Consider the following 113,198-nt stretch of genomic DNA (forward strand, 5'->3'; position numbering starts at 1 on the left):
GAAGGCAGTGCTCTACCGCTGAGCTAATCGCCCGCCGAGAACGCGCAATTTTAGGGGGAGTCGCGGGGCGGGTCAATGCCTCGCACAGATCGGGGTGCGCAGCAACGGGGGCGCGGGTTGCTAGACTTGCCTCCCCCTCAAGTCAAAAGCGCAGCATCATGGAATTCCTCAGCGTTCATCTGGCCGGCATTTTCCGTGCCCTGCAGCAGTTCGAGCTGACACCGTGGAAGGTCGTCGGCCTGCTCGGTTCGGTGATGTTCACCAGCCGCTGGTTCGTGCAGCTGTACTACACGCGCAAGCTGAAGCGGGTGGTGATGCCGCTGGCGTTCTGGTGGTTGTCGGTGTGCGGCAGCGCCTTGCTGCTGGCGTATTTCGTGATCGGCAAGAACGACTCGGTGGGCATCATCTCGAACTTCTTTCCCGCGTTCGTCTCGGTCTACAACCTGGTGGTACACCTGCGCCACCGCAAGAACAGCCTCACCGGCGACGCCACCGTTTGACGGCATCCTTGTAGGGCGGACATCGTCCGCCGCCATCGCTCAAAAGCCGGCGGGCCGTGCCCGCCCTGCCACGTGGCGCGCGGCTATTCCGGTTCGTAGTCGAGATTGGAGGCGAGCCAGCGTTCCGCTTCGGCCAGCGTCCAGCCCTTGCGCTTGGCGTAGTCCTCGACCTGGTCCCTGCCGAGCCGGCCGACCACGAAGTACTGGCTGTCGGGGTGCGAGTAGTACCAGCCGGAGACGGCCGCGGCGGGGTACATCGAGAAGCCTTCGGTGAGTTCGATGCCGGCGTTGTTCGTGGCATCCAGCAGCTTGAACAGGGTTGCCTTCTCGGTGTGGTCGGGGCAGGCCGGGTAGCCCGGCGCAGGGCGGATGCCGCGGTACTTCTCGGCGATCAGCGCCTCGTTGTCGAGTGCCTCGTCGGGCACGAAGCACCAGAACTCCCGGCGCACGCGCTCGTGCATGTGTTCGGCGAACGCTTCGGCGAGGCGGTCGGCCAGCGCCTTGAGGATGATCGAGGAGTAGTCGTCGTAGTCGGCCAGGAAGCGGTTCAGATGCGCCTCGATGCCGAGGCCGGCGGTGACGGCGAAGCCACCGATCCAGTCGGGCTTGCCGTATTCCTTCGGCGCGATGAAGTCGGCGAGGCACAGGTCGGGCCGCTCGGGCGGCTTGTCGGCCTGCTGGCGCAGGCTGTGCAAGGTGGCGAGGCGCTCGCTGCGGCTTGCGTCTGCATACACCTCGACATCGTCCATCACGTTGGCCGCCGGCCACAGGCCGATCACGGCGCGGGCAGTCAGCCATTTCTCGGCGATGATCCGTTCCAGCATCGCCTGGGCGTCGCGGAACAGTTCGCTGGCCTGTGCTCCGACTACCTCGTCGGTGAGGATGGCCGGGTAGTGGCCGGCCAGTTCCCATGCCTGGAAGAACGGCGTCCAGTCGATGTAGCGGCGGATGGTGGCGAGGTCGTAGTCGTCGAACACGGTGATGCCGGGCTGCTTCGGCTGCGGCGGCTCGTACGCGGCCCAGTCGCAGCGGAAGCGCTGCGCGCGGGCCTTGTCCAGCGGCACCAGCTGCTTGCCGGGGCCGCGGTTGCGGTGGCGTTCGCGCACGTCGGCGTAATCGGCACGCACCTTGGCCAGGAAATTGTCGACCAGCTCCTTGCTGACCAGCGACTGCGCCACGCCGACCGCACGCGAGGCGTCCTTCACCCATACCGTACCGGCCTTGTAGTGCGGCTCGATCTTCAGCGCGGTGTGCGCGCGCGAGGTGGTAGCGCCGCCGATCAGCAGCGGGATGTGGAAATCCTGCCGCTGCATCTCGCGGGCGACCTGGCTCATCTCCTCCAGCGACGGCGTGATCAGGCCCGACAGGCCGATCATGTCGGCCCGCTCGGCGATCGCGGTCTCCAGGATCTTCTGCGCCGGCACCATCACGCCCAGGTCGATCACCTCGAAGTTGTTGCAGCGGAGCACCACGCCCACGATGTTCTTGCCGATGTCGTGCACGTCGCCCTTGACCGTGGCCATCACGATCTTGCCGTTGTTCTTGCCGGAGTCGCCAGTACGCGCCTTCTCCGCCTCGATGTAGGGGAGCAGGTAGGCCACCGCCTTCTTCATCACGCGGGCGGATTTCACCACCTGCGGCAGGAACATCTTGCCGGCGCCGAACAGGTCGCCGACCACGTTCATGCCGTCCATCAGCGGGCCTTCGATCACGTCGAGCGGGCGCGTGACCTGCTGGCGCGCCTCTTCGGTGTCCTCGACCACGTACTGGTCGATGCCGTGCACCAGCGCGTGGCTGAGCCGATCGCGCACGCCCTTCTCGCGCCAGACCAGGGTTTCGACCACGGCTTCGCCGCGCTTGCCCTTGTAGTTGTCGGCGATCTCCAGCAGGCGCTCGGTGGCGTCCTCGCGGCGGTTCAGCACCACGTCCTCGACGCGTTCGCGCAGCGGCGGGTCGATGTCGTCCATGATCGTCAGCGCGCCGGCGTTGACGATGCCCATGTCCATGCCGGCGCGGATCGCGTGGTACAGGAACACCGAATGGATCGCCTCGCGCACGATGTTGTTGCCGCGGAACGAGAACGACACGTTGGAGACGCCGCCGGAGATGTGGCAGTCGGGGAAGCGCTTCTTCAGCTCGCGCGTCGCCTCGATGAAATCCACCGCGTAGTTGTTGTGTTCCTCGATGCCGGTGGCGATGGCGAAGATGTTGGGGTCGAAGATGATGTCTTCGGGCGGGAAATCGAGTTTCGTCGTCAGCAGTTCGTGGGCGCGTGCGCAGATTTCCACCTTGCGCTGGCAGGTGTCGGCCTGGCCCTGCTCGTCGAACGCCATCACCACCGCGGCGGCGCCGTACTGGCGCACCTTGCGCGCCTGTTCGAGGAACGCCGCCTCGCCTTCCTTCATCGAGATCGAGTTGACGATGCCCTTGCCCTGCAGGCAGCGCAGGCCTGCCTCGATCACCGTCCACTTCGACGAGTCGATCATGAACGGCACGCGGGCGATGTCGGGTTCGGACGAGATCAGGTTGACGAAACGGGTCATCGCCGCCTCGGAGTCGATCAGGCCCTCGTCCATGTTGATGTCGATCACCTGCGCGCCGTTGGCGACCTGCTGGCGGGCGACCTCGACCGCCTCGTCGTAGCGGTCCTCCTTGATCAGCTTCTTGAACTGCGCCGAGCCGGTGACGTTGGTGCGCTCGCCGACGTTGATGAACAGCAGGTCGGAGGTGATGACCAGCGGTTCGAGGCCGGACAGGCGGGTATGGCGTGCCATGTTATGCGGCCTCCGCTTGAGCGGCCGAAGGCAGCGCACGCGGTGGGAGGCCGCGCACCGCCTCGGCGATCGCCCGGATGTGCGCCGGCGTGGTGCCGCAGCAGCCGCCGACCAGGTTCAGCAGGCCGTCGCGGGCGAAGCCGGCGATCACGCCGGCCATGTGCTCGGGCGTTTCGTCGTATTCGCCGAACGCGTTCGGCAGACCGGCGTTCGGGTGCGTGCTGACGTAGCCCTCGGCGAGGTCGGCCAGGGTCTGCACGTGCGGGCGCAGGTCCTCGGCGCCGAGCGCGCAGTTGAAGCCGACCGACAGCGGGCGGGCATGGCGCACCGAATAGTAGAACGCCTCGGCGGTCTGGCCGGAGAGGGTGCGGCCGGAGCGGTCGGTGATGGTGCCGGAGATCATCACCGGCACGCGTGTGCCGCGCTGGTGGAACAGCTCGCTCAGCGCGAACAGCGCGGCCTTCGCGTTCAGCGTGTCGAAGATCGTCTCGACCATGATCAGGTCGGCGCCGCCGTCGATCAGGCCGCTGGCGGATTCGGTGTAGTTCGCCGCCAGTTCCTCGAAGGTGACGTTGCGGAAGCCGGGGTCGTTGACGTCGGGCGACAGCGAGGCGGTGCGGCTGGTCGGGCCGAGCACGCCGATCACGAAGCGCGGTTGCCCCGGCGTCCTTGCCGTCATCGCATCGCAGGCGGCGCGGGCGAGTTTCGCGCCTTCGAGGTTCAGCTCGTGCGCCAGGTGCTGCAGCTGGTAGTCGGCCTGGCTGATCCGGGTGGAGTTGAAGGTATTGGTCTCGATCAGGTCGGCGCCGGCTTCCAGGTAGGCGTCGTGCACGCCGCGGATGATCTCCGGCTTGGTCAGGGTGAGCAGGTCGTTGTTGCCCTTGAGGTCGCAGCCGCCGGGATGCGCATGGGCATGGCCGTCGTGCGCATGCGCGTGACCGTCGTGGCCGTGCTGGAAACGCTCGCCGCGGAAGCCGTGCTCGTCCAGCTCGTGCGCCTGCAGCATGGTGCCCATGCCGCCGTCGAGAATCAGGATGCGTTGGCGCAACGCCTGCTCCAGCAGGGCGACGCGATCGGGATGAAGCCAGGGCAGGGTACTCATTGCAAATCCTTCCACGAAAACATGGCTTGCGGGCGACGGCCGGTTCAGGCCGGTTTGCGCGCCAGCAGGCTGATCACCTCGAAATACGGCGCCTTGCGCTCGCGGCTGAGCCGGTTGCAGCTCAACACGTCGAGGCCGGCGGCGCGGGCGTAGCCGTCGAGCTGCTCGCCGCTGAAACCGAGGTTGCGATGGTCGAACGGCTCGACCGCGGCGCGGTGGTCGTGCTGGCCCAGGGTCACGGCAAGCAGGCGGCCGCCGGGACGCAGCAGGCGCGCAGCCTCGGCCACGGCCCTTTCGGGATGCTCGGCATAGGTCAGCGCGTGCAGCATCAGCACCAGGTCGAAGCGCTGCTCGCCCAGTTCCAGTGCATGCATGTCGCCGCGGACCACGCGCACGTTGGCGAATGCCTTCAGCCGCTTCGCCGCGGCTTCGACCACGCGCTCGCTGGAATCCACGCAGACGATCGAATGCGCGTGCGGCGCCAGCAGTTCGGCGGTGATGCCGTCGCCGGAGGCGATGTCGAGCACGTCGCCGGTCTCCAGCAGCTGCAGCAGCGAGCGTGCCAGGGTTTCCCAGGTGCGGCCGGGCGAGTAATGGCGCTCCATGTCGCCGGCGACGGTGTCGGCCCAGCCTTCCTCGCGGGCGCGGTTCGCCAGCACGCCGGGCAGGCGCGCCGAGTCCTCGCGCAGCAGCGCGTCGTCGATGCTGGCACGCAGCGAGGCGAGCAGGTCGTGCTGGGCCGCGTCGCCTTCGTTGTTGGCGCGGTAATAGGCGGAGACGCCGGCGCGGCGGTCGCGCACCACGCCGGCTTCCTTCAGTTTGGCCAGGTGGGTGGACACGCGCGGCTGCGCCAGGTGCAGCACCGCGGCCAGTTCGGCCACGGTGAGTTCCTCGTGTTCGAGCAGGGCCAGCAGGCGCACGCGGGTGGGGTCGGCCAGCAGGCGCAGCACGCTGGAAGCGGTGGCCAGATCCATCGGTTATCCCTGTATCGCGATACAAAGATGTATAGGCTAGGCCGCGCTCTGCCATGCGTCAAGCGCGTGTCGGCGGGTCGGCAGGCCATTTCCCGCTAAAATCGCCGGCTCGATTGCCTTCAGGAGCCGCCCGTGGATTTCCGTTTTACCGAAGACCAGTTGTCGATCCAGTCGATCGCCCGCGATTTTGCGCAAAAGCGCATCGTGCCGGTGGCGGCCGAGCTGGACGCGAAGGGCGAGTTTCCGCTGGAGAACATCCGCGAGATGGGCCAGCTCGGCCTGATGGGCATCGAGGTGCCGGAAGCCTACGGCGGCGCGGGCATGGACCCGATCGCCTATGTGCTGGCGATGATCGAGATCGCCGCGGCCGACGCCGCCACCGCGACCGTGATGTCGGTGAACAATTCGCTGTTCTGCAACGGCATCCTCAAGCATGGCAACGAGGAGCAGAAGCAGAAGTTCGTGCGCGCGATCGCCACCGGCGAGGCGATCGGCGCCTACGCGCTGACCGAGCCGCAATCCGGTTCCGACGCCTCGGCGATGCACACCCGCGCCAGCAAGAACGAGAACGGCGACTGGGTGATCAACGGCAAGAAGAGCTGGATCACCTCCGGCCCGGTGGCGCGCTACATCGTGCTGTTCGCCATCAGCACCCCGGGCATCGGCGCCAAGGGCGTGTCGGCCTTCATCATCGACACCCGGCTGCCGGGCTTCCACGCCGGCAAGACCGAGCCGAAGCTCGGCATCCGCGCCTCGGCCACCTGCGAGATCGAGTTCACCGACTACGTCTGCCCGAAGGAAAACCTGCTCGGCGACGAGGGCAAGGGCTTCTCGATCGCGATGGGCGTGCTCGACGCCGGTCGCATCGGCATCGCCTCGCAGGCGGTGGGCATCGCCCGCGCCGCCTACGAGGCCACGCTGCAGTGGTCGCGCGACCGCAAGGCATTCGGCCAGCCGATCGGCACCTTCCAGATGACGCAGTCGAAGATCGCCGACATGAAGTGCAAGCTCGACGCGGCGACCCTGCTGACCCTGCGCGCGGCCTGGACCAAGGGCGAGGCCGAGAAGCACGGCGGCCGCTTCGGCACCGAGGCGGCGGTGGCCAAGCTCACCGCGTCCGAGGCGGCGATGTGGATCAGCCATCAGGCGGTGCAGATCCACGGCGGCATGGGCTATTCGAAGGAAATGCCGCTGGAACGCTACTTCCGCGACGCCAAGATCACCGAGATCTACGAGGGCACCAGCGAGATCCAGCGGATGGTGATCGCACGGGCGGAGACTGGCTTGCGCTGAAGGGCGAGGAGTGAGTGAAGAGGAGTGAGGAGTGAGAGAAAGGCCCGGCACTCCTGTGCCTCCCGCGTACCACTTGCTCCAAGCAAAAAGGCCCCGGTTCGAACCGGGGCCTTTTTGCTGGCTGCTTCAGATGAGTAAGGTGGTGGGGGAAGCGGGCTGTCTCTCACCTCACTCCTCACTCTTTTCACTCGTTTCTGCCCTCAATGCCCGCGGCGCGGATCCGAGTCGAACGTCTGCATGCCGTTGCCAGTCGCTGCAGCCGCTGCCGGCGTGTTGCCGTCCAGCTTGTCGCCCAGCAGGCGGCGGACCACGACGTAGAAAACCGGGATCAGCAGCACGCCGAGGAAGGTGGCGAACATCATGCCGCCGATCACGCCGGTGCCGATCGCGTGGCGCGCGTTGGCACCGGCGCCGGTGGAGATGAACAGCGGGAACACGCCACCGATGAACGCGATCGAGGTCATCAGGATCGGTCGCAGTCGCAGCCTGGCCGCGTCCACCACGGCTTCGCGCAAGGTGCGTCCCTGGCGTTGCTCGATCACCGCGAACTCCACGATCAGGATCGCGTTCTTCGCGGCCAGGCCCATCACCGTGATCATGCCGATCTTGAAATAGATGTCGTCGGGGAGGCCGCGCAGCAGGGTGAACACCACCGCGCCGAGGATGCCCAGCGGCACCACCAGCAGCACCGATACCGGGATCGACCAGCTCTCGTACAGCGCGGTCAGGCACAGGAACACGATCAGTACCGACAGCACCATCAGCAGGATGGCCGTGTTGCCGGAGAGGATTTCCTGGTACGACTGGCCGGTCCAGTCATAGCCGAAGCCGCGGGGCAGGTCATCGCTGACGATTTTCTGCATCACGTTCATCGCCTCGCCCGAGGCGTGGCCCGGTGCCGGCGAGCCCACGATCTCGACCGCCGAGTAGCCGTTGTAGCGGGTCAGCGACGGTGACGAGATCTGCCATTTCGCCTGCACCACGTTGGACAGCGGGATCATCTGCGAGGTGCCGTCGGTATTCGTCCGCGTGCTGGGCGTGAAGATGTGCTGCAGCGCGTCCGGACCCATCCGATAGGCCGAGTCGGCCTGCATGATCACACGCTTGACGCGGCCGCCGTAGGAGAAGTCGTTGACGTACACCGGTGCCAGCATGAGGCTGATCGCGTTGTAGATGTCGCCCACCGACAACCCCATCGACAGCGCCTGGGTGCGGTCGACGTCCAGGCGCAGTTGCGGCGCGTCTTCCAGCCCGTTCGGGCGCACGCCGACCAGCAGCGGATTCTGGTTGGCCGTACCGAGCAGGGTGTTGCGGGCGGCGGTGAGCGCGTCACGACCGGCGCCGCCACGGTCCTGCAGGTACATGTCGAAGCCGCCGAACTGGCCCAGGCCCTGCACCGTCGGCACGTTGACGATGAAAATCTGCGCATCGCGCACCGACTGCACAGCCCCGTTCGCGCGCTGGATGAATTCCGCGGCGGTGACGCCCGGGTCGATCGGCCGGGCCTTGCCCTCCTTGACCAGCTTGTCGTGTTGCTCCTGCGCCGCCTTCTGATCTGGCGCCCAGCCACGCTCGCCCCACGGCTTGAGCCGGATGAAGGCCATGCCCACGTTTTCGCCCTGACCGAGGAAGCTGAAGCCCGCGACCTGGACCACGCCATCGACGGCAGGATCCTGCTTCAACACGGTGAGCATCTGGCCCATGGCCGCGTTGGTACGCTGCAGGCTGGCGCCGGGCGGCAGCTGCACGATCGCCAGCGCGAAGCCCTGGTCCTCTTCAGGCAGGAAGCTGCCGGGCAGGCGGGTGTACAGGAAGCCGGTCAGCACGGTGATCAGCACGAACACCATCATCCAGCGCGGTGCGTGGCGCACGGCGCCGCCAATGTGGCCGGTGTAGGTATGGGTGATCTTCCCGAATCCTGTGTTGAACCAGCGGAACACGAAGTTTTTCTTCTCTTCGTGGACCGGCGTCAGGAAGCTGGCGCACAGCGCCGGCGTGAACGACAGCGCGAGGAAGGCGGAGAACGCCACCGACATCGCGATGGTCAGCGCGAACTGCTTGTAGATCACGCCGGCGGCGCCCGGCTGGAATGCCGAGGGCACGAACACCGCGATCAGCACCACGGTGATGCCGACCACGGCGCCGGTGATCTGACCCATTGCCTTCTTGGTGGCGTCCTTCGGCGACAGGCCTTCCTCGGTCATGATGCGTTCGACGTTCTCGATCACCACGATCGCGTCGTCGACCACGATGCCGATCGCCAGCACCATGCCGAACAGGGTCAGCTGGTTGATGGTGAAGCCGAGCAGCAGCATGCCGATGAAGGTGCCGAGCAGGGCTACCGGGATCACCAGGGTGGGAATGATGGTGGCGCGGATGTTCTGCAGGAAGATCAGCATCACCAGGAACACGAGGGCGATCGCCTCGATCGGCGTGTGCACCACCTCGTTGACCGACACCTTGACGAAGGTGGTGGAGTCGTACGGGGTGAACCAGCTCACGCCCTGCGGGAAGCTGCCGGCCAGTTCATCCATCTTGCCGTGCACCGCGGTGGCCACGTCCAGCGCGTTGGCGCCGGGCAGCAGCTGGATCGCGAACGCCGCTACCGGCACGCCGTCGTAGGTGGTGTTGAAGCCGTACACGCCGGCGCCGAAGCTGATCCGGGCCACGTCGCCGAGCTTGACCGTGGTGCCGTCGTTGTTGGCGCGCAGGATGATGTTCTCGAACTGCTCGGGTGTGGTGAAACGGCCCTCGGTGGCCACGGTGACGCTGATGCCCTGGCCGTTCGCCGCCGGATCGGAACCCAGCGAGCCGGCCGCGAACTGCACGTTCTGCGCGGTAACTGCGGCCAGCGCCTGGCTGGCCGACAGGCCGTAGCCCTGCAGCTTGTCCGGGTCCAGCCAGATGCGCATGGCGTACTCGCCGCCGAACTGCTGGGTGCTGCCGACGCCGGGCACGCGCGAGATCTGGTCGAGCACCTGCGACGCCACGATGTCGTTGAGGTGATTGCGGTCGATCGCGGGGTTGTCCGAGCGCAGCGCGACCACCTCGAGGAAGCCGGTGTTGGCCTTGGCCACCACCACGCCCTGCTTGGTCACCTCGGACGGCAGGCGCGGCGTGGCCAGCGAAACCTTGTTCTGCACCTGCACCTGGGCGATGTCCGGGTTGGTGCCGTTCTCGAACGTCAGCGTGATGCTGACGCGGCCGCTGGAACTGGACGAGGAGCTGAAGTACAGCAGATGGTCGATGCCGGTCAGCTGCTGCTCGATCACCTGGGTGACGTTTTTCTCGGTGGTGTCCGCGCTGGCACCCGGGTAGGTGGCATGGACCTCGACCGACGGCGGGGCGACCGAAGGGTAGGACTCCACGCCCAGGTTGAGGATGGACAGCACGCCGCCCAGCGCGATCAGGATGGCCACCACCCACGCGAAGATCGGGCGGTCGATGAAGAAGCTCGGCATGGTCGGACTCCGTTACTTGCCGCTCGGGGCGGCGCCCGGGGCGTTGGCGGCGGAGCTTGCCGCAGCAGGCTGCCACGGGGTGGGCTTGGCCGGCGCGCCATCCTTCACCTTCTGCAGCCCGGACACGATCACCCGGTCGCCGGCGCCGAGACCGTCGCTGACGACCCAGTTGCCGTCGCGCATGTCAGTGGTGGTGACGTTCTCGCGCTTGACGTTGCCGCCCTTGCCGATCGCCATCACGTAGGTGCCGCTGGTGTCACGCTGCACCGCCTGCTGTGGAATGACGAATACCTTGTGCTGCTGGCCGAGGTTGGCCTTCAGCGTCACGTACATGCCCGGCAGCAGACTGTGCTTCGGGTTGGGGATCTGTGCGCGCAGGTTCACCGCGCCAGTGGCCGGGTCGACCGTGGTGGAGGAGAAGTCGAGCGTGCCCGCTTCGCCGTAGGTGCTGCCGTCGGGCAGGGCGATCTGCACGCTGGTCTTGTCCGGTTCGGCCAGGGTGATGTTGCCGCTGTTCTGCGCGCGGCGCATCTGCTCCACGTCGGCCACGCTCATGGTGAAGTTCACGTAGAGCGGGTCGATCTGGTCGACCGTGGTGAGCAGGGTGGCTTCGCCGTTGCCGACCAGGGCGCCCTCGGTAACCTGCTGCTGGCCGGCGCGGCCGCTGATCGGCGAGGTCACGCTGGCGTAGCCGAGGCTGATGCGTGCGCTCTGCACGTTGGCACGCGCTGCCTGTACCGCGGCGGCCGCGGTGCGCTCGGCGGCCTGCGAGTTGTCCAGGTCGGACTTGGAGATGTAGCCCTTCGGCGCCAGGTCGCGGGCGCGCTGTGCGTTGATCCTGGCGTTGGTGTACGTGGCCTGGGCCTGCGCCAGCGAAGCCTCGGCCGCGCTCAGCGCCGCCTTCAGCGGGGCCGGGTCGATCTGGAACAGCAACTGCCCCTGCTTGACATCGGTGCCTTCGGTATAGACGCGCTTGAGCAGTACACCGGCGACGCGGGCGCGCACGTCGGCGCGGCGGTAGGACGACAGGCGGCCGACCAGGTCCTTGGTCAGCGGCGAGCTTTGCGGTTGCACCTGGATCACGCCGACTTCCGGCGGCGGCATCTGCGGTGGACCTTGCTCCTTGCCCTTGCCGCAGGCAGTCAGCGCCAGCAGGCCCAGGCACAACATGGGTGTGCTCAGTGACGAGAACTTCATGGGAGCTCCAGAAACGTGTTTGAACGGGGATTGGGGGTGCCGGGGTGCGCTGCGGCGTTACCGTGGACGCAATACTGCATAGCGTTCCGTGTGTCTTGTGTCATAGGTTGGGCAGACTGCGGGCGGTCGTGTTTCGAACCGCGCTGCCATTCCGCAAATTGCCATGCCATGCGGTCCGCACGGTCAGACTATACCGGCCAGTTTACATTTTATCGGTGCCATGAATCCAGTCATTGACAGGTGACACGATGATCTGAGCACGTCCGTTGCAGATCAGGGCCGCGGAGTGCGTGGGGCAGGTGGTGGAACGTTGCCAGCGTCCGCTGTTCCCCGTGACGCCCCCGTGTGTCGACAGGCGCTCGGCACCTTCGTGAAAGATCCATCGCGGCCTGCATCGACCATGCCCATGCCCATGGCCGATGCGGGCCGGCGCGGCTGGATTCACCTGGTCGCGCAGCGTATCCTTCAAAGGCTTTATTACCTGCCTTCCCCCATCGTCTCCACCCACCAGAAGATGCCATGAATGCAATCCCTGCAGCGAACGACCCTTCCCTTCCGTCAGTAGTGCTCGCAGAGCTGAAAAAGGGCGGTTTTTCGCCCGCGCGCCTGAGCGAGGCGCAGGTTTTCTGCGAGGCTTTCTTTGCACGTATCGGGGGCGGCGACGCGCATCTGCACACACCGGTGCAATGGGCGGCGCTGGTCGGCAGCCTGCTGGAATTCATGCAGCAGCGCCGGGGCGGTCATGCCAGCGTGCGCGTGCTCAGTCCGGAGGACGTGCATGCCGGCCGCAGCCTGTTGCAGATCGTCACCGACGACATGCCGTTCCTGGTCGACACGGTCAGCATGATCGTCGCGGTGAAGCTGCAGATCCACGCGGTGATCCACCCGGTGCTGAAGGCGACGCGCGACGCTTCCGGCCGGCTGCTGGGCCTCGGCGGCGAATCCGGTGCGGCCGAATCGGTCATGCATTTCGAGATCGACCGGGTCGCCGATGCCGCCGAGCAGGCGCAGCTGGCCATGCAGGTCGAGACCGCGCTGGACGACGTGCGCGCCGCGGTGGGCGACTGGGCAGAGATGCGCGACAAGGCGCTGGCGATCGCCAACGACCTGCCGCAGCGCAGGCTGCCGCTGGACGCCGCCTCGGTGCAGGAGGCCGGTGAGTTCATGCGCTGGGTCGCCGCCGACAACTTCACCTTCCTCGGCTATCGCGAGTACGAAGTCACCGACGCCGACGGCGACCGCGTGCTGCGCGCCATCGACGGGTCCGGCCTCGGCATCCTGCGCAACAACGAGCGCTCGATGGCGCCGCGCTCGCTGCGCACGCTGGCGGCCAGCGAGCTGCCGCAGTCCGGTTCGACCGACGCGATCATCCTGACCAAGACCAATGCGCGCTCGCACGTGCACCGTCCGGGCTACATGGATTACATCGGCGTGCTGCAGTTCGACGTCAACGGCCGCGCCAAGGCCGAACAGCGTTTCCTCGGCCTGTTCTCCTCCAACGCCTACATGTCGCGTCCGCAGGACGTGCCGCTGGTGCGGCACAAGGTGGAGGCGGTGCTGGCGCGTTCGGGCCTGAAGCGTGATTCGTATTCCGGCAAGTCATTGCGCCACGTGCTGGAGACCCTGCCGCGCCAGGAGCTGCTGCAGAGCACCGAGGACGAGCTGTTCACCACCGCGATGGGCATCCTCGAGCTGCGCCAGCGCGCGCATACGCAGCTGTTCATGCGCCGCGACCGCTACGGCCGTTTCTTCACCTGCATGGTGTTCGTGCCGCGCGATCGCTTCAATACCTCGGTGCGCGAGCGCATCGAGGCGATGCTGGGCGCTGCCCTGCACGCCGAGCAGATCGACTCGTCGGTGCAGATGGGCGAGGCCGCGCTGGCTCGGCTGCACATCGTGCTGCGGCCGAAGATCGGCGACCAGCCCAGCTACGACCTCGCCGAACTGGAGCAGGGCGTCGCCGGCATCGTGCGCAACTGGCACGACGAGGTGCGCGACGCGCTGGTGCGGCTGCGCGGCGAGCACGAAGGCGTGGTGCTGGCCAACCGCTACGCGCGTGCGCTGCCGGCCGGCTACGTCGAGGACGTGAGCCCGCAGGTCGCCGCCGAGGACGTGCACCAGCTGTCGCAGCTGGTCGGCGACAACGCGCTGCGGATGTCGTTCTACCACCCGCCGAAGGCGCCCGAGACGCTGCGTTTCAAGGTCTACCGCTCGGGCGGCGACATTGCGCTGTCCGAAGTGCTGCCGCAGCTGGAGAACCTGGGCCTGCGCGTGCTCACCGAGCATGTCTACGACGTCGCCGGCGAGGCGTCGCTGTCGATCCAGGATTTCGAGGTGCAGCCGGTCGGCAAGCTGACTTTCAGCGTGGAACAGGTCGGCGCGCTGTTCGAGGATGCGTTCGAGCAGATCTGGCGCGGCAATGCCGAGAACGACGGCTTCAACCGGCTGGTGCTGGGTGCGAAGCTGAGCTGGCGCCAGGTGGCGATGCTGCGCGGCTACTGCAAGTACCTGCTGCAGACCGGCGCCACCTTCTCGCAGTCGTACATGGAGGAAACCCTCAACCGTTACCCGGCGGTCGCCGGCCTGCTGGTGGAGCTGTTCCTGGCCAAGTTCGATCCGCGCCGCGAGGCGCTTTCCGCCGACGAGCTGAAGACTGCCGGTGCGACCCTGGCCGCCGAGATGCTGGCGCTGATCCCGGCCGGCGTGCAGGCTGCGCAGCCGGGTCTGATCGGCGACCTGGGCGCGTCGTTGTCGAAACCGCGCGAGCAACAGGTCCAGGTGGTCGAGCATGCGATCGGCATCCTGCTGGAAAACGTGGCCAGCCTCGACGAGGACCGCATCCTGCGCAGCTTCGTGAAGCTGATCCGCGCCACCCTGCGCACCAGTTTCTTCCAGCAATGGGACGGCGCGTACCGCGACTACATCAGCTACAAGCTCGATTCGCACAAGCTGCCCGACCTGCCCAAGCCGGTGCCGTACCGCGAGATCTGGGTGTGCGCACCGCGCGTCGAGGGCATCCATCTGCGCTTCGGCGCGGTGGCGCGCGGTGGCCTGCGCTGGTCCGACCGCCGCGAGGATTTCCGCACCGAGGTGCTGGGCCTGGTCAAGGCGCAGATGGTCAAGAACACGGTGATCGTACCGGTGGGTTCCAAGGGCGGCTTCTTCGTCAAGAAGGCGCCGGCGACCACCGGGCAACCAGGCGACCGCGACGCGCAACTGGCCGAGGGCATCGCCTGCTATCGGCTGTTCATCAACGGCCTGCTCGACATCACCGACAACCTGGTCGAGGGCAAGGTGGTGAATCCGCACGACGTGGTGCGCCACGACGCGGACGACCCGTACCTGGTGGTGGCCGCCGACAAGGGCACCGCCACGTTCTCCGACATCGCCAATGCGATCTCGATCGAGCACAACTACTGGCTCGGCGACGCCTTCGCCTCCGGTGGCTCGCACGGCTACGACCACAAGGGCATGGGCATCACCGCGCGCGGCGCGTGGGAATCGGTGAAGCGGCACTTCCGCGCGCTCGGCCGCGACAGCCAGAGCCAGGACTTCACCTGCGTCGGCATCGGCGACATGTCCGGCGACGTGTTCGGCAACGGCATGCTGCTGTCCGGGCACACCCGCTTGCTGGCAGCGTTCGACCATCGCCATGTATTCCTCGACCCGAACCCGGATGCGGCGCGCACGTTCGTCGAGCGCCAGCGCCTGTTCAAGCTGCCGCGCTCGAGCTGGGACGACTACGACAAGTCGCTGATCTCCGCCGGCGGCGGCGTGTACCCGCGCAGCGCCAAGTCGATCCCGGTCTCGCCGGAAGTGCGCGCGGTGCTGGGCCTGAAGCCCGACGTCGAGCAGATGGCGCCGACCGACCTGCTCAGCGCGATCCTGAAGGCGCCGGTGGACCTCTTGTGGAACGGCGGCATCGGCACCTATGTGAAGTCCTCCGCCGAAACGCACGCCGACGTCGGCGACCGCGCCAACAACGCGCTGCGCGTCAACGGCGCCGAGCTGCGCTGCAAGGTCGTGGGCGAGGGCGGCAACCTGGGCTTCACCCAGAAGGGCCGCATCGAGGCGGCGCACAAGGGCGTGCTGCTCAACACCGACTTCATCGACAATTCCGCCGGCGTGGACACCTCCGACCACGAGGTGAACATCAAGATCCTGCTGAACGACGCCGTGCAGCGCGGCGAGCTGAGCTTCGATGCACGCAACACGCAGCTCGCCGCGATGACCGACGAGGTGGCGCAGCTGGTGCTGTGGGACAACTACCGGCAGAACGAGGCGATCACCCTGATGGAGCACCAGTCGGTGCACCGCCTCGGCTCGATGGCCCACTTCATCCGCACGCTGGAGGCCGAAGGCACGCTCGACCGCCAGGTCGAGAACCTGCCCAGCGAGGCTGAGCTGGCCGAGCGCAAGAGCCGCGGGCTGGGCCTGACCCGGCCGGAACTGGCGGTGCTGCTGTCCTACGACAAGATCCGCCTGTTCCAGCAACTGCTGGACTCGGACGTGCCGGAGGATCCGTACCTGTCGAAGGAACTGGTGCGCTACTTCCCCGTGCCGCTGCACGAGAAGTACGCCGCGCACATGCAGCGGCATCGCCTGAAGCGCGAGATCATCGCCACCGCGGTGACCAACTCGACGATCAACCGCATGGGCGCCACCTTCATGATGCGCATGCAGGAAGATACCGGCCAGGGCCCGGCGGCGATCGCCAAGGCGTACACCGCGGCGCGCGAGATCCTCGAGGCGCGCGAGCTCTGGGCGCAGATCGAGGCGATGGACGCCAAGGTCGCCGAGGATACCCAGGTCGATGCGATCAAGCAGATCTGGTCGCTGCTGCGGCACATGACGCGCTGGCTGCTGAACCGTCCGGGCGGCTCGCTGGACATCGCGGCCAATGTCGCGCGCTACCAGTCCGGCGTGTCGGCGCTGCGCAAGGCCCTGCCGGGCGTGCTGACGCCCACCGGCCAGGGCGACTTCTCCAGCAGCCAGGAAAAATGGGAAGGCCTCGGCTTGCCCGCCGAGCTGGCGTTGCGGCTGGCCCGCATGCCGGAGCTGCGTGCCGCGCTGGACATGGTCGACGTGAGCCAGCAGAGCGGCCAGCCGATCGAGAAGGTCGCCGGCGTGTTCTACGAGCTGGGCGAGGCGCTGGACCTGGAGTGGCTGCGCGACCAGATCGAGGCGCTGCCGGTGGAAGGCCACTGGCACGCGCAGGCGCGCGGCTCGCTGCTGGACGAGCTCAACCACCAGCACCGGGCGCTGGCGCAGCAGGTGCTGAACCTCGCCGGCGACAACAAGGGCGTCTCGCCGGTGCAGGCCTGGCTGCAGCGCGACGATGCCACGCTGCAGTACACCCGCAGCATGCTGGCCGAGATCCTCACCCAGAACGCCGACTACCCGATCGCCTCGGTCGCGGTACGCCGGCTGGCGCAGCTGGCGCAGGTGCCGGTTTGATACAGCGGTTCTGAGGGTTCGGCGCGGCGCGAACCCCACCCCTTCCCTCCCCTGCGAGCAGGGGAGGGTATTCCGGCACGTCCGAGCTGTGCGGTGGCTTGCTTTCGCTCCTCCCCCTGCTCGCAGGGGGAGGCTGGCGACCGAAGGGAGTCCTTCAGGTGAGAGGGTGCTCTTGCAGTAGGGCCAACTCACCACTCTGTCGTACTCTTGGTGCTCTTTCCGCCACCTCGGGGTTTCCATGCGCTTTGCCTTCGTCGCCAGTGAGGTCAGCGTCGCCCAGCAGGCCTGGCGCAGGTTGGTGGAACGCTACGGCGACGTGCCGCCGGAGCAGGCCGAGCTGATCGTGGCGCTGGGCGGCGACGGCTTCATGCTGCGCACCCTGCACGCGTACCACGCGCTGGAATTGCCGGTGTACGGCATGAAGCTGGGTCGGGTCGGCTTCCTGATGAACAAGCACCGGCTCGACGGCCTGCCGGAGCGGATCGCGCGCGCGCATGCGGCGACGCTGTTCCCGCTGCAGATGGAAGTCACCGACGTGGCCGGCAACGAGCACAGCGCGCTGGCCTTCAACGAGGTCTCGCTGCTGCGCCAGAGCAACCAGGCCGCCCACCTGGAAGTGCAGCTGAACGACACGGTGAAGCTGCCGAACCTGGTCTGCGACGGCATCATGGTGGCCACGCCTGCCGGCTCCACCGCCTACAACCTGTCCGCGCATGGGCCGATCCTGCCGCTGGACGCGAACGTGCTGGCGCTCACCCCGATCAGCCCGTTCCGTCCGCGCCGCTGGCGCGGCGCGATCCTGCCGCATCGCACCGAGGTGATCCTGCGCGTGCTCGATCCGGGCAAGCGGCCGGTCAGCGCCACCGCCGATTTCCACGAGGTGCGCGACGTGCGCACGGTGGCGATCCGCCAGTCCGGCGGGCAGGGCGTGCGGCTGCTGTTCGACCCCGAACACAACCTGGAGCAGCGCATCCTCGACGAGCAGTTCGCGGCGGAATGAACGCGCAGAAGCGGGTGGAGGGGAGCGGAAGCGAGGGACGGCTTCTCTCATTACTCGCTCATCTCAACTCACTCCGCGCCCGATGCGGTAGATTCGCGGCATGAGCCAGCCAACCGCCCACGATCCTACATCCTCCACCGACAACCGCCTCGTGGTGGCGATTTCCTCGCGCGCGCTGTTCGACCTCGGCGACAGCCACGCACTGTTCGAGCGCGAAGGCCTCGACGCCTACCGCTCGTTCCAGATCGACCACGAGGACGAGATCCTCAAGCCCGGCGTGGCGTTCCCGCTGGTGCAGAAGCTGCTGGGGCTGAACAGGCTGGCCGGCGACGTGCCGCCGGTCGAGGTGATCCTGCTGTCGCGCAATTCCGGCGACACCGGGCTGCGCATCTTCAACGCGATCCAGCACTACGGCCTGGAGATCAGCCGCGCCGCGTTCACCAGCGGCGCACCCACCTCCGACTACATCGCGCCGTTCAGGGCCGACCTGTTCCTCTCCGCCAATGCCGAGGACGTCGGCCGCGCGCTGGCCGCCGGCGTGGCCGCGGCGACCATCCTGCCCAGCATCGCGCCACCGCGCGCCACCGAGCAGCTGCGCATTGCGTTCGACGGCGACGCGGTGATCTTCGGCGACGAGGGCGAGCGGGTGTCGCGCGAGGAAGGGCTGGCGGCGTTCCACCGCAGCGAGACCGAGCATGCCGCCGAACCGCTGTCGGTGGGTCCGTTCCGTGGTTTCCTCACTGCGCTGCATCGGCTGCAGACCGCGTTCCCGGCGGAGGACTCGCCGATCCGCACCGCCCTGGTCACCGCCCGTTCCGCCCCCGCGCACAAGCGCGTCATCCTCACCTTGCGCCGATGGGGCGTACGCATCGACGAGGCGCTGTTCCTCGGCGGCCGTGACAAGGGCCCGTTCCTCGATGCGTTCGGCGCGGACATCTTCTTCGATGATTCGCCGGCCAACGTGGAGTCCGCGCGCAAGCACGTGGCGACCGGGCACGTGCCGCACGGCGTGAGCAACCACTGACAGGTTCCGGGAACCGCCAGCGGGCGGCCGTGGCCGTCAGGGTACGGCGTGCCCCTTGCTGGCCGTCCAGATCGCGTACCAGTCCTCGGCGTCCAGTGGCACGTCGAGTGCGGCGACCGCCTCGCGCAGTCCGTCGATGCGGCCGCTGCCGGTGATCGGATGGGGCCGCGAGGGGTGGCGCAGGGTCCAGGCATAAGCCAGGGTGGCGAGGCTGATGCCGAGGCGCGCGGCGATGGCGTCCATTTCGGTGCGCAGGCGCACGGCCTGTTGGTCCCGGCTGGTGAACAGCCGCCCGCCGCCCAGCGGCGACCAGATCATCGGGCGCAGGCCCAGTTGCTGAGCCTGGTCGAGTGTGCCGTCGTCGAGCGCGTCCATCGTCAGGGGCGACAACTCGACCTGGTTGGTCACCAGCGGGTGATGGCGGTGGAGCAGGGCGAACTGGCTGGCGCTGTGATTGGACACTCCCCAATGCGCCACCTTGCCTTCGTGGGTCAGCGTGGCGAACGTGTCGGCGAGTGCCGCGGCGTCCATCAGGTAATCCGGCCGGTGGATCAGCACCAGGTCCAGTCGCTCGGTGTGCAGGTTGACCAGCGACCGCTCCACCTGCGCCCGCACATAGGCCGGCGAGGTGTCGTAGTGGTTGACCCGGTACGGCCGCTGCGCCGAGCGCAGGCGGATGCCGCATTTGGTCACCAGCTGCATGCGCCCGCGCAGCGCCGGTTCGATCTTCAGCGCCTCGCCGAACAACGCCTCGGCGCGGTAGTCGCCGTAGATGTCCGCATGGTCGAAGCTGGTGATGCCCAGTTCCAGTGCCTGCTCGATCCAGCGCACGCGCTGCTTGACGTCCAGCTTCCATTCGGCGATGCGCCACAGGCCCGCCACGACGGGCGAGAGCCGGACCGGCGGGGGCGAGGGACGATCGCTGGCAGCTTGTTGCGGCATGGGGGGATCAACCGATGGGTGCAGCAGTGTGCCAAGCGATTGCCGCGGCAACAAGCCGCGGGGCACCGGCGAATGGCCGTCCGGGGACGACTAGGACGACTAGACGATGCGTGCCCGTTTCCACCACCGCGTCACCTGTTCCTCGCGCACGAAGGTGAACAGGCCGGCGCCGAGGATGATCGCGATGCCGATCGCCATCGGCCAGTCCAGCGGGTCGTGGAACAGCACGTAGCCGAACAGCACGGCCCACAGCATCTGGCTGTACTGGGTCGGCGCGACGTGGTTGGCGGGCGCCTTCTGCGTGGCCAGCATCAGCAGCACCGAGCCGAGCGCGGCGAGCAGGCCGTAGCCGAGCAGGAGCAGCCACTGGGCGAAATCCGGCCAGCGGAAGTTGGCCAGCATCATCAGCCCGGCGACCAGCATCGAGCCGATCATGCCGGCGCCGTACAGGGTGACGCGCTTCTCGTGCGAGCCGGACAGGCGCAGCGCGATCATCGAGACGGCGCCGGAAAGCCCGCACACGGTTGCCGCCAGGTGGCCGATGCCGAGCGCGCGAAAACCGGGCCGCAGCACCACCAGCACCCCGACGAAGCCGGCCACCACCGCCGACCAGCGGCGCCAGCCGACGTGCTCCTTCAGCACCAGCACCGACAGGATGGTGACGAAAATCGGCAGCAGGAAGATCAGCACGAACGCCTCCGCCATCGGCAGCGCGGTGAAGGCGACCACCGCCGCGATGCTGCCGACCGCGCTGGCGACGGCACGCACCAGCCACAGGCCCTGGCGCTGTGCCAGCACCACGTCGCGCCAGCGGGCGTCGGCGCCCTTGATGAACGGCAGCGCGGTCAGGCCCAGCGCGGCACCGAAGAAAACCGCCTCGTATGCCGGCAGCGAGCCGCGCAGCGATTTCACGAACGCATCGCTGATGGCGAACGCGGCGAAGGCCATGAAGCCAAGCAGGACACCTTTGAACATGGGTTTCCGTGGAAAAACGTGAAGCCGGGGAAGGGAGTGGAAGATGGGGCCGGGCAAGGCGAGGCCCAACGCGGGCCGTACGCGTCCGTCGGGTACGCGGCGGCCTGTGCGGCAACATGGCACGCGCTACAATACCGGTTTTTAAGCGCCCGCTCCGGAGCTTCCATGGCTGTCAGTCTGAATCCGCTCGATCTGTACGACGTCCGCTCGCTGCTCACCGACGAGGAGCGCATGGTGCAGGACACCGTCGGACGCTTCGTCGACGAGCGTGTGCTGCCGATCATCGGCGACTGCTTCGACCAGGGCCGTTTCCCGAAGGAGCTGGTGCCCGAGATCGCCAGCCTCGGCCTGCTCGGCGCCACCATTCCCGAGAAGTATGGCTGCGCCGGCATGAACGGCGTGAGCTACGGCCTGATCTGCCAGGAGCTGGAGCGTGGCGATTCGGGCCTGCGCAGCTTCGCCTCGGTGCAGAGCTCGCTGTGCATGTACCCCATCTACGCCTACGGCAGTGAGGAGCAGAAGCTGCACTACCTGCCGAAGATGGCCGCAGGCGAGGTGATCGGCTGCTTTGGCCTGACCGAGCCGCACGGCGGCTCCGATCCGGCCAACATGAAGACGAACGCGAAGAAGGACGGCGGCGACTGGGTCATCAACGGCGCCAAGATGTGGATCACCAACGGCAACCTGGCGCACATCGCGATCGTGTGGGCGCAGACCGGGGACGGAATCCAGGGCTTCATCGTTCCCACCGACACCAGGGGCTTCACCGCGCAGGAAGTGCACAAGAAGATGAGCCTGCGCGCCTCGGTCACCAGCGCGCTGTTCTTCGACAACGTGCGCGTGCCGGACAGCGCGCGGCTGCCGAACGTGAAGGGCCTGAAGGGTCCGCTGGGCTGCCTGACCCAGGCCCGCTACGGCATTACCTGGGGCCCGATCGGCGCGGCGCAGGCGTGCCTCAAGGAAGTGCTCGACTACACCGCCGAACGCATCCTGTTCGGCCGCCCGCTGGCCTCGAACCAGGCGATCCAGCTGAAGCTCGCCGACATGGCCAGGCGCATCACCACCGCCCAGCTGCTGTCGCTGCAACTCGGCCGGCTGAAGGACGCCGGCAAGATGCAGCCGACCCAGGTCTCGCTGGCCAAGTGGAACAACTGCCGCATGGCGATCGACATTGCGCGCCAGTGCCGCGACATCCTCGGCGGCGCCGGCATCACCACCGAGCACGGCGCGATCCGCCATGCGCTGAACCTGGAATCCGTGATCACCTACGAGGGCACCGAGACCGTGCACGAGCTGGTGGTGGGCCGCGAGCTGACCGGCATCAACGCGTTCTGATGTTTCCCTTCTCCCTCTGGGAGAAGGTGGCGCGAAGCGACGGATGAGGGTTCGGGCGAAGCGTGATCGTTGATGTTCGCGCAAGCTCCGTACCCTTACCCCAGCCCCTCTCCCGATGGGAGAGGGGCTTTCAGGAGCCAATCCTTGCAGATCCACGACATCCGCATCGAAACCGACCGTTTGATCCTGCGCCCGCCACGGGTCGAGGATTTCGACGGTTTCGCGGAACTGCAGGGCAATGCGGATGCGGCCCGTTTCATCGGGGGGCAGGTGACGCGGCCGGAGGCGTGGCGGCGTTTCCTGTGGCAACCGGGCGCGTGGCTCGTGCAGGGCTTCGGCATGTTCGGCGTGATCGAGAAAGGCAGCGGCCTGTGGATGGGCCAGATCGGGCCGTGGAAGCCGGAAGGCTGGCCGGGCAACGAGATCGGTTACGCCTTCCATCCACGTGCCTGGGGCAAGGGCTATGCCATCGAAGCCGGCACCGCCGCGATCGACTGGGCCTTCGACAACCTCGGTTGGGACGACCTCATCCATTGCATCGATCCCGGCAATGTCGCCTCGCAGAACGTGGCGAAGCGCCTGGGCTCAACGATGAAAGGTCCGGGCAGGCTGCCAGCTCCGTTCCAGGACGTGGCGATCGATGTCTGGGGCCAGACCCGCGAGCAGTGGCGCCAGCGCCGCGCACGGTCATGAATGTGGCTGCTCGGGTCGATCCGGTGACGGCATGGCAGCAGGCACTCGCCGCGGCGATCCCGGACCTGCACCGTCATTGCCGTGATCCGTGGACGCTGATCGGCAGCGCCGCGGCGCGACTGGCCGGTGCCGAGGTGGCGGTGGCCGACCTCGACGTGCTGACCAGCGTCCGCGACGCGGACACTTTGATCGGGCACTGGCAGGCAAGACGCGATGAGACCTGGGTGTTGCCCTCCGCGGAGCGCTTTCGCTCGCGTTTCGCCCGTTTCCTTTTCCCCGGCCTGCCGGTGGAAGTGATGGGCGGCCTCGAACTGTGCGGCGAACGCGGCTGGAAGCCGGTGCGGATCGGCGAGGTCGTCACGGTGGACGTGGTCGGCCTCGCGGTGCCGATTCCCGCAGTGGTGGAACAGATCCGCGTGCTGGAAAGTTTCGGACGTCCCAAGGATCTGCAGCGCGTGGCGCTGCTGAAACAACTGAGTAGGGAAAGGCCATGATCACCATCTACGGCATGCGTGCCTCGGGCAATTGCTACAAGCTGCAGTTGCTGCTGGACCAGCTGGGCCGCGACTACCGCTGGGTCGACGTCGACAGCGCGCACGGCGAGACGCGCACGCCGGATTACCTGGCGAAGAACCCGAACGGCAAGGTGCCGCTGCTGGAGCTGGAGGATGGGCGCCGGCTGGCGGAGTCCGACGCGATCCTGTGCTACCTCGCCGAAGGCACCGCCTATTGGCCGAATGGAGCTGGGCCCGAGGATGCATGGCTGCGCGCGCAGACGCTGCAGTGGCTGTTCTTCGAGCAGTACAGCCACGAGCCGTGCATCGCGGTGGCGCGCTTCATCCGCGGCTGGCTGCCGCCCGACCACCCGCGCCAGGCCGAACTCCCCGCGCTGCTGCGGAAGGGCACGCAGGTGCTGGCGGTGATGGAACAGCATCTGGCCGGGCGCGACTGGTTCGTCGGCGAGCGCTACGGCCTCGCCGACATCGCGCTGTACGCGTACACCCATTGCGCCGGCGACGGCGGTTTCGACCTGTCCCCGTACCCGAACATCCGCGGCTGGCTTGCCCGTGTGCAGGCGCAGCCGGGCCATACTCCGCTGCAAAATTGACCCCCACTCCTTCCTGTCGATAACGCCATGTCCATTCCGTTCACCCTCAGCGCCCGCCACAAGGGCTTCAATCGTGCCGAGGTCGTCGACCAGAACTTCATCGAGTTCGTGCAGCTGTGGCGGGGCGACGTGCGCGCCGCGCCGCGCGACGACGCAGCCGTGCTGCCGGGCAGTGCGCTGGACGCGCGCGGTTTCCGCGAGTTGCTCGAATCGCAACTGATCTCGCGCCACCTCGACCTGATGGCGCGCGTGCTGCGCGTGCAGAACAAGGTGTTCTACACGATCGGCTCCAGCGGGCACGAAGGCAATGCGATGGTGGCGCGGCTGAGCCGGCATACCGATCCGGCGTTCCTGCATTACCGCTCCGGCGGCTTCATGGCCGAGCGTTTCCGCAAGATCCCCGGCATGGATCCGGTAATGGACTCGGCGCTCTCCTTCGCCGCCAGCAAGCAGGATCCGGCTTCCGGTGGCCGCCACAAGGTATGGGGCAGCAAGCCGCTGTGGGTCTTGCCGCAGACCTCGACGATCGCCTCGCACCTGCCCAAGGCGCTGGGCACCGCGGTGGCGATCGAACAGGCGCGGCGCATCGGCCACACGCTGCCGATCCCCGAGGACAGCATCGCGATCTGCTCGTTCGGCGACGCCTCCAGCAACCACGCCACCGCGCAGACCGCGTTCAACGCCGCGGCATGGACGGCCTACCAGAAGCTGCCGGCGCCGGTGCTGTTCGTGTGCGAGGACAACGGCATCGGCATCTCGGTGAAGACGCCCTCCGGCTGGGTCGCGAACAACTACCAGCACCGCGCCGACCTCGACTACTTCTTCGCCGACGGCCTCGACCTGGCCGAAGGCTACGCCCAGGTGCAGCGCGCGGTGGAGCATTGCCGCACGACGCGCCGGCCGACCTTCCTGCATCTGAGGACCACCCGCGTGATGGGCCACGCCGGCACCGATTTCGAGATCGAGTGGCGCAGCATCGAGGAGCTCTTCGCGGTCGAGTGCTCCGACCCGCTGCTGCGCTCGGCCGGCATCGCGCTGGAGTCGGGCCTGTACTCGAAGGATGCGCTGCTGGGCCTGTACGAGGCCACCCGCAAGCGCTGCTTCGCCGCCGCCGAAGAGGCGGATTCGCTGCCGCGGCTGACCTCGCTTGCCGAGGTCATGAAGCCGCTGGCGCCGTACACGCCGGCTGCGGTGAAGGCCGAGGCCGAGCGTGCCGACTACGCCGACAAACGCCTGGCGGTGTTCGGCGGCGAGGCGAAGCTGCCGGAGAAACTGCCGCCGCGGCACCTGGCGATCCAGATCGGCCAGGCCCTGCACGACCTGCTGGCGAAATATCCCGAGGCGCTGCTGTTCGGCGAGGACGTGGCGCAGAAGGGCGGCGTGTACACCGTCACCAAGGGTCTCAACAAGGCGTTCAAGGGCAGCCGCGTGTTCAACACGCTGCTGGACGAGACGATGATCCTGGGCCTGGCCCAGGGCTACGCGAACATGGGCATGTTGCCGATCCCGGAAATCCAGTACCTGGCGTATTTCCACAACGCCTGCGACCAGATCCGCGGCGAGGCGGCGTCGCTGCAGTTCTTCTCCAACGGGCAGTACCGCAACCCGCTGGTGATGCGGGTAGCGTCGCTGGGCTATCAGAAGGGCTTCGGCGGCCACTTCCACAACGACAACTCGATCACCGCGCTGCGCGACATTCCCGGCCTGGTGGTCGGCTGTCCCAGCCGCGGCGACGACGCAGCGATGATGCTGCGCACGCTGATGGCACTGGCGAAGGTGGACGGCCGCGTGTGCGCCTTCCTCGAGCCGATCGCGCTGTACATGACCAAGGACCTGTACGAAACGGGCGACGGCCAGTGGCAGTTCGACTATCCGGCGCCGGACCAGGCGATGACGCCGGGCGAGGGCCGCATCTACCACGAGGCAGCGAACGACCTGGTGGTGTTCACCTTCGGCAACGGCGTGCCGATGGCGCTGCGCGCCGCGCGCACGATCGAGCAGGAACTGAAGTGGAAGGTACGCGTAGTCGACCTGCGCTGGCTGGCGCCGCTCAACGACGCCTTCATCGTGGCGCAGGCATCGAGCGCCAAACGCATCCTGGTGCTGGACGAGGGTCGCAAGAGCGCCGGCGTGGGCGAAGGCGTGATCACCGCGATCGTCGAGGGCGGCCATGGCGCCACGCCGATCAGGCGCGTGGTCGGCGCCGACACCTTCACCCCGCTGGCCGGTGCGGCGCTGCTGGTGCTGCCGGGCGAAGCCGAGGTAGTGGCGGCGGCGCGGGAGCTGGCGCAACGCTGATCGCGGCCGTTTCAGCGCTCGCGTTTTTCCGCCACGTGGAGGTGCGGGCCGTCCGGCGGCAACTTGCTGCTGGCGTGCAGCGACACCCGGTTGCGGCCGCCGAGCTTGGCGTCGTACATGGCCTGGTCGGCGCGGTCGACCAGCGATTCCACGTCGTCGCCCTCGCGCCGCAGGGCGATGCCGATGCTGACGGTGAGCAGCAGTGGATCGTCGCCGACGGGTATCTCCAGGCTGTGCACGCGCCGGCACAGGCGGGTTGCCACGTGCAGGGCCTGCAGCGCCGGCGTGCTGTCGAGCAGGGCGACGAACTCCTCGCCGCCGTAGCGGCCGAGCATGTCGGCGGGTCGCAGTTCGGCGTTCAGCGCCTTGGCTACGGCAACCAGTGCGCGGTCGCCGGCGTTGTGGCCCTGGCGGTCGTTCAGCAGCTTGAAATGATCCAGGTCGAGGAACAGCAGCGCGATCGGCCGCGGCGGGCCGCCGGACAGCAGGGCTCTGGCTCGCTCGCTCCAGGCGCGGCGGTTGAGCACGTTGGTGAGCGCGTCGTGGTCGGCCAGCACGCGCACGATGTCACGGTCATGGCGCAACCGGAGCGCGCGGTCGGCCAGGCCGATCGACAGCACGACCGCCTCGAACGCGCCGCCAGCCAGGCTGGCATCGTTGAGCCAGTCCAGTTGCGGCAGCGCACCGCCGACCTGGGCGCTGGTCAGCGCGGTGAGCAGCAGCAGCGGCGTCCAGCCGGCGAGGAAAAACCACGCCTGGCGCGAGCCGCGCGCGGCGGCGACGCAGGCGGCCACCAGCAACAACACGGCGCCGATCATCAGTAGCGGGTTGAGCAGCGCCTGCGCCATATCCACCAGCAGCGGAAGCCGGCTGCAGCGCATCAGTACCAGCAAGGTCATGCTCACCGCCAGCGCCACGATCGGCACCCGCAGCAGCGGCGCATAACGTGGCAGCTCGCAGAAACGCATCATGAACAGCGAGGCGAACGCGACCGACAACGCCACCGCGGCCGAGCCGGCCAGCAGGATTGCGCCGGCCAGCCACTGCCACTCCATCGGGTGGAACAGGAAGCCGGTCTGGATGCCCTGGATCAACGCATAGCAAAGGACGTACCCGGCGTACCAGGCATAGGTGACGTCGCGCAGCATCAGCGCGAAACACACCGCCATCAGCACCATCGCCAGCATCACCGCGAAACAGGCGCTGGCGAACGCCAGCCATTGCGCATCCTGCCTCGCGTACTCGACGGGCGACTGCAACTGGAACCGCACCGGCGCACTCAGCAGCGACGATGGCTCGAACCTGAGCAGGATGGCTGCCGATGCAGCGGTGCCGGCCGGTACCTGCCAGGCCAGCCGGCCGTGGCCATGGACCGTCGCGCCGAAGTCGTCGAGCGCCAGCGTTCGCGGGGCGCCGTGTTCGTACACCGTGACCGCACCCAGCGTGGGCGGATAGATCGTCAGCACGCGCCCGGCGTCGTCCCATGGCGGTTGCGGCGCGAGCACCACCCAGCTGCCGCTGTCGCTGCCGGGAAAGCGTTGCAGCAGGGACGGATCGAAACTCTGCAGCAGGCCGGCGCGGTACTCGTCCAGCGCGACTTGCGGCGTGTCGCCGGGGCGTGCCTCGCGCCAGGCGCCGTTCATTGCGGTGGCGGCGTGGGCCGGCCCGCCCAACAACCACAGCAGACCGAGCACGAGACCGCACCACGACCGCCTGCAGTGGCCCGGTACCGGCGTTGCGCTGAGCCTCTCCATTTGCCCTTCTCCCCGATGCGATCCTTGTACATGGGTTCATGTGGATATTGCGTTTCACTTGGCCGACCAGACACGAACGCCCGCCCGAGGGCGTCACGCTGCCGCATCTTTCGCTTCCAGGTCAAGCACGGGCCGTGCCAGTGCATGGCCGGGCTGGCTTGCGGCGCCGGTCGGCCGGCCACGGTTCCAGCCGGCCCGGACGCATGGAGTCGCTTGTGGCGGGTTCAGGCGGGCCGGCGCGCGCCCAGCGTCACCAGCACTTCCTGCGCGTTGCGGATGCGCTCGCTGGCCCCGGGCAGGTCGAGGACCACCTTCAGCTTGTCCTGCCCCTCCAGCTTATATACGTGCGGCTGACGCTGGATCAGCTTGATGATGGTCATCGGATCGACCTCGGGCTTCTTGCGGAACACGATGCGGCCGCCGCTGGCGCCGAAGTCGAGCTTGCGGATGCCGAGCGGGGTGGCCATCAACTTCAGGCTGGCCACGGCAAAAAGCTGCCTGGTCGGGTCGGGCAACAGGCCGAAGCGGTCGATCATCTCCACCTGCAGGTCGCGCAGCTCGTCCTCGCTGCGCGCGCTGGCGATGCGCTTGTACAGGGTGAGCCGCGCATGCACGTCAGGCAGGTAGTCGTCCGGGATCAGCGCGGGCAGGTGCAGCGCCACCTCGGTTTCGTGTTCGGAGCTCAGGTCGAAATCCGGCATCTTGCCCGACTTCAGCGCGCGCACCGCGCGGTCCAGCAGTTCGGTATAGAGGCCGAAGCCGATCTCCTGGATCTGGCCGGACTGCTCGTCGCCGAGCAGCTCGCCGGCGCCGCGGATTTCCAGGTCGTGGGTAGCCAGGGTGAAGCCGGCGCCGAGTTCCTCCAGCGAGGCCAGCGCCTCCAGCCGCTTCTGCGCGTCGGCGGTGATCGACTTGCGATCGGGCACCACCAGGTAGGCATAGGCGCGGTGGTGCGAGCGGCCCACGCGGCCGCGCAACTGGTGCAGCTGGGCCAGGCCGAAGTGGTCGGCGCGGTCGATGATGATGGTGTTCGCGGTGGGAATGTCGATGCCGGTCTCGATGATGGTGGTGCACACCAGCACGTTGAAACGCTGCCGATGGAAATCCGCCATCACCTGTTCCAGCTCGCGTTCGGGCATCTGGCCGTGGGCGATGCGGATGCGCGCGTCCGGCACCAGCTCCTCCAGTTCGCGCACGGTGCGTTCGATGCTCTGCACCTCGTTGTGCAGGAAATACACCTGGCCGCCGCGTGACAGCTCGCGCTGCAGCGCCTCGCGGATCGTCGCCGGGTCCCACGCCGTGATGAAGGTGCGCACGGCCGAGCGGTGCGCCGGCGGCGTGGCGATCAGCGACAGGTCGCGCAGGCCGGCCATCGCCATGTTCAGCGTGCGCGGGATCGGCGTGGCGGTCATCGTCAGCAGGTCGACCTCGGCGCGCAGCTTCTTCAGCTGCTCCTTCTGGCGCACGCCGAAGCGCTGCTCCTCGTCGACGATGACCAGGCCGAGGTTCCTGAACTTGACGTCCGGCTGCAGCAGCTTGTGGGTGCCCACGATCACGTCGATCTGGCCGTCGGCGAGGCGCTTCAGCGCCTCGTTCACTTCCTTGGTCGACTTGAAGCGTGACAGCACGTCCACCCGCACCGGCCAGTCGGCGAACCTGTCCGCAAAGTTGCGGTAATGCTGCTGGGCGAGCAGGGTGGTCGGCACCAGCACGGCGACCTGCTTGCCGGCGGTGGCGGTGGCGAACGCGGCGCGCAGCGCGACTTCGGTCTTGCCGAAGCCGACGTCGCCGCAGATCACCCGGTCCATCGCGCGCGGCGCGGCCAGGTCGGCCAGCACGGCCTCGATCGCGGTTTCCTGGTCGGGGGTTTCCTCGAACGGGAAGGTGCTGCCGAACTCCTCCACCAGCTGGCGGTCGATCGGCAGCGATTCGCCGCCGCGCGCCTGCCGCTGCGCGTAGATCGCCAGCAGCTCGGCGGCGACGTCGCGCACCTTCTCCGCCGCCTTCCTGCGCGCACGTTCCCACGCATCGCCGCCCAGCGAATGCAGCGGCGCCAGCTCCGGCGCGGTGCCGGAGTAGCGGCTGACCAGGCCCAACTGCGCCACCGGCACGTACAGCTTGTCGCCCTTGGCGTATTCGATGGTGAGGAACTCGCCATCCATGCCGCCCACGTCCATCGAGAGCAGGCCCTGGTAACGGCCTACGCCATGGTCGACGTGCACGATCGGCGCGCCGATGGTGAGCTCGGTGAGGTCGCGGATGATCGCCTCGGGGTCGCGCGCGGCGCCGCGGCGGCGCTTGCGCTCGCGTTCGCTGCGCACCCGCTCGCCGTACAGCTCGCGCTCGGTGAGCACGGTGATTGCCGGCCTGGTCAGCGCGAAGCCCTGTTCCAGTGGGGCGATGGTGATGGCAAGCCGCGGCCCCTCATCCTTGGCTCCCTCCCCTGCTGGCAGGGGAGGGTTGGGGTGGGGTGCTTCTGCTGCTTCTTTGCCAGCCGGAGCAACCCCCTCCCGCCCTCCCCCTGCTAGCAGGGGGAGGAGAAAAGCGCTCCAGCCATCGATCACCTCAGGCTTAAGCCCCGCCGCCGCCAGCGTCTCGATCAGCGCTTCCCGCCGCCCCGCCGAATCCGCCGCGATCAGCACGCGGCCCGGATAGCTGGCCAGGAAGTGCCGCAGCGACGTGCCCGGTTCCTCGCCCTTGCGGTTGAGCGGCAGTTCCGGCGCCGGCTGGGTGCCGCTGTCGATGGCATGCTCGTGGCCGGCGTCGACCACCTCCACGCGCAGCCGCTGGTTGAGCTGTTCGCGCAGTTTCTCCGGCGGCAGGTAGAGCTCGGCCGGCGGCAGCACGGGCCGTTCGATGTCGTGCGCGCGCTGCTCATAGCGTTCCGCGGTCTGGGTCCAGAACTGGTCGGCGGCTTCGCCGGCACCTTCGCCGAGCACGAACAGCGCGTTGCCGGCGAGGTAATCAAACAAAGTCGCGGTACCTGTATGCGGATCCCCCGCAACACCCCGCACATCCATGTGCGGACTCCTGACAGGGAAGAACAGCGGCAGGTAGTATTCGATGCCGCCGGGCGTCACGCCTTCCTTCATGTCCTGGTACAGCGGGCAGCGGCGCACGTCGATCGGAAAGCGCTCGCGCAGGTTGCCGCGAAATTCCTTCGCCGCTTCCTCGGTGAGCGGGAACTCGCGCGCGGGCAGCAGCTCGACCTTTTCCACCTGCTGCTGCGAGCGCTGGGTCTCCGGGTCGAAGCTGCGGATCGACTCCACCTCGTCGTCGAACAGCTCGATGCGGTACGGCTCGGCGGTGCCCATCGGGAAGATGTCGAGCAGCGCGCCGCGCACCGCGAAGTCGCCCGGCTCGGCCACCTGCGGCACGTTGCGGTAGCCGGATGCTTCCAGCCGGCGTTGTTCGCTGGCGAGGTCGAGCTTCTGGCCCTTCGCCAGCACCAGCCCGGAGCCGGTGATATGCGAGCGCGGCGCGATCCGCTGCATCAGCGTCGCCACCGGCACCACCAGCACGCCGCGCTTCACGTTCGGCAACTGGTACAGCGTGGCGATGCGCTGCGAGACGATCTCCGGGTGCGGGCTGAACGCGTCGTAGGGCAGGGTTTCCCAGTCCGGGAAATGCAGCACCGGCAGGCCGCCGGCGAAGATCTTCAGTTCCGCCTCCAGTGCCTGCGCGCGCTGGGTGTCGCGCGCCACCACCACCAGCAGGCCGTCGTGCGTGCGCGCCGCCTCGGCCAGCTGCAACGCCCGCGCGGAGCCGTGCGGCGGTGTCCAGTAGCGGCGTTGCTTCGGGGTGGTGGGCAGCGGCGGGTGCTTGATCGGGCTGGGCATGGGGGATGCGAGTTCGAGGCGCCGCCATCGAGCCGCGCCGGGGAAAGCGGGCAAGTGTAACGCGATGCGCCCCTGCACCCTTCCTGCGGCATGCACCTCCGATCGCGGAGGAGGGGGCCGTTCGCTCAGAGCTTCAGCGTGATCAACGCGGTGCCCGGTTCGTCCAGCAGCAAGCGCTGGGCGAAGCCCAGTTCCCTGCACAGCTGCAGCATCGGCCGGTTCTCCAGCAGCACGTAGCCCCACAGCTCGGCCAAGCCGCGGCGACGGCAGTCCTCGACCAGCTGCTGCATCAGCAGGGCGCCCAGGCCGCGGCGACTCCAGTCGTGTTCCACCAGCACCGAGAACTCGGCGCTGTCGGTGGTTTCGTCGACGAAGATCCGGCCCACGCCGCGCATCTCGGCCGGCTTGATCGACTCGTCCATCAGCACGAAGGCGGTCTCGAACGCGGGATCGATGCGACACAGCCGCTGCGCCATCGGCGTCGGCAGCTCGGACATCGCATGCAGGAAGCGCCGCCGGATGTCCTCCGGCGACAGCCGGGTGAAACAGCGTTGCATTGCCGCCACGTCACCCGGCTCGATCGCGCGCAGCACCAGCTCGCGGCCGTCCTCGGTGCATACATGCTTGCCCCGTGGCGTGGACTGCACGTGCGGGCGCGCAAAGCGCTCGTGGGCGCGCGGGGGCAGGGAAGCGTGGCGGGTCGGGGCAGTGAAGTCGATGGCGGGAATCATGGCAGTTCCGTACTTTTACGTATTGTGTGCGGCGCAACATTAATTTGCAATGACGGCCTCCGCGGTGCGCTGTCGCATGCGTACGATACGCCGGTCGTGATCGGGCGGCGCCATGTTGCGGCACGGAATATCGTGGCGTGGCAGACAGGCGGCGCCCCGCCCCTCACAATGGCGAGACTGGCCTTCCATCCATGGAGCATGGCGTGACCGGCAAACCGTCCCGCGGCCTGGGCGCCGCCCGACTCGCAGCGCTGTGCGGCCACTGGCCAGGCGTCTCCCGCGATACGAAATGGGGCATCGACATGGTGTTCAGCGTGGACGGCAAGATGTTCGCGGTGATGCCGTCGGACGGCAGCGAGGGTGGGCGGCTGTCGTTCAAGGTGGCCGACGACCGTTTCCTCGAACTCACCGACCAGCCCGGCATCATCCCCGCGCCGTACCTGGCACGGGCGCGCTGGATCTCGGTGATCGAACCGCAGCGCTTCGCCACGGCGGAGCTGGAAGCGTTCATCCTCGACGCCTACGTGTTGGTGCGCGCGAAGCTGGCGAAAAAACGGCAGGCCGAACTGGGCCCGCTTCCCACCCTCGAGGCAGGGCGAAAATGAAGCAGCATCTGGGCGCGCTTGCACTGCTGGTCGCCGACTACGACGAGGCGATCGCCTGGTACACCCGGGCGCTCGGTTTCGCACTGGTCGAGGACGCCGACCTGGGCGACGGCAAGCGCTGGGTGCTGCTGGCGCCGCCCGGCTCCAGCGAAACCCGCCTGCTGCTGGCGAAGGCGAAGGGCGACGAGCAGGCCTCGCGTGTCGGCAACCAGACCGGCGGCCGCGTGTTCCTGCTGCTCCATACCGACGATTTCCAGCGCGACTGGCAGCGCATGCGCGCCGCCGGCGTGCACTTCCGCGAGCAACCGAGGCACGAGGCCTACGGCACGGTGGCGGTATTCGAGGACCTGTACGGCAACGGCTGGGATTTGCTGGAGCCAAAACGCTGAGCGCTTCAAAAGATCGCGCGCCAATGCATAGGGCGGGCACTGCCCGCCGCTCTGACCATCAAGAGCTGGCGGGCGGTGCCCGCCCTACAAAGCTACGGCATGGTTTCTCCGCGCGCTACCAGACCAGGTCGTCCGGCACCTGGAACCGCCTGTAGTACTCGTCGTCCGCGTCGCTGCCGCTGCCGGCTTCGGCGCGACCGTGGTCGAGCACGATCATCGCCGGGTCGCGCTCGCGGATCTTGTCGGCGGCGACCCGCGGCAACAGTTCGTAGCCCTCGCCGTGGCGCACGATCACCAGCGCACCGGCAGCCAGCTGCGCACGCAGCGCCTCGTTGACCAGCACATCCCTGATCCGCTCGCCATCGGTGAAGCGGTAGGCGATCTCGCCCCCGCGCTTCACCTTGTGCGCTTCGACGATCTGCCGCACCTGGGCGCGTGCTTCGCTCGCCCGCGCCTGCGCATTGCGCTCGGCGGCCAGCGCGCGATCACGCTCGGCCTTGTCGGCCAGCAGCCGTTGCGCTTCCGCCTGCTCGACTCCCGGCGTCAGCGGGGCCTTGCCCAGGTGCTTCTTCGCCTGCTCGCGCACGACCTTGGCCACCTGGCCCTTCTTGACCAGGCCGGCCTTGAGCAGTTGTTCCTGCAGGGGATTGCGCATGACGGTATCGGTGGTGCGGGAAGTGGGCGGAAACTCAATGCGCGCTGGCGTCGATCAGTTCCACGTCGAATACCAGCGAAGCGTTCGGCGGGATGTCGGCGCCGGCGCCGCGGGCACCATAGCCGAGTTCGGCGGGGATCAGCAGGGTGCGCTTGCCGCCCACGCGCATGCCGGCGACGCCCTGGTCCCAGCCGTCGATCACCCGGCCGGCGCCGAGGGTGAAGTTGAATGGCGCGCCATGGTCGTACGAGCTGTCGAACTTGCTGCCGTGCTTGTCGCTGGCGTTCTCGTCGTAGAGCCAGCCGGTGTAGTGGACCAGCACGTCCATGCCGGCCTTCGCCTCGACGCCGGTACCGACCTTCCGGTCGATCACGGTGAGCTTGTCGACCTTGCCGCTGGCATGGGCCTGGGGCGGCGCGCTGCAGGCGACGAGGGCAAAGACGGCGAGCAGGGGCAGCAACCAGCGCATGGGAAGACTCCGGTAGACGGAAGGGATCGGGCGGAGATTATGCGGGAAACCGCGGCGCGGCGGCCGGCGGCGGCCCGTCAGCTGACCAGTTCGGCCGCAACCATCAGCCTGAGCGGATCGACGGCGACCGCGTCGCTCTCGTTCATCAGCTGCAACTGGCCGTCCTGCACCAGCGCCTGCAGGCGCATGCCCCGTTGCAGCAGTTCGACCAGCGCGGTCACCGTCGCGGCGGGGATGTCGAGCACGCTGAGGTTCCTGTGGCGGCCGAGCGCGTGGCCGACCTTGTTCCACCAGAGTTCCGCCGCGTTGCCGCCGTAGTTGAGCACCACCACCTGGCGCGAGCGGCCGCAGGCCTTGCGGATGCGCGCCTCGTCGGGCTGGCCGACGTCGAGCCACAGCTCGATCTCGCCGGTGTACGCCTTGCGCCACAGCGCCGGTTCGTCCTCGTCGCTGATGCCCTTGCCGAACTCCAGCCGCTCGTCGGCATACAGGGCGAACGCCAGCAGGCGCACCATCAGCCGCTCCTCGGTCTCGGAGGGGTGCCGCGCCAGGGTCAGCGCGTGGGTGGCGTAGTAATGCCGGTCCATGTCGCTGACCTGCAGTTCGACCTTGTAGATGGTGGCGTTGAGTGCCATGCGGGTGCCTTCGGACAACAAGCCGTCCATTCTACGCGCAGGCATGGATCGGCGGTCCGCGGATTAGACTGGCGGCCCACATGGATACTCCCGCCGTGCCTTTCACCCGCGACAGCGATGCCAGCACCGTGCACCTGCCGGCCGGCAATTGGGCGACCGTGCTCGACGCGCTGTGCGCCCGCTTCGCCGCGATCGGACGCGCGCAGTGGCTGGAGCGGATCGCGCGCGGGCGCGTGCTGGACGGGCGCGGCGTGGCGATCACGCCGCAGACGCCGTACCAGGCCGGGTTGCGCATCCACTACTACCGCGAGGTGGTGGCCGAGCCGGTGATTCCGTTCGCCGAAGCCGTGCTGCATGTCGACGAGCACCTGGTGGTGGCCGACAAGCCGCATTTCCTGCCGGTGACGCCGTCCGGCGGGTTTGTCGAGCAGACCCTGTTGCGGCGCCTGGTCCGGCGGCTGCACAACCCGCAACTGGTGCCCCTGCACCGGATCGACCGCGCGACTGCCGGACTGGTGCTGTTTTCGGCGAACCCGGCGAGCCGGGCGGCGTACCAGGCGCTGTTCCGCGAGCGCCGGATCGACAAGTGCTACGAGGCGCTGGCGCCGGCCTTGCCCGCAGCGTCGTTTCCGCTGCTGCGGCGCTCGCGCATCGTGGCTGGCGAGCCGTTCTTCCGCATGCGCGAGGTGGCGGGCGAACCGAACAGCGAGACGCGGATCGAAGTCATCGGCAGGAGCGATTCCTGCTGGCGCTACGCGTTGTTCCCCCGCAGCGGGCGCAAGCACCAGCTGCGCGTGCACATGGCGGCGCTCGGCGCGCCGATCGTCGGCGACACCCTGTACCCCGCGCTGGCCGAAGCGGCCGCCGACGATCACGCCAACCCGCTGCGGCTGCTGGCGCGGGAGCTGGCCTTCGACGATCCGCTGTCCGGTGCGCCGCGACGTTTCGAGAGCCGGCTGGCGTTGCGGTGAAGGGGCGGCGGCCCGGATGCGGGTTGCCGCTCCCCCGCGCCAACGGGTAACCCCCAGCAGCCATTCCACGCTATCTTCCACCGCAACATCCGCTTTGGGGAGAAGCGCCCAGTGAGTTCACAAGCCATGCCCGGCGCGTCGTCGCGCGTCGAATTCAGCATTCGCGGCCTGGTCATCGGCATCGTGATCACGGTGGTATTCACCGCCGCCAACGTGTTCTTCGGCCTCAAGGCCGGCCTGACCTTCGCCACCTCGATCCCCGCCGCGGTGATCTCGATGGCGATCCTGCGGACGATGAAGAACTCCACCATGCAGGAGAACAACATCGTGCAGACGGTGGCCTCGGCCGCCGGCACGCTGTCCTCGATCATCTTCGTGCTGCCCGGCCTGATCATCATCGGCTGGTGGAACGGCTTTCCGTTCTGGATGTCGTTCGGCATCTGCGCCACCGGCGGCGTGCTGGGCGTGATGTACACGATCCCGCTGCGCCGCGCGCTGGTCACCGATTCGGGCCTGCCGTACCCGGAGGGCGTGGCCTGCGCCGAGGTGCTGAAGGTGGGTTCCGGCGGCGGCGAGGAGGCGGCCGGGTCGGTGGAGTCCGGCGGCGCCGGACTCAAGGCGGTGATCGCCGGCGCGATCGTCTCGGCGGTGTTCTACGTGGTGGTGCAGACCCGGCTGTTCGCCGATGCGGTGTCCAGCTATTTCCGCGTGGGCGACAAGGGTGCCGCCACCGGTTTCGATTTCAGCCTGTCGTTCGCGCTGTTCGCGGTGGGCCACCTGGTCGGGCTGTGGGTGGGCGTGGCGATGCTGGTCGGCGCGCTGATCGGCTGGGGCTGGGCGGTGCCGCACTTCCTGCTGCTGCATCCGGCCGCCGGCCCGGTCGCCGATGCGGCGCAGGGTGCATGGAGCCATTACGTGCGCTTCGTCGGTGCCGGCACCATCGGCGTGGCGGCGATCTGGACGCTGGCCAAGCTGGTCAAGCCGGTGATCGGCGGCCTGGCCGGCGCGATGGCCGCCTCGCGCGTGCGCAAGGCGGGCCAGCTGGCCACGCTGCCGCGCACCGAGCACGACATGCCGATCGGCATGGTGGGCCTGATCACGCTGCTGTGCCTGATCCCGGTGGGGTGGCTGCTCGGCCATTTCAGCAACATCAGCGGGCTGGGCGAGCACACCACGTTACTGGTGGCCGGCGGCGTGGTGTTCGTGGTGATCCTCAGCTTCCTGGTTTCCGCCGTGTGCGGCTACATGGCCGGCCTGATCGGTTCGAGCAACAGTCCGCTGTCGGGCGTGGGCATCCTGGTGGTGATCATCGCCGCGCTGCTGCTGGTGCTGGGCGTGAAGTCGATGCTGCCGGCGGAAGCGGGCAAGGCGCTGGTGGCCTTCGCGCTGTTCATCACCGCCATCGTGTTCGCGGTGGCCTCGATCGCCAACAACAACCTGCAGGACCTCAAGACCGGCCAGCTGGTGGACGCCACGCCTTCGCTGCAGCAGTGGGCGCTGGTGATCGGCGTGCTCGCCGGCGCGGTGGTGATCCCGCCGGTGCTGGATCTGCTCAACCAGGCCTACGGTTTCCTCGGCGCGCCGGGCGTGGACCCCGCGCGCGCGCTGCCGGCGCCGCAGGCCGGCCTGATCTCGGCGCTGGCGCAGGGCGTGATCACCGGCAACATCGACTGGAGCCTGATCACCATCGGCGCGGCGATTGGCGTGGGCATCATCGTGCTGGACGAGGCGCTGGCGCGCACCGGCAAGTCGATGCGGCTGCCGCCGCTGGCGGTGGGCCTGGGCATCTACTTGCCCACCTCGACCACGCTGATGGTGGTGGTGGGCGCGCTGGTCGGCGCATGGTTCGACCGGCGCGCCGAGCGCGGCCCGAGGGCGGAGGCGACCAAGCAGCTGGGTGTGCTGCTGGCTTCCGGCCTGATCGTGGGCGAGAGCCTGCTCGGCGTGGTGGTGGCGGCGCTGGTGGCGTTTTCCGACAAGCTGGGCTTCGCCAACCGCAACGCGCCGCTGGCGCTGATGGGCGAGAGTTTCCACACGGCGGCGATCTGGATCGGCGGTGCCGTGTTCGTGCTCGTCACCACGGCGCTGTACCTGTGGATCGCGCGGATGGGACGGGCCTCGGCGGCGTGAGTGGCCATGCGAACCGCCACCGCAGGGTGATCCGGCGCGGCGCTCCGTTCATGGCCTGAGCCGGGCGAGGCCGTACACTAGGCAGTTCCCAGAGGAATCGGTCGCCGCGTGGAGCAGGAAAAAGTCGAGCGGGTTGCGGGCGCCGGGCCAGCATTGGCCGCGCCCGGCCAGCGCATGATGTGGCTGCGCCGGCTCGCCGGGCCGCTGGTGTCGGTGGCCATGCTGTGCCTAGCGCTGTGGGCGCTGCACCTGCTCGCCAGAGAGGTGAGCTATCACCAGGTGCGCCGATACGTGCAGGGCATTTCGCATGCCCGCCTGCTGCTGGCGGTGCTGTTCACCGCATCGGGTTACGCGGTAATGATGCTTTACGACCGCTTCGCGCTGGCCTCGATCGGCCGCCGCTTGTCGTGGCGCCGGGTCAGTCTGATTTCCTTCATCAGCTATGCCTTCAGCAACGCGGTGGGCATGTCGCTGCTGGTGTCCGGCTCGATCCGCTACCGCTTCTATATCCAGAGCGGCCTGTCCACCGGCGAGGTGGCCAGGGTGGTGCTGTTCTGCACCACCAGTTTCTGGCTGGGCCTGCTGGCGCTGACCGGCGTGACCCTGCTGCTGGTGCCATTGCCGCCGAATCTGCCGCTGGCGCTGTTCAGTCGGTTGCTTGGGGGCTTGCTGACCGTGCTGCCGCTGGCCTGGCTGGTGGCCGGTCGCATGCTGCCCCAGCCGCTGCGCTTGTGGCGCTGGCGCGTGAGCCTGCCGTCGCCGGCCACCGCGTTGCGGCAGATCCTGGTCGGCGCGTTCGACTGGGGGCTGGCCGCCGCCGTGCTCTACATCCTGATGCCGGACGAGCTGAACAACGGTTTCGGGCATTTCCTGGCGATCTTCGTGATTGCCCAGATCATCGGCCTGATCAGCCATGTACCAGGCGGTCTCGGCGTGTTCGAGGCGGTGATGCTGGCCGGCTTCGGCGCCACCGGCAACGAGGCGCTGGCCGCGCCGATCCTTGGCGCGCTGGCCGCGTTCCGCGCCATCTACTACCTGCTGCCGCTGTGCACGGCGACCGTGCTGGTGTTGCAGCGCGAGGCACGCGGCTTGCGCGAGAAATCCCTGCTGACGCCGTGGTTCACCGGCTTGCTGCCCGCGTTCTTCGCCGGACTGACTCTGGTCTCGGGCGCGGTGCTGCTGTTTTCCGGTGCGACCCGCGCGCTGCCGGCGCGCATGGCGATCCTGCGCGACGTGCTGCCGCTGTCGGTGCTGGAGGTGTCGCATCTTCTCGCCAGCGTGATCGGCATGCTGCTGCTGATCCTGGCCCGCGGCCTGCAGCGCCGGCTGGACGCGGCCTACGGGCTGACCCTGGTGCTGCTGCTGGCCGGCGCGGTGTTCTCGCTGCTGAAGGGCATCGACTACGAGGAGGCGACCCTGCTCACCTTGCTGGCGATGGCGCTGGCGCCGGCGCATCGGCTGTTCTACCGGCGCGCTTCACTGTTCAGCACCAGCTTCTCGGTCGGCTGGATCGTGGCGATTGTGGCGGTGCTCGGCTGCGCCACTTGGCTGGTGTTGTTCAGCTACAAGCATGTCGATTACAGCGCCGACCTGTGGTGGGAATTCAGCTTTCACCAAGGCGGTGCGCCGCGTGCGTTGCGCGCGCTGGTCGCCGCAACGGTGGCGGGCATGCTGTTCGCGTTGGCCAGCCTGATCCGGCCGGTACGCCTGCAGCGCGAGCCGCCGAGCGAGGCGGAGCTGCAGCAGGCGCTGCCGCTGATCCGGCAATACCCTTCCGCGCAGGCGCATCTGGCCCTGATGGGCGACAAGAGCCTGCTGTTTGGCCCCGATCACAAGGCGTTCGTGATGTTCGATACCGAGGGGCGCAGCTGGGTGGCGATGGGCGATCCGGTGGGCAGCGACGAGGATGCCCGGCGCGAGCTGGTCTGGACGTTTCTCGAACAGTGCGAACGCGCCGGTGGCTGGCCGGTGTTCTACCAAGTGAACCCGGCCGACCTGGACCTGTATCTGGAAGTGGGTCTGAACCTGCTGAAGATCGGCGAGGAGGCGCGGGTGCGGCTGGCCGGCTTCAGTCTCGACGGCAAGTCCAGGAAGGTGCTGCGCAACACGGTGAACAAGCTGACCCGCGACGGCCTGCGCCTGCAGATCGTCCCGGCCGAAGCGGTGGCGCCGCTGCTGCCGCGGCTGAAGGAAGTCTCCGATGCGTGGTTGCGCGACAAGAACGTGCGCGAGAAGCGCTTCTCGCTGGGTGCGTTCGAGCCGCGCTATCTGATGCGCATGCCGATGGCGGTGGTGTGGCAGGGCGACCGGCCGGTGGCGTTCGCGAACCTGTTTCTCAACGAGACGAAACAGGAGGCCTCGGTGGATCTGATGCGGCACGTGCCCGATGGTCCTGCCGGGATCATGGACTACCTGTTCGTGGAACTGATGCAGTGGGCACGCGCCGAAGGCTATCGCTGGTTCAACCTGGGCATGGCGCCGCTGGCCGGCTTGCACAACCGGCGGCAGGCGCCGCTGTGGAACCGCTTCGGCGCACTGGTGTTCGGTCGCGGCGAGCGCTTCTACAATTTTCGCGGCCTGCATCAGTACAAGAACAAGTTCGATCCCGAATGGGAGCCACGCTACATGGCGGTGCCCGGCGGCATTGCCTTGCCGATGATCCTGGCCAACGTGGCCAGCTTGATCTCCGGTGGCCTCTCCGGCGTGGTGCGCCGATGAAACGCAGGAGGGTGATCATGCTGGCAGTGACCGGTTCATGCCTGTTGGGTCTCGCGCTGATCTGGAGTCCGTGGTCGCGGGTCAGCCTAGAAAAGGCCACCGTGGTCTTGCCGGTCGCCGGCATCAGCGCGCCGGCGCCGGCCGGCAAGGGCGACGTCATGGCGATCATCTATTCCGGTGACGGCGGCTGGGCCGACCTGGACCGGCGCCTGGGCATCGCGTTCATCGACCGCGGCATTCCGGTGCTCGGCGTCAACACGTTCAAGTACTACTGGCGCGAGCGCAGCCCGGGGGAGTCTGCGCGTGAGCTCGATGCGCTGATGACGAAATACCTTGGCGCATGGGGCAGGCAGCGGATCTGGTTGGTGGGATTCTCGTTCGGCGCCGATGTGCTGCCGACGATCATCGGCAAGCTCAGCCCGGCCAATCGCGCGCGGATCACCCAGCTGGTGCTGCTGTCGCCCAGCCGGGATACGGCTTTCGAGATCGAGCTTGAGGGCTACATGATCAAGCAGGGCTGGTTCAAGGAACACGTCAAGACGCTGCTGCAGCACATCAATCCGGTCCGGCATTACGACACGCTGCCGCCGTTGCAGGCCTTGCAGGCGCAGCCACCCACGGTCTGCTACTACGGCCGGGACGACAGTGACGACAGCATCTGCGACGAACCCGGCTTGCCCGCATGGGTGACGGTCCACGCCAAGCAGGGCGGCCACCATTTCGACGGCGGTTACCAGCCGTTGGCCGCGCAGATGCTGCAGGAATTGCCGGCCGCTGAGGGCACTCGCTGAACAGCCATAGCCCTTCGTCGATCCGTTGGCGCACTATGGGCAACCACGGCCGGGTGCGGGGTCCGACCGTCACGTCAGCGAGGAGACTTCCATGTTGGACTGGTTGGGTTACCGCAAGGAATTGAACGGTCGCATCGGCGAGATCGGCAAGCTGAGTCCGGATACGTTGAGGGGCTACCAGGTCCTGACCGGCGCCGGCGCGAAAACCGGTCATCTCGACGCCAAGACCCGCGAATTGATCGGGCTGGCGGTGGCGGTGACCACCCGCTGCGACGGCTGCATCACGGTGCACGTGGGCGAGGCGCTGAAGCATGGCGCGACCCGCGAGGAGATCGCCGAGGCGCTGGGCGTGGCGGTGGCGCTCAACGCCGGCGCGGCGCTGGTGTTTTCCGCGCGCGTGATGGATGCGGTGCACGAGCACAGCGGAAGCTGAACCCGCCGGCCGGATCCAGCCGGCCGCCACGTACAATGCCGCCACTGTTCGAGGTGGAAGGGTGACGTGACTGCTGGCGGATTTTCTGCGGCCGCGCCGGATGCGGCGCTGGCGGCCTTGTTCGTGCCGTTCGAGTCGGGTGAGCTGCGCCTGCCGGCGGAAGGCCGCGTGCTGTTCCTGCGCGCCCGCGCCGGCGTGCGGCTGCGCGAAATGGCGCAGCCCGGCTGGCTGTGTGAGCAGGGCTTCCTGCCGTTTGCCGACGAACTGGACCGCAACGGCCTGCGCGTGGGCGAGCCGGCGGCCGATGAAAAATTTCCGCTGGTGCTGCTGTTGCCGCCGCGCCAGCGTGATGAGGCGCGCGCCCTGTTCGCCCGCGCGCTGCGGCAGCTGGCGCCGGGCGGCACCGTGCTGGCCGCGATGCCGAATGCGGAAGGCGCGAAGTCGGGCGAGACGGACCTGGCGAAACTGGCCGGCGCCGTGCAGCGCCTGTCCAAGCACAAGTGCCGGGTGTTCTGGAGTACGCCGCAGTCGGCCGACATCGAACACGACCTGCTGGCCGAATGGCTGGCGCTGGACGCGCCGCGCGAAATCGCCGACGGCTACGTCAGTCGTCCCGGCCTGTTCGCCTGGGACCGCATCGACCGTGCCTCGGCGCTGCTGGCGGAACACCTGCCGGCCGACCTGCATGGCCGCGTGGCCGATCTCGGCGCCGGCTACGGCTATCTTTCCGCGCAGGTCGTCGCACGCTGCCCGCGGGTCGCGGCGATCGACCTGTATGAAGCCGAGGCGCGCACGCTGGAGCCGGCGCGGCTCAACCTGGCGCGGGCGCAACGCGAATGCGGCCGCGAGGTGGCGGTGGCGGTGCGCTGGCACGACGTGACCCGCGGCCTGGCGCAGCGTTACGACGCGATCGTCAGCAACCCGCCGTTCCACCAGGGGCGTGCCGACCTGCCCGAACTGGGTCGCGCCTTCATCGTCAGCGCGGCCGAGGCGCTGCTGCCGACGGGCCGCTTGCTGATCGTGGCAAACCGGCATCTGCCGTACGAGGCCGTGCTGGCCTCGCGTTTCCATGAAGTGCGCGCGCTGGCCGTGCAGGAAGGGTTCAAGGTGATCGAGGCGACGGGGGTACGCGGATGAAACTGGTCAAGCTGATTGCGAACCTGGGCTACGGCAGCCGCAAGGACGTGACCCAGTTGTTCCGCTCCGGTCGCATCACCGATGCCGCCGGCGAAGTGCTGTACGCCGACGACGTGGTGCCGTACGAAACCATCCGGGTGGACGACGAGCCGCTCGATCCGCCGCCCGGGCTCACCCTGATGATGAACAAGCCGCTCGGCGTCACCTGCTCGCGCAAGGACCCGGGCCGGGTGGTCTACGACCTGCTGCCGCCGCGCTACCGTGTGCGTACGCCGGCGCTTTCCACGGTGGGCCGGCTCGACCGCGACACCTCGGGCCTGCTGCTGTTCACCGACGACGGCGCGCTGCTGCACCGGATCATTTCGCCGAAGGCGAGCGTGACCAAGGTCTACGAGGCTACTCTGGCACAGGACCTGCGCGGCGACGAGAGCGAACTGTTCGCCAGCGGCACGCTGCTGCTGGAATCGGAAACCGAGCCGCTGGCGCCCGCTCGCCTCGACGTGCTGGGCCCACGGCACGCCCGGCTCGGCGTCAGCGAGGGCCGCTACCACCAGGTGCGCCGGATGTTCGCCGCTGCCGGCAATCACGTGGAGAGGCTGCAGCGGGTTTCGATCGGCGCACTCGCGCTGGGCGGGTTGGCGCCGGGCGAATGGTGTGCGCTCGATGCCGCCGACGTAGCACTGATCTTCGCGCCGTAGGGCGGCCCCGCCCTACGGCGCCGGTGCCACTACAGCATGTGGACCGCGGTGGGAATCGTGTTGCCGAACCACTTGTGCCGTTCGTCGCGGCAGCTCGGACTGCCCATCGCGTACTTGCGGCAGATCGCCGGGCGGTCTTCGTAGATCGTGCAGCGCCACGTGTTCGGGTCGACCGCGGCGCACCAGCCGTCCTCGCCCTTGGCCAGGACTTCCATGCCGAGTGCGTCGTGATCGACCAGCCATGCAGGCACGTGGTCGTCGGGCATCAGCACCACGGTGAGGCGACAGCACACCGCCTCACAGGCCGTGCATTGCACGCCCGGGTCGATGTTTTCCGCGTGGGGATCGGGGAGACTGTTCACGCGTCAGCATGACAGCAGCGGCATGAACACTTTGTTGTGGCGGCTGTTCAGCCCGGCTTGTCACGCCACAACGCCCGCCAGCCATCGGCCCCCAGCCGTTGCAGTGTCTCGATGTTGCGGCGGTAGATGCTGTCGGTATCGCTCATCGCCTCCATCGCGCGTTCGACGCTGGATTCGCGCAGCAGATGCAGCGTGGGATACGGCGAGCGGTTGCTGAGGTTGCCGACGTCGTCCGGCGTGCTGTCGGCGAACTGGTAGTCGGGGTGGAAGCCCGCCACCTGCCATTCGCCTTCCAGTCCCAGCGTCTGCACGGCGGCGTCGGCCACGTCGAGGAAGTCGTTGTAGTCGAGGAAGTCGCCGAGCACGAACGGGTGGATCAGCAGGCCGGTCTCGCATTCGTCCGGCGTCAGCGCATTGAGCGACTGCAGCTCGCCGCAGAGGTCGTCGAGCAGCGAGCCGGTGTCGCGCGCATGGCTCACCCGCAGGCGCAGCTTGCCCTGCACGTGCGGCGCGCGGGCGAACGGGCACAGGTTCAGCCCGATCACCGCACGTTCCAGCCAGCGCGTGGTGGCGGCGAGGTAGGGTGCGTCCCCGGGCAGTGCGTCGGCGTTGAGGTCGTTGGCGGGCGTCGGGTTCATGCGGTTTTCGCAGGGAGAGGCAGGCGACTATAGCGGCTGGCCAATGCGCGGGCTTGTGCATGCGCTGCCGGGGTCGTGCAGGCTTGCATCCGGTTTCGCGCGGGAGCACCCGGATGCCGGATGCGGGAACCGGTTTCGCAAATCTGATTTAATGGCGGCCCCCGGCATGGGGAACCCGCCGCGGCCGTGCCCCTGAACAGGATTCGCTCGTGGATGGTTCGACCCCAACGACCGCAGGCACCTCGCACGGCGCGAGTCGGGGGTATGCCGGGGTTGATGCTTGCCTGGTCACGTCCGGTGGCGTGCCGCCACGGGGAAAGGCCTGCGCCGAGGCAGACGGTGGCAGGTATCCGGCCAAGCGTTCCGCCACCGCGCGGGACACCCCCCGGAAGCCGGACCCGGTTTATCTGATGGCGCCGGCGTGCTGGAGGTCCGGCGGTTGGTCGGGACGCCGCCGCGCCGCCACCCCGCTCATCGTGATGCCGGCACCCGCCCAGTGGGTCCGTTCGCGGGCCGTGCCTGCCCGGCTGTCACCACGTACGCGGCGGCCGGCAGCCGAACGCTGGCTGTTGCCGCCCACCTGGCCGCTGGATGGTTGGCAGGTGACGGCAGTCGCCGGCTTGCGGCGGCTTGTCGCCGCCCGGATCATGCCGTGGGCACGGGCGCGCATCCCGGCGTGGCCGGAATGGGCGGGTGCGCGCCGGCTTGTCGCCGCGGGCGCGATCGCCGGCATTGCCCTGGTGTTGCTGCGCGTCGGCACGCATCCGGCGACGGAATCAAGCTCGGTCAGGGCCGTGGCTGGGGCAGCGGCAAGGCCGGCACCCGCCATGCGCACGGCGTCCTTGGCGGTCAGGCCGTTGCCAGTGCCGGCCGTTGCCGCGACAGTCCCGGCGAGCGTGGCAACGGTTTCGTCGGCAGTACGCTCCGGGCCGGCTGAAACCGGGCGCAAGCTGTTGTCCGAGGTCAGCACGATGGACCTGATGATGCCGATCGAGGAGCCCGACCTGGACATCGCCTCGCGGGACAGCCTGTGGTCGCAGGTCGGCAAGGCCGCCGGCGTCGATCCGCTGCTGCTGTACAGCGTCGCCCTGGTGGAATCGAAGGCGTTGTACCCGGACGGCAAGGTCGCGCCCACGCCCTGGCTGTTCCGCGTCAACGATCATCTGGTGCGCGGCAAGCGCCATGACGTGCAGCTGGCGATGGCGGCGGCGAGCCAGTTCGGTTCGGCGGTGCAGGATGTCGGCATCATGCAGGTCTACTACCCGATGCATCGCGACGCGGTGCGCGATCCGCTGACCCTGCTGAACCCGCGCACCAACATCACCGTGGCCGCGAAGATCCTGCGCGACGGCATGCGCCGGACCCATGACCGCGTGCTCGGCGTGGGCTATTACCACAGCCACACGCCCAGCCTGGCACACGATTACGGCACCGCCGTGCTGACCGTCTACCAGCGGCTGCAGGCGATCCACCGTACGGCGCGCCGCGGACAGGCCGTGGCGCGATAGCCGCGGCGCGGCCTTGCATCGAACCGCTGGCGCCCGGATATAGGCTGCAGCTTCGAGGTGACCCGATGTTCGATCTTCATTTCGACAATGCGTTCGTGCGCGAACTGCCCGGCGATCCGGAGCAGGGCGCGCGGCTGCGCCAGGTCGACGGTGCGCTGTACTCGCGGGTCGACCCCACGCCGGTCGCAGCGCCACGGCTGCTGGCCTGTTCGGCGGAGATGGCGGCCGCGCTGGGTTTCAGCTTGGCGGACGTCGCCGCGCCGGAGTTCGCGCAGGTGTTCGGCGGCAATGCCCTGCTCGACGGCATGCAGCCATATGCGGCGAACTACGGTGGGCACCAGTTCGGCCACTGGGCGGGACAGCTTGGCGACGGCCGTGCGATCTCGCTGGGCGAAGTCGTCAACGCCGCCGGCGAGCGCTGGGAACTGCAGCTCAAGGGAGCCGGGCTGACGCCGTATTCGCGCGGCGCGGACGGCCGCGCGGTGCTGCGTTCGTCGGTGCGCGAATTCCTGTGCAGCGAGGCGATGCACCACCTGGGCGTGCCGACCACGCGCGCGCTGAGCCTGGTCGGCACCGGCGAAACGGTGGTGCGCGACATGTTCTACGACGGCCACGCCGCGCCGGAACCGGGCGCGATCGTGTGCCGCGTGGCGCCGTCGTTCATCCGCTTCGGCAATTTCGAGTTGCCCACTTCGCGTGGCGATGCCGCGCTGCTGCGTCGACTGGTCGAGTTCACCATCCGCCGCGATTTCCCGGAGCTCGACGGCGAGGGCGAGGCGCTGTACGCGGCATGGTTCACCCAGGTGTGCGAGCGCACCGCCACGATGATGGCGCACTGGATGCGCGTGGGTTTCGTGCACGGCGTGATGAACACCGACAACATGTCGATCCTCGGCCTCACCATCGACTACGGCCCGTACGGCTGGATCGACGACTACGATCCGGACTGGACCCCGAACACCACCGACGCGCAGCGCCGCCGCTACCGCTACGGCCAGCAGCCGGACGTGGCATGGTGGAATCTGAGCTGCCTGGCCGGCGCGCTGGCGCCGCTGTTCGACGGGGTCGAACTGCTGGAAACCGGGCTGCAGCATTACGCCGCCACGTATGCTGCCGCCGACCGCGTCAACATCGCCGCCAAGCTGGGCTTGGCCGAGTGCCGCGACGACGACGTGGCGCTGATGCAGTCGCTGCACGTGCTGATGCGGCAGGCCGAGGTCGACATGACGCTGTGGTTCCGCGCGCTGGCCGACGTCGACGTGCCGGCGCCTACGCTGGCGCCGTTCGGCGCGGCGTTCTACGACGAGGCGAAACGGCATGAAGCGGAGCCGGCACTCCTGGACTGGCTGGCCCGCTATGCGGCCCGCTTGAGGGGCGACCCGCTGTCGCCCGGGTTGCGCCGCGAACGGATGCGCCTGGCGAACCCGCGCTACGTGCTGCGCAACTACCTGGCGCAGCAGGCGATCGACCGCGCGGGGCAGGGCGATCTCGCCGGCATCCACGAATTGCTCGACGTGCTGCGCCATCCGTACGACGACCAGCCCGACCGCGAGGCGTACGCGCAGAAGCGCCCCGACTGGGCGCGGCACAAGGCCGGCTGCTCGATGCTGTCGTGCAGTTCCTGAGCCTCGGGGAATCCTCGAACGCTCGTCATCCCAGCGAACGCTGGGATCCAGCGCCTCCGGGCGCTTGAATAGCCAAGGCCCTGGACTCCAGCGTTCGCTGGAATGACGCGCTTTGAAGCAGGCTCGACTCGTGGTCGAAAATTGGTGCCCTCGAGACGATTCGAACGTCCGACCTGTCCCTTAGGAGGGGACCGCTCTATCCAACTGAGCTACGAGGGCAGCGGCGGGATTTTCGCATGGATCGCGTGGTTCCGCTCCTCCCCCTGCTTGCAGGGGGAGGCCGGGAGGGGGTTGCGCAGGGTCGCCGAAAACCAGGATCAGGAGCGACCCCACCCCAGCCCTCCCCTGCGAGCAGGGGAGGGAGCAAGGCGGCCGGCCTGTTAGAATGTTCAACTGCCGATTTCACCCACGGCGCCTGCGGGCGCCGCACGTCCAGGAGACATCCATGTCCCATGCAATCCTCAGCGCGCTCGGCCTCGATGGCGAGCAGTCCGGCACCTACCTCGGCCAGGGCGAGTGGTCGAAGACCACCGACGCCGGCGCGCTGCAACCGGTGAACCCGGCCACCGGCGAGGTGCTCGGCAGCGTGCACGCCTCCAGCGCCGCCGATTACGAGGTGATCGTCAAGCGCGCGCAGGAAGCGTTCAAGCTGTGGCGCACCACCCCCGCGCCGCGCCGCGGCGAGGCGGTGCGGCTGTGCGGCGAAGCACTGCGCAGGCACAAGGACGCGCTCGGTTCGCTGGTCGCGCTGGAGATGGGCAAGATCAAGCCCGAAGGCGACGGCGAAGTGCAGGAGATGATCGACATCGCCGATTTCGCGGTGGGCCAGAGCCGCATGCTGTACGGCTACACCATGCATTCGGAGCGCCCCGGCCATCGCATGTACGACCAGTACCACCCGCTGGGTCTCGTCGGCATCATCAGCGCGTTCAACTTCCCGGTCGCGGTATGGGCGTGGAACGCCATGCTGGCCACCATCGCCGGCGACATCTGCATCTGGAAGCCGTCGCCGAAGGTCCCGCTGTCGGCGATCGCCACCATCCGCATCTGCAACGAGGCGCTGAAGGCCGGCGGCTTCCCCGACCTGTTCTTCCTGTTCAACGACGCCGGCACCGACCTGTCGCAAGGCTTCGTCGACGACAAGCGCATCCCGCTGATCAGCTTCACCGGCTCCACCAGGGTCGGCCGCATGGTCGGCGAGCGGGTGGCGCAGCGCATGGGCCGCTCGCTGCTGGAACTGGGCGGCAACAACGCGATCATCCTGGACCAATCGGCCGACCTGAAGCTGGCGATCCCCGGCATCGTGTTCGGCGCGGTCGGCACGGCGGGCCAGCGCTGCACCACCACGCGCCGCCTGTTCGTGCACGAGTCGATCTTCGACGGCGTGCTCGACACCCTGGTCAAGGCGTACGGCCAGGTCGAGGGCAAGATCGGCGATCCCACTCTGGCCACCACGCTGATGGGTCCGCTGAACAGCCAGGAGGCGGTGAGCGCCTACCTCGCCGCGATCGGGAAGGCGAAGGCCGCGGGCGGTACCGTGCGCACCGGCGGCAAGGCGCTGACCGAGCGCAAGGGCAACTTCGTGCTGCCGACCATCGTCACCGGGCTGAAGAACTCCGACGAGGTGGTGCAGGCCGAGACGTTCGCGCCGATCCTCTACGTGATGCCGTTCAAGACCATCGACGAGGCGATCGAGATGCAGAACGACGTGCCGCAGGGCCTGTCCTCGTCGATCTTCACCAACAACCTGAAGGCGGCCGAGCAGTTCCTGTCGGCGGCCGGTTCCGACTGCGGCATCGCCAACGTCAACATCGGCACCTCCGGCGCGGAGATCGGCGGCGCCTTCGGCGGCGAGAAGGAGACCGGTGGCGGCCGCGAGTCCGGTTCGGACGCATGGAAGGTGTACATGCGCCGGCAGACCAATACCATCAACTACTCGGACGCGTTGCCGCTGGCGCAGGGCATCAAGTTCGACCTGTGACGCCGTGAACCCGTCGCGTGCGGTGTGCCGCCCGCGACGGGGGTGCAGGGCGTCGTCGTCCCACCTCATTCCGCGAGCAGACCGATGAGCTACCAACCGTCCTACCGTGCGGGTTCCGGCACCAGTCCGCTGGCCGTGGTTAGCCTGGTGTTCGGCATCCTGGCCTGGTGCGTGCTGCCGTTCCTCGGCGCCATCGTGGCGATCGTCTGCGGCCACCTGGCGCGCAGCGAGATCCGCCGCAGTCCGGTCGAGAGCCGCGTCGAGGGCGACGGCATGGCGGTGGCCGGGCTGGTGCTCGGCTACGCGCAACTGGTGCTGTGCGTGCTGTGCGCATTCGTGCTGGTCGCCATGATGGTGTTCGGCTTCACGCTGTGGGGCTGGCACTGATCGCCGCATGAATACCGACGCCCGCTCCGCCGCCTTCGATTTCCACGGATATCGCGTTGTCGTCGCCGGCGGCAGCCGCGGCATCGGCCGCAGCATCGCGCTGGGCTTCGCCGAAGCGGGCGCCGCCGTGTCGGTCTGCGCACGCGGCGCCGCAGCGCTGGAGGAAACCCGCCAGGCGCTGGCGGCGCATGGCGTGCCTGCGCACGCGCAGAGCTGCGACCTGGCCGACGCCGGGGCGATCGACGCCTACGTGGCGAATGCCGCCGCCGCACTCGGCGGCATCGACGTGCTGGTCAACAACGCCAGCGGCTACGGCTTCGACGACAGCGACGAAGGCTGGCTGGCTGGCTTCAACGTCGACCTGATGGCGGCGGTGCGCGCCTCGCGTGCCGCCTTGCCGCACCTCATGGCTTCGGCGCATGGCTGCATCCTGCATACCGGTTCGATCGCCGCGTTCCGCCCGCGCACGAGCGGCGCGGCGTACGCGGCGGTGAAGGCAGCACTGAGCCAGTACACCACGTCGCAGGCGCTGGCACTGGCGGAGCAGCGCATCCGCGTCAATGCGATCGCTCCGGGCTCGATCGCCTTCCCTGACGGCCTGTGGGAGCGTCGCCGGCTGGAGCGACCGGAACTCTACCGCGCCACCCTGGCAAAAATCCCGTTCGGTCGCTTCGGCAAGCCGGAGGAAATCGCCCACGCCGCGCTGTTCCTGGCCTCGCCATGGGCCGGCTGGATCACCGGCCAGACCCTGGTGGTCGACGGTGGGCAGATGCTCAATGGCTGATCGGGGCGCCACCTCGCGCGCCAAAGGCCGCGCATCCGGACACCGCGCGCGCAGGCGCCTGTTGCCCGGCGGCACCGGCGGGAACGGCGCGACAAGCTCCCATCACCCCACCCGCGCTCCCGCGGGCCAACTGGTCTGACCCATGTACGACATGCTGCGCCCGCTGCTGTTCAGCCTCGATGCCGAGACCGCGCACCGCCTCACCCTGTATGCGCTCGGCGTGGCCCAGCGCAGCGGCTTCGCCCACAAGCTGGTGAGGCCGCCGGGCGAGCTGCCGACCCGCGCCCTCGGCATCACTTTTCCGAACCCGGTGGGACTGGCCGCCGGGCTGGACAAGAACGCCGAGCATCTCGACGCGCTCGATGCGCTCGGCTTCGGCTTCATCGAGGTCGGCACGGTGACGCCGCGGCCGCAGGCGGGCAACGACCGGCCGCGCCTGTTCCGCTTGCCGCGGCACGAGGCGATCATCAACCGCATGGGCTTCAACAACGCCGGAGTCGATGCGCTGGTGCGCAACGTGCGGCAGTCCGCCTATCACGGGGTGCTCGGCATCAACATCGGCAAGAACAAGGACACGCCGAACGAGAAGGCGGTCAGCGACTACCTGCTCTGCCTCACCCGCGTGTACGAACTGGCCAGCTACGTCACGGTGAACATTTCCTCGCCGAACACCCAGGGCCTGCGCGATCTGCAACAGGAAGCCACGCTGCGCCGCTTCATCTCGGTGCTGCGCGAGGCGCAGGAGCGGCTGGGTTCGCAGCACGGCCGGCGCAAGCCGATGCTGCTGAAGATCGCACCGGACCTTTCCGAGGCGGAACTCGACTCGATCGCGGAGGTGCTGCTGCATACCGGCATCGACGGGGTGATCTGCAGCAACACCACGATCGACCATGCGGCGGTGAGCGGCGATCCACGCGGCAACGAGGTCGGCGGGTTGTCCGGCAAGCCGTTGTTCGAGCGTTCCACCGCGGTGCTGGCCGGCATGCACAAGCGGCTGCAGGGCCGCATCCCGCTGATCGGCGTGGGCGGTATCCTCGACGGCAGCGACGCCGCCGAGAAGGTGGCGGCAGGTGCCTCGCTGGTGCAGCTCTACACGGGCCTGATCTACCGCGGGCCGCCGCTGGTCGCGGAATGCGTCGATGAGATCCGCCGCCAGCGCGAGAACGCCGATGCCGCCTGAACGAGTGGACATGGGCGGCTACACGCTCATCGAGAATGCTCCGCTGGCGAACCGCAACACCTTGCGCGTCGACGCGCGGGCAACGCTGCTGGCGGAAATCCGCGACGCTGCGAAACTGCCCGAACTGCTGGACTTCCCCGCCGTGCGTCACAGCCGCCTGCTGGTGCTGGGCGAGGGCAGCAACATGCTGTTCACCGGCGATTTCGGCGGCACCGTGCTGGCGATGGGAACCCGCGGCGTGCAGGTGGAAAGCGACGGCGACAGCGCGCGCATCGCGGTGGCCGCCGGCGAGCGCTGGGACGACTTCGTGCGCTGGACCCTGGGTCAGGGCTACGCCGGCCTGGAGAATCTGATCCTGATCCCCGGCACCGTCGGCGCCGCGCCGATCCAGAACATCGGCGCCTACGGCTGCGAAGTGGCCGAGTTCGTCGAAAGCGTGGAAGCATGGGATACCCGTGAGCACCGCGTGGTGACGCTGGATCACGCCACCTGCGCCTTTGCCTATCGCGACTCGCTGTTCAAGCACGAGCCCGGCCGCTACGTGGTCACTGCCGTGCGCTTCGTGCTGCCGCGCAGCCGCCCGCTGCGCACCGACTACGCCGGCATCGACGAGGAGCTGGCGCGGATGGGCGTGGACAAGCCCGCACCGTTCCACGTCGCCGAGGCGGTGGTGCGCCTGCGCACGCGCAAGCTGCCCGACCCGGCGGTGATCGGCAACGCCGGCAGCTTCTTCAAGAACCCGATCGTCGACGTCGCGCTGGCCGATGCACTCAGGCGCGAGCATCCCGGGCTGGCTGCCTGGCCGCAGCCCGATGGGCGCTGCAAGGTGTCGGCCGCCTGGATGATCGAGGCCGCCGGTTTCAAGGGTTTTCGCGAAGGCGATGCGGGCATCTCCAACCGGCATGCGCTGGTGCTGGTCAACCACGGCCACGCCACCGGCCCGCAGTTGTGGGCGCTGGCGCAGCGGGTGATGCACGGCGTGCATGAGAAGTTCGGCGTGCAGCTGGAGCCGGAGCCGGTGGTGATCGGCGGGCGCTGATTTTTTTGTAGGAGCGCACCTTGTACGCAGGAAACTTCCTTCGGTCGTGCGCGATGCTCTTGCTTTTGGCGCATTTAAAGCGAAAAGGATCAGAGGCAAGAGCTTTCGTCTGCCTGCGGCAGCCGAGTTACTTTCTCTTTGCGTGGCCAAAGAGAAAGTAACCAAAGAGAAAGGCCACCCCGCTTGGCGCTTGCCGCCCATCCATGGGCGGCAAGTCCGTGAGTCGGGGCCGGGCTTTTCGAGCGGGCTCCTGCCCGCGCGAAAAGGCGTTGCCATCCCTGGCAACGCCCGCTGCGCGGCCTGTCGACCCCGACTCACCGCCGCACAGGGGCCCCGGGTAGAGCAGCGGGCCATCCTGGCCCGCACTTTTGAGAAGAGCCGAGGCGAGAGCAAGAGCAAGAGCAAGAGCAACGCCGCGGCGGACCGCCGCTTTGCTTTGGCTCCGGCTTTTGGTTTTGCTCTTCAGCTTTTTCACTGAGTGCGGGCCACGATGGCGCGCTGCTCTGCCCGGGGTCCCCTCTGAAGCGGCGGACGGGTGGAGGAAAAGCCCGCAGGGTGGTTCGCATGGATGCGAACCAGTTTGTCGTCAGGGCAGGATGCCCTGTCGACAAACCCCGTAGCCCGCACGCGGACCTTGCGGACAGGCGACGGCATGGATGCCGGAGTTGAGGCAACGCAGGGAGCAGTTGCCCGATGTCCGCAAGGCGCGTAAGCGGGGTGCCCCTCTCTTTGGTTACTTTCTCTCGGGCAAGCGAGAGAAAGTGACTCGCCCTCCGAAGGAGGACGAAAGCTCTAAAAGCCTTGTGCTTTTAAAGCCATTTCAATAATGGCATCAAGCGTGAGCCCGCTTCTCGATATCCGGCAAAAACACCGTGATCAGTCCCATCAGCGGCAGGTAGGCGCACAGCCGGTAGACGTATTCGATGCCGTGCGTGTCGGCCAGGCCGCCGAGCACGGCGGCGCCGATGCCGCCCATGCCGAAGGCGAGGCCGAAGAACAGCCCGGAGACCATGCCGACGCGGCCGGGCACCAACTCCTGCGCGTAGACCAGGATCGCCGAGAAGGCCGAGGCCAGCACCAGGCCGATGATCACGGTCAGCACGCCGGTCCACGGCAGGTTGGCATGCGGCAGCAGCAGGGTGAACGGCGCGACGCCGAGGATGGAGACCCAGATCACCCACTTGCGCCCGATCCGGTCGCCGACCGGGCCGCCGATCAGCGAGCCGGCGGCCACCGCGAACAGGAACACGAACAGGTGCACCTGCGCGCTCTGCACCGACACGCCGAACTTGTGGATCAGGTAGAAGGTGTAATAGCTGCTGAGGCTGGTCAGGTAGAAATACTTGGAGAAGATCAGCAGGCCGAGGATCGCCAGCGCGGCGAGCACCTGCCGGCGCGACAGCGTCACGGCCGACCGCCGCCGCGCCGCCGCCTTGCCGCGCACGACATGATGCTGCCCGTACCAGCGCCCCACCTGCAGCAGCACCACGATCGCCAGCAGCGCCGCCAGCGAGAACCAGGCCACGCTGCCGCGTCCGTGCGGCACGATGATCCACGCGGCCAGCAGCGGCCCCAGCGACGCGCCGGTGTTGCCGCCCACCTGGAACAGCGACTGTGCCAGGCCGTGCTGCCCGCCCGAGGCCATCCGCGCCACCCGCGAGGATTCGGGGTGGAACACCGACGAGCCAGTGCCGACCAGCGCCGCGGCCGCCAGCAGCACCGGGAAATTCGGCGCCGTCGCCAGCAACAGCAGGCCGCACAGGGTGAAGCCCATGCCCACCGGCAGCGAGTACGGCATCGGCCGGCGGTCGGTGACCATGCCGACCAGCGGCTGCAGCAGCGAGGCGGTGAGCTGGTAGGTCAGCGTGATCAGGCCGATCTGAGCAAAGTTGAGCTGGAAGTCGTGCTTGAGGATCGGATAGATCGCCAGGATCAGCGACTGGATCATGTCGTTGAGCATGTGCGCAAAGCTGATCCCGCCGAGTACCGCATACTCGGTGGATTCGCCGGGCGGCGACGGATCGCTGGAGAGGGGGATCGCGGACGGGGACAGCGGGGCGCTTTCGACGCGGGTCTGCATGGGGTGTTCGGCTGGACGGGGCGGCGCGGGGGTGTCAACCATAAGGCAAACGGCCGCCGTTCCGCATGTGCCAGCCGTTGACGGAGGATTGCGCTATCGCCGCCGTGCGCGTGCCGGGGCGCGCCGCCGAAAGCCGGACGAAGGACGTCCGGGTGTCACCGCGTCGTCAGCGAAATGCCGCAGACTGAGCGGTACCTGACCCGGCCCGGCCGCATCGGGAGCGGGCCCCGCAGGCGGCGCGCTACCATGCGGGATGCTACCCACCTGCAGCAGCCTGGAGCACCGATGAACAGCCGCCTGATTCGCGGAACCTTGCCGCCCGACGCCGGTGCGCCGGCCGCCAACGACGCCGCGCCGGCGTCAGCGCCGGTGGGACCGGATCTGGGTGACAGCCGGCTGTACATCAACCGCGAGCTGTCGCAGCTGCAATTCAACATCCGCGTGCTGGACCAGGCGCTGGACGAGCGTACGCCGCTGCTGGAACGGCTGAAGTTCCTGCTGATCTTCTCCGCCAACATGGACGAGTTCTTCGAGATCCGCGTGGCGGGGCTGAAGGGGCAGATCGCGCTGGACCACGAGATGATCGGCCCGGACGGCATTCCGCCGAAGCGGGCGTTGGCCGAGATCAGCGAGATCGCGCACCGGCAGATCACGCGGCAGTACGCGATCCTCAACGAGCGCATCCTGCCGGAGCTGGCCACGCACGGCATCCGCATCGTGCGGCGCACGCAGTGGACGCACAAGCAGAAGATGTGGGTGCGCCGCTATTTCCGCGAAGAGGTGGCGCCGCTGGTCACCCCGATCGGGCTCGACCCCACCCATCCGTTCCCGCTGCTGGTCAACAAGAGCCTCAACTTCATCGTGCGGCTGGATGGCGTGGACGCGTTCGGCCGCGATTCCGGCCTGGCGATCGTGCCGGCGCCGCGCGTGCTGCCGCGGCTGATCCGCATGCCGCTGGAAATCTGCGAGGGTGGCGACAACTACGTGTTGCTGTCCTCGATCATCCATGCCCATGCGGAGGAACTGTTCCCCGGCATGGCCGTGCTCGGCTGCTACCAGTTCCGGCTGACCCGCAACGCCGACCTCACGCTCGACCCGGAAGACGTCGAGGACCTGGCGCTGGCGCTGCGCGGCGAGCTGTACTCGCGCCGCTTCGGCGACGCGGTGCGGCTGGAGGTGGCCGACAACTGCCCGAAGGAGCTGACCGACTACCTGCTAAAGCAGTTCGGCCTCAACGAATCGGAAATGTACGAGGTGAACGGCCCGGTGAACCTGGCGCGGCTGTTCCGCATCGCCAACAACGTCAGCTACCCGAGGCTGCAATACCTCCCGTTCACGCCGGCGCTGCCGAAGGCGCTGCAGCACGCCGAGGACCTGTTCGAGGTGATCGGCAAGCAGGACGTGCTGCTGCTGCACCCGTACGAATCGTTCACGCCGGTGGTCGACCTGCTGCGCCAGGCGGCGAAGGACCCGCAGGTGCTGGCGATCAAGCAGACGCTGTACCGCACCAACGCGAACTCCGAGATCGTCGACGCGCTGGTCGACGCGGCCCGTGCCGGCAAGGAAGTGACCGCGGTGGTCGAGCTGCGCGCGCGCTTCGACGAGGAATCCAACCTCACGCTCGCCTCGCGCCTGCAGCAGGCCGGCGCGATGGTGATCTACGGCGTGGTCGGCATCAAGACGCACGCCAAGCTGATGCTGATCCAGCGCCGCGAGGGCAGCGAGCTGGTGCGCTACGCCCACCTGGGCACCGGCAACTACCACACCGGCAACGCCCGGCTGTACACCGACTACAGCCTGCTGACCTCCGACGAGGCGCTGTGCGAGGACGTGCACAAGCTGTTCAGCCAGCTCACCGGCATGGGCAAGGTGCTGCACATGAAGAAGCTGCTGCACGCGCCATTCACCCTGAAGAAAACCCTGCTCGAACTGATCGCGCGCGAGAGCGCGAACGCGGCGGCTGGCAAGCCGGCGCAGATCATCCTCAAGGTCAACGCGCTGACCGAGCCGAAGGTGATCCGCGCGCTGTACAAGGCCAGCATCGCCGGCGTGCAGGTGGACCTGATCGTGCGCGGCATCTGCAGCCTGCGCCCCGGCGTGCCGGGCGTCTCGGAGAACATCCGGGTGCGCTCGGTCATTGGCCGCTTCCTGGAGCACAGCCGCGCCTACTGGTTCGCCAACGACGGCGAGCCGCAGCTGTACCTGGCCAGTGCCGACCTGATGGAACGCAACCTCGACCGCCGCGTCGAAACCGCCTTCCCGATCGAAGGCAAGAAGCTGCAGCATCGCGTGCGCCAAGCGCTGGAGTTGTACCTCACCGACAACGCCAGCGCCGCGCTGCTGCAGCCCGACGGCGAGTACCTGCGCCCCGCGGCGGCCGCCGGCGAGCCCATCCGCAACGTGCAGGCCGAGTTGATGGTCAAGCTGTGCGGCGCCGGGGTGGATAACGGCAACAACGGGCACTGAACCCTCGCAGGAGCGTCCGAAGCGGTCCGAGGTGGAAACCCTCCAGCGGTACACGAGGTTGTGCCCCTGCGCGGGGGGCTTCGGTGGTGGCGGGCGGTGCGAACGGCTGGCGCAGGCCGGCATCGAGCCTTCGGTCGGCAGCGTCGGCGCTGCCGACGACGACGCGTTGGCCGAAACCATCAACGGCCGGTACAAGGCCGAAGTGATTCGCCGCAAGACAGACACGGAAGAACCGCGAAGCCGTCGAGCTGGCCACCCTCCGACTCGCCACAAACAGCCTCCGGAGAACCCGCGGCGATTCAGGGTGGGGCGCACCCGCAGAGTGGCGGTTGGCCACGGCGCCGCCGCAGGCCACTCGCCCGATGTATCCGTGTCGCCCCGTTTCTTGTCACACTGATTGGCGCGGTTCGTGGCGTGGCCTTGCTTCGACGACGTGCTGCCGCGCTGTCCCGGGTCAACGACACCCGATCCGGCTCGAATCCGCCGATGCCGTCCGCATCTGCGGGCAGGGTCTTTGCAGTATCCGCTGGTGCGAGGTCGACACGATGCAGTCCATCCTTGATTCGAAGTGGCTGGTGTTCATGAAGGTGGCCGAGCTGGGCAGCCTCACGCGTGCTGCGGAAGCACTGGACGCGCCGCAATCCATGATCAGCCGCCAGGTGGGTGAACTGGAGCGGCGCTGCGGGGCCAGGGTTTTCCGGCGCACCGGTCGCGGCGTGGTGCTGACCGAATTCGGCGAGCAGCTGTATCCGCGCATCAAGTCGCTGGCGAACGAGGCGGACAGCATCAGCGACGCCATCCGGACCTCGGGCAGCGTGCCAGTGGGCGAGGTGCGGCTGGGCATGCTGCCGCTGTCCGTGCCGCAGCTGGCGAGCAAGCTGTTCGCCCTGGTGCGCGAGCGCTACCGGCAAGTGCAGTTGCACCTGATCGAGGGCACCAGTGTGCAGCTGGAGGAACAGCTGCGCGAAGGGCGGATCGACATGGCCCTGCTGTTGCGCGAAGGGCCGGTGGCGAACGATGGCGAGTCGATCCTGATGCAATCCGCCCTGCAACTGGTCGGGCCGCACGGCGACCCGCTGCTGCAGGATGAAACCATTCCCCTCCACGCGCTGGAAGGGTTGCCACTGGTGGTCCCCAGTCGCCCGCACCAGCTGCGCGCGCGGCTGGATTCGCTCGCCGAAGCGCGCGGCATGCTGCTGAACGTCGCCGTCGAGGCGGACTCGATCCGCTTGCAGTACGAGATCGCTGCGGCGGGTGGCGGCTACGCGATCACCTCGGGCCTGTTCGATCTGCGCAATGACGCACGGCTGGCGAGCGCGCGCATCGTGAAACCCGAACTGCTGCGCAGTGTGGTGCTTTCCTCCACTTTGCGGCGGCCGCACACGCTGGCCACACGGGAAGTGCAGCGACTGGTCGCTCAGGTCGTGCCGGAGATGCTGAGTATCTGAGCCTGGCGGGGCGCCGTTCGGAACGATCCGCTGGATCTTGTGTTATGCATATTTGCTGCTATGCAACATGATTGTCAGGACAGCTTCGCATCACGGTCATGCTGGCCGCCGTTTCGTAAAGAATAAAATTATTCAAAAACAGTTCTTTGCAACGAAACGCCGAAGGAGGAAGGGTGTGCGTCGCCCCGAATGTTGCAGGCAAAGATATGCAATATAGGCATAACTGAAATCGGGTTTGCAGGCTAGGTCGCGGGTGGGCGCCTGCCTAACGTACGGGCATCTTCATTGGGGGAGCCCGTGCCTTGAGTCTTGCCACGCCGCATGCAGCCGTTTCCATCCAGGCCTCCACGCTGTTCATTGGCGACGCCCAGGTGGTGGAGCTGGCGCAGTGGCCTGCCGCGGTCGCCGCCCTGCGCCATGCCTATGCCCAGCCGATGACGCCGGAGATGGTGCCGCCGCGCGTGATGGCGCGTGGCCGGGGCTTCTGGTTGCGCGGGCTGTGCGCCATCTCGCCGTCCGGCGAGTACATGGGCTGCAAGCTGATCGCCGCGTCGCCGACGATCCACCGCGCCAGCTACCTGATCTCGCTGTTCGACCAGCGCACGATGGACCTGGTGGCGCTGATCGATGGCAACCGCATCACCGGCATCCGCACCGCCGCCGCCGCCGCCGTCGCGGTCGACCTGCTGGCGCCGAAGAAGGCGCTGCGCGTGGCGATCATCGGCGCGGGCTTCGAGGCGCGCTCGCAGCTGGAGGCGCTGTCGGCTACCCGCGAGATCGCCGGCGTGCGGGTGTTCAGCCCGACCCCGGCCAGCCGCCAGCGCTTCGCCGACAGCTTCCGCGACAGCCACCAGCTCGACATCGCGGCAGTCGATAGCGCCCACGATGCGGTGAAGGGCGCCGACGTGGTGATCTGTGCCGCGCGCAGCCGCGACGAGTCGCCGGTGATCCACGGCGTCTGGCTGGAGCCGGGCATGACCGTGGTGTCGATCGGTTCGACCTTGCCCGAGCAGCGCGAAGTCGACGAGACCACGATGGCCCGCGCCGGTCTCATCGTTGCCGACCTGCCCGAAGAGGTGGTGCACGACACCGGTGACGCGATCGCCGCGGCCCGGGCCGGCATCGACGTCGCCGCCAAGACCGTGTCGCTGGCCGACCTGGCCGGCGGCCGCGTGGCTGGCCGCCGCAACGCGGAGGAGATCGTTCTCTACAAATCGGTCGGCACCGCGCTGCAGGACGTGGTGATCGCCGAGATGCTGTTTCGCGGCGCCTGCGAGCACGGCCGCTACACGGTTCTGCCGGCCACCGTGCTGACGATCGACAAGTGAACCCCTTCCCCGAGCCTGAAGACTTCCCGATGCCGAAATATCAACGCCAAGAAGCCCGTGCCTGGGCACGCGAACACCTCGTCGGCTGCTCCGGGGTGACCATCCCCAGCTACAGCCGAGACCTCAAGCGTCTGAACGAGCAGGGCATCCGTCATGACATCGGCAAGCTGGTCGAGCTGGGCTTCACCTACACCCTGCTGTGCACCGAGGTGGCGATCACCCCGCAGGAGAACGCGCAGTTCACCGCGTGGGCGCGGGACGCCGCTGGGGACAAGCTCGGCCTGTTCTTCCACGCCGGCTTCGGCACGCTGGAGGAGAACATCGAGGCGGTGAAGCTGGCCGAACGGGCCGGTGCCGACATCGCGCTGCTGTCGTACCCCTCCAATTTCTGGCCGACCAGCGAAGCGGAGATTTACGACTACACCCGGGCGTTCTGCGACGCCACCGACCTGGCGGTGATGCTGTTCCCGATCCCGCTGTGGGGTTTCGAGCGGATCCATCCCAAGGGCATGTCCGACGCACTGGTCCGCTGTCTGCTGGACGAGTGCCCGAACATCGTCTCGATCAAGGCCGAACAGGGCTTTCCGCACGTTGGCGGGTTGATCGAGAGCTACCACCGCTTCCGCAAGGAGGTGGTGATCAGCTGTCCGATCGAGAGCGACATCATCCCGCTGATGAGCCTGATGGACCTGCAGTTTTCCGGCACCAGCTACACCCAGTGGATGAGTGACTACTTCCCGAAGGCGTTCAGTCTGGCCCGCAGTGGCCGTTGGGACGAAGCCATGGAGCTGTACTGGCAGGTACAACCGGCGCGCAACGCGGTCAGCGCGGCTACCGGTTCGTACATGCCCGGCTCCAACTACATCAACCGCGCGCACTGGAAATACATGGACTGGCTGGCCGGTTTCAATGGTGGCCCGCTGCGTGCGCCGGGCGCACGCCTCCCCGACCGCTGGATGAAGACCCTGCGCCAGGGTCTGGTCGCTTCCGGGCTGCCGGTCACCGACGACCCGGACAGCCAATTCCTGGTTGGCCGTTTCCCGTGTTGAGGTCCGCATGAAGAGCCTGCTGAAGGATCCGAAACTATGGCGCGAGGCGGCGCTGATCGATGGCCGCTGGGTCGAGCAGACGCCGCACGGTTACTCGGAACTGCACAACCCGGCCACCGGCGAGCTGCTGGCCCGGTTGCCGCGCTGCAAGGAGGTTGAGACCACCGCTGCGGTCGATGCCGCCGACCGGGCATTCCGCCAGTGGCGCACGACCACCGCCAGGCAGCGCTCCGAGGTGCTGTATCGCTGGTACCAGCTGATGCTGGAACACCGCGAGGACCTGGCGACGATCATCACTCTGGAAGAGGGCAAGCCGCTGGCCGAGGCGCGCGGCGAGATCGACTACGCCGCCGGCTTCATGCAGTGGTTCGCCGAGGAGGCCAAGCGTGTCCGCGGCGACGTGATCCCGGCGCCGAAGGACAGCCAGCGCATCGTCGTGCTGAAGCAGCCGATCGGCGTGTGCGCGGCGATCACCCCGTGGAACTTCCCGGCCGCGATGATCACCCGCAAGGCAGGCCCCGCGCTGGCCGCCGGCTGCTCGATGGTGGTCAAGCCCGCCAGCCAGACGCCGCTGACGGCGCTGGCACTGGGCGAGCTGGCGATCCGCGCCGGCGTGCCGGCCGGCGTGTTCAACGTGGTCACCGGCAGCGACACCCGCGCCATCGGCGGCGTGCTCACGGCGCATCCACTGGTGCGCAAGCTCACCTTCACCGGCTCGACCGAAGTCGGCCGCGTGCTGCTGGCACAGTCGGCGGCGACGATCAAGAAGTGCTCGATGGAGCTGGGCGGCAATGCGCCGTGCATCGTGTTCGACGACGCGGACCTGGATGCGGCCATCGAGGGCATCCTGGTCGCCAAGTTCCGCAATACCGGTCAGTCCTGCATCGCCGCCAATCGCGTGCTGGTGCAGGACGGCATCTATGACCAACTGGCCCGGCGCCTGGCCGAACGGGTGGCCCGGTTGAAGGTCGGCAACGGCCTGGACGAAGGCGTGCAGATCGGCCCGATGATCGACGCCAAAGCGGTGGACAAGGTCGAGGAGCAGGTCGGCGACGCCGTGAGCGGCGGTGCGAAGGTGCTTGCCGGCGGCAAACGCCACGCGCTTGGCGGCGGCTTCTACGAGCCGACCGTGCTGGCCGACGTGAAACCGGGCATGGCCGTCGCGGTCGAGGAAACCTTCGGTCCGGTGATGCCGCTGGTGCGCTTCAAGACCGATGCCGAAGCCATCGCGATGGCGAACGACAGCGAATTCGGCCTGGCCGCCTACCTGTTCAGCCGCGACGCGGCACGCATCTGGAGTGCGGCCGAAGGCCTGGAATCGGGGATGGTCGGCATCAACACTGGCCTGATCTCCAGCGAGGTCGCGCCGTTTGGCGGAATCAAGCAAAGCGGACTGGGACGCGAGGGATCCCAGTACGGCATCGAGGAGTTTCTGGAAATCAAGTACCTGTGCTGGGACGGGCTCGCGCTGGCCTGAGGGGGCCGCGAGATCGAAAAAAACAACGCTCGACATCGGATGAGGAGGGGCATCTGTGTTAATCCCAAAGACGCGTCAACCTGCATACAGGGTCATCGCGGTCGCGATCCTGCTGGGTCTTTCCACCACCGCGGCCGCGGAGGACGGCGGCGGCGACTGGAAGGTCAACTGGACCAACACGTTCCGTTATAACGCCACCTTCCGCGTGAAGGGGCAGAACTCCGCGTTGCTGGCCGGCGCGAACTTCGACGACGGCGACCGCAACTTCGACAAGGGTCTGGTCTCCAATCGTGTCGAACTGCTCAGCGAGCTCGATGCCACCTATCGCGGCAACTTCGGCGTGCGCGTCAGCGCAGCCGGCTGGTACGACACGGTCTACAACACCAGCAACGACAACCCGGGCTTCGCGGGCGGGGCGGTGCCGAATCAGACCTCGGTCGGCTCGAACGACTTTACCGCCACCACACGCCGCCTGCAGGGCCGCGAGGTGGAGCTGCGTGACGCCTTCGTGTTCTACCGGTTCGATCCCGGCGACATGCCGCTCACGGTGCGGCTGGGGCGGCATGCACTGGTCTGGGGCGAGTCGCTGTTCTTCGCCGGCAACGGCATTGCCGGCGCGCAGAGCTCGTTCGACATCGGTCGCCTGCAGGCCGATCCCACCGCGCAGGCGAAGGAGTTCGTGCTGCCGGTTCCGCAGATTTCGGCGCAGATGCAGATCACGCCCGACATCTCCGTCGGTGCGTACTACCAGTTCGACTGGCGTGCCAACCGCTTCCCCGCGGTCGGCAGCTACTTCTCGCCGAGCGACATCTTCGGCCCTGGCGCGGAACACATGTGGGTGGGTCCCGGCTTCGCCGCCGATCGTCGCGCCGACCTGAAGCCGAAGAACAGCGGACAAGGCGGTGTGCAGTTGCGCTGGAACGTCAGCGAGACCGACTTCGGCCTTTATGCGCTGCGCTTCCACGACAAGTCGCCGCAGATCGTGACGCTGGTCGGCATGGGCATGCGGGGGCCGCAGCCGATCGGCTTCCAGCAGGTATATGGCCAGGGCAGCACGCTGTTCGGCGCCAGCGCCAGCCGCAGCTTCGGCAGCGTCAACCTGGCGGTCGAGGCCTCGATCCGCAACCATGCATCGCTCGCCTCCTCGGGCGGCACCGCCGACCCATCTGCCTTCCTGTCGGTGATCACCGGCTTTCCGCTGCCGGCATCGGACAACCGCGGCCATCCTGCCTATGCGATTGGCCGCACGGCGCACCTCAACGTCTCGTCGATCTGGTCGCTGAGCCCGTCCGCTTTGTGGCGCGAGGCCACGTTCGTGGGCGAGGCGGCGTGGAACCGGATGCTCAGTTGCGCGAAAAACTGTGCCGCCCCGCCGGGTGGCGGCGCACCGGCGCTCGACCCGAACGGCTCGCGCGACGCCTGGGGCCTGCGCTTCGTGTTCACGCCGATGTACCGACAGATCCTGCCGGGGCTGGACCTCGGCGTGCCGATCGGGGTCGGTTACGCACCGAAGGGTTCGCGTTCGCTGGCCGTCGGCCCGGGCGTGCTGCCGCCGCAAAACGGCGGCGACATCACCGTGGGTCTCGCCGGCACCTACAACAACGCCTGGACCATCAACCTCGCGTACACGCATTTCTACGGACGTGCGGACACGCTGCTCAGCTCGGACCTGGCCCTGGCCCAGGCACCACCGTACACATGGGGGCAAACGCTGAAGGACCGCGACTTCGTCGCGTTCACCCTCAAGCGCAGCTTCTGATCACGGCCCGTTAGGAGACGATTCGATGAAGATGACTTTCAAGAGTGCATGGCTGACGCTGGCCATGGTTGCCGCGATGCCGGCGATGGCGGGAGTGGGCCCGGACCAGGCAGCCAGGCTCAAGGGCGACCTGACGCCGCTGGGCGCCGAGCGGGCGGGCAGTGCCGACGGCGCCATCCCGGCCTGGGATGGCGGCTATACCCGGCCGATCCCCGGCGACAAGCCTGGCGGCCGCCGCGGCGATCCGTTCAAGGATGAGAAGCCGCTGTTCACCATCACCGCCAGGAACGTCGAGCAGTACGCCGACAAGCTGACCGATGGCACCCGGGCCATGCTGAAGAAGTACCCGGACGATTTCCACATCAACGTGTACAAGACGCACCGCACCGCGTCCGCGCCGCAGTGGGTGTACGACAACACGCTCAAGAACGCGACCGGCGGCCACATCCAGGACGGCGTGCCGAAGGGCGTCTACGGCGGTATCCCGTTCCCGCTTCCGAAGACCGGCGAGGAAGTGATGTGGAATCACATCCTGCGTTGGAACGGCGAGTCGTGGGGCTTCTCCAACACATGGTGGCAGATCACCACCGATGGCCGCGCGGTGCTGATCTCCGATACCGACGGCGACCAGCAGTTCCCGTACTACTACAAGGACGGTTCGGCGGCGGCGTTCGAGAAGGGCGACGGCGTGACCTGGGATGTGCGCATCCGCAACAGCGGGCCGCCGCTGCGTGCCGGCGAGGCGTTGCTGGCGCACGAGAACATCAACCCGGACAACCTGCAGACCTGGGTGTACCTGACCGGCCAGCGCCGCGTACGCAAGCTGCCGAACGCCTGCTGCGACACGCCCACGCCCGCCGCCGCCGGCGTGATGAGCTTCGACGAGATCTACACCTGGACCGGCCGCCTCGATCGCTTCGACTGGAAGATCGTCGGCAAGAAGGAGATGTACATCCCGTACAACGCCAACGGTTTCATGCAGCCGACCAGGGACCAGGACGTGCTCGGCAAGCACGGCTACAACCCCGACCACATGCGCTGGGAACTGCACCGCGTGTGGGTCGTCGACGCCACGCTCAAGCCCGGCAAGCGCCACCAGGCACCGCACAGCCGCTACTACTGCGACGAGGACACCTGGATCTGCGTGCTCGGCGACCGCTGGGACGCCAATGGCCAGCTGTGGAAGACGCTGTGGACGCAGACCTTCGTGGCACCCGACGTACCGGGCGTGCTGGTCGGTTCCAACGGCTTCAACGACCTGATCTCGGGAGCGGCCTTCGTCGGCCAGCTGTTCAACAGCAAGTCCAGCCAGATCGGCCTGAAGCCGCGTCGTCCCGACCAGTACTTCAGCCCCCAGGCGATGGCCGCCGACAGCCTGCAGTGAGCGATGGTGCAGCCCGATGATGCATGAGAGAAACTGGTCGCGGCGCGAGGTACTGGGGCTGATGCTGGCCCTGCCGTTCGCCGGCCTGGCGCGCGCCGCGGTGACCGGGCCGCTCGATCGTCCGGCCATCAGGGTGCGCGACGGCCGCCGCGCCGTGCTGCTGGGCGCGGCGCTGGCCGGCCAGCGCATCGTGGCGGTCGGCGAACACGGCCTGGTGCTGCTGTCCGACGACTACGGTGCGAGCTGGCGGCAGAGTCCGGTGCCGGTCAGCGTGACGCTCACCGCGGTGCGCTTTGCCGACACTGCGCACGGCGTCGCCGTCGGGCATGGTGGCGTCGTGCTCGTCAGCGCCGACGCGGGCGCCAGCTGGTCGCTGGTGCTCGACGGCCGGCGCGCGGCAGCTCTGGCGCTCGCCGCCGCGCACGCCGGCGGCGACCCGGCCGCGCTGCGCCGTGCCGAGCGGCTGGTCGCCGACGGCCCGGACAAACCGTTTCTCGACGTGCTGATGGTCGGCACGCAACGTATCATCGCGGTCGGTGCCTACGGCCTGGCCTACGCCTCGGGTGACGGCGGCAGGTCGTGGACGCCGTGGATGGATCGCCTCGACAATCCGGACGAGCACTACGGCTATGCGCTGCGCCGCCGCGGCAACAGCATCGTCATCGCCGGCGAGCAGGGCTTGCTGCTGCGCTCGGACGACGACGGCGCGAGCTTCCACCGCCTGCCGACGCCGTACAAGGGCAGCTTCTTCGCGCTGGAGCTGCCGGGCCAGCGCGACATCGTGCTGGCCGGCCTGCGTGGCAACGCGTGGATCAGCCGCGATGACGGTCAAAGCTGGTCGGAATTGGCGGTACCCGGCATAGCCTCGATCACTACTTCGCTGCCGCTGGCCGACGGCGCGCTGCTGTTCGGCGACCAGTCCGGCAGCGTGCTGCGCCTGGCCGGCGACCGGCTGCAGCCCGTCAACCAAACGGCATTGCCGCCGATCAATGCGCTGGTCGCCCCCGCCCCTGGCCACCTGTTGGCGCTCACCATGCAGGGCGTGGTGCCGCTGAACGCATAAGGATCGCCAACGATGTCTGTCATGAAATGCGCTATTGCACAAAACCCGAAGGACTTCGATCCGCGTTCCGGATCGCTGGTCGAGCGGGCACTGTTCAACCACCGCCTGGTCGTGCTGCTGCTGTGCGTGCTGGCGACCGCGGTGCTGGGCTTCCAGTCCAGGCACCTGGTGCTCAATTCGATCTTCGAGAAGACCATTCCGCAGCACCACCCGTACATCCAGAACTACCTCAAACACCGCGCCGACCTGGCCGGCCTGGGCAACGCGGTGCGCATCGCGGTGGCCAACCCGCGCGGAACCATCTACGACGCGAACTATCTCGACGTGCTGCGCAAGCTCAACGACGAGGCGTTCCTGGTGCCCGGTGTCGACCGCGCGCATATGAAGTCGCTGTGGACGCCGTCAACGCGCTGGACCGGCGTGACCGAGGACGGCCTCGAGGGCGGCCCGGTGATCCCCGATGGCTACGACGGCTCGCCGGCCTCGCTGGAGAAGCTGGAGATCAACGTCGCGCGCTCGGGCGAAATCGGCCAGACCGTGGCGCTGGATGCGCGTTCGAGCATGATCTACCTGCCGCTGCTGGAGACCGACAGCGAGGGCCATGCGCTGGACTACGGCAAGCTGGCCGGGCGGATCGAGGCCCTGCGCGGCAAGTACGGCAAGCAGGGCGTAGAGATCCACATCACCGGCTTCGCCAAGCTCGTCGGCGACCTGATCGACGGCGTACACGCGGTGCTGGGCTTCTTCGCGCTGGCCGTGCTCATCGCGATGGGCATCCTGTACTGGTTCACCCGCTGCGTGCGCTCGACCGTGCTGGTGGTGGTGGCCTCGCTGACCGCAGTGATCTGGCAGCTCGGCCTGCTTCCGCTGCTGGGCTATTCGCTCGATCCGTATTCGATCCTGGTGCCGTTCCTGGTGTTCGCCATCGGCATGAGCCACGGCGCGCAGAAGATGAACGGCATCATGCAGGACATCGGCCGCGGCATGGGCAAGCTGGTCGCCGCGCGACTCACCTTCCGCCGGCTGTTCATGGCCGGCCTTACCGCGCTGCTGGCCGACGTGGTGGGTTTCGCGGTGCTGCTGGTCATCGACATCCAGGTGATCCGCGAACTGGCGATTGCCGCGTCGATCGGCGTGGCGATGCTGATCTTCACCAACCTGATCCTGCTGCCGATCCTGCTGAGCTTCGTCGGAGTCAGCAGCAAGGCGGCCGAGCGCAGCCTGCGCGCGGAGGCCACCGTCGAGGCCGGCGGTGCGCGGCATCGCCTGTGGGCGCTGCTCGACCACTTCACGCAGCGTCGCTGGGCGACGGCAGCGGTGATCGCGGCGGTGCTGCTGGCGGCAGGGGGCTACGCCACCTCGCGGCATCTGAAGATCGGCGATCTCGATCCGGGCGCCCCGGAGTTGCGTGCCGACAGCCGCTACAACCGCGACGTCGCCTTCATCAACCATGCCTATGGCGCGTCCAGTGACGTGCTGGCGGTGATGGTGGAGACGCCGGATGGCCAGTGCGCGGACTATGCCACGCTGAACAAAATCGATGCGCTCGAGTGGGAGCTGCGCCAGCTCGATGGCGTGGACAGCACCAGCACGCTGGCGCTGTTGAACCGGCGCATGCTCTCGGCCCTCAACGAGGGCAATCCCAAGTGGTACGACCTCACGCCGAACCAGTCCATGCTCAACACCGTGACGGCAGGGGCGCCACGCGGTTTATACAACGATGCCTGTTCCCTGTTGACGGTGTACGTCTACCTGCGTGACCACAAGGCCGACACGCTGACCCGCGTGGTCGACCACATCGAGGCCTTCACCAGGGCCAACGACACCAGCGACGTGAAGTTCCGGCTCGCCGCCGGCTCGGCCGGCATCGAGGCAGCTACCAACATCGTCGTCAAGCAGGCCTGGCGCCATATGTTGTATCTGGTCTACGGCGCGGTGGTGCTGCTGTGCTTTATCGCCTTCCGCTCCTGGCGCGCCGTGCTGGTGGCGGTCCTGCCGCTGATGCTGACGTCGGTGCTGGCCGAGGCGTTGATGGTGGCGCTCGGCATGGGCGTGAAGGTGGCGACGTTGCCGGTGATCGCATTGGGCGTGGGTATCGGTGTGGACTACGCGCTGTACATTCTCAGCGTCACGCTGGCGCAACTGCGCGAGGGCAAGAGCCTGTCCGAAGCCTACTACCGCGCACTGCTGTTCACGGGCCGCGTGGTCACGCTGACCGGCGTGACGCTGGCGATCGGCGTGATCACCTGGATCGCCAGCCCGATCAAGTTCCAGGCCGACATGGGGCTGCTGCTGGCCTTCATGTTCCTCTGGAACATGTTCGGTGCGCTGGTGCTGCTGCCGGCGTTGGCGCACTTTCTGCTGCGTCCGGCCACGCTGCGCTCGACCGCGGCGCACGACCTCCATGCGATTTCGCTGCCGGGCCGAGGGAACGCATGAACGTGTATGGGCGCCCCGCACATGCCACCATCGCGCGATGCGGCGTGGCCGCACGCATCGGATTCAACGTGGAGAACGCAGCATGAAAATCATCGGACCCGATGCACTGGTATTCGGCGTCGACGACCTCGCCGTCACCCTGCAGTACCTGCAGGACTACGGGCTGACCGACGCTGGCGACGGCATCCACGAAACCCTCGATGGCACGGCGATCATCGTCCGGCCCGGCGACGACGCGGCGTTGCCGCCGCCGCTGCCGACCGGCAACATGCTGCGCAAGATCATCTGGGGTTGCGCGGACCAGGCCAGCGTCGACGCCATCGCCGCCGAACTGGCGAAGGACCGCGAGGTGAAGCGCGGGGATGACGGTTCCATCGAGGCGGTGGACGACCTGGGTTTCGTGCTGGGCTTTCGCGTGACTGTGCGCCGCGCGATCGAGCTGCCGGTGGAGAAAGTCAACGCGCCAGGCGCGCCGTGGGCACGCCAGCCGAACGAGCTTGGCGTGGTAACCGATGCGCCGCTGCCGAAGCCGCGCACCATCGGCCACTTCGCGCTGTTCGTGCCGGACTCGGCCAGGCTGGAGGCGTTCTATCGCCGCATCGGCTTTCGCGCCACCGATCGTCTCGGCACCGGCATGTTCCTGCAGTCCGGCGGCGCGCTGGAACACCATCAGCTGTTCCTCATCCCGACTCCGCCGCAGATGCAGGGCATGGAGCACATCGCGTTCCACCTCGGTGGCCCGCAGGAACTGATGACCGCTGGCATCGCTTTCGACAGGAAGGGCTACCAGAGCTTCTGGGGGCCGGGTCGCCACATCATGGGCTCGAACTGGTTCTGGTATTTCAACAGCCCGCTGGGCTGCCGCTTCGAGTACGACGCGGACATGGACCTGCACGACCGCCACTGGCAGCCGCGCTCGGCGCCGGCGGCCACCGACCACACGCAGGCCTACCTGCTGCAGCTGCGCGAAAAATGGTCGCCGCTCGGTCCGCCGCCCGGCGCCGGCGCCGGCCACTGATGCCTTCCCGTTCACGCTGACACGCCCATGAGCATGCAAGTCACTCTCGGCCGCATCGACGACATCCCCGACGGGGATTCGTGCGGCTTCGATCCGGCCCACACCGGGCGCGACACGCTGTTTGTCGTGCGCCAGGGCGCAGCCCTGTACGGATGGCTCGATCGCTGCCCGCACGAGCTCGTCACGCCGTTGCCGTACCGGCGGCACAAGTACCTCAACGCCAGGCGCACGCGCATCGTCTGCTTCGCGCACGGCGCGCAGTTCGACATCGCCAGCGGCAAGTGCCTGCTCGGTCCGTGTTGCGGCGAGTCGCTGACCAAGGTGCCGCTGACGGTCACCGACGGCGGCGAGCTGCGCGCGACCTTGCCATGTTCCGGGAGCCAGCCATGAACGACCCATCCATTCGCAGGGCGCTGGTGATCGGCGGCGGCTTTTCCGGCATGTCGGCGACGATCGAGCTGCGCAGGCGCGGCATCGCCGTCGATCTCGTCGAGCTCGATCCGAGCTGGCGCGCGTATGGCGCCGGCATCAGCATTGGAGGTGCGACGCTGCGCGCATTCCGCACGCTCGGCATCCTGGATCGCTTCCTCGAGGAGGGTTATGCCAACGACGGCGTCGACGTGATGTCGCCCGATGGCCGGCTGCTCGGCCAGCTGCCGACGCCGCGCATCGCGGGCAGTGACGTGCCGGGCAATGGCGCGGTGATGCGGCCGGTGCTGGCCAAGATCCTCGCCGATGCGGCGCTGGCGTCCGGTGCCGATATCCGGCTCGGTTGCAGCTTCAAGTCGCTGAAGCAGGACGCCGATGGCGTCGATGTGGAATTCACCGATGGCAACAGCAGCCGCTACGATCTGGTCGTCGGCGCCGATGGACTCTACTCGAAGACGCGCGAAGCGCTACTGACCGATGCGCCGAGGCCACGCTATACCGGGCAAGGTGTCTGGCGCGCGGTGCTGCCGCGCGGTGACATCGAGCGCAACATGCTGTGGATCAGCGAGAAGCTGAAGATCGGCGTCAATCCGGTGTCGTCGCGCGAGATGTACCTGTTTGCCAACGAGAACCGGCCGACCAACGAGCACATTCCGCCGGAGTCGTTCGTGTCGCACCTGCGCGACCTGTTGGCACAGTTCAGCGACCCGGCGGTGCAGCGCATGAGCGCACAGATCGACGACAAGTCGCTGATCATCTTCCGTCCGCTCGAAGGGCTGCTGGTGCAGAAACCCTGGTACCGGGGGCGCATCGTGCTGATCGGCGATGCCGTGCACGCGACGACGCCGCATTTGGCCTCCGGTGCCTGCATCGGCATCGAGGATGCCATCGTCCTGGCCCAGGAAGTTGAGTCCGCGCCGACGCTGGGCGAGGCGCTGGAGCGCTTCCAGGCACGGCGCTGGGAACGTTGCCGCATGGTGGTCGAGAACTCCGCGCGGCTGGGCCAGATCGAGATCTGCAACGGCGACAAGGGCGAGCACGCGCGCATCATGCGCGAGTCGTTCGCGGCGCTGGCGTCACCCATCTGAGTGCTGCATGGAACCGACGATGAAGCTACTGCAAGACCACGTGGTGCTGGTGACTGGCGGCGGCTCCGGTCTCGGGCTGGGCGTGGCCCGGCATTGCCTGGCCGAGGGCGCGCAGCTCGCGGTACTGGACAATTCCGCCGACAAGGTACGCGCGCTGCGCGAGGAGTTCGGCGGCGAGGTGCTGGCGATCCAGGCTGACGTGACGCGGCTCGACGACCTCCAGCTTTGCCGCACGGCCGTGATCGAACGCTACGGCCGGCTCGATGCGCTGATCGGCGTGCAAGGCATCTTCGACGGCAACGTGCCGCTGCTGGACACGCCGCCGGAGCGGCTCGATGCGCTGTTCGACGAGATCATGCACGTCAACGTCAAGGGCTACGTGCTCTCGGTGCGCGTGTTCGCCGACCTGCTCGCTGCCAGCAGCGGGGCAATCGTGCTGACCACCTCCACCGCCGCCTACGCCGCGGATGGCGGCGGCGTGATGTACACGGCAAGCAAGGGAGCTATCCGCAGCCTGGTCGGCCAGTTGGCGTTTGAGCTTTCGCCATCGGTGCGCGTCAATGGCGTCGCGCCGGCCGGCATAGCCAACAGCCAGTTGCGCGGGCCGCGCGCGCTGGGGCTGGACGGGCAGAGGCAGTCGGACATTCCGAAGGATGCGTTCCTCAAGGTGTTCCGTGCGCTGAGCCTGTTGCACGAATTGCCGTCGCCCGAGGATCACGGGCCGGTCTATGCGTTTCTTGCCTCGCGGCAGAACCGGATCATGACCGGGCAGATTGTCGTTGCCGACCAGGGCCTGCTGAACCGGCCGGTGCTGACGCAGGGGAAGGACTGAAGGCATTGCCGGGCGCTTCGATCTTGGCGAGGTGCCCGTTTCATCCGAGGAATGAGCGGTATGTACAGATTCAACGTGGTAACGGCGGAAGAGAACCAGCTGCACCAGTTGCTCGATCGGGTCGAGAAAAGCCTGGACGAAGGCCTGCTGCCGGTCGAGGTTTTCTGCGACGACGCCGTGTTCAGGGCGGAGATGGACCGCATCTTCACCCGCGCGTGGGTGTTCGTGACCCACGAGAGCGAGATTCCGAAGTCGGGCGACTACGTGTTGCGCAAGATCGGCCTGGACCAGGTGATCGTGGCGCGCGACGACGAGGGCAGGGTCAACGTGATGCTCAACCACTGCCGCCACCGCGGCAGCCAGGTCTGCCACGAGGACACCGGCAACACCCGTCACTTCAAGTGCCCGTACCACGGCTGGATCTACAACCTCAAGGGCGAGTTCTCCGGCGCGCCGCATTTCGCCGATGCCTATGGTGCGGCGCTGGACAAGCAGGCCTGGGGCCTCAAGCGCGCGCCGAAGGTGGAGAGTTTCCACGGCTTCGTGTTCGCCTGCCTGAGCGATGACGTGCCGCCGCTGCGGGAATACCTCGGCGGCATGGCCTGGGCGCTGGAGACGATCGTCGGCCTGCATCCCAAGGGGATGGTGGCGATCAAGCCGCCGGAGCGCTTCACCGTGCGCGCCGACTGGAAGAGTGGCGCGGAGAATTTTGCCGGCGACGCCTACCACGTCAGCACCGGCCACCTGTCGGCGGGCCTGTCCGGCTTCATTCCCGACGTGCGCCAGGTCAGCACGATCGCGCGCGGCTACGACTTCGGCAACGGCAACAGCTTCATCGGTCACGAGCTGAGCCAGTGGGGACCGGATTTCGAGTTCTGGGGCTACCCGAAGGCGATGGTCGAGCAGTTCGATTTCTCCGGGCTGGACGAGGTGCAGGTGGAGATGATCAAGAAGGCACCGCCGACCGTGGGCACCGTCTTCCCGAACTTCAGCTACCTGCGCTTCCCCCAGCCGGCGACGCCGGGCGGGCGCCCGTTCCCGTTCACCAGCATCCGCATGTGGCAGCCGGTCTCACCGGGCGTGATGGAGCTCTGGAACTGGCAGTTCGAGTACGCCTTCGCCGATGCGGCGACCATGCAGGAAAGCTACCTGGCCGGCGTGTTCGGCTTCGGCTCCGGCGGCATCTTCGAGCAGGACGACACCGCCGTGTGGGAGGGCGTCGCCAAGGCCGCCAACAGCCCGTGGAACCGCAAGGACGGCGTGCGCCTGCACTACCAGCAGAAGCGCCGCCCGGCCGATGAAAACTGGCAGGGCCCCGGCAAGTACTACGACACCATCTACGGCGAATACCTGCAGGAGGAGTTCTGGCGCCGCTGGCTCAGGGACATGCGCCGGCCGACGCCCGCACCGGTCTGCGATGCCGCGGTGGACTGTCACGGAGACCACGAATGATGAACACGCCGAGCAAAGCGGAACTCTATCTGCTGGCGCAGGAGTGGCTGGCCACCGAAGCGAAGCTGCTGGACGAACGGCGCTTCTGGGAATGGTTTGCCATGCTGGACGACGAACTGGTCTATCACGTGCCGCTGCGTGAGGCGCGGCTGGACTACGCCGCCGAATTTCCGGCCGGCGCCTACCGCCTGATGGACAGCAAGGTGCACGTGGAAACCCGCATCAAGCGCCTGGACACCGGCGCGGCATGGGCCGAGACGCCGCCCTCGCGCACGCTGCGCGTGGTCGGCAGCGTGATCGTCACGCCAACCGATTGCGACGACGTGATCGCGGTGGAAAGCGCGCTGCTGCTGTTCCGCCAGCGTGGCCACGGCGACGTCGGCGACACCATCCCGGTGCGCCGCCAGGACCAGCTGCGTCTGACCGAAGCCGGCCCGAAGCTGCTGCGGCGCGAGGCGCTGATCGCCGAAGTGGTGTTGATGACGCCGAACCTCGGCGTGTTCGTCTGACCCGTCGGGGGAGCAAACCATGGGCAACAACAACGAGCTGTTCAACATCCTCGGTCGCCGCTTCGACCAGGTCTGTTTCGTCACCCGTGATCTGGACAAGAGCATCGAGTTCTTCACCAAAGCCAACGGCATCACCGTCTGGAACAAGGCGATCGACCTGGCCAAGGGACAGGTGGACAAGGAGTACTACGGCCAGCCGGGTGATTTCCAGTTCAGCTGCGCCTACGGCTACGCCGCCGACACGTTGATCGAACTGGCCCGCCACGACGGCGGCCGGAGCGTCTACGCCGACTGGCTCGACCGTGGCGCGCAGGGGCCGCACCACATCGGCTTCCGCCAGGTCGATCAGGCTGAGTACTTCAGCGCCGAGTCGCACTACCTGGGCCTGGGCCTGACCAAGGCGATGGCCGGCCTGTTCCTGAGCGACCGCGGCAACTGCCGCTGGGCCTACTTCGACACGCGCGAGCACATCGGCTGCTTCACCGAGCTGTACTACGTCGATGGCGAGAACGCCAAGGCGATGGACCGCCTGAAGCGCGGCGAGAACGTCAGCATCACCCAGCGCTGAGCGCACGGCATGACCTCCCTGCGCTGCATGGCGGCGGGGGAGGGCAACGGTTCACCACCTAGGCCACGCCCCCGCGGAGGGACGCCATGATCACCACCGAAAGCAAGCGCGGCATCGCCACCCTGATGGTGGCGCACTGCGCCGGCATGCTCGACCTGGTCGCGCTGCCGGTGTGGGTCGGCACGCTGGTCGGCCGCTACCGGTTCGACCCGCAGCAAGCCGGTGGCCTGGCGACGCTGTTCCTGGTCGGCGCCTGCGTGGCCAGCGTGTTCTTCGCGCCGCGCTTCAACCGCTTCGGCGCCAAGCGGATGGCGGTGGGTGGCTTTGGCCTGGCCGCGCTGGCGTTCCTGCTGTCGGCGTGGAATACCGCGTTTCCGGTGCTGGCCGTGCTGCACCTGGTCGGTGGCGTGGCCGCGGGCACCGCGCTCAGCTTCACCCACGGCACCATCGGGCGGGCCGCCAACCCGCACCGGCTGTTCGCCTGGGTGGGGCTGGCGATCGGCCTGTTCGGCATCGTGTTCCTCGGCAGCACGCCGGGCATCGTGGCCCGTTTCGGTGGGCCGGTACTGTTCTACGCGTTCGTCGTGGTGATGACGGCAGCTTTCGTGGCGGCGCTGCTGTATTTCCCGCGGCCGGCGCAGCCCACTGCTGCACACGGGGAGCCGACCAAAGGGGTTGCGTTGCCGCCGCTCGGTCGGGCGGTATGGTGCTCGGTGATCGGCGTGGCCCTGCTGGCGATGACCCAGGCCATGACGCTCAGCTTCTTCGAGCGCATCGGCGATGCACGCGGCTTCGACCTCAGGCAGGTGTCGATGGCACTGGTGATCTATGGCATCGTGACCGTGTTCCCGGCACCGCTGGCCGCGCTGCTGGAGAGGCGCCTGCCGGCGGCGACGGTGATCTCCACGGTCCCCGCGCTGCAGGCAGTGTTCGCGATGATCGTCACGCATACCTCGAACTACGCGCTGTACGCCGCCAGCGGCGCGTTGATGGCCTTCACCATCCTGTTCACCCATACCTACGCCTTCGGGCTGCTGGCGCGGCTCGATCCGAGTGGGCGCGTGGTGGCCGGTACACCGGCGATGCTGATGGTCGGCGCGGCGATCGCGCCGTTCCTCGGTGGCACGCTGGTGAAGTTCATCGGCTTCGAGGCGATCGGCTACGCCGCCATCGTGCTGGTGGCGATCGAGCTCGTGCTGTTCAACCAGACCCGCCGCAGCTTGCGGGGGCAGTCGCTGGCCGCCTTGCCGCTCGCACAGACCGCCTAGGCGCGTCGGGAAACGCCGTGAAAACGCCCTTCGACCGGATGACCCATGAGCCGCATCAAGCCTGAGTCGATCGCCTTCACCCTGCTGCTCGGCACGCTGGGCATGTTGCCGCCGTTCGGGATCGATACCGCGTTGCCGGCATTGCTGCAGATCGCGAACACCCTGCACACCAGTGCCGGCGCGGCGACCCTGACCCTGTCCACCTTCATGGCCGGCTTCGCGGTGGCCCAGCCGTTGTTCGGGCCGCTGTCCGACCGCTACGGCCGTCGCCCGGTCCTGCTCTTCGGCGTGGCCCTGTTCAGCGCGGCCAGCGTCCTGTGTGCGCTGGCGCCGACCATCGAATTCCTGCTGGCCATGCGCTTCCTCGAAGGCTGTGGGGCGGGTGCCGGGATGGTGATGGTGTTTGCGATGGTGCGCGATTGTTTCGAGGGGCAGGCCGGGCGCGCGAAGATGTCCTTCGTCACCACGGTCATCAACGTCGCGCCGATGATCGCGCCCACCATCGGCGTGCTGATTCTGCATGCGGCGGGTGACTGGCGGGCGATCTACGCCGCACTCGGCGGCGGCGGCGCCTTGCTGCTTGCCTGGATCGGCCTGGGCCTGGGTGAATCGCTGCAGCGAGGCGATCCGGACGCGTGGACGGCCACGCGCATCATCGACGCCTATGCGAAGGTCGTGCGCCATCCGCTGAGCTTCCCTTACGTCATGGTGATGGGGCTTTCCTTCGCCAGCATGTTCGCCTGGGTGGCCGGTTCGGCGTATGTGATGATGCAGTGGTTGCAACTGTCTCCCATGCAGTACGGCCTGGCTTTTGCCGGGACCGCCGTCAGTATCCTGCTCGGCTCCTTCGTCAGCGGGGTACTGAGCTGCAGGAACGTCTCCGGGCACGCGTTGCTTGCCGTCGGCCTGTCATTGGCCAGTCTGTGCGCGGTCTGCCTGACCGTGCTGGTCCATCTGGGCGCAACGTCCTTGCTTGTCATCTATCCGCCGCTGCTGGCCTGCGTGTTCGGCTTCGGCATGGTCGCGCCCAACGCCGCGCACGGCGCCATGCAGCCGATGGCGAGGATGGCTGGCGTGGCCGCCGCCACACTCGGCTTCATCCAGATGCTCTGCGGTGCCGCTGCCGCGGCGCTGGTGGCCGCATTCGGCGATGCAAACGCGGCGTTGTCGATGACCACAACCATGGCCGGCTGCTCCTGCCTGGCGCTGGCGATCTGGTGGTGGCTGATCCGTCCGCGGGAAGCATTGGCCGGCACCGAAGCGCAATCCAAACCCACCCCGACCTGAGGTCAACATGAAGCTTTACTACAAGGCGGGCGCCTGTTCGCTGAGCCCGCATATCGCGCTGGAGGAATCCGGCCTGGAGTACGCGGCCGAGTCGGTCGACCTGGCGGCGAAAGTCACCGGCAGTGGTGTCGATTTCTGGACGGTCAATGTCAAGGGCCAGGTACCGGCGTTGCTGCTGGAGGGCGGCGAGCTGCTCACCGAAGGCTCGGCGATCGTGCAATACATCGCCGACCAGGCGCCGCAGAAGCGACTGGCCCCGGCCAATGGCACGCTGCCGCGCTACCGTCTGCAGACCTGGCTGAATTTCATCGCGACCGAACTGCACAAGAGCTACGGCGCCTTCCTCAATCCGGCGGCCAGGGGCGACGTGATCTGGCAGGGCGTGGCCAAGGCCAATCTCGAGCGTCGTTACGGTTATGTCGACGGCGAGCTGGCAAGCAGGCAATACCTGCTCGGCGACGATTTCAGCGTCGCCGATGGTTACCTGTACACCACATTGCGGTGGCTGGGTGCCGCGGGACTGGACATCAACCAGTGGCCGAACATCGCCGCCTATTTCCAGCGCGTGACGGCGCGCCCGGGCGTGCAGGCGGCGCTCCAGGCCGAAGGCCTGTGCTGACCCTTGGTTGCCTGGTGGACGCGAAGCCCCGGCCATGCCCGGGCTTCGCCGTGGCGCAGCGATCGATTACAGGTCCAGCACCAGCTTGCCCGACTTGCAGCCCGAGCAGCAGATCATGATCTTCTTGCCCGAGCGATGCTCGAACGGGGTCAGGTAGTCGTCGCGATGGTCGGGCTCGCCCTCGATCACGGCGGTTTCGCAGGATCCGCAGACGCCTTCCTGGCACGAGTGCGCGACATCCAGCCCGGCCTCCAGCAGCACGTGCAGGATGCTCTTGCCGGGCGGCACCACGAAGCTGCGGCCGCTGCGCCTGAGTTCGACCGTGAAGCCGCCTTCGACGGCGGCATCCTGGTGCGCGGAGAAGTACTCGACGTGGGCGTGGCCTTCCGCGCGATCGGCGGTCGCCTGCTGGAACGCTTCCAGCATCGGCACCGGACCGCAGCAGTACAGGTGCGCATCCGGCGGCGTCGCCGCCACGGCGGCGGGCAGGTCGAGCACCTTGCCGCCGTGCTCGTCGTTGAAGTGCATCCGCACGCGGCCCGGTGACTTTTCCTCGAGCGCCATGAGTTCGGACAGATAGGCGCACTTCGGCCGGCTGCGCGCGCCGTAGAACAGTTTCCACGGCCGGCCCAGCGCCTCGAGCCGCTGCACCATGCAGTACAGCGGGGTGATGCCGATGCCGCCGGCGATCAGCACCACCAGCGGCGCGTCCTCGACCAGGGCGAAGTTGTTGCGCGGGCCGTCGACATCGAGCACTTGCCCGGCTTGCAGCGCATCGTGCACGAACACCGAGCCGCCGCGGCTGTTCGGGTCGCGGTTGACCGCGATGACATAGCGCTCGCGCTCGGCCGGGTCGTTGACCAGCGAGTAGCTGCGCGACAAGCCGTTGCCGAGCTTGAGGTCGATATGGGCGCCGGCACCGAACGGCGGCAGCAGCCCGCCGTCGGGCGCCGCCAACTCGATGGCGACGATGTCTTCGGCCTGCCGGGTGCGGCAGCGGACGACCAGTTGCATGGGCTTGTCTTCGATGGTGGGAAGGCGGACGGCGTTCATCAGATGGCTTCCGTGAGTTTGGCCAGCACGCGCTGGACGACGGCGGTCTGTTCGGCAACCGGGGCCCGCGTCTGTTCGAGGTGGCCGATCTCGATCGAGCCGTCCACGATCATGCGGCAGCGCTCTTCGCGGCGGGCCATGAACGCGGCGAGCACCTGTGGAACATCCTGGCTCGCAGCCAGCAGGTCTTCCAGCACCAGCGCGTCCTCGATCGCCATGCCGGCGCCCGACGCGAGCTGCGGCGTGGTCGGGTGTGCCGAATCGCCGATCAGCAGCACGCGGCCGCGGTACCACGGCGTGGGCAGGTGGAACGCTTCCAGCGGGCGGAACACGATGTGGTCGTTTTCGGTCAGCGCATCGCGCACCCGCGCTACGTCGCCGCCGTAATCCTTGAGCATGGCCTTGAGCGGGACGTGCAGGTTGGCCTCGTCGCGGAACGTCTTCGGCGCGGTCTCCAGCACGAACATGTACATCTCGCTGTCCGACACCGGGGTGAAGCCGACCTTGAGCGGGCCGCCGAGGAAATAGGTGCGCCGCTCGACCGAGGCCGGACGCGGCACGGTCACGCGCCATACGTTCTGGCCGGTGTATTCGGCCGGCGGCGCGTCCGGGATGATCAGCCGGCGCACCCTGGACATCACCCCGTCGGCGCCCAGCACCAGGTCGTAACGGCCCGTGCTGCCGTCGCTGAACACGACATCGACGCCGCTGGCGCCCTGGTTCAACGCATCGACGGTGATGCCCAGCCCCACTGGCGCCCCGGCTTCGGCGAGGCGCGCGGCCAGCACCTCGTGCAGACGCGGACGCATGATGCCGCCGCTGCCGGGCGCGTCGGCATCGGCGGGCATCGGCGTGTCCAGCAGGCGGATCGGGTCGCCGCTGGCGTAGTCGCGCACCTGGATGCCCTCACCGGTGTAGCCGTGCGCCTTGATGCCGTCCAGCACGCCCAGCTGCCGAAAGGCGCGCAGCGTCGGGCCGGTGATGGTGAGGCCGGCGCCGAGCATGCCCCATTTCGGGTTGATGTCGATCAGCTCGACCGCCACGCCGATGCGGCGCAGCGCGATCGCAGCGGACATGCCGCCAACCCCCGCGCCGACGATGAGTACCTTCAGCGCGCTTGCGCCCATTCCCGTTCCCATGTTGCCCCCCTCGTGCATTGCCCTGGTTCGGCGCGTGCGCCGGTAATTCGTTCAGACCCGCGCCGCCGCCGATGTGGCGACCGCCGGCTCGGTCTCTGCCGTCCGCCCGACCTGCTTCAACAGGTCCAGCGCCACGTCCACGATCATGTCTTCCTGGCCGCCGACCATGCGGCGGCGGCCCAGTTCGACCAGGATGTCCACCGCCTTCAGGCCGTACTTCTTCGCCGCCGCCTCCGAATGGCGCAGGAAGCTCGAGTACACGCCGGCGTAGCCCAGCGCCAGCGTCTCGCGGTCCACCCGCACCGGGCGATCCTGCAGCGGGCGCACGATGTCGTCGGCGGCGTCCATCAGCTTGTAGAGGTCGGTGCCATGGTTCCAGCCCAGGCGCTCGGCCGCGGCGATGAACACTTCCAGCGGCGCGTTGCCGGCGCCGGCGCCCATGCCGGCCAGGCTGGCGTCGATGCGGTCGCAGCCTTCCTCGACGGCGACGATGCTGTTGGCCACGCCCAGGCTGAGGTTGTGGTGGGCGTGCATGCCGGTCTGCGTCTCCGGCTTGAGCACGTCCTTGAAGGCGCGGAAGCGGTCGCGCACCTCGTTCATGCTGAGCGCGCCGCCGGAATCGACCACGTAGCAGCAGGTCGCGCCGTAGCTCTCCATCAGCTTCGCCTGTTCGGCGAGGCCTTGCGGGGTCTGCATGTGGCTCATCATCAGGAAGCCGACCGTGTCCATGCCGAGCTTGCGTGCGTATTCGATGTGCTGGCGCGAGATGTCCGCCTCGGTGCAATGCGTGGCCACGCGCACGATGCGGGCGCCGGCGTCGTAGGCGGCCTTCAGGTCGTGCACCGTGCCGATGCCGGGCAGCAGCAGGGTGGCGATCTTCGCATGCTTGATGACGCTGGCCACCGCCTCGATCCATTCCAGGTCGGTATGGGCGCCGAAGCCGTAGTTGAAGCTGCCACCCTGCAGGCCGTCGCCGTGGGCGACCTCGATCGAGTCGACCTTGGCCTGGTCCAGCGCGTGGGCGATCTGCCGGGCCTGCTCGACGCTGTACTGGTGGCGGATCGCATGGCTGCCGTCGCGCAGCGTCACGTCGGAGATATAGATCTTCTTGTTCATCGCGGTTGTCCTCAGGCGACCTTCGCCGGCAGCATGCGTTCGGCCATGCGCTCGGCGGTGTGCAGCGCGGCGCTGGTCATGATGTCGAGGTTGCCGGCGTAGGCGGGCAGGTAATGCGCGGCGCCCTCGATCTCGAGGAAGATCGAGGTCTTCAGGCCGGTGATGCGATCGGCCACGCCCGGGATGCGGATCGGGCTGTCGATACGGTCGAACTGCACATGCTGCTTGAGCCGGTAGCCGGGCACGTAGGCCTGCACGGCGGCGGCCATCTCCGCGACCGAGGCGGCGATGGCGTCCTCGTCGGCGAAATCGCTGAGTGTGTAGACCGTATCGCGCATGATCAGCGGCGGCTCGGCCGGATTGAGCACGATGATCGCCTTGCCCTTGGCCGCGCCGCCAATCACCTCGATCGCCCTGGAGGTGGTTTCGGTGAACTCGTCGATGTTGGCGCGCGTGCCGGGGCCGGCGCTCCTGCTGCTGATCGAGGCGACGATCTCGCCGTAGTGCACCCGCGCCACGCGCGACACCGCTGCCACCATCGGGATCGTCGCCTGGCCGCCGCAGGTCACCATGTTGACGTTCGGCGCGTCCAGGTGCGCCTCGCCGTTCACCACCGGAATGCAGTACGGACCGATCGCCGCGGGCGTCAGGTCGATCATGCGGATGCCGGGTTTCTTCGTGCGCAGGAAGGCGTCGTTCTTCACGTGGGCGCCGGCGCTGGTGGCGTCGAACACGATGTCGAGGTGGTCGAATACCGGCAGGCGCGCCAGCCCCTCGACGCTCTCGTGGGTGGTCGCCACACCCATGCGCTGGGCGCGCGCGAGGCCGTCGGAGGCCGGGTCGATGCCGACCATTGCGGCGACCTCTACGTGCCGGCCGTGGCGCAGCAGCTTGATCATCAGGTCGGTGCCGATGTTGCCGCTGCCGATGATCGCCGCCTTGATCTTGTCAGTCATGGGGTACCTGTCTCTGGAAGGGGTCACTGCGCGTCGAACACGGCCGTGACGCTGCCGAGACCGTCGATCCCGGCGTGAAAGGTCTGGCCGGCCGCGACCGCGACCATCGGGCCGAGCGCGCCGGAAAGGATCAGCTCGCCGGCCTTCAGCGGTGCGCCGTGGCGGGCCATCGTGCGGGCCAGCCACACCACCGCATTGAGCGGGTGGCCGAGGCAGGCGGCACCCGAGCCGGATGACACGGTGTCGCCGTCGCGCGTCATGCGCATCGCGCAGCCGCGCAGGTCCAGCCCGTCGAGTCTGCGCGGCGTGCCGCCAAGCACGAAGGCGGAGGAGGAGGCGTTGTCGGCGACGGTATCGACCAGCTTGATGTTCCAGTTGGCGATGCGGCTGCCGACGATCTCCAGCGCCGGCAGGGCAAAGTCGACCGCGCGCAGCACATCGACCAGGCCGGGGTTTTCCATGGCCAGGTCGCGGCCAAGCACGAACGCCACTTCGGCCTCGACCTTCGGCTGGTGTAGGCCGGCCAGCGGAATCGGCAGGCCCTCGCCGAAGCCCATGTCGTCGAACAGCACGCCGTAATCGGGCTGGTCGACGCCGAGCTGCCGCTGCACCGCGGGCGAGGTGAGGCCGATCTTGGCGCCGACGATGCGCGCGCCGTTCTTTATCTTCAGCCCGGTATTGAGTTTCTGCACCGCGTAGGCGGCGTCGGTGTCGAGCCCGGGGAAGGTCTCGCGCAGCGGCGCGATGAACTCGCCGGTGGCGGCCGCGTGGCGCAGCATTTCCGCGGCCCGGGTGATGGTGTTGGCGTCGCTCATGTCAGGCGGCCTTGAAGAAGTCGCGCAGTAGCGCGCAGAACTCCGCGCCCTTCTCGATCTGCGTCCAGTGGCCGCAACGACCGAACAGATGCACCTGGCTGTTGTCGATCCACTGATGCATGGTCAGCGAGGTCGACACCGGAATCACCTTGTCGTCGCGTCCATGCACCATCAGCGTCGAGTGCCGGATGCCGCGGATGTCGGCCTCGCTGTGCGCCATCGCTTCCACCCAGCGCTGGCGCGGTGCGGGGAACATCGAGGCGAACGCGTCCTGCGTGCGCAGGCTGGCCTGATGGCGCGATTCAACCAGCGCATCGCCGACCAGCGACGGATCGTAGGCGAACACGTTCTTCATCAGCGACTGCATGTTCTCGAACGAGGGCTGGTAGCCCCACACCGCGTCCAGGCCCGGGGTCAGCTCGAAGGGCACGCCGACGCTGCCCATCAGCACGATCCTGTCCACCCGTTCGGGATGGGCGATGGCCAGCGCCAGTGCCATCGACCCGCCGAAGGAATTGCCGACGAGGTGGGTTTTCCCGATGCCCAGTGCGTCGAGGAACTGCACGATCTGGGTCAGCCAGGTGGCGCGCGAGTAGGTGATGCCGTCGGGCACTTCGCTGTAGCCGAAGCCGGCGAGATCCGGCGCCAGCAGGCGGAACTGGTCGTTGAGCGTGGCCAGCACACCGCGCCAGTTGGCCCAGGCGCTGACGCCGGGGCCGGAACCGTGCAGCAGCAACACCGGCGCACCGTTGCCGACATCCTGGTAGTTGGTGAGGATGTCGCCAGTGCGGATGGTCTTGCCGATTTCGGGATTGGCGCTCATTCGAGGTATCCAGTCAGACGGGACGACGCCACACCAGGCGGGCGGTGCGCGCTTCGGGGGTGTTTTCTTCCAGCCGCGCCTCCAGCGCGAGGTCGCCGTTTTCCAGGGCACGGAAGCGGCGCTTCTGCACGCCACCGACCCAGTTCGGGAACAGGCTGAATTGCACGGCATGGCTGACCGTGTCGCCTTCGACCGACCAGCGGCCGGCGTAGCTCAGCATCGACGCGTAGGCCGCGGCCTTTTCCGCATCGGGCGCGTTCCACTGGCCGCCCTGCTCGAAGCGCTTGCGGTCGCGGCGGCAGATCATGCAGACCATGTCGCCGTCCGGCTCGTAGCGGATGAAGCCTTTCAGCTGTTCGCCCATCGGCAGCTGGCGGCGGCCGTCGTCATAGAGCTGCTCCCAGGACACGACGTCCCAGCGGCCGGTGATGTCGATGCTCACGCGAGGTTCTCCTGGTGATCGGATGAAGGCTCGCGCAGGAAGTCCGCGACGATCCGGTTGTGTTCTTCGGCGCTCTCGAACTGCGCCCAGTGGCCGCACCCGGCGGCGCAGTGGAAGCGGCCGCGTTGCACGGTGTCGGCAAGGTGCTGGCCAAGCGCGGGCGGCGTGCGGTTCCGGTCGCCCCAGTAGACGAGGGTCGGTTGCGTGATTTGCCGGGCCAGCGCGTCGGTGACGACGTACTGCCGGATGCTGGGCCCGCTTCCCAGGTATTCGGTGATGAACTGCTGTTGCACGGCGGCGATCGCCGGGTCGCGGTACAGCGCCTGGCGCACCAGCACCGCCTCGTCGGGCAGCCGGGCGGGGTCGGCGAGGATGCGCGCCATGCGGGCGTGCACGTTGGCAAAGCTGGGGTCGCGCAGCGTTTCCAGCGAGCTGGGCAGGTTCTTCGACCAGTCCGGCTCGACGTAGCCGGCGACGGCACCCGCATCCGGCGCGTAGCCTTGCGTGGTGGTCAGCACCAGCCGGCGCACGCGCCGCGGATGGCGCAGCGCCAGCTGCATCGCTACCCAGCCGCCCATCGACTGGCCTTCGACCGCCGCCGCGTCCAGCCCCAGCGTGTCCATCACGTCGATGACCTGGTCGACCAGCACGGGGATGATCGCGGGGTCGTAGCCGTCAGCCTGGGACCGGCCGTGCCAGAGGAAGTCCAGCGCCACCACGTGGAAGTGCGCGGCCAGCGGCATGACGTTGCGTACGTAGTTCTCGGCGTGGCCGCCGGTGCCGTGCAGCAGCAGCAGCGCCGGCCCCTGGCCGGCCTCGATGATGCGGGTGCGGTAGCGCCCTTCGAGCATGCGCACCTGCGCACCCAGCAGTTCGACCCAGTAGGGCGTGGAGGTGGCGGCGGGCGGCATCACGGTCATGGTCGGGCAGGCTCGTGGGTGGTCAGCGGGTGGTGGTCATCGCACGATTTCGTGTTCGTGCCGGCCGGCCCGCGGGGCATCGTCGCCATCGCCCAGCGGCTGTTCCCTGCTCAGGGAAATCGGCCCCTTGAGCGTCCCGTCGGACTTGTCCAGCCCGAACCGCCACTCGGAGAAAATGTGCGAGGTGGCGGCGAAATCGGTGGTATCCCACGTTTCCGTGACCACATCCTCGTCGGCCGCGTACTCGAACGCGCAACCCAATGGCGAGTGGAAATACCAGAAGCACGCCGAGGAGACGACGTGCCGGCCGGGACCGGCGAAGGTCTCCCAGCCCTGGTCGTCGATGTACTGGCCGCCGCCGATCACTTCGTGCACGTCGCGCACCTTGAACGCCAGGTGGTTCAGGCGTGCGCCGGGCGCGCGGCCGTTCATCATGAAGAGGTGGTGATGGTTGCCCGCCGGCGAGCAGCGCAGGAACACGCCGCGGTTGGCGTAACGGTCCGACACGATGAAGCCCAGCCGCTGGATGTAGAACTTCGACGCGTCGCCGGCGTCGTCCACGCCGATGGCGGCATGGCTGATCTCGAACGGGCAGGCGCGCGCGTAGCGCTCGGCGCGGCGGTTGATGCGGTCCGGGTGGCTCGGGCTGTTGAAGCGCGTCGGTTCGTAGGGGACCTTGTTGCGTTGCGCCGGGCGGAACGCGAGCCCGATGCCCAGGTCGTCGATCGCATGTAGGACACCACCCGCGCCATCGAACGTGACGTCGCGGTCGCGGCCCAGTTCCTCGGCCAGGTCGTCGAGCGCCGCCGGGTCGGTGACGCCCCAGGTGATCTCGCACACACCGCTTGGACCGCCGCCGACCGGGCGCCGACCCCGGGTTGCCGCATCGGCCTGCACGACCTCGATCTCGGAGCCGTCCTGTGTGCTGAACACGAAGCTGTCGGCGGCGTGGGACGGCATCGCTGCTAGGCCCCAGTCGGTGAGGAAGCGTCTGGCCTCGGCGAGCTCGGCCACGGCGAACTTCACCCGTTCGATGCCACTGATGCTGAAGCGATTGCGGGAACTCATGGAGGCGTCACTCGATGGGTGGCAAGGGGATCGATCGTCAGGCGGCCAGGTCCGGGTGCGGCGCGTGCTTCTGCCACGCCGCCACCAGCCGGGTGGCCGAATCGCCGCGCAGCTGGAGGTGGCCCGACATCGCCCGCCGTGCGGCTTCGCCATCCCCGGCGCAGATGGCCGCCACGACGTCGTCGTGCTCGCCGTGCATCGACTCCAGCGAGGCGTGCGACTCCATGCTCGCGTGCCTGACCGCGGCGATGGTTTTCGCGCACTGGGCCACCTGCTGCTCAAGCACCGCGTTGGCGGAACCCTTGACGATCAGCTCGTGGAACTGGTCGTCGAGGCGGACGTACTCGGCGCGGTGCCCGCCGCCGCGGTACTTGTGCATCTCCTCGTGAAGCGAGGTCAGCTGCGCGCGCTGCAAGGCGGTCATGCGGGCGGCGCACAGCTCGGCGGCAAGGCCGGAAAGCGTGGCCAGCACTTCATAGGCATCGAATACCCGCTGCAGCGAGATGCCCACCACGATGGCGCCGAGTCCGCGCTCCAGCCGGACCAGGCCGCTGGAGGCCAGGCCGAGCAGGGCTTCGCGCACCGGTGTACGCGACACGCCGAAGCGCTCGGCGAGGGCCACCTCGTTGATGACCTCGTCGTGGACGAGGCGGCCACCAAGAATGTCCTTCTCGAGTTCGCTGGCGATTTCGACGGAGCGTCTGGCCATGGCTGCGGCTCATCAATGTAATTTTGTATAATTATTAAAGACAATACTATAATTTTTCTACAGTGTCCTGCCGCGCCGCAGCAGAGGGAGTCCAGGTTGAAGAAGACCCTGCCCACGTTCAGTCACCACGTCGCCGGCCCGGCCGACGCCCCCTGGGTGACCTTCATTCCAGGCATCGGCAACGACGACGGCTTCTGGCGCGTGCAGGCCGAGGCCTTGTCCGACCGTTTCCGCGTGCTGACCTTTTCGCCCTGGGGGCACGCCGACAGTCCGCCGCCGCCGGCGGGTTGCCGTTTCCAGGACGTGCTGGATGGCGTGCAGGCACTGTGGGACACGCTTGGCATCGCGCGTTCCAGTGTGGTGGGGCTGGGTTTCGGTGGTTCGACCGCGCTGGCACTCGGCTTGCAGACGCCACAGCGTATCGAGCGCATCGTTGCCTGCTGCTGCCGCGCGCGGCAGCCCGACGATCGTCGCGACTTCTGGCGCAAGCGCCGGGAGACCGCGTTGACCGGCATGGATGCATTGGCCGATGCCACCGTCGACCGCTGGCTCGGCGATGCTTTCCGTGCCGCGCATCCTGAAGTCGACGCGACGTTGCGGGCGATGATGAAACGCACCACAGCCGAGGGCTATCGCGCCTATGTCGGCGCCTTCATCGAGATGGATTTCGAGGCACGCCTCGACGAGCTGGCGGTACCCGCGCTGCTCATCGCCGCCGAGCACGACCATGGCGGCGGCCCGGTGGACGACATGCGCGCGATGGCTGCCCGCATGCCGCAGGCCAAGCTGCAGGTCGTGGCCGGCAGTGGCCACATCGTGAACCACGAAGCACCGCAGGCAGTGACGTCGCTGTTGCGCCGATTCCTTGGTGCGCCGGCGGTCTGATCAGCGGGCTGCGGCAGATCCCGGGCCGGGTTTTTCGTGCGGCGGCATCCGGCGTTACGCTCCGGCAACCCTGCACAAAACAAAAAGCGCCTCACGCCGCGAGGCATGAAGCGCTGTCTGATCCAGTATGGCGTGGTGGAGCGGATGGGGATCGAACCCACGACCTCTACGATGCGAACGTAGCGCTCTCCCAGCTGAGCTACCGCCCCACGGCAAGCGGCGAATGTTAGCAGCGTGACGGGGCTTCGCCAAGACCCCGCCGGCGGGAACTCAGTCGGGCAGCAGGCCGGGCAGGCGGTCGTGCAGCACCTCGCGGCGCCAGCCTTCGAGGAACTCGGGCCACTCGGCGGTGACCACGTATTCCTCCAGCACCTTGCGCGGGCACAGCAGGCCGGGTGGCAGGTCGAGTTCGCCGGCGAGGTCGTCGACCAGGGTCTTCATGCCGGCCAGCGCCTTCTTCGCCTCGCCCTGCGGGTGGCCGGGGATGCGCGCGGTGGCGGCGATCTCCTCGTCGCCGACGGGTGGGGCGAGCAGCTCGAACAGCTCGCTGCGCTGGGCCGAGCGCAGGGCGCGCTGGCCGCGGCTGCGTTGTTCGAGCTCGCCGAGGCTGGCCGGCGGCTGCTGCGCGAGGTTGAGCGCCAAGGTGTCGTCGAGCAGCCAGGGGCGCGGCACGTCGAGGCGGCGGGCGCTGCGCTCGCGCCACAGCAGCAGGCGGCGCAGCAGGGCCTGCTGCGCGACCGGCCAGTCGGCGGCGCCGCGCAGCGCGCGCTGTGGCTGCCGGTCGCCGTCGCGGTGGCTGGCGCGCTGCTTCAGTCGGGCGCAATCCTCGGCGTGCCAGGCGCTGCGATCGCGGCGCAACAGGCGCTCGGCCAGCTGTTCGTGGATAGTCTGCAGGTACACCACGTCCAGTGCGGCATAGCGGCGTTGCGAGTCGGTGAGCGGGCGCTGCAGCCAGTCCGAGCGGGTCTCGCCCTTGTCCAGTTCCACCCCGGCCAGTTCGGCGACCAGCGCGCGGTAGCTCAGGCCCAGGCCCATGCCGACGAAGGCGGCGGCGATCTGCGTGTCGAACAGGATGTGCGGGCCGTCCGGCAGCAGCGGTGCGAGGGTTTCCAGATCCTCGCCGGCGCTGTGCATGACGGTGGTGGCCGGGCCGGCACCGAGCTGCGGCTGCAGCGCGTCGCCGATGTCGAAGGCGAGCGGGTCGACCAGCGCATGGCGGCCGTTCCAGCCCAGCTGCAGCAGCGCGAGCTGGGGGTAGAACGTATTGCGGCGCATGAACTCGGTGTCCAGGCCGAGCATGGCGTCGGCGGGAATCGGCGCCAGCCAATCCCGCAACGCGTCGGGCCGGTCGATCCAGTCGGCGGCGGTTTCGGATGGGGGCATCGGTGCTCCTTGGAAGCTGCGGGCGCGGATTGCCCTGCAGGCGGTTTGTGCCTATGGTGAGCAGCGCACGATAACAGGCCGCACCAAGGACGCCATCTATGCCGAACAACGCAAGCCTGCGCCGTCAGCGTGCTCTCGGCGGCGCGCTCGGGGTGATCGTGCTGGGGTTCGCGCTGCTGTACCACTTCTTTCCGCGGCTGTTCCACGTCAATCCGGCCGAGGCGCCGCGTCGTTCGATGTCGCTTGGCGTCGCCGCGCCGGGCAGCGGACTGCACCCGGAACGGATCTCGGCGATCAGCGAGCTCAACGCCGGACCGCCGCTGACGCTGGCGCCGACGACGGTGATCGCCTCACGCAGCGGCAGAAGCGCGAACCTGCCCGAGCAGCACAGTGCCGATCCGCCGGAGGTGCAGGCCCTGCTGGCGCGGGCAACCCGGGCCCTGCACGCCGGCCAGCTGGTCGGCGACGCGAACGGCGCCGCCGCCTTGTTCGGGCAGGCGCTGAAGGAGAAGCCGGACAGCCGCCGTGCCGCGCAGGGCCTGTTCGACGTGCGCGCCAGGCTGGTGGCGGAGATCGACCAGGACATCGCGCTGGGCGACGCCGATGCGGCGCGTGAACTGCTCGCCGCCTTGCGCACGCTGCCGAACGCCAGCGCGGAAGTGGCGCAGCTGGATGCGGGCCTGCAGACCCTGGAGAAGGTGCGCCCGATGCTGGCCGAGGCCGCCGGCCTGCTGCGGCGGGGCAAGGCGGACCAGCCGCGGGGCGGCAGTGCGCTGGACCTGTATCACGAGGTGCAGAAGCTCGACCCGCAGAACGCGGTGGCTGAGCAGGGCATCTTCGAGGTGCAGCGCGCCGTGCTGGATCGCGCACTGGCCGCGGTGGCGCAGAACGATTTCGCCGGGGCCGACCGCGAGCTGGCGGCCGCGCAGGCGATCCGCCCCGGTTCGCAGCAGATGATCGAAGTGCACAAGCGCGTCGACGACATGCGCGTGCAGCGCGCGAGCGGCGTGCTGGTGCAGGCGCGTACGGCGCTGGATGCCGGCAACCTCGAGCTGGCCACGAAGCTGGCGGCGCAGGCGCGCGCGATCGACCCGAACCTGTCGGCGCTGGCCGCGTTCGGCGACCAGCTCACCAACGCGCGGCTGTACGCCAGCTACAAGCCCGGCCAGGTGTTCACCGACCGCTACATCGACCTGCCGGGCAAGACGCCGGCGATGGTGGTGATTCCCACCGGCAGCTTCCAGATGGGGGCGTCTGCCGACGACGAGGACCGCAACGACGCCGAGCTGCCGCAACATGCGGTCGCCATCGCCAAGGGTTTCGCGCTGGCGCGCACGGCGGTGACGGTGGCGGAATTCCGCGAATTCGTCCGTGCCAGTGGCTACGTGCCCGACTCGGTCAAGCTGGGCGGCGCCAGCGTGTACGATGAGCGCAGCGGCGCGTTGCGCGACGACTCGGACGCGACCTGGCAGGATGACTACGCCGGTCGCAAGGCCGACGACAAGCTGCCGGTGGTGAACGTCTCCTGGAACGACGCCAAGGCCTATGCCGACTGGCTCGGCCAGCGCACCGGCAAGGTCTACCGGCTGCCCAGCGAGGCGGAGTTCGAATACGCGCTGCGCGGCGGCACCCGCAGCCGCTACTGGTGGGGCGACGGCACGCCCACGCGCCCGGTGGAGAACCTCACCGGCTCCGGCGACCGTTCGCGCAGCGGTCGGCGCTGGAGCCACGCCTTCCGCGGCTACCGCGACGGCTATTGGGGGCCGGCGCCGGTGATGAGCTTCGCCGCCAATCCGTTCGGCCTGTACGACATCAACGGCAACGTCTCCGAATGGGTGCTGGACTGCTGGCACGACAACTATATCCGCGCCCCCGGCGACGGCAGCGCCTGGGTCAACCCGGGCTGCCGCTCGCACGTGGTGCGCGGCGGCTCCTGGGGCAGCTCGCCCGACCAGGTGGACTCGGCCTATCGCCAGGGCAGCAGCGGCGACGCACGCAGCGGCCGGGTCGGCTTCCGGGTGGTGCGCGAGCTGTAGGCGGGCATGAAAAACCCCGCGCGGAGCGGGGTTTTCCCGGTGTCTGGTACCGGTGAGAGGACTCGAACCTCCACTGTGTCGCCACAAGCGGATTTTGAGTCCGCCGCGTCTACCATTCCGCCACACCGGCATGTGCGAGCTGGGGATTATGCCGGGTTCAGTGCACGCGGTCGAGACCCAGCTGGCGCACGTTGCGGCCGTACCAGCGGTCTTCCGGCAGCGGCTGGAACACCGAGCAGCGGGTCATCGGGCCGGAGTAAATGTGCAGGCTGACGGTGACCGCGTTGTCGCTGGGGTTGCGGATGCTGTGGTATTCGTGCGGCGGGATCAGGCTGCCGGCCGAGCCGGCGCCGGCCTGGATCGAGCCGACCGGCTGGAAGCAGTAGCGCTGCGCGTCGTGCTCGACCAGCTCGTACTGCACGATCTCCAGCGCGCCGTTCCACACGCCCTCGACGCACCACATGCCGTCGTGGTCGTGGATCGGCGTGCCCTGGCCCGGGCCCCAGGTCATCGCCACCACGCAGTAGCCGTGTTCCTCGCTGCGGTACAGCTCGCGGCGGGCGTAGTGCTCGGCATTGGCTTCGAACACGCAGGCAGGCAGGGTGACGGCCTTGTCGCAGATCAGCTGGCACAGGCTGTGGCGCAGGCTGTCGGTGAGCTCGTGGGTGGTCGGTTTGCCCACGGCGGCGTCGATCGCGTCGATCAGGGTGCGGCTGCCGGGGAAATCCAGGGTGAGCATGGCGGTCTCGGTCTGGTGCGTGGTGGCGTGGATCTTACCAGCGCAGCGGTCAACGGGCCGTCAGCCGGTTCAGGAAGCCGCCGATCGCGCGGCTATAGTTGTCGATGTCGACCAGGAAGGCGTCGTGGCCCTGCGGCGAGTCCAGCGCCACGAATTCCACTCGTGCGCCCGCCGCTTCCAGGCCCTCCGCGATCTGCTCCTGCTGTTGCAGCGGGAACAGGATGTCGGTGCTGACGCCGATCACCATGGCTTCTTCGACGCGGATGCGCCGGAGCCCTTCCAGCACGCTGCCGTGGCCGTATTCGGCGATATCGAACCAGTCGCTGGCGCGCGACAGGTACAGGTAGCTGTTCGGGTCGAAGTGGCGCACGAAGCGCTGGGCGTGGCCTTCGAGGTAGGACTCCACCTGGAACTCGCGGCCGAACGGCTCGTCCTCGCGTTGCTCCGGGTCGAGCCGGATGCGCGCGAAGCGGCCGTTCCATTCCATCGCCGAGCGATAGGTGATCACGCCGAGCTTGCGCGCGATGCTCATGCCGAGGTCAGGATAGCGGCCGCCTTCCTCCGCATGGATGTCGTAGTTGCCGTCGTCGAATTGCGGGTCGAGCCGGATCGCCTCGCGCTGCAGCGAGCGGATCGCGATGGCGAACGGCTGCGCCTGCGGGGCGGTGTCCACGCTGATGTGCGCACGCACGCTGCCAGGATGCAGCAGCATGTAGGCCAGCGCGCTCATGCCGCCCATCGAGCAGCCGATCAGGCAGGCCAGCTGGCCGATGCCGAGGCTGGCGACCACGGCGTGCGCGGCGTTGGCGACGTCTTCCAGCGCCAGCTCGGGGAAGCTCAGCCGGTACGGTTCGCCGGTGGCCGGGTCGATCGAGGCGGGGCAGGTCGAGCCCTTGTCGCTGCCCAGCGAGTTCACGCAGATCACGAACCAGCGCGCGGTGTCGATCGCCTTGCCGGGGCCGGCCATCTCCTGCCACCAGCCCGGCGAGGGGTCTTCCTCGCAGGAGGTCATGTGTGCACTGGGCGACAGCCCGGTCAGCACCAGCAGCGCATTGTCGCGTGCCGCGTTCAGCGTGCCCCACGTCTCGTAGGCGACATGCGCGCCGTACAACGCGCCGCCGCGCTTCATCGCGAACGGCGAAGGCAGCGGGAGGTAGCGGCGTGCGTCGCCCATGCTCAGTGCACCTTGTCGATGCTGATTTCGACCGGCGTCCCGCGCTCCACCGCGACCACGCCGGCGTCGCCTTCCAGGTCGCCGGGCTGGGCGATCGGCTGGCCGCTGTGGCTGATCCGCGCGCCGACGAAGACGTGCTGGACCGAGGACAACCTGAAGGCAGGCGTCATCGCCATCGCGTCGTTCAGCGTGACGGTGGCGGGCAAGCGGGCGGGATCGAGCCTGGCCACGGCCAGCGGCATCGGCGGGCCCGGCTCCGATGGGGTGCCTGCCGCGCGGGCGTAGACGAACAGCGCGTCGCCGGGGGCGAGCTTGTCCTTCAGCGCCGGCGCCAGCGTCACCTGCACCTGCAAGGTGGCGCCCTGCGGGGCAGGCGCAGGGGAGCCGCTCGATGTGCCGGCCGGCGCGCCGCCGGAACGGGCGTCGGCGACGGCGATCTGTTCGGCCACCGCCTTCGCCACCGACGAGCCGGGCTCCAGCTGCGGTTGCAGCAGGCGCCAGGTGGCGGCCGCCTCGCGGTATTCGCCACGCTGGAAGTTGCCGATGCCGAGCAGCCACAGGCCGCGCTGGCTGTCGGGGTGCAACTGCACGGCGCGCTGGAGCAGTTCCAGCGCACGCCCCTCGATCAGGTGGTCGCTGCGCGTCATCGAATCGTTCTCGGCCCAGCCGATCATCGCCTCGGCGTTGTTGGGGTCGAGTTTCAGCGCGTGGTCGAATGCATCGCGTGCCTCGGCCGGTTGGCGCAGCATGCTGCTGGTCTGCGCCAGCAGCATCCAGCCCTGCAGGTCGTCCGGCTGCTGCTGCAGATGCGTGCGCAGCTCGGCGATCACCTGCGGCAGGCTGATAGCCGCGGGCTGGGCGGTCACGCCGTTCAGGGCGGCGGGCGTGCCCACCAGCAGGTACAGCGCGCCGGTGCCCAACGGCAGCACCAGGGCGATCAGCAGGCTCGTCACGAACACGCTGCGCGGACGGCCGGACTTGCGGCCCTGGCGCATCAGCGGCAGCAACAGCACGGCCAGCGCCACGGCGACCATCGCGGCGGCGGCAATGAAAAAAACGGTCTTCACCAATCGTCCCCGTTGTCGGTGGGTGCCTCGGCGACGCCGTCGCCGCGGTTGCGCCGGCGGATCGCGGCCAGCACCACGCCGGCGCCGGCGCACAGGATCAGCAGCGGACCGAACCAGAGCAGCCAGGTACCCGGTTTCAGCGGCGGGTCGTACAGCACGAACTCGGAATAGCGGGCGACCAGGTACTGCTTGATCTCCTCGTCGCTCCTGCCCTGCTGCATCATCCGGAAGATCTGGTTGCGCAGGTCGCGCGCGATCGGCGCGTTGGAGTCGGCCAGCGTCTCGTTCTGGCACATCGGGCAGCGCAGCTGGTGCGTGAGGTGCTGGAAGCGCAGCTCCTGCGCGTGATCCTTGAACGGCATGGGCTCGATCGCCTGGGCGTGGGCGAAGCCGCCAAGCAGCAGCGAAGCCGCGAGAAGTATCCGGAACAGCTGGCGCGTCACGGTGCCTCCTTCAGCATCGCGGCGATCGCCGGTTTGAGTTCCTTCGCCACCACGTCGGGCGTCAGCGGGCCGATGTGCTTGTAGCGGATCACGCCCTTGGCGTCGATCAGGAAGCTTTCCGGCGCGCCGTACACGCCGAAGTCGATCGCGGTCTGACCGGGCTCGTCGGCGATCAGCAGGCCGTACGGATTGCCGTGCCGGGCCAGCCAGTTCTTGGCGTCGGCCGGGGCGTCCTTGTAGTTGTAGCCGACCAGCGTCACGCCCAGGGATGGACCTTCGGCGGCCAGCACTGGGTGCTCCACCCCGCATTCGATGCACCAGCTGGCGAACACGTTGAGCAGGTAGGGCCTGCCCAGCAGGTCGGTCTTGCTGACCGTCTGCGTGGGCTCGTACAGCTTGGGCAGGTGGAAGGCCGGAGCCGGCTTGTTCAGCAGCGGCGTGGGGATCGCATTCGGATCGTGCCGGGTATTCCACCAGATGCCGAAGCCGAACAGCCCTGCCAGCAGCATGAAACCGATGAAGGGGAGCAGCCGGTTCATGCGTGGGTTTCCTGCGCCTGCAGGCCGGCGACGGCGCCGGCTTCAGCCTCGGCGCTACGCTTGAGGCGGAAGCGCTTGTCGGTGGCGCAGACCAGGCCGCCCAGCATCATCAGCACGCCGCCGGCCCAGATCCAGCGGACAAACGGCTTGTAGTACAGGCGCAGCGCCCAGGCGCCTTCGACATTGCCGGCATCCATCGGTTCGCCCAGCGCCACGTACAGGTCGCGGGTGACGCCGGCGTCCACCGCCGATTCGGTCTGCACCTGGCCGCGCAGGTAGGTGCGCTTCTGCGGGTGCATCACGGTGAGCTCGCTGCCGTCGCGGATGACCGTGACCACGCCCTGGTCGGCCTTCCAGTTCGGCCCGTTCGCGCGGTGCACGCCGTCGAAGCGGAACTCGTAGCTGCCGATGTGCTGGCTTTCGCCCGGCGCCATGCGTACGTCGCGGGTCACGCTGAGCGACTCGGACAGCAGCACGCCGGCCACGAACACGCCCACGCCCAGGTGCGCCAGCAGCATGCCGGCCATCTCGGCCGGGTAGCGCCGGCCGCGCGGCATTTCACGCCAGCGCTTGTACGCATAGAGCAGCACGCCGACGGTGATCCACACGGCGGCGGCCACGCCGACGATCGCCTTCAGGTTTCCGTCGACCAGGAAGGCCGCGATGATGGCGCAGGCCAGCGCGGCGATGACTACGCGCAGCAGCAGGCTCTTGAGCACCGGCGCCTCGCCCTTGCCCCAGCGCAGGAACGGGCCGAACGGCAGCAGCAGCACCACCGGCGCCATCAGCAGCGGGAACAGGAAGCCGAAGTAGGGCGGCCCGACCGAGATCCGGCCCAGGTTCAGCGCATCGCCGATCAGCGGGAACAGCGTGCCCAGCAACACCATCGCCGCGGCCACCGCGAACATCAGGTTGCCGATCAGCAGCGCCGTCTCGCGCGAGACCACCTTGAACGGCTTGCCACCCAGCACCTGCGGCGCACGCAGCGCATACAGCAGCAGCGAGCCGCCGACCACGATGGTGAGGAAGGCCAGGATGAAGATGCCGCGGCGCGGATCGGAGGCGAACGCGTGCACCGAGGTGAGCACGCCCGAGCGCACCAGGAAGGTCCCGAGCAGGGACAGCGAGAAGGCGAAGATCGACAGCAGGATGGTCCACGCGCGCAGCGAGCCCCGCTTTTCGGTGACCGCCTGTGCATGGATCAGCGCGGCGCCGACCAGCCACGGCATGAAGCTGGCGTTTTCCACCGGGTCCCAGAACCACCAGCCGCCCCAGCCCAGCTCCGCATACGCCCACCAGCTGCCGGCGACGATGCCGCAGGTGAGGAAGGCCCAGGCGATATTCGTCCACGGTCGCGCCCAGCGTACCCATGCCTGCTCGAGCTCGCCGCCGAGCAGGGCGGCGATGGAGAACGCGAACGCCACCGAGAAGCCGACGTAGCCCATGTACAGCATCGGCGGGTGGAAGGTCATGCCCGGGTCTTGCAGCACCGGGTTCAGGTCCGCGCCGTCGCTCGGCATCGGCAGCAACCGGCCGAACGGGTTGGAGGTGAAGATGATGAAGGCGAGGAAGCCCACCGCGATCAACCCCATCACGGCGATCACGCGCGAGGCAAACACCTCGGGCAGCTTCTGGCTGAACGCGACCAGCGCCACCGTCCACACGTTGAGGATCAGGATCCACAGCAGCAGCGACCCCTCGTGCGCGCCCCACACCGCGGCGATGCGGTAGTACCACGGCAGCGCCAGGTTCGAGTTGTCGGCCACGTACTGCACCGAGAAGTCGAAGTGTAGGAAGGCCCACGCCAGGATGCCGAACGCCATCGCGACGAATACCGCCTGGCCGGCCGCGGCCGGACGCGCCACCGCCATCAGCGCCCGGTTGCCGCGCCATGCGCCGATCAGCGGCAGGATGCTCTGCGCCAGCGCCAGCAGCAGGGCGAGGATCAGCGCAAGCTGGCCGAGTTCGGGGGTCATGGCCTGGGGGTTCCTTGCATGTTGTCCCGCGCCGCAGCGCCTTCTTCGACCTGCTTGCCCTGGTGCGCCTTGGCCATGGCGTCCTTCAGCTCCTTCGGCATGTAGGTCTCGTCGTGCTTGGCCAGCACTTCGGTGGCGACGAAGTGGGCGTTGTCCATGTGGCCGGTGGCGATCACCGACTGGTTGTCGCGGAACAGGTCGGGCAGGATCCCGGTGTATTCCACCGGCATCGCGCCGCCGGCGTCGACCACGGTGAAGGTGACCTTGAGCGAATCGCTGGCGCGCTGGATCGAGCCGGCCTTGACCATGCCGCCGAGCCGGAACGTCTTGTAGCCGGCGGCCTCGCCCGACTGCACCTGGCTCGGGGTGAGCAGGTAGTTCATGTTGTTCTGCAGCGCCAGCACGACCAGCACCGCGGTGACAGCCGCCGCGGCGAGGATGGCCAGCACGATGGTGAGCCGGCGTTTGCGGGTGGGATTCATGGGCATGGCGGTCGACTGACCCGGTCAGGGGGACGCTGGAGTGGAAGGGGGTTTGCGTTCCTGTCGCGCGCTCTGACGCGCCAGGCGGGCACGAAGTTCCGCCAGCACGCGGCGGCGGCGCAGGCGCGGTGCGACGGTATCGGCGGCCAGCACGACGAAGAACAGCGCGTAGGCGGGCCACACGTAGGCGGCGTAACCGCCCATGGCGAGGAAATGCTGCAAGGTGCTCATCGTGCGGCCTCGTCCTCGGCGATCCTGCGCACCCAGTCCTTGCCGCTCTCCAGATCCAGCAGGTCGGTGCGCGCGCGGCGGAACAGGCTGGCCGCATAGTAGAACTTGGTCGCCAGGGTCACCGTCAGCAGCGGCCACAGCATCGCGCCGGAGATCTTCGACTGGCCGAACACGTTGACCGTGCTGCCCTGGTGCAGGGTGTTCCACCAGTTCACCGAGAAATGCACGATCGGCACGTTGATGATGCCGATGATGGCGAGGAACGCCGCGGCGCGCGCGCCCTGGCGGCGATCCTCGAACGCGTGGTACAGCCCGATCACGCCGAGGAACAGGAACAGCAGCACCAGCTCGGAAGTGAGCCGCGCATCCCAGGTCCACCAGGTGCCCCACATCGGCTTGCCCCACAGCGAGCCGGTGACCAGGGTGATGAAGGTGAACGCCGCGCCGATCGGCGCCGACTCCATCGCCACCACCTCGGCCAGCTTGATCCGCCACACCAGCGCGATGAACGAAGCCACGCCCATCGCCCCGTAGATGAACATGCTCATCCACGCGCTCGGCACGTGGATGAAGATGATCCGGTAAGCATCGCCCTGCTGGTAGTCGGCCGGCGCCAGCACCAGGCCGCCGTACAGCCCGATCGTGCCGAGCAGCAGCGCCATCGCCATCGCCCATGGCTGCAGCGCGCCGGCGAAGCGGTAGAACGTCGGCGGCGAACCGAGCTTGTGCAACCAGAGCGGAATCCAGCTAGCCATAACCGATCAAGCGTCCAGGGCAATACGAAGGGCCGCCGCGCAGGCCAGCGGCGCCAGCACCACGGCCAGCACCAGGGCGGCGGCGAGCCAGGCGACCGGCGCGAACCACGGCAAACCCTGTTGGGCGGCCGCCACGGCGCCGGCGGCGAAGATCACCGCCGGCACGCAAAGCGGCAACAGCATCAAGGCGAGCAGCATACCAGAGCGCCGGGTGCCGGCCGTCAGCGCCACCAGCACCGCGCCGAGCAGGCTGAGCAGCGGCGTGGCCAGCGTCAGCGCCAGCAGCAGCACCGGGATCACCGCGCCGGGCAGGTGCAGCATCGCGGCCATCAGCGGCGCGATCACGATCAGCGGCAGCGCGGTGGCGAGCCAGTGGGCGAGGATCTTCATGCCCAGCAGCAGCGCCAGCGGCTGCGGCGCGAGCACCAGCTGCTCCAGCGAGCCGTCCTCGATGTCGCTGGCGAACATCGCGTCCAGCGCCAGCAGCATCGCCAGCAGCACGGTGACCAGCACCACGCCGCCGGCGATCCGCTGCAGCAGGGTGTCCTCGGGGCCGAGCGCGAACGGGAACAGCATGGTCACGATCAGCGCGTACAGCACCGGCATCGCGATGTCGCCGCGCCGGCGCCAGGCGAGGGTAAGGTCGCGCCGCAGCATCGCGGCGCACGCGCTGGCGAGGCTAGGACGGTTCATGGCTGTGCTCCCTCCCCTGCGCGCAGGGGAGGGTTGGGGAGGGGTAACGCTCTTGCTCTTGCGCAAGAGCGAACCCCCTCCCAGCCTGCACTCGGGCCATCCATGGCCCTCGCCCTTCGGGCGGCTGACGCCGTGCAAATCGGCAGTCCTGCCGATTTGTCCCCTGCGAGCAGGGGGAGGAGTCCATGCCTGACATTCTCGGTCGTCTCAATCATGCATGCGGATCCGCCGCGGCTCGCCGCCGTGGAAGCTCACCGTGCCGTGGCTGGTGACCATCGCCGCGCCGCCGGCGTCGGTGTGCGCTTCCAGCAACTCGTTCACCAGCGCGATGCCGATGCGGTCGAGGTTCGCATACGGCTCGTCGAGCAGCCACAGGCTGGCCGGCAGCAACAGCAGCCGCGCCAGCGCGGCGCGTTTTTTCTGGCCGGCGGAGAGCCGGCGCACCGGCTCGTCCTCGTAGCCGCGCAGGCCGATCCGGGCCAGCACCGAGGCCACGCCGGCGCCGTCACGACAGCCATGCAGGCCGGCGGCGACGTGCAGGTTCTCGCCTGGGCTGAGATCGGCCTTGAGGCCGAGCTGGTGGCCGAGGAACAGGATCTCGCCGGCGCAGTGGTCGCGCTGCAGCGGTTCGCCGCGCCAGTGCAGTTCGCCGGCACCGACGTGCAGCAACCCGGCCAGCATGCGCAGCAGGGTGGTCTTGCCGCTGCCGTTGTCGCCTTCGACCAGGGCCAGTTCGCCCTCGCGCAGCTGGAAGTCCAGCGGTGCGAACACTGGCTCGTCCTGGCGATGGAAGCTCAAGGCCCGCGCTTCGAGCAGGGGCATGGCGGCGGGGGCAACAGTCATCCGCGCGATTGTCCGCAATGGCGAGGGCGCTTGTCCATGCGGCGCTCTGCCGCTGCGCCGGTCGGCGGGTGTTGCGCCTTGCCTGGCGCGCTGGGAAAGGGCGGGACGGCCCTTTCCCGACAACCTATCGGTCCAGCACCCGCAGCAGGGCGGCGCTGCCGGCTTCGCCGTGCACGTAAGCCAGCTGCCCATGGGCCCTGGCCAGCTTGTCCAGCACATGGGTGCCGGCCCCCATGACGAACAGGCTGGGCTCGCTCCAGCCGGAGGTGCCTACGCCGAGCGCCGGATGGACGGCGACGCCGGGCTGGTCCTGCAGCGTGGCCAGCAGTTCGCGCTGTGCGGCGAGGTTCTCCGCCGGCGGACGTCGGCGCGCCTGCGGGTTCCATGCCGTGATGAAAGCCCACGGCCGCGAACCGACCGCGGCCGCGAGCTGGGGCGGCAGGGGCAGGTCCACACGTATCGTTGCCCAGGTCACGGTGTCCAGGCAGACGTGGTAGGCGGTGGCGTGAAACGCCTCGAGCAGGGCTTCATCCATGGCGTAGCCTCGGCAGTGGCGCCAGCTTCGATTGGAACAGCCGCGCGGCGGCTTCGATGTCGACGGCCGCCACGTCCGGCGTGTCACGCAGCAGCTGTTCCAGCAATTGGTCCTGCGCCCGGCCGCGTTCGAGCGCGTAGGCGTAGGGCACGTGGGTGAACGTTACCAGGCGATAGCGCGTCATGTAATGGCCGGGGATGCGTTCAGCCAGCAAGGCGCCCAGTTCGCGCTTGGCCAGGTAGCGCGGGTCGACTACCGAGTCGCGCATTTCGACATAATTCTCCAGCGCCATCGTGGCGATCGCGTCGGCGTTCGGTTGGCGCACGCGCTGGAATTCGGCGAACACCCCGGCGCTGTCGTCCGGCGCCTCGGCCAGCAGGTCGGCCAGCACCACGGTGTCCTCGAAGCCGCAGTTCATGCCCTGGCCGTGGAACGGCACGATCGCGTGCGCGGCGTCGCCGATCAGCAGCGCGCAGCCGCCGAGGTGCCAGCGCTCCAGGTACAGGGTGGACAGCGTGCCGACCGGATGGCTGTCGAAATCCTCGTCGAAGCGCGGGATCAATGGCAGCAGGTCGGGAAAGTCCGCGGCGAAGAGGGCGCGCGCCGCGGCCGCGTCGGGCAGGCTGGCGAAGCTCGGCGCGGCGCCCTGCGCCGGCAGGAACAGGGTCACGGTGAAACTGCCTTCGGTGTTCGGCAGCGCGATGCACATGTGGCCGCCGCGCGGCCAGATGTGCAGCGCGTTCGGTTCCAGCGCGAACTGGTCGCGGCCGCTGCCGGGGTGCAGTACTGCGGCCGGCAACTCGCCGGCCGGCGGGATTTCCAGCTCCTTGTAGCCGTGGCCGAGCGACTCGATGCGCTCGCCCAGCGGCGCGTGCGCGTTCATCGCCGCGCGCACCGCGGAGCCGGCGCCGTCGGCGCCGATCAGCACGCCGGCCTCCAGTTCGCGCTCCGTGCCTGCCTCGTCGGCGAGACGGATGCGCCGACGTCCGAAGTCGGCGGCGACCAGCGACTGGCCGAAGTGGAAGCGCACGCCGGCGGCCTCGGCCGCGTCCAGCAGCAGCATGTTCAGTGCGCCGCGCGACACCGACCAGATCACTTCGCCGTCGTCCACGCCGTAGCGCTGCAGGCCGCTGTTGCCGTCCGGTGCATGCACCATGCGCCCGCGCATCATCACCGCCCGCTGCAGCACGTCGTCGGCCATGCCGGCCGTGCGCAATGCCTGCAGGCCGCGCTCGGCCAGCGCCAGGTTGATCGAGCGGCCGCCGCTGTCCATGGATGGACGAGTGCCGCGGGCGCAGGCGACGGCAGGGATGCCGGAGGTAGAGCAATGTCGGGAGCGATTGCCGGATGCGCTGGAGCGGCCAGCGAAGCCGGTCAGCCGCGGATCGGGCCGTTTCTCGAACACCTCGACCGCAAAGCCGCGCCCGGCCAGTTGCTGCGCCAGCAGCGCGCCGACCAGGCCGCCGCCGATGAGGGTGATGGTTGGCTGCGCCATGCCGCGGTCCGTGGAGAGAGTACGCCCACTGTTCCGCAAGCGGCGCGCGACTGCAATCCCGGGCGGCCGGAACCTGCCTCAGAAGCTCATGAAGTAGCCGCCGTTCACCGGCAGGTTGGCGCCGGTGATGTAGCCGGCGTCGTCGGCGGTGAGGAAGGCCACGGCGCGGGCGATGTCGGAGGGCAGGCCGAGCCGGCCGACCGGGATGTCGGCGACGATCTGCGCGCGGATCCCGTCCGGCACCGCAGCGACCATCGGGGTGTCGCAGTAGCCGGGCGAGACGGTGTTGACGGTGACGCCCTTGCGCGCGGTCTCGCGCGCCAGCGCCATGCTGAAGCCGTGCACGCCGGCCTTGGCGGCGGAATAGTTGGTCTGGCCGAACTGGCCGGTCTGGCCGTTCACCGAGCTGATGTTGACGATGCGGCCGAAGCCGCGCGCGGCCATGCCCTCGACCACGTGGCGGCACATGTTGAACACGCCGTCCAGATTCACCCGCATCAGCTCGTGCCACTGCTGCGGCGTCATCTTGCGCAGGCTGGTATCGCGGGTGATGCCGGCGGCATTGACCAGGATGTCGACGCTGCCGTGCTGCTGTTCGATCCGTTCGACCAGTTGCCGGCAGCTGTCGAAATCGCTGACGTCGGCCGGCTCGAACGCGATGGCGCCTCCGAAGCCGGCGACCTCGTCGTGGAACGCGGCCACGCGCTCCTGGCGCGAAGCCAGGTCCAGCGCGATCACCTTGCGTCCGGCGCGGGCCAGCTGGCGGCAGATTTCCGTGCCGAGGCCGCCGATGCCGCCGGTGACCAGCGCGGTACGGGAAGAAGGGTCGGTTGGAGTCATGTTCGGATCCGTCGGTGCGCCAATGCCGCAGGGCAGCACGTGTTGTGCTGCAGCGATCGGGAGGGGGTGCAAACGAACGGCGCGCCGAAGCGCGCCGTTGGGAGTCAGGCCGGAATCAGCCGGATTTCTTGCCGCCGCGGCTGGACGCACCGGGGGTGGGAATCACCTTGGCGGCGGTGTCCATCAGCCCGCGCTGCAGCGCCTGGAACGCGGCGAGGTTGCGCTCGGTCAGGTCGTTCAGCGTGTTCCAGGGGGTCTGCCCCATCAGGCTGTTGAGCTGGCTGCGGAACTGCGTCTGCTGGTCGAGGAAGACCTGCAGGCTGCGCTCCAGGTAAGGGCCCATGAAGCCCTGCAGCGAATCGCCGTAGAAGCGGATGATCTGGCTGAGCAGCTGCGGCGACAGCATCGGCTGCCCCTTGTCCTCGTGCTCGGAGATGATCTGCAGCAGCACCGAACGCGTCAGGTCCTCGCCGGTCTTGGCGTCGCGGACCTCGAAATCCTCGTTGTCCAGAACCAGCTGGCGGACTTCCTCCAGCGTGATGTAGCTGGAGATCTCCGTGTCGTACAGACGCCGGTTCGGATACTTCTTGATGGTGCGTTTTGTTTGTGCCATGCGGCGAACGCTAGCAGAAGATATTGCGCCGCACCAGCCGGTGGCGGTTTTTCATGCTGCGGTCGCCGACTGCAACATTTTTCAATGACCGACCGCACCACCGGCGCTGCCGAACGGCGGTTTGGCGAACCACAGCACCGGGATCAGCAGCACGAACAGGATCGCGCTGGCCCAGAACACGTCGTTCACCGCGAGGGTCAGCGCCTCGCGCGTCAGTAACTGGTCGATCAGGCCCAGGCTTTGCGTGTGCGACAGCCCGCCGTGCGTCAGCTGCCCGACGAACCCGGTGGCAGCCGGGTGGCCGGGGCTGACGTACTCGGTCAGGCTGGCATGGTGCGATTCGCCGCGGTGCTGCCACAGCGTCACCATGATCGCCGTGGACACGCTGGAGCCGATCGTGCGGCAGAAGTTGGACAGGCCCGAGGCGCTGGCGATCTGATCCACCGGCAGGCCGGACAGGTAGACCTGGTTCAACGGGATGAAGAAGCACGGGATGGCCAGGCCCATCACGAAGCGCGGCACCACCAGGGTGGAGAACGAGGCGGAGCTGTCGAAGGTGGAGAACCAGTACGCGGTGCCGGCGAACACCAGGAACGCGAACGTCACCACCGCGCGCAGGTCCAGCCGGTGCATGTTCTTGCCCAGCACCGGCGCGATCAGGAACGCCAGCACCCCCACCGGCGCGGTGGCCAGGCCGGCCCAGGTGGCGGTATAGCCCAGGGTGATCTGCAGCCACAGCGGGAACACCACGTTGATGCCGAAGAACGCGAACATGCCCAGCGACAGGCTGATCACGCCGACGGTGAAGTTGCGCTGCCGGAACAGCGACAGGTCGACCACCGGGTGCTTCGCGTGCAACTCCCACGCGATCAGGAAAGTGAGGCAGACCAGCGCGACCAGGCCGAGGGTGAGGATCATCGGCGAGGAGAACCAGTCATGGTCGTTGCCGTTGTCCAGCATGAACTGCAGCGCGCCCACGCCGACCACCAGCAGCAGCAGGCCGATCGCGTCGATCGGCGCCTTGTAGGTTTTCGTCTCGCGCTTGCGCAGCAGGCCCCAGGTGACCACCGCCGCTGCCAGACCCACCGGCAGGTTGATGTAGAAGATCCACGGCCAGGAGAAATTGTCGGTGAGCCAGCCGCCCAGGATCGGGCCGAAGATCGGCGCCACCACCACGGTCATCGCCCACAGCGCCAGCGCGATGCCCTGTTTTTCCTTCGGATAGTTCGACAGCAGCAGGGTCAGCGACAGCGCCACCATCGGGCCGGAGCCGGCGCCCTGCAGCAGGCGGCCGATCACCAGCATCGGCATGCTGGTGGCCAGGCCGCACAGCATCGAGAACACCACGAACATCAGCACCGAGCCGACGAAGGTCTTCACCTCGCCGAAGCGGCGCGCCAGCCAGCCGGTCAGCGGCTGCATGATGGCGCTGGCCAGCGCGTAGGAACTGATCGTCCAGGTGCCTTCGCTGGGACTCACGCCGAGGCTGCCGGCGATGTGCGGCACCGCGACGTTGACGATGGTCATGTCCAGCACCTCCATGAAGGTGCTGAACGCGACGGCGATGGTGAGCAACGCCAGCGGGCCGCCGTGCAGCGGCTTCGGCGGTGCCGCGGAAACGGCGTCGTTCGGCGTGGCGGCCATGGTGGCTCAGTCCGCGGCGCGGGGCAGGTTGGCGCGGATGATCCGCTCCGCTTCCGCATCGGCCTTGCTGGCCATCTGCTCGTAGACGTCGGTCTGCGCCACCGGTTGCGCCGTCGCCGCGTTGGCCAGCACGCTGCCCCGGTCGTTGCGGATGTCGACGGTGACTTCGGTGGACAGGCCGATGCGCAGCGGGTGCTGGTCCAGCTCCTTGTTGTCCAGCGCGATGCGCACCGGCACGCGCTGCACCACCTTGATCCAGTTGCCGGTGGCGTTCTGCGCCGGCAGCAGCGAGAACACGCTGCCGGTGCCGGCGCCCAGGCCGATCACCCTGCCGTGGTAGACGGCGTCGCTGCCGTACAGGTCGGAGACGACCTTTGCCGGCTGGCCGATGCGGATGTGGCGCAGCTGGCTTTCCTTGAAGTTGGCGTCGATCCACAGGTCGTGCAGCGGCACCACGGTCATCAGCTGCTGGCCCGGCTGCACGCTGTTGCCCAGTTGCACGCTGCGCTCGGCCACGTAGCCGGACACCGGCGCGTAGATCGCGTTGCGCTGCGCGGCGACCCAGGCTGCGCGGAAATTCGCGCGGGCCTGCATCACCACCGGGTTCTGCGCCACGTCGGTGCCCTCGATCGCCGCGTGCGCGGCGGCGGACTGCGCCTCGGCGGCGTCGACCGCCGCACGTGCCTGGTCCACGCCATCGCGCAGGTGCTGCACGATCTCCGGCGATTCGGCCTGGACGGCGATCAGCGGCAGGCGCCGCTGCAGGTCCGCCTCGGCCTTCTTCAGGTCGAGCCTCGCGGCGACCACCTGGGCGTCGGCGCTGGTCGCCGAGCTGGTCTGCTGGCGCACGCCGCGCACGGCCTGGGCCAGCGCGCTGCGCGCCTGCGCGAGCCGGGTGTCGGCGTCGGTGCTGTCCAGTTTCACCAGCACCTGGCCGGCCTCGACGTGCTGGGTGTCGTCGGCGAGGATCGCCACCACCGTGCCCGGTACCTGTGCCGAGATCGCCACCTGATTGCCGCCGACGTAGGCGTTGTCGGTCTTCTCGCGGGTGGAGAGCACGAAGAACCACAGCAGGAACCAGGCCAGCGCGGCGAGGATGAAGACGCTGGTCACGACCAGCAGCGTACGGCGGCGCTTGGCGGGATCCTTCGCGGCCATGCCGCTGTCATTGGCGTCGACGGAGGTCGTGGCGGATTCAGTGGCGCTCATGGGTGGGCGGCTCCGGCGTTGGCGGAAGGGGATGAGGCGGCGGTGGTTTCGCCGGTGCGGCGGTAACCACCGCCCAGTGCCTTGATCAGGGCCAGGTCGGCGCTTGTGGCCTGCGCCTGTAGCTGGGTGGCGGCATCGCGCTGCTGCAACAGCGCGGCCTGGGCACCCAGGCTCTCGCGGATGTCGCGCACGCCCTGCCGCGCGCGCGCCTGCGCGCTCGCCAGCAGGCGCTGCCCGGCGTCGAGCTGGGCCTGTTGCTCGCGCTGTTGGGCGGCGACCTGTTCGGCACCCAGCGCCTGCGTGGCCACCTCGCGCGCGGCGGCCAGGACGGTGCTGTCGTACTGCGCCACGGCGGCGTCAAGCTGGGCCCTGCGCACGCCGTAGTTGGCTTCGAGCGCGCCGCCGTTGAAGATCGGCAGGTGCAGCGCCGGGGTCAGCGCGAAGGTGCGGCTGCCGGCGGTGAGCAGCTTGTCCAGGTCGATGCTGGACAGGCCGGCGAGCGCGGTGATGCCGATGTCGGGAAAGAATTCGGCGCGTGCGGCGTCGGTCTGCTTCAGCGCCACCTCGACCTGCCAGCGGCTGGCGGTGATGTCGGGACGACGCGCGATCAGATCCAGCCCGGCATCGGCCGGCACGCCGCGCGCGATCGTCGGCAGCGGACGCGCGTGCAGTTCAGGCAGGGCGGCCGGCGCCACGCCGAGCAGCGAGGCCAGCGTGGCGCGGCGGATCTTTGCCGAGCCGTCGAGCGCCACCCGCATTTCGCGCACCGCGGCCAGCTGGGCCTGCGCTTTCTGTACCTCGTCGGGCAGGTCCACGCCCTGGTGCACGCGCAGCCCGGCGACATCGGCAAGCTGCTGCTGCGTGGCGAGCAACTGGTCGGCCAGCTGCAGCCGGGTCTGGTCGGCCTGCCAGCCGAAATAGGTATCGGCGACGGCGTACTGGATCGCCAGGGCGGCCGCGCTGCGCTGCGCCTCGGCGGCATGCGCCTGGTCCAGCGCCGCTTCCATCGTCGCGCGCTTCTTGCCCCACCAGTCGAAGTCGTACTGCAGTTGCACGCCGAGGTCGGCCTGGTTGTACCAGGTGAAGCCGAGGAACCTGCTCGGGATCAGCCCGTGCTCGCTCATCCGCTGGCGCGACACCTGCGCATTGCCGTTGATCGACAGGCCGAGCTGCGCGGCCGCCAGCTTTGCCGACTGCTCGGCGCCCTGCACGCGGCTTTGCGCCAGGGCCAGGTCCGGCGACTGCCGCGTGGCACGGTCGATCAGGTCGTCCAGTTGCGGATCATCGTACTGACGCCACCACTCGGCGGCCGGCCAGCCGGCGCGGGCGGGTGCCTGCAGGCCGGCCAGCGGCACGTCGTCGCGCAGCGCAGGTTTGCCGAGTCTGGCAGGTGCGGCGGCACAGCCTGCCAGCGCCAGCAGGGTCGCGGCGGCCAGCACCGTGCGACCGCGGAGCGGGGCATGTTTCATGGGGTTTCCTTCATGGGAGGCGGCTCTCGCCCAGCTGATCGAGGTTGCCGGCCAGCTTGCGCAGCAGGCGATCGAGATGGCGTTTGTCGGTATCGCTGAAACCGGAAAACATGGTGGCGACGCGGGGAAACATCGGCGGCAACATCTTCTGCACGAAGCGCCGCCCGGCCGGGGTGATGCGGATCAGCACGCGGCGGCGATCCTGTTCGCTGCCGCCGCGGGTGATCAGCCCGCGCTTGACCAGTGCATTCGCGATGCGCGTCATGTTGGTGGCGCCCTGGGAGGTGTATTCGCACAGTTCGCCCGGGGTCGAGCTGCCGTCCGGGCGGCTGTAGAGGATCATCAGGGTCAGGAATTCGCTGTGGTTGAGCTTGTAGGGCTTCAGCTTGAATTCGAGCTCTTCCTCAATGTCGTCGCCGAGCATCAGCATCAGGCGGCACAGTCGCGCTTCGAGCGAAGGTACCTGCGGGATGATCTGGCTGACCCGGCCGACGCCTTCGTCCATCATCACGATGCAGTTTGCCAGACGCGCCATTTCACTGACTCATATTTCACCAGTGAAATAAAAACTAGCAGACCCCGGTCGCTGCTCGCAAGTGACGGATGGCCTATGCGTCAGAGCTTGAGAAGAAAACCACCTCCTGTGGTTTTCTTCCTGTCGCGAGTCCGGTACATGCCCGGACTCGCCCACATGAAACAGTCACGCCAGTGACTGTTTCATGTGGGCCATCGATGGCCGCTCTGAGAGGCTGAAAAATCCACAACCTCTCAGCCGAGCCCGAACAGGCGCCTTGCGTTGGCGCTGGTGGCGGCGGCAATCTCCGCTTCCGGCGCATTGCGCAGCGCCGCGATGCAGCGCAAGACCTCGCTGACGTGGGCCGGTTCGTTGCGCTCGCCGCGGTGGGTGGCGCCGGGCTGGTCCGGTGCATCGCTTTCCAGCAGCAGGAACTCGATCGGCATCTGCGCCACGATGCGGCGCAGGCGCTGCGCGCGCTCGTAGGTCACCGGGCCGCCGATGCCCAGGTGGAAGCCCATGGCCCACAGTTGCCTGGCCTGCTGTTCGCTGCCGGAAAAGCTGTGCACCACGCCGCGCAGGCCGCGGTGCCGGCGCAGGGTCAGGGTGACTTCTTCCAGTGCGCCACGTGCATGCACGATCACCGGCAGGTCGCGTTCTTGCGCCAGCTGCAGCTGGCCGGCGAAATAGTGCCGCTGCAATTCGCGATCGAGGCCGTCCACGTGGAAGTCCAGGCCGATTTCGCCGATCGCCACCGGACGGTTTTCGTTCAGCCAGGAAAACAGCTTGCCGACATGTTCCGGGGCGTGCCGGGACAGGAACACGGGATGCAACCCGTAGGCGGGGTGAAGGCCGGCGTGAAGGGCGCAGAGGTCGCGGATTTTCGGCCAGCTTCCGGCATCGACGGCGGGAATGACCATACTGCCGACCCCGGCCAGGCGGGCGCGCTCGATGACCGCTTCGCGGTCGTCGGCGAAGGCGGGGTCATCGAGATGGACATGGCTGTCGACGAGCTGGAGCATGATTCGCTTTTCGTGCGCTGGCAGAGAGTCCCGCGAGCTTGACGTGAAGATAATGTAACGGGCGTGAGCTAGCTCCGATTCAGTTGGAAAAATGTTCAATGACCGTGTGGGTTGCTGTGCGGGTGCCGGCAATGCGGCCAAACAAAACAGAGGAGAGGATTGTGATGAACAGGTTGACAGTCAATGTACTCAATATTGCCATCGCGGCAGTGCTCGCCACCGGTCTCGCGGCCTGCAATCGCAATGCTGATGCGGGCGTTTCCGGCGCCTCTGCCGATGCTGGCGCCAGTGCCAGTGCGGATGCCGGGGTCAGGTACGCCAAGGTCGTCAGCGTCGATCCGGTACGCTCGACCGTGAACAACCCGAAACAGGTCTGCCACGACGAGACGGTCACGCATACCGCGCCGCCGGCGGACCAGCACCGCATCGCGGGCACCGCGATCGGCGCGGTGGTCGGCGGCCTCCTCGGCAACCAGGTCGGCGGCGGCAGGGGGCGCACCCTGGCCACGGTGGCGGGCGCGGTCGGCGGCGGTTACGCCGGCAACCGCATTCAGGCCAGCCGCCAGCAGGCCCAGGTGAGCACTTCGGTCGAGCGCAAGTGCGATACCGTCAACAACACCAGCAACAAGATCGTCGGCTACGACGTGCGCTACGTATACAACGGCGTCACCCGCACGGTGCGGATGGATCACGACCCCGGCGATCGGGTGCAGGTGCAGGAAGGCGTGACGGCCGTGTCCGACGCCCGCTGAAACCAACTACAGGAAAGGACGTGACCCCATGAACGCACTCGTCAGCAGATTTGCCCTGGTGTCGGCGATGACCGCGAGCCTGGCCCTCGCCGGCTGCGCCACCGGTCCTTACGGCAACAACGGCAATTACGATCGCGGTTACCAGGGTTCGCAGGGTGGTTACGGCTACGGCGACCGGAACGTCCGCTGCCAGACCTGCGGTGTCGTGCAGGAGGTGCAGCAGGTCTACGTCGACGGCAGCGGCAACGGTGGCACGCTGGGCGCGATCATCGGTGCGGTTGCCGGCGGCGTGCTCGGCAACCAGGTCGGCAAGGGCGACGGCCGCAAGGCCGCCACCGTGGTGGGTGCGGTCGCCGGTGGCGTGGTCGGCAACCAGATCGGCAAGCGCAATGACGGCAGCAGCAGCGCGTGGCGCATCGTGGTGAGACTGGACAATGGCCAGTACGCCACGGTGACCCAGCGCGAGAACCCCGGTGTCCGCAACGGCGACTATGTCGAGGTGCGTGGTGACCACGTCTATCCGCGCTGATTGATCCGATACGGACGTCTGGACGTCCAAATGAAAAGGCCCTCGCGAGAGGGCCTTTTTTTCGTTGATGCGGCCACGGGCGATCACGGGATCGTTGAGAAGTGCAGCCAGGGATGGCTGCCCGTTTGACTCTCGCGATCATGGATGATCGCAAGAGGGCCCCCTCAGTTCACGGCGTAGAACGCATGTTCGCCGATCGTCACGCTGGGCCGGTTGTGCGACCACGCCGGAGCGATCGCGGTCGTGGCGAAATGATCCGCGTGCGGCACCAGCATGCGCCGCTGTGCAATCGGCAGTTGCCAGTTGCGCAGCGACGTACCGGCCACTTGCCACGCCTTGTTGAAGGCTTCCAGGTTGCTGACCTCGAACGAGCCCGGCGTCGTGGTGACCGCGAACTGGTGCGGCGCCGTGACCACCTTGCACACGGTGTTGCCCCAGCGGCCGCGATCGAGTCGGCGCATCGCGACCTCGGCTACGGCCAGTTGCCCGTTGAGGGGTTCGCTGCGTGCTTCCAGGTAGACCGTGGTGGCCAGGCAAGCCTGGTCGGCGACGGGTTGGGGCATCAGGGACGTCAGCCACAACAGCATGGAAAGTTTCATGGTTCTGCCTCCAACGTGCTGTACGCGCGAAGCCGGATTGCAACTTCGTGCGCCGTTGCGGTGGACGGGCGGGCAGGCCGTTCCACCTGGATCACCGCCATGGCCGAAACTTGTGGCCATGGCGTTTTGCCACGGGATTGTGGCGGTCGAGCGGCGGATTCGATGCCGATCGGGATTTGCCTGTCGGGCGTTGCGCGGCCGCATCGGCCGTGTTGCCTTCGACTGTTGCGCACTCGCTTGGCTGCGAGGCGATATTCCATCCGGCGTCAGCTTCTGCCGGGTCGCGCCGATCCGGATTCATCCGGTTCGTCGCGTGTATCGGCACCCCGTGTTCCGGATGCCGCGATATTCGATCGGCGGAGCCTAGTGGCGGAATTTTCCGCTGGCAAGTGCCAAGGCGACGAAGTTTAACTTGCGCTCACGATTCGTTGACAAATGTCGTCGCGAAAAAACGATGCGTCGCGCATGCATCACGCGATCATCACTCAGGCCGGATTCATGCCGGCCACGAAGCGATAAGTTGCAGCGTGCTGCC

Annotated in this window: 100 protein-coding genes, 3 tRNA genes and 1 pseudogene (1 of these 104 cut by a window edge); 51 read left to right on the forward strand and 53 right to left on the reverse strand. The window is 68.1% G+C overall.

Annotated features, from left to right (window positions below):
• The first annotated feature begins 158 nt into the window (after window positions 1-158).
• The gene (locus AC1Q5A_RS06010) at window positions 159-500 is read left to right on the forward strand and encodes a lipid-A-disaccharide synthase N-terminal domain-containing protein (RefSeq protein WP_492699277.1); all 342 of its coding nucleotides are present in this window, start codon (window positions 159-161) and stop codon (window positions 498-500) included.
• An 83-nt stretch (window positions 501-583) separates the two neighbouring features.
• Here the strand turns inward: AC1Q5A_RS06010 and metH are convergent, their stop codons facing one another.
• The 3 genes from metH to AC1Q5A_RS06025 are packed head-to-tail and all read right to left on the reverse strand — an operon-like array spanning window position 584 to window position 5,350.
• Window positions 584-3,274 (reverse strand): methionine synthase, encoded by a 2,691-nt coding sequence (gene metH, locus AC1Q5A_RS06015; protein ID WP_492699279.1) that lies wholly within the window; start codon window positions 3,272-3,274, stop codon window positions 584-586.
• Between the two features lies 1 nt (window position 3,275).
• Window positions 3,276-4,376 carry a homocysteine S-methyltransferase family protein gene (locus AC1Q5A_RS06020; RefSeq protein ID WP_492699281.1) on the reverse strand — a complete coding sequence of 367 codons (1,101 nt, stop codon included), beginning with the start codon at window positions 4,374-4,376 and terminating at the stop codon, window positions 3,276-3,278.
• A 44-nt stretch (window positions 4,377-4,420) separates the two neighbouring features.
• The gene (locus tag AC1Q5A_RS06025) at window positions 4,421-5,350 is read right to left on the reverse strand and encodes an ArsR/SmtB family transcription factor (protein WP_492699283.1); all 930 of its coding nucleotides are present in this window, start codon (window positions 5,348-5,350) and stop codon (window positions 4,421-4,423) included.
• Between the two features lie 132 nt (window positions 5,351-5,482).
• Here AC1Q5A_RS06025 and AC1Q5A_RS06030 point away from each other — a divergent pair, with 132 nt between their 5' ends.
• Window positions 5,483-6,643 carry an acyl-CoA dehydrogenase family protein gene (locus AC1Q5A_RS06030; RefSeq protein ID WP_492699285.1) on the forward strand — a complete coding sequence of 387 codons (1,161 nt, stop codon included), beginning with the start codon at window positions 5,483-5,485 and terminating at the stop codon, window positions 6,641-6,643.
• Between the two features lie 200 nt (window positions 6,644-6,843).
• Here the strand turns inward: AC1Q5A_RS06030 and AC1Q5A_RS06035 are convergent, their stop codons facing one another.
• Window positions 6,844-10,104 carry a multidrug efflux RND transporter permease subunit gene (locus AC1Q5A_RS06035; protein WP_492699287.1) on the reverse strand — a complete coding sequence of 1,087 codons (3,261 nt, stop codon included), beginning with the start codon at window positions 10,102-10,104 and terminating at the stop codon, window positions 6,844-6,846.
• Window positions 10,105-10,116: 12 nt separating this feature from the next.
• On the reverse strand, window positions 10,117-11,301 hold the full coding sequence (locus AC1Q5A_RS06040) for an efflux RND transporter periplasmic adaptor subunit (protein ID WP_492699289.1): 1,185 nt from the start codon (window positions 11,299-11,301) through the stop codon (window positions 10,117-10,119).
• A 519-nt stretch (window positions 11,302-11,820) separates the two neighbouring features.
• Here AC1Q5A_RS06040 and AC1Q5A_RS06045 point away from each other — a divergent pair.
• From AC1Q5A_RS06045 to AC1Q5A_RS06055, 3 genes are all read left to right on the forward strand, one after another.
• Entirely contained in the window at window positions 11,821-16,758 is a 4,938-nt protein-coding gene (locus tag AC1Q5A_RS06045; RefSeq protein WP_492699291.1) for an NAD-glutamate dehydrogenase, read from the forward strand.
• A 238-nt stretch (window positions 16,759-16,996) separates the two neighbouring features.
• A complete protein-coding gene (locus AC1Q5A_RS06050; RefSeq protein WP_492699293.1) occupies window positions 16,997-17,758 on the forward strand; it encodes an NAD kinase in 762 nt (253 codons plus the stop codon).
• Between the two features lie 100 nt (window positions 17,759-17,858).
• On the forward strand, window positions 17,859-18,782 hold the full coding sequence (locus AC1Q5A_RS06055; RefSeq protein ID WP_492699295.1) for a 5'-nucleotidase: 924 nt from the start codon (window positions 17,859-17,861) through the stop codon (window positions 18,780-18,782).
• A gap of 36 nt (window positions 18,783-18,818) precedes the next feature.
• Here AC1Q5A_RS06055 and AC1Q5A_RS06060 read toward each other — a convergent pair whose 3' ends face one another.
• Together AC1Q5A_RS06060 and AC1Q5A_RS06065 are read right to left on the reverse strand one after the other, a co-directional pair.
• Entirely contained in the window at window positions 18,819-19,724 is a 906-nt protein-coding gene (locus AC1Q5A_RS06060; RefSeq protein ID WP_492699297.1) for an aldo/keto reductase, read from the reverse strand.
• A gap of 99 nt (window positions 19,725-19,823) precedes the next feature.
• Window positions 19,824-20,699: a DMT family transporter gene (locus AC1Q5A_RS06065; RefSeq protein ID WP_492699300.1), complete on the reverse strand. Its 876-nt coding sequence runs from the start codon at window positions 20,697-20,699 to the stop codon at window positions 19,824-19,826.
• A gap of 165 nt (window positions 20,700-20,864) precedes the next feature.
• Between AC1Q5A_RS06065 and AC1Q5A_RS06070 the strand changes: the two genes are divergently transcribed.
• The 5 genes from AC1Q5A_RS06070 (at window position 20,865) to AC1Q5A_RS06090 (ending at window position 26,133) form a co-directional block, all read left to right on the forward strand.
• On the forward strand, window positions 20,865-22,034 hold the full coding sequence (locus AC1Q5A_RS06070; protein ID WP_492699302.1) for an acyl-CoA dehydrogenase family protein: 1,170 nt from the start codon (window positions 20,865-20,867) through the stop codon (window positions 22,032-22,034).
• Window positions 22,035-22,178: 144 nt separating this feature from the next.
• The gene (locus tag AC1Q5A_RS06075) at window positions 22,179-22,727 is read left to right on the forward strand and encodes a GNAT family N-acetyltransferase (protein ID WP_492699304.1); all 549 of its coding nucleotides are present in this window, start codon (window positions 22,179-22,181) and stop codon (window positions 22,725-22,727) included.
• Window positions 22,724-23,221, forward strand: a complete 498-nt coding sequence (locus AC1Q5A_RS06080; protein WP_492699306.1) for a nucleotidyltransferase family protein — start codon at window positions 22,724-22,726, stop codon at window positions 23,219-23,221. The genes AC1Q5A_RS06075 and AC1Q5A_RS06080 overlap by 4 nt, the downstream gene beginning before the upstream one ends.
• Complete coding sequence (locus tag AC1Q5A_RS06085; RefSeq protein WP_492699308.1) at window positions 23,218-23,835, forward strand: glutathione S-transferase family protein; 618 nt, start codon at window positions 23,218-23,220, stop codon at window positions 23,833-23,835. Before AC1Q5A_RS06080 ends, AC1Q5A_RS06085 begins: the two co-directional genes overlap by 4 nt.
• A gap of 27 nt (window positions 23,836-23,862) precedes the next feature.
• Window positions 23,863-26,133: a thiamine pyrophosphate-dependent enzyme gene (locus AC1Q5A_RS06090; RefSeq protein WP_492699310.1), complete on the forward strand. Its 2,271-nt coding sequence runs from the start codon at window positions 23,863-23,865 to the stop codon at window positions 26,131-26,133.
• Window positions 26,134-26,144: 11 nt separating this feature from the next.
• Here AC1Q5A_RS06090 and AC1Q5A_RS06095 read toward each other — a convergent pair whose 3' ends face one another.
• The 3 genes from AC1Q5A_RS06095 to AC1Q5A_RS06105 all read right to left on the reverse strand — a co-directional run bounded on the left by AC1Q5A_RS06095 (window position 26,145) and on the right by AC1Q5A_RS06105 (window position 32,457).
• On the reverse strand, window positions 26,145-27,887 hold the full coding sequence (locus AC1Q5A_RS06095) for a sensor domain-containing diguanylate cyclase (RefSeq protein ID WP_492699312.1): 1,743 nt from the start codon (window positions 27,885-27,887) through the stop codon (window positions 26,145-26,147).
• 224 nt (window positions 27,888-28,111) lie between these two features.
• Window positions 28,112-31,726: a transcription-repair coupling factor gene (mfd, locus tag AC1Q5A_RS06100; RefSeq protein WP_492699314.1), complete on the reverse strand. Its 3,615-nt coding sequence runs from the start codon at window positions 31,724-31,726 to the stop codon at window positions 28,112-28,114.
• 125 nt (window positions 31,727-31,851) lie between these two features.
• A complete protein-coding gene (locus AC1Q5A_RS06105) occupies window positions 31,852-32,457 on the reverse strand; it encodes a GNAT family N-acetyltransferase (RefSeq protein ID WP_492699316.1) in 606 nt (201 codons plus the stop codon).
• Between the two features lie 203 nt (window positions 32,458-32,660).
• Between AC1Q5A_RS06105 and AC1Q5A_RS06110 the strand changes: the two genes are divergently transcribed.
• On the forward strand, window positions 32,661-33,062 hold the full coding sequence (locus AC1Q5A_RS06110; RefSeq protein ID WP_492699318.1) for an MmcQ/YjbR family DNA-binding protein: 402 nt from the start codon (window positions 32,661-32,663) through the stop codon (window positions 33,060-33,062).
• Window positions 33,059-33,451, forward strand: a complete 393-nt coding sequence (locus AC1Q5A_RS06115; protein ID WP_492699320.1) for a VOC family protein — start codon at window positions 33,059-33,061, stop codon at window positions 33,449-33,451. The genes AC1Q5A_RS06110 and AC1Q5A_RS06115 overlap by 4 nt, the downstream gene beginning before the upstream one ends.
• A gap of 115 nt (window positions 33,452-33,566) precedes the next feature.
• On the opposite strand, the gene AC1Q5A_RS06120 is transcribed toward AC1Q5A_RS06115, so the two are convergent.
• From AC1Q5A_RS06120 to AC1Q5A_RS06130, 3 genes are all read right to left on the reverse strand, one after another.
• A complete protein-coding gene (locus tag AC1Q5A_RS06120; protein WP_492699322.1) occupies window positions 33,567-34,106 on the reverse strand; it encodes a DUF2058 domain-containing protein in 540 nt (179 codons plus the stop codon).
• Window positions 34,107-34,140: 34 nt separating this feature from the next.
• Window positions 34,141-34,575: an FKBP-type peptidyl-prolyl cis-trans isomerase gene (locus AC1Q5A_RS06125; RefSeq protein WP_492699323.1), complete on the reverse strand. Its 435-nt coding sequence runs from the start codon at window positions 34,573-34,575 to the stop codon at window positions 34,141-34,143.
• A 77-nt stretch (window positions 34,576-34,652) separates the two neighbouring features.
• Entirely contained in the window at window positions 34,653-35,210 is a 558-nt protein-coding gene (locus AC1Q5A_RS06130) for a YaeQ family protein (RefSeq protein WP_492699698.1), read from the reverse strand.
• Between the two features lie 80 nt (window positions 35,211-35,290).
• On the opposite strand from AC1Q5A_RS06130, the gene AC1Q5A_RS06135 reads away from it, so the two are divergent.
• From AC1Q5A_RS06135 to AC1Q5A_RS06165, 7 genes are all read left to right on the forward strand, one after another.
• On the forward strand, window positions 35,291-36,181 hold the full coding sequence (locus AC1Q5A_RS06135; protein ID WP_492699325.1) for a pseudouridine synthase: 891 nt from the start codon (window positions 35,291-35,293) through the stop codon (window positions 36,179-36,181).
• A gap of 126 nt (window positions 36,182-36,307) precedes the next feature.
• On the forward strand, window positions 36,308-38,311 hold the full coding sequence (locus AC1Q5A_RS06140) for an OPT family oligopeptide transporter (protein ID WP_492699699.1): 2,004 nt from the start codon (window positions 36,308-36,310) through the stop codon (window positions 38,309-38,311).
• A 108-nt stretch (window positions 38,312-38,419) separates the two neighbouring features.
• Window positions 38,420-41,029: a bifunctional lysylphosphatidylglycerol flippase/synthetase MprF gene (mprF, locus tag AC1Q5A_RS06145; RefSeq protein ID WP_492699326.1), complete on the forward strand. Its 2,610-nt coding sequence runs from the start codon at window positions 38,420-38,422 to the stop codon at window positions 41,027-41,029.
• A 17-nt stretch (window positions 41,030-41,046) separates the two neighbouring features.
• A complete protein-coding gene (locus tag AC1Q5A_RS06150) occupies window positions 41,047-41,820 on the forward strand; it encodes an AcvB/VirJ family lysyl-phosphatidylglycerol hydrolase (protein ID WP_492699327.1) in 774 nt (257 codons plus the stop codon).
• A 91-nt stretch (window positions 41,821-41,911) separates the two neighbouring features.
• Window positions 41,912-42,253, forward strand: coding sequence for a carboxymuconolactone decarboxylase family protein (locus AC1Q5A_RS06155; protein WP_492699328.1), 342 nt, complete (start codon window positions 41,912-41,914; stop codon window positions 42,251-42,253).
• A 66-nt stretch (window positions 42,254-42,319) separates the two neighbouring features.
• Window positions 42,320-43,390: a class I SAM-dependent methyltransferase gene (locus AC1Q5A_RS06160; protein ID WP_492699330.1), complete on the forward strand. Its 1,071-nt coding sequence runs from the start codon at window positions 42,320-42,322 to the stop codon at window positions 43,388-43,390.
• On the forward strand, window positions 43,387-44,088 hold the full coding sequence (locus AC1Q5A_RS06165) for a pseudouridine synthase (protein WP_492699332.1): 702 nt from the start codon (window positions 43,387-43,389) through the stop codon (window positions 44,086-44,088). Before AC1Q5A_RS06160 ends, AC1Q5A_RS06165 begins: the two co-directional genes overlap by 4 nt.
• A gap of 29 nt (window positions 44,089-44,117) precedes the next feature.
• On the opposite strand, the gene AC1Q5A_RS06170 is transcribed toward AC1Q5A_RS06165, so the two are convergent.
• The 3 genes from AC1Q5A_RS06170 to AC1Q5A_RS06180 form a co-directional block, all read right to left on the reverse strand.
• Window positions 44,118-44,450 (reverse strand): YkgJ family cysteine cluster protein, encoded by a 333-nt coding sequence (locus AC1Q5A_RS06170; RefSeq protein WP_492699333.1) that lies wholly within the window; start codon window positions 44,448-44,450, stop codon window positions 44,118-44,120.
• Window positions 44,451-44,497: 47 nt separating this feature from the next.
• On the reverse strand, window positions 44,498-45,088 hold the full coding sequence (locus tag AC1Q5A_RS06175) for a DUF1415 domain-containing protein (protein WP_492699335.1): 591 nt from the start codon (window positions 45,086-45,088) through the stop codon (window positions 44,498-44,500).
• A 403-nt stretch (window positions 45,089-45,491) separates the two neighbouring features.
• A complete protein-coding gene (locus tag AC1Q5A_RS06180; protein ID WP_492699337.1) occupies window positions 45,492-46,058 on the reverse strand; it encodes a hypothetical protein in 567 nt (188 codons plus the stop codon).
• On the opposite strand from AC1Q5A_RS06180, the gene AC1Q5A_RS06185 reads away from it, so the two are divergent.
• Together AC1Q5A_RS06185 and AC1Q5A_RS06190 are read left to right on the forward strand one after the other, a co-directional pair.
• The gene (locus AC1Q5A_RS06185) at window positions 46,042-46,596 is read left to right on the forward strand and encodes a lysozyme family protein (protein WP_492699339.1); all 555 of its coding nucleotides are present in this window, start codon (window positions 46,042-46,044) and stop codon (window positions 46,594-46,596) included. The two genes, AC1Q5A_RS06180 and AC1Q5A_RS06185, sit on opposite strands and share 17 nt — an antisense overlap.
• A gap of 65 nt (window positions 46,597-46,661) precedes the next feature.
• Window positions 46,662-48,221, forward strand: coding sequence for a protein adenylyltransferase SelO (locus AC1Q5A_RS06190; protein WP_492699341.1), 1,560 nt, complete (start codon window positions 46,662-46,664; stop codon window positions 48,219-48,221).
• Window positions 48,222-48,363: 142 nt separating this feature from the next.
• Here AC1Q5A_RS06190 and AC1Q5A_RS06195 read toward each other — a convergent pair.
• Window positions 48,364-48,440, reverse strand: a tRNA-Arg gene (locus tag AC1Q5A_RS06195).
• 226 nt (window positions 48,441-48,666) lie between these two features.
• On the opposite strand from AC1Q5A_RS06195, the gene amaB reads away from it, so the two are divergent.
• The 6 genes from amaB to AC1Q5A_RS06225 all read left to right on the forward strand — a co-directional run bounded on the left by amaB (window position 48,667) and on the right by AC1Q5A_RS06225 (window position 54,070).
• Window positions 48,667-50,202 (forward strand): L-piperidine-6-carboxylate dehydrogenase, encoded by a 1,536-nt coding sequence (gene amaB / locus AC1Q5A_RS06200; protein ID WP_492699343.1) that lies wholly within the window; start codon window positions 48,667-48,669, stop codon window positions 50,200-50,202.
• Between the two features lie 84 nt (window positions 50,203-50,286).
• Entirely contained in the window at window positions 50,287-50,589 is a 303-nt protein-coding gene (locus tag AC1Q5A_RS06205; protein ID WP_492699344.1) for a DUF4190 domain-containing protein, read from the forward strand.
• Between the two features lie 7 nt (window positions 50,590-50,596).
• The gene (locus tag AC1Q5A_RS06210; RefSeq protein ID WP_492699346.1) at window positions 50,597-51,373 is read left to right on the forward strand and encodes an SDR family NAD(P)-dependent oxidoreductase; all 777 of its coding nucleotides are present in this window, start codon (window positions 50,597-50,599) and stop codon (window positions 51,371-51,373) included.
• Window positions 51,374-51,515: 142 nt separating this feature from the next.
• The gene (locus AC1Q5A_RS06215; RefSeq protein ID WP_492699348.1) at window positions 51,516-52,553 is read left to right on the forward strand and encodes a quinone-dependent dihydroorotate dehydrogenase; all 1,038 of its coding nucleotides are present in this window, start codon (window positions 51,516-51,518) and stop codon (window positions 52,551-52,553) included.
• A gap of 10 nt (window positions 52,554-52,563) precedes the next feature.
• Window positions 52,564-53,592, forward strand: a complete 1,029-nt coding sequence (murB, locus tag AC1Q5A_RS06220; RefSeq protein ID WP_492699700.1) for a UDP-N-acetylmuramate dehydrogenase — start codon at window positions 52,564-52,566, stop codon at window positions 53,590-53,592.
• A 46-nt stretch (window positions 53,593-53,638) separates the two neighbouring features.
• A complete protein-coding gene (locus tag AC1Q5A_RS06225) occupies window positions 53,639-54,070 on the forward strand; it encodes a hypothetical protein (RefSeq protein WP_492699350.1) in 432 nt (143 codons plus the stop codon).
• Between the two features lie 354 nt (window positions 54,071-54,424).
• Here AC1Q5A_RS06225 and AC1Q5A_RS06230 read toward each other — a convergent pair whose 3' ends face one another.
• On the reverse strand, window positions 54,425-55,672 hold the full coding sequence (locus AC1Q5A_RS06230; RefSeq protein ID WP_492699352.1) for an MFS transporter: 1,248 nt from the start codon (window positions 55,670-55,672) through the stop codon (window positions 54,425-54,427).
• A gap of 285 nt (window positions 55,673-55,957) precedes the next feature.
• Between AC1Q5A_RS06230 and ppk1 the strand changes: the two genes are divergently transcribed.
• The 20 genes and pseudogenes from ppk1 (at window position 55,958) to gstA (ending at window position 79,155) form a co-directional block, all read left to right on the forward strand.
• Window positions 55,958-58,138, forward strand: a complete 2,181-nt coding sequence (gene ppk1, locus AC1Q5A_RS06235; RefSeq protein WP_492699354.1) for a polyphosphate kinase 1 — start codon at window positions 55,958-55,960, stop codon at window positions 58,136-58,138.
• Window positions 58,139-58,238: 100 nt separating this feature from the next.
• A pseudogene (locus tag AC1Q5A_RS06240) lies at window positions 58,239-58,398 on the forward strand (IS3 family transposase); the annotation flags it as partial.
• Between the two features lie 285 nt (window positions 58,399-58,683).
• Window positions 58,684-59,586: a LysR family transcriptional regulator gene (locus tag AC1Q5A_RS06245; RefSeq protein ID WP_492699702.1), complete on the forward strand. Its 903-nt coding sequence runs from the start codon at window positions 58,684-58,686 to the stop codon at window positions 59,584-59,586.
• A gap of 302 nt (window positions 59,587-59,888) precedes the next feature.
• Window positions 59,889-60,914, forward strand: coding sequence for an ornithine cyclodeaminase family protein (locus AC1Q5A_RS06250; RefSeq protein WP_492699355.1), 1,026 nt, complete (start codon window positions 59,889-59,891; stop codon window positions 60,912-60,914).
• A gap of 29 nt (window positions 60,915-60,943) precedes the next feature.
• On the forward strand, window positions 60,944-61,963 hold the full coding sequence (locus tag AC1Q5A_RS06255) for a dihydrodipicolinate synthase family protein (RefSeq protein ID WP_492699357.1): 1,020 nt from the start codon (window positions 60,944-60,946) through the stop codon (window positions 61,961-61,963).
• 7 nt (window positions 61,964-61,970) lie between these two features.
• Window positions 61,971-63,440 carry an NAD-dependent succinate-semialdehyde dehydrogenase gene (locus tag AC1Q5A_RS06260; protein ID WP_492699358.1) on the forward strand — a complete coding sequence of 490 codons (1,470 nt, stop codon included), beginning with the start codon at window positions 61,971-61,973 and terminating at the stop codon, window positions 63,438-63,440.
• Window positions 63,441-63,495: 55 nt separating this feature from the next.
• Window positions 63,496-65,199: a DUF1302 domain-containing protein gene (locus AC1Q5A_RS06265; RefSeq protein ID WP_492699360.1), complete on the forward strand. Its 1,704-nt coding sequence runs from the start codon at window positions 63,496-63,498 to the stop codon at window positions 65,197-65,199.
• A 25-nt stretch (window positions 65,200-65,224) separates the two neighbouring features.
• Complete coding sequence (locus AC1Q5A_RS06270; protein WP_492699362.1) at window positions 65,225-66,583, forward strand: DUF1329 domain-containing protein; 1,359 nt, start codon at window positions 65,225-65,227, stop codon at window positions 66,581-66,583.
• 16 nt (window positions 66,584-66,599) lie between these two features.
• The gene (locus AC1Q5A_RS06275; protein WP_492699364.1) at window positions 66,600-67,646 is read left to right on the forward strand and encodes a WD40/YVTN/BNR-like repeat-containing protein; all 1,047 of its coding nucleotides are present in this window, start codon (window positions 66,600-66,602) and stop codon (window positions 67,644-67,646) included.
• A 21-nt stretch (window positions 67,647-67,667) separates the two neighbouring features.
• Window positions 67,668-70,085 carry an efflux RND transporter permease subunit gene (locus tag AC1Q5A_RS06280; RefSeq protein ID WP_492699366.1) on the forward strand — a complete coding sequence of 806 codons (2,418 nt, stop codon included), beginning with the start codon at window positions 67,668-67,670 and terminating at the stop codon, window positions 70,083-70,085.
• Window positions 70,086-70,167: 82 nt separating this feature from the next.
• Entirely contained in the window at window positions 70,168-71,103 is a 936-nt protein-coding gene (locus AC1Q5A_RS06285; protein WP_492699369.1) for a VOC family protein, read from the forward strand.
• Window positions 71,104-71,130: 27 nt separating this feature from the next.
• A complete protein-coding gene (locus AC1Q5A_RS06290; RefSeq protein ID WP_492699371.1) occupies window positions 71,131-71,493 on the forward strand; it encodes a Rieske (2Fe-2S) protein in 363 nt (120 codons plus the stop codon).
• Window positions 71,490-72,620, forward strand: a complete 1,131-nt coding sequence (locus AC1Q5A_RS06295) for an FAD-dependent oxidoreductase (RefSeq protein ID WP_492699373.1) — start codon at window positions 71,490-71,492, stop codon at window positions 72,618-72,620. The genes AC1Q5A_RS06290 and AC1Q5A_RS06295 overlap by 4 nt, the downstream gene beginning before the upstream one ends.
• 19 nt (window positions 72,621-72,639) lie before the next feature.
• Window positions 72,640-73,452, forward strand: coding sequence for an SDR family oxidoreductase (locus tag AC1Q5A_RS06300; protein WP_492699374.1), 813 nt, complete (start codon window positions 72,640-72,642; stop codon window positions 73,450-73,452).
• A gap of 60 nt (window positions 73,453-73,512) precedes the next feature.
• A complete protein-coding gene (locus tag AC1Q5A_RS06305; protein ID WP_492699376.1) occupies window positions 73,513-74,904 on the forward strand; it encodes an aromatic ring-hydroxylating oxygenase subunit alpha in 1,392 nt (463 codons plus the stop codon).
• Entirely contained in the window at window positions 74,904-75,413 is a 510-nt protein-coding gene (locus AC1Q5A_RS06310; RefSeq protein WP_492699378.1) for an aromatic-ring-hydroxylating dioxygenase subunit beta, read from the forward strand. The genes AC1Q5A_RS06305 and AC1Q5A_RS06310 overlap by 1 nt, the downstream gene beginning before the upstream one ends.
• Window positions 75,414-75,432: 19 nt before the next feature.
• Window positions 75,433-75,981, forward strand: coding sequence for a VOC family protein (locus AC1Q5A_RS06315; RefSeq protein ID WP_492699380.1), 549 nt, complete (start codon window positions 75,433-75,435; stop codon window positions 75,979-75,981).
• An 86-nt stretch (window positions 75,982-76,067) separates the two neighbouring features.
• The gene (locus AC1Q5A_RS06320) at window positions 76,068-77,249 is read left to right on the forward strand and encodes an MFS transporter (RefSeq protein WP_492699382.1); all 1,182 of its coding nucleotides are present in this window, start codon (window positions 76,068-76,070) and stop codon (window positions 77,247-77,249) included.
• Window positions 77,250-77,294: 45 nt separating this feature from the next.
• A complete protein-coding gene (locus tag AC1Q5A_RS06325) occupies window positions 77,295-78,536 on the forward strand; it encodes a multidrug effflux MFS transporter (RefSeq protein WP_492699384.1) in 1,242 nt (413 codons plus the stop codon).
• Between the two features lie 7 nt (window positions 78,537-78,543).
• Entirely contained in the window at window positions 78,544-79,155 is a 612-nt protein-coding gene (gene gstA / locus AC1Q5A_RS06330) for a glutathione transferase GstA (RefSeq protein ID WP_492699386.1), read from the forward strand.
• Between the two features lie 66 nt (window positions 79,156-79,221).
• Here the strand turns inward: gstA and AC1Q5A_RS06335 are convergent, their stop codons facing one another.
• From AC1Q5A_RS06335 to AC1Q5A_RS06380, 10 genes are read right to left on the reverse strand one after another with little or no spacing between them, the layout of a single operon-like run.
• Complete coding sequence (locus AC1Q5A_RS06335; RefSeq protein WP_492699387.1) at window positions 79,222-80,208, reverse strand: PDR/VanB family oxidoreductase; 987 nt, start codon at window positions 80,206-80,208, stop codon at window positions 79,222-79,224.
• Window positions 80,208-81,365 carry an FAD-dependent monooxygenase gene (locus tag AC1Q5A_RS06340; protein WP_492699389.1) on the reverse strand — a complete coding sequence of 386 codons (1,158 nt, stop codon included), beginning with the start codon at window positions 81,363-81,365 and terminating at the stop codon, window positions 80,208-80,210. The genes AC1Q5A_RS06335 and AC1Q5A_RS06340 overlap by 1 nt, the downstream gene beginning before the upstream one ends.
• A 33-nt stretch (window positions 81,366-81,398) precedes the next feature.
• Entirely contained in the window at window positions 81,399-82,463 is a 1,065-nt protein-coding gene (dmpG, locus tag AC1Q5A_RS06345; protein WP_492699391.1) for a 4-hydroxy-2-oxovalerate aldolase, read from the reverse strand.
• An 11-nt stretch (window positions 82,464-82,474) separates the two neighbouring features.
• A complete protein-coding gene (locus tag AC1Q5A_RS06350) occupies window positions 82,475-83,419 on the reverse strand; it encodes an acetaldehyde dehydrogenase (acetylating) (protein WP_492699393.1) in 945 nt (314 codons plus the stop codon).
• A gap of 23 nt (window positions 83,420-83,442) precedes the next feature.
• Window positions 83,443-84,234, reverse strand: coding sequence for a 2-keto-4-pentenoate hydratase (gene mhpD, locus AC1Q5A_RS06355; RefSeq protein ID WP_492699395.1), 792 nt, complete (start codon window positions 84,232-84,234; stop codon window positions 83,443-83,445).
• Between the two features lies 1 nt (window position 84,235).
• Window positions 84,236-85,057, reverse strand: coding sequence for an alpha/beta fold hydrolase (locus AC1Q5A_RS06360; protein ID WP_492699397.1), 822 nt, complete (start codon window positions 85,055-85,057; stop codon window positions 84,236-84,238).
• Window positions 85,058-85,070: 13 nt separating this feature from the next.
• Window positions 85,071-85,499 carry a lipocalin-like domain-containing protein gene (locus AC1Q5A_RS06365; RefSeq protein WP_492699398.1) on the reverse strand — a complete coding sequence of 143 codons (429 nt, stop codon included), beginning with the start codon at window positions 85,497-85,499 and terminating at the stop codon, window positions 85,071-85,073.
• Window positions 85,496-86,419, reverse strand: coding sequence for an alpha/beta fold hydrolase (locus AC1Q5A_RS06370; protein ID WP_492699400.1), 924 nt, complete (start codon window positions 86,417-86,419; stop codon window positions 85,496-85,498). Before AC1Q5A_RS06370 ends, AC1Q5A_RS06365 begins: the two co-directional genes overlap by 4 nt.
• 36 nt (window positions 86,420-86,455) lie before the next feature.
• On the reverse strand, window positions 86,456-87,487 hold the full coding sequence (locus AC1Q5A_RS06375) for a VOC family protein (protein ID WP_492699402.1): 1,032 nt from the start codon (window positions 87,485-87,487) through the stop codon (window positions 86,456-86,458).
• A gap of 37 nt (window positions 87,488-87,524) precedes the next feature.
• Entirely contained in the window at window positions 87,525-88,196 is a 672-nt protein-coding gene (locus AC1Q5A_RS06380) for a GntR family transcriptional regulator (protein ID WP_492699404.1), read from the reverse strand.
• A 96-nt stretch (window positions 88,197-88,292) separates the two neighbouring features.
• Between AC1Q5A_RS06380 and AC1Q5A_RS06385 the strand changes: the two genes are divergently transcribed.
• Entirely contained in the window at window positions 88,293-89,081 is a 789-nt protein-coding gene (locus AC1Q5A_RS06385; protein ID WP_492699406.1) for an alpha/beta fold hydrolase, read from the forward strand.
• Between the two features lie 133 nt (window positions 89,082-89,214).
• Here AC1Q5A_RS06385 and AC1Q5A_RS06390 read toward each other — a convergent pair.
• A tRNA-Ala gene (locus AC1Q5A_RS06390) sits at window positions 89,215-89,290 on the reverse strand.
• A gap of 61 nt (window positions 89,291-89,351) precedes the next feature.
• Window positions 89,352-90,464 carry a ribonuclease D gene (locus tag AC1Q5A_RS06395; protein ID WP_492699408.1) on the reverse strand — a complete coding sequence of 371 codons (1,113 nt, stop codon included), beginning with the start codon at window positions 90,462-90,464 and terminating at the stop codon, window positions 89,352-89,354.
• Between the two features lie 98 nt (window positions 90,465-90,562).
• On the opposite strand from AC1Q5A_RS06395, the gene AC1Q5A_RS06400 reads away from it, so the two are divergent.
• Window positions 90,563-92,500, forward strand: a complete 1,938-nt coding sequence (locus AC1Q5A_RS06400) for a formylglycine-generating enzyme family protein (RefSeq protein WP_492699410.1) — start codon at window positions 90,563-90,565, stop codon at window positions 92,498-92,500.
• Between the two features lie 44 nt (window positions 92,501-92,544).
• Here AC1Q5A_RS06400 and AC1Q5A_RS06405 read toward each other — a convergent pair.
• The 21 genes from AC1Q5A_RS06405 to AC1Q5A_RS06505 all read right to left on the reverse strand — a co-directional run bounded on the left by AC1Q5A_RS06405 (window position 92,545) and on the right by AC1Q5A_RS06505 (window position 110,783).
• Window positions 92,545-92,630, reverse strand: a tRNA-Leu gene (locus AC1Q5A_RS06405).
• A 27-nt stretch (window positions 92,631-92,657) separates the two neighbouring features.
• Window positions 92,658-93,239, reverse strand: a complete 582-nt coding sequence (locus AC1Q5A_RS06410; RefSeq protein WP_492699412.1) for a cysteine dioxygenase family protein — start codon at window positions 93,237-93,239, stop codon at window positions 92,658-92,660.
• A gap of 49 nt (window positions 93,240-93,288) precedes the next feature.
• Window positions 93,289-94,413, reverse strand: a complete 1,125-nt coding sequence (gene metX, locus AC1Q5A_RS06415; RefSeq protein ID WP_492699414.1) for a homoserine O-acetyltransferase MetX — start codon at window positions 94,411-94,413, stop codon at window positions 93,289-93,291.
• A 2-nt stretch (window positions 94,414-94,415) separates the two neighbouring features.
• Window positions 94,416-95,480, reverse strand: coding sequence for a c-type cytochrome biogenesis protein CcmI/CycH (locus tag AC1Q5A_RS06420; protein WP_492699416.1), 1,065 nt, complete (start codon window positions 95,478-95,480; stop codon window positions 94,416-94,418).
• On the reverse strand, window positions 95,477-95,923 hold the full coding sequence (locus AC1Q5A_RS06425) for a cytochrome c-type biogenesis protein (protein ID WP_492699418.1): 447 nt from the start codon (window positions 95,921-95,923) through the stop codon (window positions 95,477-95,479). The genes AC1Q5A_RS06420 and AC1Q5A_RS06425 overlap by 4 nt, the downstream gene beginning before the upstream one ends.
• Entirely contained in the window at window positions 95,920-96,462 is a 543-nt protein-coding gene (locus tag AC1Q5A_RS06430) for a DsbE family thiol:disulfide interchange protein (protein WP_492699420.1), read from the reverse strand. The genes AC1Q5A_RS06425 and AC1Q5A_RS06430 overlap by 4 nt, the downstream gene beginning before the upstream one ends.
• Window positions 96,459-98,438, reverse strand: a complete 1,980-nt coding sequence (locus AC1Q5A_RS06435) for a heme lyase CcmF/NrfE family subunit (RefSeq protein WP_492699422.1) — start codon at window positions 98,436-98,438, stop codon at window positions 96,459-96,461. Before AC1Q5A_RS06435 ends, AC1Q5A_RS06430 begins: the two co-directional genes overlap by 4 nt.
• Window positions 98,435-98,920, reverse strand: a complete 486-nt coding sequence (gene ccmE, locus AC1Q5A_RS06440) for a cytochrome c maturation protein CcmE (RefSeq protein WP_492699423.1) — start codon at window positions 98,918-98,920, stop codon at window positions 98,435-98,437. Before ccmE ends, AC1Q5A_RS06435 begins: the two co-directional genes overlap by 4 nt.
• Window positions 98,921-98,944: 24 nt before the next feature.
• Window positions 98,945-99,151, reverse strand: coding sequence for a heme exporter protein CcmD (gene ccmD, locus AC1Q5A_RS06445; protein ID WP_492699425.1), 207 nt, complete (start codon window positions 99,149-99,151; stop codon window positions 98,945-98,947).
• On the reverse strand, window positions 99,148-99,906 hold the full coding sequence (locus AC1Q5A_RS06450; protein ID WP_492699427.1) for a heme ABC transporter permease: 759 nt from the start codon (window positions 99,904-99,906) through the stop codon (window positions 99,148-99,150). Before AC1Q5A_RS06450 ends, ccmD begins: the two co-directional genes overlap by 4 nt.
• 6 nt (window positions 99,907-99,912) lie before the next feature.
• A complete protein-coding gene (gene ccmB / locus AC1Q5A_RS06455; RefSeq protein ID WP_492699429.1) occupies window positions 99,913-100,599 on the reverse strand; it encodes a heme exporter protein CcmB in 687 nt (228 codons plus the stop codon).
• Window positions 100,600-100,806: 207 nt separating this feature from the next.
• Window positions 100,807-101,442, reverse strand: coding sequence for a cytochrome c biogenesis heme-transporting ATPase CcmA (gene ccmA / locus AC1Q5A_RS06460; RefSeq protein ID WP_492699431.1), 636 nt, complete (start codon window positions 101,440-101,442; stop codon window positions 100,807-100,809).
• Between the two features lie 124 nt (window positions 101,443-101,566).
• The gene (locus tag AC1Q5A_RS06465) at window positions 101,567-101,977 is read right to left on the reverse strand and encodes a DUF3293 domain-containing protein (RefSeq protein ID WP_492699433.1); all 411 of its coding nucleotides are present in this window, start codon (window positions 101,975-101,977) and stop codon (window positions 101,567-101,569) included.
• On the reverse strand, window positions 101,970-103,472 hold the full coding sequence (locus tag AC1Q5A_RS06470; RefSeq protein WP_492699434.1) for an FAD-dependent oxidoreductase: 1,503 nt from the start codon (window positions 103,470-103,472) through the stop codon (window positions 101,970-101,972). The genes AC1Q5A_RS06465 and AC1Q5A_RS06470 overlap by 8 nt, the downstream gene beginning before the upstream one ends.
• A gap of 78 nt (window positions 103,473-103,550) precedes the next feature.
• Window positions 103,551-104,312, reverse strand: coding sequence for an acetoacetyl-CoA reductase (phbB, locus tag AC1Q5A_RS06475; protein ID WP_492699436.1), 762 nt, complete (start codon window positions 104,310-104,312; stop codon window positions 103,551-103,553).
• 115 nt (window positions 104,313-104,427) lie between these two features.
• Window positions 104,428-104,925, reverse strand: coding sequence for a polyhydroxyalkanoate synthesis repressor PhaR (gene phaR, locus AC1Q5A_RS06480; RefSeq protein WP_492699438.1), 498 nt, complete (start codon window positions 104,923-104,925; stop codon window positions 104,428-104,430).
• Window positions 104,926-105,006: 81 nt separating this feature from the next.
• Window positions 105,007-106,569 (reverse strand): DHA2 family efflux MFS transporter permease subunit, encoded by a 1,563-nt coding sequence (locus AC1Q5A_RS06485; RefSeq protein WP_492699440.1) that lies wholly within the window; start codon window positions 106,567-106,569, stop codon window positions 105,007-105,009.
• Between the two features lie 6 nt (window positions 106,570-106,575).
• Window positions 106,576-107,778: an HlyD family secretion protein gene (locus tag AC1Q5A_RS06490; RefSeq protein ID WP_492699442.1), complete on the reverse strand. Its 1,203-nt coding sequence runs from the start codon at window positions 107,776-107,778 to the stop codon at window positions 106,576-106,578.
• Window positions 107,775-109,247, reverse strand: coding sequence for an efflux transporter outer membrane subunit (locus AC1Q5A_RS06495; RefSeq protein ID WP_492699444.1), 1,473 nt, complete (start codon window positions 109,245-109,247; stop codon window positions 107,775-107,777). Before AC1Q5A_RS06495 ends, AC1Q5A_RS06490 begins: the two co-directional genes overlap by 4 nt.
• A gap of 10 nt (window positions 109,248-109,257) precedes the next feature.
• Complete coding sequence (locus AC1Q5A_RS06500; RefSeq protein ID WP_114341009.1) at window positions 109,258-109,782, reverse strand: MarR family winged helix-turn-helix transcriptional regulator; 525 nt, start codon at window positions 109,780-109,782, stop codon at window positions 109,258-109,260.
• Between the two features lie 233 nt (window positions 109,783-110,015).
• Window positions 110,016-110,783, reverse strand: coding sequence for a TatD family hydrolase (locus AC1Q5A_RS06505; protein ID WP_492699446.1), 768 nt, complete (start codon window positions 110,781-110,783; stop codon window positions 110,016-110,018).
• Window positions 110,784-110,947: 164 nt separating this feature from the next.
• Here AC1Q5A_RS06505 and AC1Q5A_RS06510 point away from each other — a divergent pair, with 164 nt between their 5' ends.
• Both AC1Q5A_RS06510 and AC1Q5A_RS06515 read left to right on the forward strand, forming a co-directional pair.
• A complete protein-coding gene (locus tag AC1Q5A_RS06510) occupies window positions 110,948-111,535 on the forward strand; it encodes a glycine zipper 2TM domain-containing protein (RefSeq protein WP_492699448.1) in 588 nt (195 codons plus the stop codon).
• Between the two features lie 28 nt (window positions 111,536-111,563).
• Window positions 111,564-112,064, forward strand: a complete 501-nt coding sequence (locus tag AC1Q5A_RS06515) for an outer membrane lipoprotein (RefSeq protein WP_492699450.1) — start codon at window positions 111,564-111,566, stop codon at window positions 112,062-112,064.
• A 164-nt stretch (window positions 112,065-112,228) separates the two neighbouring features.
• Here the strand turns inward: AC1Q5A_RS06515 and AC1Q5A_RS06520 are convergent, their stop codons facing one another.
• Window positions 112,229-112,663: a cell wall hydrolase gene (locus tag AC1Q5A_RS06520; RefSeq protein ID WP_492699452.1), complete on the reverse strand. Its 435-nt coding sequence runs from the start codon at window positions 112,661-112,663 to the stop codon at window positions 112,229-112,231.
• 496 nt (window positions 112,664-113,159) lie between these two features.
• Window positions 113,160-113,198, reverse strand: partial view of a CAF17-like 4Fe-4S cluster assembly/insertion protein YgfZ gene (ygfZ, locus tag AC1Q5A_RS06525; RefSeq protein WP_492699454.1) — the final stretch only. It continues 735 nt past the right edge of the window; 39 of the gene's 774 nt are visible here — the last part of the coding sequence; its start codon lies off the right edge, out of view; the stop codon is at window positions 113,160-113,162.

The sequence above is a fragment of the Rhodanobacter sp. GW835-FHT13D09 genome (assembly GCF_058793995.1).

Bases quoted from the DNA above. Each gene is read 5' to 3' on its own strand.
- AC1Q5A_RS06010 (WP_492699277.1), top strand. From the start codon at position 159: ATGGAATTCCTCAGCGTTCATCTGGCCGGCATTTTCCGTGCCCTGCAG.
- metH (WP_492699279.1), bottom strand. From the start codon at position 3,274: ATGGCACGCCATACCCGCCTGTCCGGCCTCGAACCGCTGGTCATCACC.
- AC1Q5A_RS06020 (WP_492699281.1), bottom strand. From the start codon at position 4,376: ATGAGTACCCTGCCCTGGCTTCATCCCGATCGCGTCGCCCTGCTGGAG.
- AC1Q5A_RS06025 (WP_492699283.1), bottom strand. From the start codon at position 5,350: ATGGATCTGGCCACCGCTTCCAGCGTGCTGCGCCTGCTGGCCGACCCC.
- AC1Q5A_RS06035 (WP_492699287.1), bottom strand. From the start codon at position 10,104: ATGCCGAGCTTCTTCATCGACCGCCCGATCTTCGCGTGGGTGGTGGCC.
- AC1Q5A_RS06040 (WP_492699289.1), bottom strand. From the start codon at position 11,301: ATGAAGTTCTCGTCACTGAGCACACCCATGTTGTGCCTGGGCCTGCTG.
- AC1Q5A_RS06045 (WP_492699291.1), top strand. From the start codon at position 11,821: ATGAATGCAATCCCTGCAGCGAACGACCCTTCCCTTCCGTCAGTAGTG.
- AC1Q5A_RS06050 (WP_492699293.1), top strand. From the start codon at position 16,997: ATGCGCTTTGCCTTCGTCGCCAGTGAGGTCAGCGTCGCCCAGCAGGCC.
- AC1Q5A_RS06055 (WP_492699295.1), top strand. From the start codon at position 17,859: ATGAGCCAGCCAACCGCCCACGATCCTACATCCTCCACCGACAACCGC.
- AC1Q5A_RS06060 (WP_492699297.1), bottom strand. From the start codon at position 19,724: ATGCCGCAACAAGCTGCCAGCGATCGTCCCTCGCCCCCGCCGGTCCGG.
- AC1Q5A_RS06065 (WP_492699300.1), bottom strand. From the start codon at position 20,699: ATGTTCAAAGGTGTCCTGCTTGGCTTCATGGCCTTCGCCGCGTTCGCC.
- AC1Q5A_RS06070 (WP_492699302.1), top strand. From the start codon at position 20,865: ATGGCTGTCAGTCTGAATCCGCTCGATCTGTACGACGTCCGCTCGCTG.
- AC1Q5A_RS06080 (WP_492699306.1), top strand. From the start codon at position 22,724: ATGAATGTGGCTGCTCGGGTCGATCCGGTGACGGCATGGCAGCAGGCA.
- AC1Q5A_RS06085 (WP_492699308.1), top strand. From the start codon at position 23,218: ATGATCACCATCTACGGCATGCGTGCCTCGGGCAATTGCTACAAGCTG.
- AC1Q5A_RS06090 (WP_492699310.1), top strand. From the start codon at position 23,863: ATGTCCATTCCGTTCACCCTCAGCGCCCGCCACAAGGGCTTCAATCGT.
- AC1Q5A_RS06095 (WP_492699312.1), bottom strand. From the start codon at position 27,887: ATGGAGAGGCTCAGCGCAACGCCGGTACCGGGCCACTGCAGGCGGTCG.
- mfd (WP_492699314.1), bottom strand. From the start codon at position 31,726: ATGCCCAGCCCGATCAAGCACCCGCCGCTGCCCACCACCCCGAAGCAA.
- AC1Q5A_RS06105 (WP_492699316.1), bottom strand. From the start codon at position 32,457: ATGATTCCCGCCATCGACTTCACTGCCCCGACCCGCCACGCTTCCCTG.
- AC1Q5A_RS06115 (WP_492699320.1), top strand. From the start codon at position 33,059: ATGAAGCAGCATCTGGGCGCGCTTGCACTGCTGGTCGCCGACTACGAC.
- AC1Q5A_RS06120 (WP_492699322.1), bottom strand. From the start codon at position 34,106: ATGCGCAATCCCCTGCAGGAACAACTGCTCAAGGCCGGCCTGGTCAAG.
- AC1Q5A_RS06125 (WP_492699323.1), bottom strand. From the start codon at position 34,575: ATGCGCTGGTTGCTGCCCCTGCTCGCCGTCTTTGCCCTCGTCGCCTGC.
- AC1Q5A_RS06130 (WP_492699698.1), bottom strand. From the start codon at position 35,210: ATGGCACTCAACGCCACCATCTACAAGGTCGAACTGCAGGTCAGCGAC.
- AC1Q5A_RS06135 (WP_492699325.1), top strand. From the start codon at position 35,291: ATGGATACTCCCGCCGTGCCTTTCACCCGCGACAGCGATGCCAGCACC.
- AC1Q5A_RS06140 (WP_492699699.1), top strand. From the start codon at position 36,308: ATGCCCGGCGCGTCGTCGCGCGTCGAATTCAGCATTCGCGGCCTGGTC.
- AC1Q5A_RS06150 (WP_492699327.1), top strand. From the start codon at position 41,047: ATGCTGGCAGTGACCGGTTCATGCCTGTTGGGTCTCGCGCTGATCTGG.
- AC1Q5A_RS06155 (WP_492699328.1), top strand. From the start codon at position 41,912: ATGTTGGACTGGTTGGGTTACCGCAAGGAATTGAACGGTCGCATCGGC.
- AC1Q5A_RS06165 (WP_492699332.1), top strand. From the start codon at position 43,387: ATGAAACTGGTCAAGCTGATTGCGAACCTGGGCTACGGCAGCCGCAAG.
- AC1Q5A_RS06175 (WP_492699335.1), bottom strand. From the start codon at position 45,088: ATGAACCCGACGCCCGCCAACGACCTCAACGCCGACGCACTGCCCGGG.
- AC1Q5A_RS06190 (WP_492699341.1), top strand. From the start codon at position 46,662: ATGTTCGATCTTCATTTCGACAATGCGTTCGTGCGCGAACTGCCCGGC.
- amaB (WP_492699343.1), top strand. From the start codon at position 48,667: ATGTCCCATGCAATCCTCAGCGCGCTCGGCCTCGATGGCGAGCAGTCC.
- AC1Q5A_RS06205 (WP_492699344.1), top strand. From the start codon at position 50,287: ATGAGCTACCAACCGTCCTACCGTGCGGGTTCCGGCACCAGTCCGCTG.
- AC1Q5A_RS06210 (WP_492699346.1), top strand. From the start codon at position 50,597: ATGAATACCGACGCCCGCTCCGCCGCCTTCGATTTCCACGGATATCGC.
- AC1Q5A_RS06215 (WP_492699348.1), top strand. From the start codon at position 51,516: ATGTACGACATGCTGCGCCCGCTGCTGTTCAGCCTCGATGCCGAGACC.
- murB (WP_492699700.1), top strand. From the start codon at position 52,564: ATGGGCGGCTACACGCTCATCGAGAATGCTCCGCTGGCGAACCGCAAC.
- AC1Q5A_RS06230 (WP_492699352.1), bottom strand. From the start codon at position 55,672: ATGCAGACCCGCGTCGAAAGCGCCCCGCTGTCCCCGTCCGCGATCCCC.
- ppk1 (WP_492699354.1), top strand. From the start codon at position 55,958: ATGAACAGCCGCCTGATTCGCGGAACCTTGCCGCCCGACGCCGGTGCG.
- AC1Q5A_RS06245 (WP_492699702.1), top strand. From the start codon at position 58,684: ATGCAGTCCATCCTTGATTCGAAGTGGCTGGTGTTCATGAAGGTGGCC.
- AC1Q5A_RS06255 (WP_492699357.1), top strand. From the start codon at position 60,944: ATGCCGAAATATCAACGCCAAGAAGCCCGTGCCTGGGCACGCGAACAC.
- AC1Q5A_RS06260 (WP_492699358.1), top strand. From the start codon at position 61,971: ATGAAGAGCCTGCTGAAGGATCCGAAACTATGGCGCGAGGCGGCGCTG.
- AC1Q5A_RS06270 (WP_492699362.1), top strand. From the start codon at position 65,225: ATGAAGATGACTTTCAAGAGTGCATGGCTGACGCTGGCCATGGTTGCC.
- AC1Q5A_RS06275 (WP_492699364.1), top strand. From the start codon at position 66,600: ATGATGCATGAGAGAAACTGGTCGCGGCGCGAGGTACTGGGGCTGATG.
- AC1Q5A_RS06280 (WP_492699366.1), top strand. From the start codon at position 67,668: ATGAAATGCGCTATTGCACAAAACCCGAAGGACTTCGATCCGCGTTCC.
- AC1Q5A_RS06285 (WP_492699369.1), top strand. From the start codon at position 70,168: ATGAAAATCATCGGACCCGATGCACTGGTATTCGGCGTCGACGACCTC.
- AC1Q5A_RS06290 (WP_492699371.1), top strand. From the start codon at position 71,131: ATGAGCATGCAAGTCACTCTCGGCCGCATCGACGACATCCCCGACGGG.
- AC1Q5A_RS06295 (WP_492699373.1), top strand. From the start codon at position 71,490: ATGAACGACCCATCCATTCGCAGGGCGCTGGTGATCGGCGGCGGCTTT.
- AC1Q5A_RS06300 (WP_492699374.1), top strand. From the start codon at position 72,640: ATGAAGCTACTGCAAGACCACGTGGTGCTGGTGACTGGCGGCGGCTCC.
- AC1Q5A_RS06305 (WP_492699376.1), top strand. From the start codon at position 73,513: ATGTACAGATTCAACGTGGTAACGGCGGAAGAGAACCAGCTGCACCAG.
- AC1Q5A_RS06310 (WP_492699378.1), top strand. From the start codon at position 74,904: ATGAACACGCCGAGCAAAGCGGAACTCTATCTGCTGGCGCAGGAGTGG.
- AC1Q5A_RS06315 (WP_492699380.1), top strand. From the start codon at position 75,433: ATGGGCAACAACAACGAGCTGTTCAACATCCTCGGTCGCCGCTTCGAC.
- AC1Q5A_RS06320 (WP_492699382.1), top strand. From the start codon at position 76,068: ATGATCACCACCGAAAGCAAGCGCGGCATCGCCACCCTGATGGTGGCG.
- AC1Q5A_RS06325 (WP_492699384.1), top strand. From the start codon at position 77,295: ATGAGCCGCATCAAGCCTGAGTCGATCGCCTTCACCCTGCTGCTCGGC.
- gstA (WP_492699386.1), top strand. From the start codon at position 78,544: ATGAAGCTTTACTACAAGGCGGGCGCCTGTTCGCTGAGCCCGCATATC.
- AC1Q5A_RS06335 (WP_492699387.1), bottom strand. From the start codon at position 80,208: ATGAACGCCGTCCGCCTTCCCACCATCGAAGACAAGCCCATGCAACTG.
- AC1Q5A_RS06340 (WP_492699389.1), bottom strand. From the start codon at position 81,365: ATGCACGAGGGGGGCAACATGGGAACGGGAATGGGCGCAAGCGCGCTG.
- dmpG (WP_492699391.1), bottom strand. From the start codon at position 82,463: ATGAACAAGAAGATCTATATCTCCGACGTGACGCTGCGCGACGGCAGC.
- AC1Q5A_RS06350 (WP_492699393.1), bottom strand. From the start codon at position 83,419: ATGACTGACAAGATCAAGGCGGCGATCATCGGCAGCGGCAACATCGGC.
- mhpD (WP_492699395.1), bottom strand. From the start codon at position 84,234: ATGAGCGACGCCAACACCATCACCCGGGCCGCGGAAATGCTGCGCCAC.
- AC1Q5A_RS06360 (WP_492699397.1), bottom strand. From the start codon at position 85,057: ATGAGCGCCAATCCCGAAATCGGCAAGACCATCCGCACTGGCGACATC.
- AC1Q5A_RS06370 (WP_492699400.1), bottom strand. From the start codon at position 86,419: ATGACCGTGATGCCGCCCGCCGCCACCTCCACGCCCTACTGGGTCGAA.
- AC1Q5A_RS06375 (WP_492699402.1), bottom strand. From the start codon at position 87,487: ATGAGTTCCCGCAATCGCTTCAGCATCAGTGGCATCGAACGGGTGAAG.
- AC1Q5A_RS06380 (WP_492699404.1), bottom strand. From the start codon at position 88,196: ATGGCCAGACGCTCCGTCGAAATCGCCAGCGAACTCGAGAAGGACATT.
- AC1Q5A_RS06395 (WP_492699408.1), bottom strand. From the start codon at position 90,464: ATGCCCCCATCCGAAACCGCCGCCGACTGGATCGACCGGCCCGACGCG.
- AC1Q5A_RS06400 (WP_492699410.1), top strand. From the start codon at position 90,563: ATGCCGAACAACGCAAGCCTGCGCCGTCAGCGTGCTCTCGGCGGCGCG.
- AC1Q5A_RS06410 (WP_492699412.1), bottom strand. From the start codon at position 93,239: ATGCTCACCCTGGATTTCCCCGGCAGCCGCACCCTGATCGACGCGATC.
- metX (WP_492699414.1), bottom strand. From the start codon at position 94,413: ATGGGCGACGCACGCCGCTACCTCCCGCTGCCTTCGCCGTTCGCGATG.
- AC1Q5A_RS06430 (WP_492699420.1), bottom strand. From the start codon at position 96,462: ATGAACCGGCTGCTCCCCTTCATCGGTTTCATGCTGCTGGCAGGGCTG.
- AC1Q5A_RS06435 (WP_492699422.1), bottom strand. From the start codon at position 98,438: ATGACCCCCGAACTCGGCCAGCTTGCGCTGATCCTCGCCCTGCTGCTG.
- ccmE (WP_492699423.1), bottom strand. From the start codon at position 98,920: ATGAATCCCACCCGCAAACGCCGGCTCACCATCGTGCTGGCCATCCTC.
- ccmD (WP_492699425.1), bottom strand. From the start codon at position 99,151: ATGAGCACCTTGCAGCATTTCCTCGCCATGGGCGGTTACGCCGCCTAC.
- AC1Q5A_RS06450 (WP_492699427.1), bottom strand. From the start codon at position 99,906: ATGGCTAGCTGGATTCCGCTCTGGTTGCACAAGCTCGGTTCGCCGCCG.
- ccmB (WP_492699429.1), bottom strand. From the start codon at position 100,599: ATGAACCGTCCTAGCCTCGCCAGCGCGTGCGCCGCGATGCTGCGGCGC.
- ccmA (WP_492699431.1), bottom strand. From the start codon at position 101,442: ATGACTGTTGCCCCCGCCGCCATGCCCCTGCTCGAAGCGCGGGCCTTG.
- AC1Q5A_RS06465 (WP_492699433.1), bottom strand. From the start codon at position 101,977: ATGGATGAAGCCCTGCTCGAGGCGTTTCACGCCACCGCCTACCACGTC.
- AC1Q5A_RS06470 (WP_492699434.1), bottom strand. From the start codon at position 103,472: ATGGCGCAGCCAACCATCACCCTCATCGGCGGCGGCCTGGTCGGCGCG.
- phbB (WP_492699436.1), bottom strand. From the start codon at position 104,312: ATGACTCCAACCGACCCTTCTTCCCGTACCGCGCTGGTCACCGGCGGC.
- phaR (WP_492699438.1), bottom strand. From the start codon at position 104,925: ATGGCACAAACAAAACGCACCATCAAGAAGTATCCGAACCGGCGTCTG.
- AC1Q5A_RS06485 (WP_492699440.1), bottom strand. From the start codon at position 106,569: ATGGCCGCCACGCCGAACGACGCCGTTTCCGCGGCACCGCCGAAGCCG.
- AC1Q5A_RS06490 (WP_492699442.1), bottom strand. From the start codon at position 107,778: ATGAGCGCCACTGAATCCGCCACGACCTCCGTCGACGCCAATGACAGC.
- AC1Q5A_RS06495 (WP_492699444.1), bottom strand. From the start codon at position 109,247: ATGAAACATGCCCCGCTCCGCGGTCGCACGGTGCTGGCCGCCGCGACC.
- AC1Q5A_RS06500 (WP_114341009.1), bottom strand. From the start codon at position 109,782: ATGGCGCGTCTGGCAAACTGCATCGTGATGATGGACGAAGGCGTCGGC.
- AC1Q5A_RS06505 (WP_492699446.1), bottom strand. From the start codon at position 110,783: ATGCTCCAGCTCGTCGACAGCCATGTCCATCTCGATGACCCCGCCTTC.
- AC1Q5A_RS06510 (WP_492699448.1), top strand. From the start codon at position 110,948: ATGAACAGGTTGACAGTCAATGTACTCAATATTGCCATCGCGGCAGTG.
- AC1Q5A_RS06515 (WP_492699450.1), top strand. From the start codon at position 111,564: ATGAACGCACTCGTCAGCAGATTTGCCCTGGTGTCGGCGATGACCGCG.
- AC1Q5A_RS06520 (WP_492699452.1), bottom strand. From the start codon at position 112,663: ATGAAACTTTCCATGCTGTTGTGGCTGACGTCCCTGATGCCCCAACCC.